At 47.3% G+C, this 114,436-nt stretch carries 121 protein-coding genes, 1 riboswitch and 2 other annotated features (2 of these 124 cut by a window edge); of the genes, 87 read left to right on the top strand and 34 right to left on the bottom strand.

All coding sequences use genetic code 11. From position 1 onward, the window contains the following. A protein-coding gene (locus KNQ05_RS08815) for an LTA synthase family protein (RefSeq protein ID WP_034801229.1) crosses the window boundary here: on the top strand, positions 1-1,222 show its 3' portion. It extends 704 nt beyond the left edge of the window; 1,222 of the gene's 1,926 nt are visible here — the last part of the coding sequence; the start codon falls outside the window, past its left edge; its stop codon occupies positions 1,220-1,222. 155 nt (positions 1,223-1,377) lie between these two features. Here the strand turns inward: KNQ05_RS08815 and KNQ05_RS08820 are convergent, their stop codons facing one another. Next, the gene (locus KNQ05_RS08820) at positions 1,378-1,557 is read right to left on the bottom strand and encodes a DUF2759 domain-containing protein (RefSeq protein ID WP_029332993.1); all 180 of its coding nucleotides are present in this window, start codon (positions 1,555-1,557) and stop codon (positions 1,378-1,380) included. 167 nt (positions 1,558-1,724) lie between these two features. Between KNQ05_RS08820 and KNQ05_RS08825 the strand changes: the two genes are divergently transcribed. Further along, complete coding sequence (locus KNQ05_RS08825) at positions 1,725-2,342, top strand: MBL fold metallo-hydrolase (protein WP_088836596.1); 618 nt, start codon at positions 1,725-1,727, stop codon at positions 2,340-2,342. A 53-nt stretch (positions 2,343-2,395) separates the two neighbouring features. On the opposite strand, the gene KNQ05_RS08830 is transcribed toward KNQ05_RS08825, so the two are convergent. Beyond that, positions 2,396-2,659 (bottom strand): DUF2626 family protein, encoded by a 264-nt coding sequence (locus tag KNQ05_RS08830; RefSeq protein WP_012369782.1) that lies wholly within the window; start codon positions 2,657-2,659, stop codon positions 2,396-2,398. A gap of 225 nt (positions 2,660-2,884) precedes the next feature. Between KNQ05_RS08830 and KNQ05_RS08835 the strand changes: the two genes are divergently transcribed. The 13 genes from KNQ05_RS08835 to gcvPB all read left to right on the top strand — a co-directional run bounded on the left by KNQ05_RS08835 (position 2,885) and on the right by gcvPB (position 11,725). Further along, positions 2,885-3,271 (top strand): Spx/MgsR family RNA polymerase-binding regulatory protein, encoded by a 387-nt coding sequence (locus KNQ05_RS08835; RefSeq protein ID WP_029332995.1) that lies wholly within the window; start codon positions 2,885-2,887, stop codon positions 3,269-3,271. Positions 3,272-3,328: 57 nt separating this feature from the next. After that, positions 3,329-4,174, top strand: a complete 846-nt coding sequence (locus KNQ05_RS08840; RefSeq protein WP_239456848.1) for an ATPase, T2SS/T4P/T4SS family — start codon at positions 3,329-3,331, stop codon at positions 4,172-4,174. A gap of 17 nt (positions 4,175-4,191) precedes the next feature. Further along, complete coding sequence (locus tag KNQ05_RS08845; protein WP_251132492.1) at positions 4,192-5,130, top strand: type II secretion system F family protein; 939 nt, start codon at positions 4,192-4,194, stop codon at positions 5,128-5,130. Positions 5,131-5,150: 20 nt separating this feature from the next. Further along, positions 5,151-5,462 carry a competence type IV pilus major pilin ComGC gene (locus KNQ05_RS08850; RefSeq protein ID WP_088836598.1) on the top strand — a complete coding sequence of 104 codons (312 nt, stop codon included), beginning with the start codon at positions 5,151-5,153 and terminating at the stop codon, positions 5,460-5,462. Beyond that, complete coding sequence (locus KNQ05_RS08855) at positions 5,431-5,892, top strand: prepilin-type cleavage/methylation domain-containing protein (protein WP_251132127.1); 462 nt, start codon at positions 5,431-5,433, stop codon at positions 5,890-5,892. Before KNQ05_RS08850 ends, KNQ05_RS08855 begins: the two co-directional genes overlap by 32 nt. A gap of 6 nt (positions 5,893-5,898) precedes the next feature. Next, complete coding sequence (locus KNQ05_RS08860) at positions 5,899-6,255, top strand: prepilin-type N-terminal cleavage/methylation domain-containing protein (protein ID WP_214805181.1); 357 nt, start codon at positions 5,899-5,901, stop codon at positions 6,253-6,255. Continuing rightward, positions 6,140-6,571, top strand: coding sequence for a hypothetical protein (locus KNQ05_RS08865; RefSeq protein WP_251132500.1), 432 nt, complete (start codon positions 6,140-6,142; stop codon positions 6,569-6,571). The genes KNQ05_RS08860 and KNQ05_RS08865 overlap by 116 nt, the downstream gene beginning before the upstream one ends. Before the next feature lie 35 nt (positions 6,572-6,606). Next, a complete protein-coding gene (locus KNQ05_RS08870; protein WP_239456854.1) occupies positions 6,607-6,840 on the top strand; it encodes a hypothetical protein in 234 nt (77 codons plus the stop codon). Next, positions 6,833-7,318 carry a shikimate kinase gene (locus tag KNQ05_RS08875; protein WP_088836600.1) on the top strand — a complete coding sequence of 162 codons (486 nt, stop codon included), beginning with the start codon at positions 6,833-6,835 and terminating at the stop codon, positions 7,316-7,318. The genes KNQ05_RS08870 and KNQ05_RS08875 overlap by 8 nt, the downstream gene beginning before the upstream one ends. Further along, complete coding sequence (locus KNQ05_RS08880) at positions 7,315-7,629, top strand: hypothetical protein (protein WP_214805183.1); 315 nt, start codon at positions 7,315-7,317, stop codon at positions 7,627-7,629. The genes KNQ05_RS08875 and KNQ05_RS08880 overlap by 4 nt, the downstream gene beginning before the upstream one ends. Positions 7,630-7,811: 182 nt before the next feature. Then, on the top strand, positions 7,812-8,894 hold the full coding sequence (gene gcvT / locus KNQ05_RS08885; protein ID WP_214805186.1) for a glycine cleavage system aminomethyltransferase GcvT: 1,083 nt from the start codon (positions 7,812-7,814) through the stop codon (positions 8,892-8,894). A 13-nt stretch (positions 8,895-8,907) separates the two neighbouring features. After that, positions 8,908-10,254: an aminomethyl-transferring glycine dehydrogenase subunit GcvPA gene (gcvPA, locus tag KNQ05_RS08890; protein ID WP_214769944.1), complete on the top strand. Its 1,347-nt coding sequence runs from the start codon at positions 8,908-8,910 to the stop codon at positions 10,252-10,254. Further along, entirely contained in the window at positions 10,247-11,725 is a 1,479-nt protein-coding gene (gcvPB, locus tag KNQ05_RS08895) for an aminomethyl-transferring glycine dehydrogenase subunit GcvPB (protein WP_214765383.1), read from the top strand. The genes gcvPA and gcvPB overlap by 8 nt, the downstream gene beginning before the upstream one ends. Positions 11,726-11,964: 239 nt before the next feature. Here gcvPB and KNQ05_RS08900 read toward each other — a convergent pair whose 3' ends face one another. Beyond that, positions 11,965-12,345, bottom strand: coding sequence for a rhodanese-like domain-containing protein (locus KNQ05_RS08900; protein WP_029333057.1), 381 nt, complete (start codon positions 12,343-12,345; stop codon positions 11,965-11,967). A gap of 138 nt (positions 12,346-12,483) precedes the next feature. Between KNQ05_RS08900 and KNQ05_RS08905 the strand changes: the two genes are divergently transcribed. From KNQ05_RS08905 to hpt, 3 genes are all read left to right on the top strand, one after another. After that, positions 12,484-13,314 carry a lipoate--protein ligase family protein gene (locus KNQ05_RS08905; RefSeq protein ID WP_029333058.1) on the top strand — a complete coding sequence of 277 codons (831 nt, stop codon included), beginning with the start codon at positions 12,484-12,486 and terminating at the stop codon, positions 13,312-13,314. A gap of 24 nt (positions 13,315-13,338) precedes the next feature. Beyond that, on the top strand, positions 13,339-13,761 hold the full coding sequence (gene mntR / locus KNQ05_RS08910; RefSeq protein WP_029333059.1) for a transcriptional regulator MntR: 423 nt from the start codon (positions 13,339-13,341) through the stop codon (positions 13,759-13,761). A 145-nt stretch (positions 13,762-13,906) separates the two neighbouring features. Continuing rightward, positions 13,907-14,434, top strand: coding sequence for a hypoxanthine phosphoribosyltransferase (hpt, locus tag KNQ05_RS08915; protein WP_088838449.1), 528 nt, complete (start codon positions 13,907-13,909; stop codon positions 14,432-14,434). Positions 14,435-14,512: 78 nt separating this feature from the next. Here hpt and KNQ05_RS08920 read toward each other — a convergent pair whose 3' ends face one another. Both KNQ05_RS08920 and KNQ05_RS08925 read right to left on the bottom strand, forming a co-directional pair. Continuing rightward, entirely contained in the window at positions 14,513-14,920 is a 408-nt protein-coding gene (locus KNQ05_RS08920; RefSeq protein WP_088836605.1) for an SA1362 family protein, read from the bottom strand. Between the two features lie 20 nt (positions 14,921-14,940). After that, the gene (locus KNQ05_RS08925; RefSeq protein ID WP_029333062.1) at positions 14,941-15,873 is read right to left on the bottom strand and encodes a DUF1385 domain-containing protein; all 933 of its coding nucleotides are present in this window, start codon (positions 15,871-15,873) and stop codon (positions 14,941-14,943) included. Positions 15,874-16,029: 156 nt separating this feature from the next. Between KNQ05_RS08925 and aroQ the strand changes: the two genes are divergently transcribed. The 15 genes from aroQ to spo0A all read left to right on the top strand — a co-directional run bounded on the left by aroQ (position 16,030) and on the right by spo0A (position 29,805). Then, positions 16,030-16,455: a type II 3-dehydroquinate dehydratase gene (aroQ, locus tag KNQ05_RS08930; protein ID WP_088836607.1), complete on the top strand. Its 426-nt coding sequence runs from the start codon at positions 16,030-16,032 to the stop codon at positions 16,453-16,455. A 19-nt stretch (positions 16,456-16,474) separates the two neighbouring features. Continuing rightward, positions 16,475-17,539 carry a M24 family metallopeptidase gene (locus KNQ05_RS08935; protein ID WP_214765379.1) on the top strand — a complete coding sequence of 355 codons (1,065 nt, stop codon included), beginning with the start codon at positions 16,475-16,477 and terminating at the stop codon, positions 17,537-17,539. A gap of 28 nt (positions 17,540-17,567) precedes the next feature. After that, positions 17,568-18,134, top strand: coding sequence for an elongation factor P (gene efp, locus KNQ05_RS08940; protein WP_214805188.1), 567 nt, complete (start codon positions 17,568-17,570; stop codon positions 18,132-18,134). 167 nt (positions 18,135-18,301) lie between these two features. Then, positions 18,302-18,763 carry an acetyl-CoA carboxylase biotin carboxyl carrier protein gene (gene accB, locus KNQ05_RS08945; RefSeq protein ID WP_088836609.1) on the top strand — a complete coding sequence of 154 codons (462 nt, stop codon included), beginning with the start codon at positions 18,302-18,304 and terminating at the stop codon, positions 18,761-18,763. A 14-nt stretch (positions 18,764-18,777) separates the two neighbouring features. After that, positions 18,778-20,130, top strand: a complete 1,353-nt coding sequence (gene accC, locus KNQ05_RS08950; RefSeq protein ID WP_239456856.1) for an acetyl-CoA carboxylase biotin carboxylase subunit — start codon at positions 18,778-18,780, stop codon at positions 20,128-20,130. Between the two features lie 121 nt (positions 20,131-20,251). Continuing rightward, positions 20,252-20,653: a transcription antitermination factor NusB gene (gene nusB / locus KNQ05_RS08955; RefSeq protein ID WP_239456902.1), complete on the top strand. Its 402-nt coding sequence runs from the start codon at positions 20,252-20,254 to the stop codon at positions 20,651-20,653. 65 nt (positions 20,654-20,718) lie between these two features. Further along, positions 20,719-21,552, top strand: a complete 834-nt coding sequence (gene folD, locus KNQ05_RS08960) for a bifunctional methylenetetrahydrofolate dehydrogenase/methenyltetrahydrofolate cyclohydrolase FolD (RefSeq protein ID WP_088836611.1) — start codon at positions 20,719-20,721, stop codon at positions 21,550-21,552. Beyond that, positions 21,549-22,868 carry an exodeoxyribonuclease VII large subunit gene (xseA, locus tag KNQ05_RS08965; protein ID WP_088836612.1) on the top strand — a complete coding sequence of 440 codons (1,320 nt, stop codon included), beginning with the start codon at positions 21,549-21,551 and terminating at the stop codon, positions 22,866-22,868. The genes folD and xseA overlap by 4 nt, the downstream gene beginning before the upstream one ends. A gap of 1 nt (position 22,869) precedes the next feature. Then, positions 22,870-23,091, top strand: coding sequence for an exodeoxyribonuclease VII small subunit (locus KNQ05_RS08970; RefSeq protein WP_029333071.1), 222 nt, complete (start codon positions 22,870-22,872; stop codon positions 23,089-23,091). Then, positions 23,088-23,957, top strand: a complete 870-nt coding sequence (locus tag KNQ05_RS08975; protein ID WP_088836613.1) for a polyprenyl synthetase family protein — start codon at positions 23,088-23,090, stop codon at positions 23,955-23,957. The genes KNQ05_RS08970 and KNQ05_RS08975 overlap by 4 nt, the downstream gene beginning before the upstream one ends. Before the next feature lie 119 nt (positions 23,958-24,076). Then, entirely contained in the window at positions 24,077-25,963 is a 1,887-nt protein-coding gene (dxs, locus tag KNQ05_RS08980; protein WP_029333073.1) for a 1-deoxy-D-xylulose-5-phosphate synthase, read from the top strand. 6 nt (positions 25,964-25,969) lie between these two features. After that, the gene (locus KNQ05_RS08985) at positions 25,970-26,776 is read left to right on the top strand and encodes a TlyA family RNA methyltransferase (RefSeq protein ID WP_088836614.1); all 807 of its coding nucleotides are present in this window, start codon (positions 25,970-25,972) and stop codon (positions 26,774-26,776) included. 143 nt (positions 26,777-26,919) lie between these two features. Continuing rightward, a complete protein-coding gene (gene ahrC / locus KNQ05_RS08990; protein ID WP_088836615.1) occupies positions 26,920-27,369 on the top strand; it encodes a transcriptional regulator AhrC/ArgR in 450 nt (149 codons plus the stop codon). Between the two features lie 12 nt (positions 27,370-27,381). Further along, positions 27,382-29,088, top strand: a complete 1,707-nt coding sequence (gene recN, locus KNQ05_RS08995) for a DNA repair protein RecN (protein ID WP_088836616.1) — start codon at positions 27,382-27,384, stop codon at positions 29,086-29,088. A 3-nt stretch (positions 29,089-29,091) separates the two neighbouring features. Further along, entirely contained in the window at positions 29,092-29,805 is a 714-nt protein-coding gene (gene spo0A, locus KNQ05_RS09000; protein ID WP_029333077.1) for a sporulation transcription factor Spo0A, read from the top strand. A gap of 783 nt (positions 29,806-30,588) precedes the next feature. On the opposite strand, the gene KNQ05_RS09005 is transcribed toward spo0A, so the two are convergent. Further along, positions 30,589-30,843 carry a DUF2627 family protein gene (locus tag KNQ05_RS09005; RefSeq protein ID WP_029333078.1) on the bottom strand — a complete coding sequence of 85 codons (255 nt, stop codon included), beginning with the start codon at positions 30,841-30,843 and terminating at the stop codon, positions 30,589-30,591. A 121-nt stretch (positions 30,844-30,964) separates the two neighbouring features. Between KNQ05_RS09005 and KNQ05_RS09010 the strand changes: the two genes are divergently transcribed. The 15 genes from KNQ05_RS09010 to trpA all read left to right on the top strand — a co-directional run bounded on the left by KNQ05_RS09010 (position 30,965) and on the right by trpA (position 47,554). Next, a complete protein-coding gene (locus KNQ05_RS09010) occupies positions 30,965-32,620 on the top strand; it encodes a sigma-54 interaction domain-containing protein (RefSeq protein ID WP_214765375.1) in 1,656 nt (551 codons plus the stop codon). A 144-nt stretch (positions 32,621-32,764) separates the two neighbouring features. Further along, entirely contained in the window at positions 32,765-33,685 is a 921-nt protein-coding gene (gene yqiS, locus KNQ05_RS09015) for a phosphate butyryltransferase (RefSeq protein ID WP_088836619.1), read from the top strand. Positions 33,686-33,698: 13 nt separating this feature from the next. Next, positions 33,699-34,823, top strand: a complete 1,125-nt coding sequence (locus KNQ05_RS09020) for a Leu/Phe/Val dehydrogenase (RefSeq protein ID WP_088836620.1) — start codon at positions 33,699-33,701, stop codon at positions 34,821-34,823. Positions 34,824-34,836: 13 nt separating this feature from the next. Further along, positions 34,837-35,940, top strand: coding sequence for a butyrate kinase (gene buk / locus KNQ05_RS09025; RefSeq protein ID WP_214805189.1), 1,104 nt, complete (start codon positions 34,837-34,839; stop codon positions 35,938-35,940). Next, positions 35,910-37,331, top strand: a complete 1,422-nt coding sequence (lpdA, locus tag KNQ05_RS09030) for a dihydrolipoyl dehydrogenase (RefSeq protein ID WP_214805190.1) — start codon at positions 35,910-35,912, stop codon at positions 37,329-37,331. The genes buk and lpdA overlap by 31 nt, the downstream gene beginning before the upstream one ends. Before the next feature lie 13 nt (positions 37,332-37,344). Beyond that, the gene (locus KNQ05_RS09035) at positions 37,345-38,358 is read left to right on the top strand and encodes a thiamine pyrophosphate-dependent dehydrogenase E1 component subunit alpha (protein ID WP_029333083.1); all 1,014 of its coding nucleotides are present in this window, start codon (positions 37,345-37,347) and stop codon (positions 38,356-38,358) included. Then, complete coding sequence (locus KNQ05_RS09040) at positions 38,355-39,338, top strand: alpha-ketoacid dehydrogenase subunit beta (RefSeq protein WP_088836623.1); 984 nt, start codon at positions 38,355-38,357, stop codon at positions 39,336-39,338. Before KNQ05_RS09035 ends, KNQ05_RS09040 begins: the two co-directional genes overlap by 4 nt. A gap of 13 nt (positions 39,339-39,351) precedes the next feature. Further along, the gene (locus tag KNQ05_RS09045; protein ID WP_088836624.1) at positions 39,352-40,626 is read left to right on the top strand and encodes a dihydrolipoamide acetyltransferase family protein; all 1,275 of its coding nucleotides are present in this window, start codon (positions 39,352-39,354) and stop codon (positions 40,624-40,626) included. Positions 40,627-40,676: 50 nt separating this feature from the next. Next, positions 40,677-40,910, top strand: a binding site (T-box leader). A 52-nt stretch (positions 40,911-40,962) separates the two neighbouring features. Then, positions 40,963-41,209: a binding site (T-box leader), on the top strand. A gap of 51 nt (positions 41,210-41,260) precedes the next feature. Continuing rightward, positions 41,261-42,655 (top strand): anthranilate synthase component I, encoded by a 1,395-nt coding sequence (gene trpE, locus KNQ05_RS09050; protein ID WP_088836626.1) that lies wholly within the window; start codon positions 41,261-41,263, stop codon positions 42,653-42,655. After that, the gene (locus KNQ05_RS09055; RefSeq protein ID WP_214805191.1) at positions 42,652-43,218 is read left to right on the top strand and encodes an anthranilate synthase component II; all 567 of its coding nucleotides are present in this window, start codon (positions 42,652-42,654) and stop codon (positions 43,216-43,218) included. Before trpE ends, KNQ05_RS09055 begins: the two co-directional genes overlap by 4 nt. Positions 43,219-43,224: 6 nt before the next feature. Continuing rightward, positions 43,225-44,244: an anthranilate phosphoribosyltransferase gene (trpD, locus tag KNQ05_RS09060; protein WP_088836628.1), complete on the top strand. Its 1,020-nt coding sequence runs from the start codon at positions 43,225-43,227 to the stop codon at positions 44,242-44,244. Then, on the top strand, positions 44,241-45,017 hold the full coding sequence (gene trpC / locus KNQ05_RS09065; protein WP_214765368.1) for an indole-3-glycerol phosphate synthase TrpC: 777 nt from the start codon (positions 44,241-44,243) through the stop codon (positions 45,015-45,017). Before trpD ends, trpC begins: the two co-directional genes overlap by 4 nt. Next, a complete protein-coding gene (locus KNQ05_RS09070; protein WP_214801019.1) occupies positions 45,004-45,573 on the top strand; it encodes a phosphoribosylanthranilate isomerase in 570 nt (189 codons plus the stop codon). Before trpC ends, KNQ05_RS09070 begins: the two co-directional genes overlap by 14 nt. 5 nt (positions 45,574-45,578) lie before the next feature. Continuing rightward, entirely contained in the window at positions 45,579-46,775 is a 1,197-nt protein-coding gene (trpB, locus tag KNQ05_RS09075; protein WP_088836631.1) for a tryptophan synthase subunit beta, read from the top strand. After that, positions 46,775-47,554: a tryptophan synthase subunit alpha gene (trpA, locus tag KNQ05_RS09080; RefSeq protein WP_088836632.1), complete on the top strand. Its 780-nt coding sequence runs from the start codon at positions 46,775-46,777 to the stop codon at positions 47,552-47,554. The genes trpB and trpA overlap by 1 nt, the downstream gene beginning before the upstream one ends. 160 nt (positions 47,555-47,714) lie before the next feature. On the opposite strand, the gene KNQ05_RS09085 is transcribed toward trpA, so the two are convergent. The 6 genes from KNQ05_RS09085 to KNQ05_RS09110 form a co-directional block, all read right to left on the bottom strand. Next, on the bottom strand, positions 47,715-49,706 hold the full coding sequence (locus KNQ05_RS09085) for a penicillin-binding transpeptidase domain-containing protein (RefSeq protein WP_214765366.1): 1,992 nt from the start codon (positions 49,704-49,706) through the stop codon (positions 47,715-47,717). Between the two features lie 137 nt (positions 49,707-49,843). Next, positions 49,844-50,566 (bottom strand): M23 family metallopeptidase, encoded by a 723-nt coding sequence (locus KNQ05_RS09090; RefSeq protein ID WP_088836634.1) that lies wholly within the window; start codon positions 50,564-50,566, stop codon positions 49,844-49,846. 276 nt (positions 50,567-50,842) lie between these two features. After that, positions 50,843-51,730: a diacylglycerol/lipid kinase family protein gene (locus KNQ05_RS09095; RefSeq protein ID WP_088836635.1), complete on the bottom strand. Its 888-nt coding sequence runs from the start codon at positions 51,728-51,730 to the stop codon at positions 50,843-50,845. A gap of 128 nt (positions 51,731-51,858) precedes the next feature. Further along, the gene (locus KNQ05_RS09100; protein ID WP_029333096.1) at positions 51,859-53,328 is read right to left on the bottom strand and encodes an alanine/glycine:cation symporter family protein; all 1,470 of its coding nucleotides are present in this window, start codon (positions 53,326-53,328) and stop codon (positions 51,859-51,861) included. A gap of 224 nt (positions 53,329-53,552) precedes the next feature. Next, complete coding sequence (gene abc-f / locus KNQ05_RS09105) at positions 53,553-55,409, bottom strand: ribosomal protection-like ABC-F family protein (RefSeq protein ID WP_251131922.1); 1,857 nt, start codon at positions 55,407-55,409, stop codon at positions 53,553-53,555. Positions 55,410-55,690: 281 nt separating this feature from the next. After that, entirely contained in the window at positions 55,691-56,572 is an 882-nt protein-coding gene (locus tag KNQ05_RS09110; protein WP_088836636.1) for a DUF1002 domain-containing protein, read from the bottom strand. A 187-nt stretch (positions 56,573-56,759) separates the two neighbouring features. Beyond that, positions 56,760-56,865: riboswitch (TPP riboswitch) on the top strand. A gap of 74 nt (positions 56,866-56,939) precedes the next feature. Here KNQ05_RS09110 and tenA point away from each other — a divergent pair. Next, complete coding sequence (gene tenA, locus KNQ05_RS09115) at positions 56,940-57,641, top strand: thiaminase II (protein WP_088836637.1); 702 nt, start codon at positions 56,940-56,942, stop codon at positions 57,639-57,641. Between the two features lie 150 nt (positions 57,642-57,791). Here tenA and KNQ05_RS09120 read toward each other — a convergent pair whose 3' ends face one another. After that, a complete protein-coding gene (locus KNQ05_RS09120) occupies positions 57,792-58,565 on the bottom strand; it encodes a sporulation protein (protein WP_088836638.1) in 774 nt (257 codons plus the stop codon). A 98-nt stretch (positions 58,566-58,663) separates the two neighbouring features. Between KNQ05_RS09120 and KNQ05_RS09125 the strand changes: the two genes are divergently transcribed. From KNQ05_RS09125 to KNQ05_RS09155, 7 genes are all read left to right on the top strand, one after another. Then, positions 58,664-59,848, top strand: a complete 1,185-nt coding sequence (locus tag KNQ05_RS09125) for a class I SAM-dependent methyltransferase (RefSeq protein WP_088836639.1) — start codon at positions 58,664-58,666, stop codon at positions 59,846-59,848. A 32-nt stretch (positions 59,849-59,880) separates the two neighbouring features. Further along, positions 59,881-60,306: a BrxA/BrxB family bacilliredoxin gene (locus KNQ05_RS09130; RefSeq protein WP_029333102.1), complete on the top strand. Its 426-nt coding sequence runs from the start codon at positions 59,881-59,883 to the stop codon at positions 60,304-60,306. Between the two features lie 785 nt (positions 60,307-61,091). Next, complete coding sequence (locus KNQ05_RS09135; RefSeq protein WP_088836640.1) at positions 61,092-61,865, top strand: transporter substrate-binding domain-containing protein; 774 nt, start codon at positions 61,092-61,094, stop codon at positions 61,863-61,865. Between the two features lie 60 nt (positions 61,866-61,925). Next, positions 61,926-62,582: an amino acid ABC transporter permease gene (locus KNQ05_RS09140; RefSeq protein WP_088836641.1), complete on the top strand. Its 657-nt coding sequence runs from the start codon at positions 61,926-61,928 to the stop codon at positions 62,580-62,582. Between the two features lie 13 nt (positions 62,583-62,595). Further along, the gene (locus tag KNQ05_RS09145; protein ID WP_088838454.1) at positions 62,596-63,318 is read left to right on the top strand and encodes an amino acid ABC transporter ATP-binding protein; all 723 of its coding nucleotides are present in this window, start codon (positions 62,596-62,598) and stop codon (positions 63,316-63,318) included. Between the two features lie 58 nt (positions 63,319-63,376). After that, positions 63,377-63,913 (top strand): GNAT family N-acetyltransferase, encoded by a 537-nt coding sequence (locus tag KNQ05_RS09150; protein WP_239456859.1) that lies wholly within the window; start codon positions 63,377-63,379, stop codon positions 63,911-63,913. Then, complete coding sequence (locus KNQ05_RS09155) at positions 63,906-64,505, top strand: HD domain-containing protein (protein ID WP_214765362.1); 600 nt, start codon at positions 63,906-63,908, stop codon at positions 64,503-64,505. Before KNQ05_RS09150 ends, KNQ05_RS09155 begins: the two co-directional genes overlap by 8 nt. Before the next feature lie 164 nt (positions 64,506-64,669). Here the strand turns inward: KNQ05_RS09155 and KNQ05_RS09160 are convergent, their stop codons facing one another. The 4 genes from KNQ05_RS09160 to KNQ05_RS09175 form a co-directional block, all read right to left on the bottom strand. Then, positions 64,670-65,383: a ZIP family metal transporter gene (locus KNQ05_RS09160; RefSeq protein WP_088836644.1), complete on the bottom strand. Its 714-nt coding sequence runs from the start codon at positions 65,381-65,383 to the stop codon at positions 64,670-64,672. 125 nt (positions 65,384-65,508) lie between these two features. Next, positions 65,509-66,273, bottom strand: a complete 765-nt coding sequence (gene fadH, locus KNQ05_RS09165; RefSeq protein ID WP_214765360.1) for a 2,4-dienoyl-CoA reductase — start codon at positions 66,271-66,273, stop codon at positions 65,509-65,511. Between the two features lie 88 nt (positions 66,274-66,361). Further along, positions 66,362-67,297, bottom strand: a complete 936-nt coding sequence (locus KNQ05_RS09170; RefSeq protein ID WP_029333110.1) for a manganese-dependent inorganic pyrophosphatase — start codon at positions 67,295-67,297, stop codon at positions 66,362-66,364. Between the two features lie 56 nt (positions 67,298-67,353). After that, positions 67,354-68,439, bottom strand: a complete 1,086-nt coding sequence (locus tag KNQ05_RS09175; protein ID WP_214805193.1) for an N-acetylglucosaminidase — start codon at positions 68,437-68,439, stop codon at positions 67,354-67,356. A gap of 78 nt (positions 68,440-68,517) precedes the next feature. On the opposite strand from KNQ05_RS09175, the gene KNQ05_RS09180 reads away from it, so the two are divergent. Both KNQ05_RS09180 and KNQ05_RS09185 read left to right on the top strand, forming a co-directional pair. Continuing rightward, positions 68,518-69,504, top strand: a complete 987-nt coding sequence (locus tag KNQ05_RS09180) for an aromatic acid exporter family protein (protein ID WP_214805195.1) — start codon at positions 68,518-68,520, stop codon at positions 69,502-69,504. Between the two features lie 205 nt (positions 69,505-69,709). Further along, entirely contained in the window at positions 69,710-70,834 is a 1,125-nt protein-coding gene (locus KNQ05_RS09185) for a M20/M25/M40 family metallo-hydrolase (protein ID WP_088836648.1), read from the top strand. Positions 70,835-70,891: 57 nt separating this feature from the next. Here KNQ05_RS09185 and KNQ05_RS09190 read toward each other — a convergent pair whose 3' ends face one another. Next, a complete protein-coding gene (locus KNQ05_RS09190; protein WP_029333114.1) occupies positions 70,892-71,071 on the bottom strand; it encodes a hypothetical protein in 180 nt (59 codons plus the stop codon). Positions 71,072-71,179: 108 nt separating this feature from the next. Here KNQ05_RS09190 and rnz point away from each other — a divergent pair, with 108 nt between their 5' ends. The 7 genes from rnz to KNQ05_RS09225 are packed head-to-tail and all read left to right on the top strand — an operon-like array spanning position 71,180 to position 75,956. Then, on the top strand, positions 71,180-72,085 hold the full coding sequence (gene rnz / locus KNQ05_RS09195) for a ribonuclease Z (protein ID WP_214765358.1): 906 nt from the start codon (positions 71,180-71,182) through the stop codon (positions 72,083-72,085). Positions 72,086-72,088: 3 nt separating this feature from the next. Beyond that, on the top strand, positions 72,089-72,985 hold the full coding sequence (locus KNQ05_RS09200; RefSeq protein ID WP_214805197.1) for a hypothetical protein: 897 nt from the start codon (positions 72,089-72,091) through the stop codon (positions 72,983-72,985). Beyond that, positions 72,982-73,392 (top strand): DUF4430 domain-containing protein, encoded by a 411-nt coding sequence (locus KNQ05_RS09205; RefSeq protein ID WP_214765355.1) that lies wholly within the window; start codon positions 72,982-72,984, stop codon positions 73,390-73,392. The genes KNQ05_RS09200 and KNQ05_RS09205 overlap by 4 nt, the downstream gene beginning before the upstream one ends. Beyond that, a complete protein-coding gene (locus tag KNQ05_RS09210) occupies positions 73,370-74,071 on the top strand; it encodes a hypothetical protein (RefSeq protein WP_214765353.1) in 702 nt (233 codons plus the stop codon). The genes KNQ05_RS09205 and KNQ05_RS09210 overlap by 23 nt, the downstream gene beginning before the upstream one ends. Continuing rightward, complete coding sequence (locus KNQ05_RS09215; protein ID WP_214771585.1) at positions 74,025-74,990, top strand: ATP-binding cassette domain-containing protein; 966 nt, start codon at positions 74,025-74,027, stop codon at positions 74,988-74,990. Before KNQ05_RS09210 ends, KNQ05_RS09215 begins: the two co-directional genes overlap by 47 nt. After that, complete coding sequence (locus tag KNQ05_RS09220) at positions 74,981-75,553, top strand: ECF transporter S component (RefSeq protein ID WP_214765349.1); 573 nt, start codon at positions 74,981-74,983, stop codon at positions 75,551-75,553. Before KNQ05_RS09215 ends, KNQ05_RS09220 begins: the two co-directional genes overlap by 10 nt. Before the next feature lie 25 nt (positions 75,554-75,578). Beyond that, positions 75,579-75,956: a hypothetical protein gene (locus KNQ05_RS09225; RefSeq protein ID WP_214765347.1), complete on the top strand. Its 378-nt coding sequence runs from the start codon at positions 75,579-75,581 to the stop codon at positions 75,954-75,956. Positions 75,957-76,032: 76 nt separating this feature from the next. Here KNQ05_RS09225 and KNQ05_RS09230 read toward each other — a convergent pair whose 3' ends face one another. Continuing rightward, on the bottom strand, positions 76,033-76,845 hold the full coding sequence (locus tag KNQ05_RS09230; RefSeq protein ID WP_214805199.1) for an SDR family NAD(P)-dependent oxidoreductase: 813 nt from the start codon (positions 76,843-76,845) through the stop codon (positions 76,033-76,035). 144 nt (positions 76,846-76,989) lie between these two features. Here KNQ05_RS09230 and KNQ05_RS09235 point away from each other — a divergent pair, with 144 nt between their 5' ends. After that, the gene (locus KNQ05_RS09235; protein WP_088836657.1) at positions 76,990-78,450 is read left to right on the top strand and encodes an MDR family MFS transporter; all 1,461 of its coding nucleotides are present in this window, start codon (positions 76,990-76,992) and stop codon (positions 78,448-78,450) included. Positions 78,451-78,504: 54 nt separating this feature from the next. Here KNQ05_RS09235 and KNQ05_RS09240 read toward each other — a convergent pair whose 3' ends face one another. Further along, a complete protein-coding gene (locus KNQ05_RS09240; RefSeq protein WP_088836658.1) occupies positions 78,505-79,401 on the bottom strand; it encodes a DMT family transporter in 897 nt (298 codons plus the stop codon). Positions 79,402-79,444: 43 nt separating this feature from the next. On the opposite strand from KNQ05_RS09240, the gene KNQ05_RS09245 reads away from it, so the two are divergent. The 5 genes from KNQ05_RS09245 to KNQ05_RS09265 all read left to right on the top strand — a co-directional run bounded on the left by KNQ05_RS09245 (position 79,445) and on the right by KNQ05_RS09265 (position 86,653). Beyond that, on the top strand, positions 79,445-81,565 hold the full coding sequence (locus KNQ05_RS09245) for a type IA DNA topoisomerase (RefSeq protein WP_214805201.1): 2,121 nt from the start codon (positions 79,445-79,447) through the stop codon (positions 81,563-81,565). After that, a complete protein-coding gene (locus KNQ05_RS09250) occupies positions 81,565-81,990 on the top strand; it encodes a hypothetical protein (protein WP_214805203.1) in 426 nt (141 codons plus the stop codon). Before KNQ05_RS09245 ends, KNQ05_RS09250 begins: the two co-directional genes overlap by 1 nt. Before the next feature lie 60 nt (positions 81,991-82,050). Beyond that, positions 82,051-82,536, top strand: a complete 486-nt coding sequence (locus KNQ05_RS09255) for a hypothetical protein (RefSeq protein ID WP_088836661.1) — start codon at positions 82,051-82,053, stop codon at positions 82,534-82,536. A gap of 237 nt (positions 82,537-82,773) precedes the next feature. Beyond that, entirely contained in the window at positions 82,774-85,341 is a 2,568-nt protein-coding gene (locus KNQ05_RS09260) for an ATP-binding protein (RefSeq protein WP_214765333.1), read from the top strand. Positions 85,342-85,540: 199 nt separating this feature from the next. Further along, positions 85,541-86,653, top strand: a complete 1,113-nt coding sequence (locus KNQ05_RS09265; RefSeq protein WP_251132540.1) for an MFS transporter — start codon at positions 85,541-85,543, stop codon at positions 86,651-86,653. A 202-nt stretch (positions 86,654-86,855) separates the two neighbouring features. Here the strand turns inward: KNQ05_RS09265 and KNQ05_RS09270 are convergent, their stop codons facing one another. The 7 genes from KNQ05_RS09270 to KNQ05_RS09300 all read right to left on the bottom strand — a co-directional run bounded on the left by KNQ05_RS09270 (position 86,856) and on the right by KNQ05_RS09300 (position 94,057). Beyond that, positions 86,856-88,034 carry an MFS transporter gene (locus tag KNQ05_RS09270; protein WP_214805205.1) on the bottom strand — a complete coding sequence of 393 codons (1,179 nt, stop codon included), beginning with the start codon at positions 88,032-88,034 and terminating at the stop codon, positions 86,856-86,858. Between the two features lie 143 nt (positions 88,035-88,177). Next, entirely contained in the window at positions 88,178-89,308 is a 1,131-nt protein-coding gene (locus tag KNQ05_RS09275) for an ABC transporter permease (protein ID WP_088836665.1), read from the bottom strand. Next, positions 89,308-90,009, bottom strand: a complete 702-nt coding sequence (locus KNQ05_RS09280; RefSeq protein ID WP_088838456.1) for an ABC transporter ATP-binding protein — start codon at positions 90,007-90,009, stop codon at positions 89,308-89,310. Before KNQ05_RS09280 ends, KNQ05_RS09275 begins: the two co-directional genes overlap by 1 nt. 145 nt (positions 90,010-90,154) lie before the next feature. Further along, a complete protein-coding gene (locus KNQ05_RS09285) occupies positions 90,155-91,171 on the bottom strand; it encodes an ABC transporter permease subunit (RefSeq protein WP_214771602.1) in 1,017 nt (338 codons plus the stop codon). Continuing rightward, a complete protein-coding gene (locus KNQ05_RS09290; protein ID WP_088836667.1) occupies positions 91,168-92,034 on the bottom strand; it encodes an ABC transporter permease subunit in 867 nt (288 codons plus the stop codon). The genes KNQ05_RS09285 and KNQ05_RS09290 overlap by 4 nt, the downstream gene beginning before the upstream one ends. 23 nt (positions 92,035-92,057) lie before the next feature. Continuing rightward, positions 92,058-93,128, bottom strand: a complete 1,071-nt coding sequence (locus KNQ05_RS09295; protein WP_214805207.1) for a DUF58 domain-containing protein — start codon at positions 93,126-93,128, stop codon at positions 92,058-92,060. A gap of 5 nt (positions 93,129-93,133) precedes the next feature. After that, positions 93,134-94,057, bottom strand: a complete 924-nt coding sequence (locus KNQ05_RS09300; RefSeq protein ID WP_029333138.1) for an AAA family ATPase — start codon at positions 94,055-94,057, stop codon at positions 93,134-93,136. 381 nt (positions 94,058-94,438) lie between these two features. Here KNQ05_RS09300 and KNQ05_RS09305 point away from each other — a divergent pair, with 381 nt between their 5' ends. Then, complete coding sequence (locus tag KNQ05_RS09305) at positions 94,439-95,053, top strand: NAD(P)-dependent oxidoreductase (protein ID WP_088836669.1); 615 nt, start codon at positions 94,439-94,441, stop codon at positions 95,051-95,053. 71 nt (positions 95,054-95,124) lie between these two features. Here the strand turns inward: KNQ05_RS09305 and amyS are convergent, their stop codons facing one another. Then, positions 95,125-96,666 (bottom strand): alpha-amylase, encoded by a 1,542-nt coding sequence (gene amyS, locus KNQ05_RS09310; protein ID WP_214805209.1) that lies wholly within the window; start codon positions 96,664-96,666, stop codon positions 95,125-95,127. A gap of 346 nt (positions 96,667-97,012) precedes the next feature. Here amyS and KNQ05_RS09315 point away from each other — a divergent pair, with 346 nt between their 5' ends. Together KNQ05_RS09315 and KNQ05_RS09320 are read left to right on the top strand one after the other, a co-directional pair. Beyond that, complete coding sequence (locus KNQ05_RS09315) at positions 97,013-97,834, top strand: endonuclease I family protein (protein WP_214801058.1); 822 nt, start codon at positions 97,013-97,015, stop codon at positions 97,832-97,834. A gap of 301 nt (positions 97,835-98,135) precedes the next feature. Continuing rightward, a complete protein-coding gene (locus KNQ05_RS09320; RefSeq protein WP_088836672.1) occupies positions 98,136-98,720 on the top strand; it encodes a YdcF family protein in 585 nt (194 codons plus the stop codon). 67 nt (positions 98,721-98,787) lie between these two features. Here KNQ05_RS09320 and KNQ05_RS09325 read toward each other — a convergent pair whose 3' ends face one another. Together KNQ05_RS09325 and ytzI are read right to left on the bottom strand one after the other, a co-directional pair. Further along, the gene (locus KNQ05_RS09325; RefSeq protein WP_088836673.1) at positions 98,788-99,300 is read right to left on the bottom strand and encodes a YtxH domain-containing protein; all 513 of its coding nucleotides are present in this window, start codon (positions 99,298-99,300) and stop codon (positions 98,788-98,790) included. Positions 99,301-99,434: 134 nt separating this feature from the next. Continuing rightward, on the bottom strand, positions 99,435-99,605 hold the full coding sequence (gene ytzI / locus KNQ05_RS09330; protein WP_152638925.1) for a YtzI protein: 171 nt from the start codon (positions 99,603-99,605) through the stop codon (positions 99,435-99,437). Between the two features lie 124 nt (positions 99,606-99,729). Here ytzI and KNQ05_RS09335 point away from each other — a divergent pair, with 124 nt between their 5' ends. Further along, entirely contained in the window at positions 99,730-100,833 is a 1,104-nt protein-coding gene (locus KNQ05_RS09335; RefSeq protein WP_088836674.1) for a PP2C family protein-serine/threonine phosphatase, read from the top strand. 63 nt (positions 100,834-100,896) lie between these two features. On the opposite strand, the gene KNQ05_RS09340 is transcribed toward KNQ05_RS09335, so the two are convergent. Then, complete coding sequence (locus tag KNQ05_RS09340) at positions 100,897-101,832, bottom strand: magnesium transporter CorA family protein (protein ID WP_029333146.1); 936 nt, start codon at positions 101,830-101,832, stop codon at positions 100,897-100,899. Between the two features lie 121 nt (positions 101,833-101,953). On the opposite strand from KNQ05_RS09340, the gene KNQ05_RS09345 reads away from it, so the two are divergent. After that, positions 101,954-102,322 (top strand): Hpt domain-containing protein, encoded by a 369-nt coding sequence (locus tag KNQ05_RS09345; RefSeq protein ID WP_088836675.1) that lies wholly within the window; start codon positions 101,954-101,956, stop codon positions 102,320-102,322. Between the two features lie 115 nt (positions 102,323-102,437). Here the strand turns inward: KNQ05_RS09345 and KNQ05_RS09350 are convergent, their stop codons facing one another. After that, on the bottom strand, positions 102,438-103,316 hold the full coding sequence (locus KNQ05_RS09350) for a chemotaxis protein CheV (RefSeq protein ID WP_088836676.1): 879 nt from the start codon (positions 103,314-103,316) through the stop codon (positions 102,438-102,440). 217 nt (positions 103,317-103,533) lie between these two features. Between KNQ05_RS09350 and KNQ05_RS09355 the strand changes: the two genes are divergently transcribed. The 11 genes from KNQ05_RS09355 (at position 103,534) to KNQ05_RS09405 (ending at position 112,944) form a co-directional block, all read left to right on the top strand. Then, the gene (locus KNQ05_RS09355) at positions 103,534-104,976 is read left to right on the top strand and encodes an NADP-dependent glyceraldehyde-3-phosphate dehydrogenase (protein WP_088836677.1); all 1,443 of its coding nucleotides are present in this window, start codon (positions 103,534-103,536) and stop codon (positions 104,974-104,976) included. 180 nt (positions 104,977-105,156) lie between these two features. After that, positions 105,157-106,131, top strand: coding sequence for an MBL fold metallo-hydrolase (locus KNQ05_RS09360; protein WP_088836678.1), 975 nt, complete (start codon positions 105,157-105,159; stop codon positions 106,129-106,131). Next, positions 106,128-106,886, top strand: coding sequence for an SDR family NAD(P)-dependent oxidoreductase (locus tag KNQ05_RS09365; RefSeq protein WP_214765320.1), 759 nt, complete (start codon positions 106,128-106,130; stop codon positions 106,884-106,886). Before KNQ05_RS09360 ends, KNQ05_RS09365 begins: the two co-directional genes overlap by 4 nt. 15 nt (positions 106,887-106,901) lie before the next feature. After that, positions 106,902-108,098 carry an ABC transporter substrate-binding protein gene (locus KNQ05_RS09370; RefSeq protein WP_214771615.1) on the top strand — a complete coding sequence of 399 codons (1,197 nt, stop codon included), beginning with the start codon at positions 106,902-106,904 and terminating at the stop codon, positions 108,096-108,098. Beyond that, positions 108,085-108,849, top strand: coding sequence for an ABC transporter permease (locus tag KNQ05_RS09375; RefSeq protein WP_088836681.1), 765 nt, complete (start codon positions 108,085-108,087; stop codon positions 108,847-108,849). Before KNQ05_RS09370 ends, KNQ05_RS09375 begins: the two co-directional genes overlap by 14 nt. Next, on the top strand, positions 108,846-109,580 hold the full coding sequence (locus KNQ05_RS09380) for an ABC transporter permease subunit (RefSeq protein ID WP_029333661.1): 735 nt from the start codon (positions 108,846-108,848) through the stop codon (positions 109,578-109,580). The genes KNQ05_RS09375 and KNQ05_RS09380 overlap by 4 nt, the downstream gene beginning before the upstream one ends. Continuing rightward, positions 109,564-110,451 (top strand): ABC transporter ATP-binding protein, encoded by an 888-nt coding sequence (locus KNQ05_RS09385; protein ID WP_214771618.1) that lies wholly within the window; start codon positions 109,564-109,566, stop codon positions 110,449-110,451. The genes KNQ05_RS09380 and KNQ05_RS09385 overlap by 17 nt, the downstream gene beginning before the upstream one ends. Before the next feature lies 1 nt (position 110,452). Continuing rightward, positions 110,453-111,034, top strand: coding sequence for a CDP-alcohol phosphatidyltransferase family protein (locus KNQ05_RS09390; protein ID WP_029333155.1), 582 nt, complete (start codon positions 110,453-110,455; stop codon positions 111,032-111,034). Continuing rightward, entirely contained in the window at positions 111,031-111,615 is a 585-nt protein-coding gene (locus tag KNQ05_RS09395; protein WP_214805211.1) for an NUDIX hydrolase, read from the top strand. Before KNQ05_RS09390 ends, KNQ05_RS09395 begins: the two co-directional genes overlap by 4 nt. 127 nt (positions 111,616-111,742) lie before the next feature. Further along, a complete protein-coding gene (locus KNQ05_RS09400; protein WP_088836684.1) occupies positions 111,743-112,279 on the top strand; it encodes a PadR family transcriptional regulator in 537 nt (178 codons plus the stop codon). Between the two features lie 26 nt (positions 112,280-112,305). Continuing rightward, positions 112,306-112,944: a hypothetical protein gene (locus KNQ05_RS09405; RefSeq protein WP_214805213.1), complete on the top strand. Its 639-nt coding sequence runs from the start codon at positions 112,306-112,308 to the stop codon at positions 112,942-112,944. 427 nt (positions 112,945-113,371) lie between these two features. Here KNQ05_RS09405 and KNQ05_RS09410 read toward each other — a convergent pair whose 3' ends face one another. Then, on the bottom strand, positions 113,372-114,028 hold the full coding sequence (locus KNQ05_RS09410; protein ID WP_029333159.1) for a type 1 glutamine amidotransferase domain-containing protein: 657 nt from the start codon (positions 114,026-114,028) through the stop codon (positions 113,372-113,374). Between the two features lie 68 nt (positions 114,029-114,096). After that, positions 114,097-114,436: the 3' end of an aldo/keto reductase gene (locus tag KNQ05_RS09415; protein ID WP_214805215.1), read on the bottom strand. The gene runs 515 nt beyond the window's last position; the window shows 340 of its 855 coding nt (coding positions 516-855); the start codon falls outside the window, past its right edge — the gene reads right to left on this strand; it ends in the stop codon at positions 114,097-114,099.

Here is a 114,436-nt window from a genome sequence, read left to right on the forward strand (position 1 = left end):
GTCGGAAGTTCAAAACTTCGTTGCGTCGAAGTATGCTGAGCCGAACCCGGTCATGTTCGGCAAGTACGAAGGTAAAAACGTCATCGTGATGTCATTCGAATCGGCCCAATCATTTGCGGTTGGCCTGAAAGCGCCGAATGGCCAAGAAATCACACCGAACTTAAACAAATTAATTAAAGAGTCACATTCATGGGATAACTTCTACCATAATACGGGACAAGGGAAGACATCGGATGCTGAATTCATCTTAGAGAATTCAATCTATCCACTTGGGCGTGGTTCTGCGTTCTTTACGAATGGGGAAAATGAATTCCGGGCAACACCAGAGATGTTAAAAGAAGACGGCTATTATTCTGCCGTGTTCCATGCGAACAATAAATCATTCTGGAATCGTGACATCGTCTACAATAGTTTTGGTGTCGATCGTTTCTTCTCGGAGACCGATTATGATCTCGGTAACCCGGATGATTTAACGGAGTGGGGTTTACTCGACGACAAGTTCTTTGAACAGTCGTTACCAATGTTAAAAGATCTTCCACGTCCGTTTTATTCGAAGTTCATCACATTGACGAACCACTATCCGTTCGAAATGCCGAAACCGGAAGATGAACTTGTCCCACCGCTTGAGACGAGCTCGACGACATTGAATCATTATGTCCAAGCCCTCGCATACCAAGACATGGCACTCGGTAAGTTCATCGATGGTCTGAAAGAGGATGGTACATGGGACGATACAATCTTCATGTTGTATGGTGACCATTACGGAATCTCGACGAACCATAACGCGGCGATGGCGGAACTCCTCGAAAAAGATGAGTTGACGGCATATGACGTCGCTCAGTTGCAACGTGTTCCGTTCGTCATTCACTTACCAGGACAAACTAAAGGTGTGAAGCACGAAGAAGTGGCGAGTCAAATCGACATGAAACCAACGTTGCTCCACCTATTAGGAAAAGACTTTAAGGATGAAGTCTTATTCGGAACAGACTTGTTCTCAAAAGAACATAAAGATTACGCCTTGTTCCGTGATGGGTCTATCATTACCGATAAAACCGTTTATACACAAGAAACGTGTTATGACCGGAAAACAGGTGAAGAAGTGACGGATGAAGAAAATGGAGCCATCTGTAAAGAGGCAGTCAAACAGTCTGAAAAAGAACTCGGTCTGTCGGACAAAGTCATTTACGGTGACTTGCTACGTTTCTTACAAAAGTCTAAATAAGTCGTGATAAACACTAAAATAGCCGAAATCCCTCTACGTCTTAAGGGATTTCGGCTTTCTTTTGTTCGTACGATCCGTTTCGCAAGACTTATGACGACAAAAAAAGGTGAGCCTTCTCGACGAGAAAGCTCACCTTTTTAATGTTTATCCAACGATTACGATGGGATTCCACCGAAAATCAGCGTCGCAATACCGAACCAGCCGAATAGTACAACAGTCAGTCCAGCAAATACGAGTGGAAACATTTGGCGTTTCTTAAGTGAACGGACGACGGCCCAAACACCGACGAGTGCTACGATGAAGAAAAGCCAACCGATTGGTTGATCCAAATGCATGACGTACTCCCCCTTAAAAATCACGTTATGAAGTTCACGAAGATTTCACTTAAATCTCACTTTTTAGTTTAGCTGACTATCCGCCTAAAGTCGAGAGGGGGAAGAGGGAAGTTTCGACAATTTCGTGTATAGTAGAAAAGAATGATGTTTAAAAGGAGTCTGATCATATGGAAATCGTAAGTATTACTTCAGGTATCGCCTCGGAAAACGGATACCTTCTTTTTCGAGATGGGAAATGTCTCGTCATTGATCCGGGAACGGAAGATATGCGTTTCTTTGACGAAATCGAGCAGCGGAACGCGCAAGTCGAAGCAATCCTCTTAACACACGCTCATTTTGATCACATCGGTGGCGTTGACATGTTGAGACGATTCACATCGGCTCCAGTCTATCTTCATCAAAAAGAAGCAAAATGGTTGGCGAATCCCGATTTAAATGGATCGTCGAAGTTTGGTGTGCCGCCGGTCAAAGTCAAACCGGCTGAGCATCGGTTAGAGCCTGGACCACTCTCAATCGGTAGTTTTAACATGCATGTTCTCGAGACGCCTGGGCATTCGCCTGGTAGCGTTACGTTCTACTTCAAAAATGAACGGGTTGCCTTTGCCGGCGATTTGTTGTTTAAGCAGAGTGTTGGGCGGACGGACTTACATGGTGGCGACCAAGACACGTTGATGCGCTCGATTGATCGAATCATCGCTGAGTTGCCGCATGACACGACGTTTTACCCTGGACATGGTCCGACGACAACATTGCGTCAAGAAGTTAAGAACAACCCGTTCTTTTGATTACGTGTAAAAAAACGCCTTCTCTTCGATTGAAGAGAAGGCGTTTTTTTATTTTACATCTGGAAGTTGGACCAATACGTGAAGACGATAAAGAATACTGTTAAGTAAGCTGCAAAGATGTAGACATACGTTTTTTCAGTTAGGCGAAGATAGCCTAATGCTGCAAAGAAGACAGTTTGTGCCAAGAAGACAAAGCCCATAACTAAAAATGAATCCGTATGCTCACTTGAGCTCGCGTCGCCGCCGAGTGCGCCGATAAATGCCATGACTGCAATGATTCCAGTCCAAAATCCGAGTACGCGGTACATTCTCCCCATTCATATAACCCCCTAAATCCGACAGATAGTCAATATACGTACTTATTTTACCAAGCAAACAATCATCCGTCCATCATGTTCTAGTGTTTGTTAAGGAATAACTGTGAACAAAAGATGAAGTTTAATAAAAAGTTGTACAATAGTTGTACAAAAGGTGTACAAACTAAAAAAACCGTGGTATAGTTTCTGTAATGAGAAGCGCATATTTTGAGAGGAGGAGCAACAATGGCAAATGAGTTGATATTTTTCACGTATCCGAGCTGTACATCTTGTCGTAAAACGAAATCATGGTTAAAAGAGGAACATGTTGATGTAGAAGAACGCCATCTGTTCAGAAATGCTCCGACAGTGGACGAATTGATGGAATTGTTGAAATTATCGACAGACGGCATCGAAAGTTTACTCGCAACACGCAGCCAAGCTTTCAAAGATCTTGGGATTGATGTAGAGGATATGAAATTAAGCGAACTACTCCGATTGATGAGCGATAATCCGAAACTGTTACGTCGTCCAATCATTACTGATGGCAAACAACTCGTAATCGGGTATGATAAACCAGGTCTTGAAACACTAGCGAAGCGCAAAGCACGCTTAATCGCTCAAGTATCTTAAAGAAGCCGAGTTGTCCGGGCTTCTTTTTTTTTGTACTTTTTTAAGTAAGGAGGTGTCATGTTGAGAGAACTTGTCAGTCAATTGATTCAGCGATTTGCAAAAGGTGGTGTCACCGATGTGCATTTTGTTCCAGATGAACAAATGGCGCGTGTCATTTGTAGGACGGCCGACGGATTAAAGGAACAAGAAGCAATCCCTTTTAGTCAATACAGTTCAATCGTTAGTCATATTCGGTATGAATCCAACTTGAAAGAACAAAATGAACGGATTCCGCAAAGTGGTGTCTATCCGGTTGACCAAAGCGGGATGCGGGTCTCGATTTTACCAAGTCGTCACGGGGACGCGATGTCATGGCGCTTCTATCGGGCGGTTGTCTCGAGTGAGATTGCATCGACGCTTCTCAATCCGATTGAGGATTTAGAATGGCTTCAACAACAAAGTCACGGTTGTATCATCATTTCTGGGACGACGGGGGCAGGTAAGACGACGATGCTCTATTCCTTGATGGCATCGATGGAAGGCAAGCGGATCATCTCTGTCGAGGACCCCGTCGAATGTACGGTGCCTGGTGTCTTACAGCTTGAGTTAAATGAAAAGGCCGGTTTTGACGCGACACGTTGTTTTGAGGAAATTCTTCGGGCAGACCCGGATTGGATTGCTTTTGGGGAAGTTCGAACTGCTGAAGCGGCACGACTCTCGATCAATGCTGCTCTTAGTGGGCACGTCGTCGTATTTACTTTACATGCCGGAACAGTCAATGAAGTGTTGTTACGCTTAAAATCGCTAGGGATTTCAGGGGAGGAGTTAGCGGTCTGTAAAAAAATCATTCATCTTTACCGGGAGGAGGGGGATGTCCACTGTACAGTAGAAAACTTAACACGAACAGCAAATGTCGCTTTTTAAACCGATTTCATCGACTATTGTCAAAAGGCATTTCGACGAAAGAAACGTTAGAAATCTTACAACGATTCGAAGAGCCGATCCTTCTGCCGGTCATTGAAGAAATCAAACGTCGGTTAGAGAGCGGAAATCCGTTATCCATCGCATTAGAACCACTCGCCTTGTCCCCTTCGCTCCAGCGTCTGCTTCAGGTGGGTGATCAAACGGAACGCCCCTTGATGATTTTACATCAGGTCATTCGCTTGCTGGAGTTAGAAAATCAAATGAAAAAGAAATTTTGGAAAATGGCGCGGTATCCACTTGTCCTCGCCTCAAGCTTGATGTTACTTTTCATGTTTTATGCCCTCTACGTGTTTCCTTCCCTACTCGAGATGTCGAGTCCAGAAAGTCTTCCGCGCTTTTTAGTCTTGATTTTACACCCTTCAGCCAAGTACGTCCTTGCAGCGACTCCGATTCTGTTACTTTCAATCCTCCTTCTCACCTTTCGTCTGATTCCGGTCAAACGGCTATTACAGTTTAAAATCATTCAGAAACTCCTTCAGTTGTATTACAGTTACTTGTTTACGATTGAGATTGGTTCCTTTATTGACGCAGGTTTCTCGTTAGAAGAGGCTTTCCGCTCGCTTGAACAGGGACAGACGGGAAAGAAACAACAAATGTACGCGATGCTTCACCAACATCAACAAGCGGGCACCTCGTTATCTGAAGCCATCTTACAAGAACAAATCATTGATGTTGAAACCGTTGGGCTCGTTCACCTTGCTCGAGAAAGTGGTGACTTAGGTCCATTATTGCTAGTACAAGCCAGTTTGTTGCATGAATCGATTGAAGAAGAGTTAGAGAAAAAACTGCTGTTGATTGAACCGGTCTTGTATGGAGGCTTGACGATCATGACAGGCAGCTTATTTTTTATTTTGTACTACCCAATCCAACTGGCGATTCAACAACTTCCATTTTGAAGAAAGAAGGAGTTTTGATTATGAGACGATTCTTGAAAAACGAACGTGGATTCACTTTACTTGAAATGGCTGCTGTCTTATTAATTATTTCGCTACTGCTGCTCGTATTAATTCCGACGATGACGAGCGGGAAAGATCAAGCGAAAGGTGTTAGTTGTGAAGCGAACATCCGTGTCATTCGTTCCGAGGTCAACCTCTATTATGCGAAAGAAAAAAAATATCCGGAAACATTGCAGACGATTAACCGTGGTACTGCTGAAAAACCAAATGAACTGCTCTGCGATCAGGAGACGTATACCTATGATTCAAAAACAGGCGAACTTACGAAGTGACGGGTTTACATTGATTGAAATGAGTGGAGTCTTAATGATTACAGGTCTGCTGTGCTTATTGTTATTGCCGACTGTTATTGATCGGCGCCCGGCAATTTATTTACTCGAACAAGATATTGCGATGATGCGGCAAGATTTTCAGACGTTACGGTTACTGCAATACTCTAAAACGGATAATCAAAATACCATTCAATTTCGATGGCGTGCAGACGGGGCGGGATATTTTATCATGGTGAACGATCGAATCCTGTGGCAGAGAACGTTTCAACCTGGTCATAGTTGTATCATCCCGACGACCGGGCGAGTGATTTACTTTAAAAGTTATCATTCGACCTATGCCTCGACCTGGTACTGCCGTTCAGCAAAACAAGAATATGAAATAAAATTCCTCCTCGGAAATTATCAAATGTTGATTCAACAAATGAGGTGAAATGGCATGCGGTCAAAGGTAAAAAGAGTTGTTTGCTCGGAGGAAGAGCGTGGATTCACTCTCCTTGAAGTGACACTTTCGCTTGTCGCCATCAGTTTGTTCTTAGTATTAGCGATTGATCCTTACTTGAATTTCGAAAAACAAAAAACACAGTTAATTGTTGAGACACGGCGCTTGGACGAGATGGCATCGAAGCAAGTGGCGGGTGATTCGACGGGGTATCGTGTCGAGGAAGGGAAGTGGTGTCTTGAAACGTTATGCCTTGCGAGCCGAATCCGGAACGACCCTCCTCGAAATTTCAATGGTCCTTTGGTTGAGTCCTCTATTACTCCTTGGATTATTGACGATGACACAACTCGTTAGCAACGCCAACCAAACAGAATGGATGGAAGAGGACCTGTTTTTTCATACCGTCGAACGATTGATGTGGCGCAGCATTGAGTGTGGATTAGTAGGAGAAGAGCTGAGGGGGCGGGATGTCGACCCTGGAGAGGAGCCGATTAAATGGCGGCTCGTTCGTGTACAAAATCAAATACGGCTCAAAAAAGAGTTTGGAGGCGAACTGACGTATGCCCACGACGTGACGCATTATCGAATCAAAGAAGACGGTGCCCGAATCGTAATCGAACTCAATCAGCGGTCTCGAACTTACGCCTGCAAGAAACCGGGTTCATCCTGATTCAAACCTTATTGATTCTGATAGGAATTGGTGCCATGATGCTACTAGGTTGTATGCGGATGGATGAGACCATCAAACAGTATAAGCTAGAGCAAGAGGCGCTTCAACTCGAGTCCCTTGTCAGAGCGGCATCACATGACTGTCGCCAAGATGAGACGATCCGTTATCCGATTGGACGAGTTACTTGTATCCGAACGGATAAAGGCTTTAAAATGGAAGCAATCTTAGATAATGGACAAAGAATCGAGGCGGTCGTTTCGGATGGATAAGGTTTATGTAATTGGCTTTATGGGAACTGGTAAAACAGCGATTGGTCGGAAGTTGAGCGAACGATATGACGTAGATGAACTGGATGAACGTTTTGTTCAAGAGTATGGTCAATCAATTGCTGATTTTTTTGCAGCACATGGTGAGGCAGGGTTTCGAGCGCGCGAAAGCGAATTGTTACGAAACAGTCAATCTCAAATTGTCATCACGGGTGGTGGAATCATTGAACGACCCGAAAATCGTACATGGATGAAGGAAACGGGTACGGTAATCTGGATTGATACACCATTCGATTCGATTTGGAGACGAATTGAGTCGGACCGAAATCGTCCCTTAGTAGGGAAGTACGAGACTGTGAAGTCTTTGTATATGCGCAGACGTCCTATCTATGCAGACGGTGCGGATCTTCGTTTAGAGGGAATGAAATCGATTCGGGAGCTAACGGCAGAAATAGAATCGGTATTGGAGGAAAAGTCATGATTTGGATTAACCTTGGAATCATTGTAGTAGCGGTCCTCGGCTTAGTTGCTTATGGATTTGTGCTTTATAAAAAGAAGATTTCACAAGACTTACGGCTTGTAAAACAGTTGTTGGAGCGATTTACGATCCGTCAGCAAACGTTGCAGGCAGGCGTCGACCATACGACGAATCGGATTGATCAAATTAAAGGAAATGTCGATCATCTTGTGAGTGAAGGGAAGCGTGTTGAGCAAGGGGCGCGTCAACTAATGGTTGAAGGGCAACGACTTTCAACAGAAGTTCAACATACAGCTGGACTCAAGCAATTTTGAAATGGCTTTCATTGAGCGAATGTGAAACAATAGGAGAGAAGGGACTTCGTCCTTTCTCTCTTTAGTTTTGTTCAATTTCCGAATAAACCTAGAAAAATAGGTTTGAAGTTGATAGAATGTAAATGAAAGTTGAACATTAAAGAGAAAAGGAACATAAAATGTTCGTAAATAGGGGGATATGTATGAGTCAGACGACATTGAAGAGAACGCCATTGTTTGAAACGATCGCACCGATGGGGAAAATGGTCGATTTTGCAGGGTTTGAAATGCCGGTTCTGTTTTCATCAATCAAGGAAGAACACATTGCAGTACGTGAACAAGTAGGGATGTTCGATGTATCTCATATGGGAGAATTGTTAGTGACAGGTCCTGAAGCATTAGCGTTTCTTCAAAAGACGCTGTCGAATGATATCTCTAAGATTGCCATTGGACAGGCTCAATACAATGTTTTATGTCAAGAAGATGGTGGGACGGTCGATGACTTGCTTGTATATCGACTGGAAGAGGAAAAATATTTACTAGTCGTCAACGCCTCGAATATCGAGAAAGATGAAGCGCATCTTCGTTCGTATCTAGAAGGAAACGTGTTACTTGAAAACCAATCGGATGCGTATGGGCAGATTGCCGTCCAAGGTCCTAAAGCAGAAGAAGTCCTGTCGGCGATGACGGAGCTCGCATTAAATGAAATTAAATTTTTCCGGTTCGTTTACGGGAAAGTGGCAGGCATCGACATGTTAGTTTCGCGCAGTGGTTATACGGGAGAAGACGGATTCGAGTTATATATGCCGGCAGCAGATGCAGAACATGTCTTTAAGACACTACTTGAAGCAGGTGTCGTTCCATGTGGTCTTGGCGCGCGTGATACTTTACGTTTTGAAGCGTGTTTACCACTCTATGGTCATGAGTTATCGGCGACGATTTCACCAATCGAAGCAGGGATGGGGTTTGCCGTCAAACCACAAGCGAAAAAATTCATCGGGTCAGATGTGCTCGCACAACAAAAAGAACAAGGCGCACCACGCCGTTTGATTGGACTTGAACTCGTCGATAAAGGGATTGTCCGTCAGGATGCTCCGGTTTTACTGAATGGAGAGACTGTTGGTTTTGTGACGACAGGGACGTTGCCGCCGACAATCGGTAAAGCCATTGCCTTGGCGCTCGTACCAGCAGAATATGCGACAGAGGACCAGTTCGAAGTGGAAGTACGTGGAAAGAAACTAGCCGCAAAACGTGTGAACACACCGTTTTATCGTCGAGCCAACTAAGGGGGACTTATAGATGGATTTTCGTTATTTACCGATGACGCAAGAAGATGAAAAAGAGATGTTACAGACGATTGGTGCAAATTCGATTGAAGATTTACTAGCAGACATTCCAGCCGCTGTCCGCGACCAAGGGACGTTAGAAGAAGTCGGGATTCCGCTACCGGAAACAGATTTGATTCGGACACTCTCGAAGCTTGCTGACCAAAATATGAATACGAAGCAATATCCATCGTTCCTCGGTGCAGGCATTTACGATCACTATGCACCGGCTGTCGTCAATCATATGTTGTTGCGTTCAGAATTCTATACGGCGTATACACCCTATCAACCTGAAATCTCACAAGGGGAACTACAAGCGATTTTCGAGTTTCAGACGATGATTTGTGAATTGACAGGAATGGATGTCGCGAACTCATCGATGTACGACGGCATTACAGCACTAGCGGAAGCGGCAATGCTTGCCTGTGCCCATAAAAAGAAAAAGACGATCGTCTTGTCGGATGGGGTTCATCCGGAAGCACATGATGTCGTTCGGACGTATGCGAAAGGGCCGGGGCTCGATGTCAAGACGCTTGCGTTACGGGACGGCGAGACGGCAATCGAACAATTAGACGGACTTGATGATATCGCATGTGTCATCGTCCAATACCCGAACTTTTATGGACGCGTCGAAGATTTACAAGCGTTAGCAGATGCAACACATGCAAAAGGCGGTTTATTTATCGTCTCAGCCAATCCGCTTGCCCTCGGACTGCTTGAAGCACCTGGGAAACTCGGTGCGGATATTACGATTGGCGATTGCCAACCGTTCGGGATTCCCCAAAGTTTTGGTGGACCGACGTGTGGCTACTTCACGACGACAAAAGCCTTAATGCGTAAAATTCCAGGACGCCTGGTCGGTCAGACAGTGGATGAGGATGGCAAACGCGGTTTCGTCTTGACGCTCCAAGCTCGCGAACAGCACATTCGTCGTGATAAAGCGACATCAAATATTTGTTCCAACCAAGCATTGAACGCATTGGCGGCATCGATTGCGATGAGCGCGTTCGGAAAACAAGGGATTCGTGATTTAGCGGTCCGCAACTTGCAAACGGCACATGCCTTGAAAAAATCATTGAAAGCAGCCGGCTTCCGCATCGTCGATGATGGACCGAGCTTTAATGAATTCGTCGTCGAATTACCAATCGATGCGGAAGAAGCAAGTCGTCAATTGCTTAAAGCGGGAATTATCGGTGGATTGCCGCTCGGCACATACGACGCAAAACGAAGTCGTGAAATGCTTGTCTGTGCAACAGAATTACGGACGAAAAAAGAGCTCGATCAATTCGTGTCAGCGTTAGGGGGATTAACTCATGCATAAATCAAGCGAACAAACATTGATTTTTGAAATCTCAAAACCCGGTCGTGTCGCATATGCGTTACCACTCGCGACGGTCGAAGAAGAAGCAATCGAAGACATGTTGCCAGCTTCTTTTGTCCGAAAAGAAGACGTCGCGTTACCGGAAGTTTCGGAACTGGATCTCGTACGACACTACACGGCACTTTCAAACCGGAACCACGGTGTGGATTCCGGGTTCTATCCGCTCGGTTCATGTACGATGAAATACAATCCTAAAATCAATGAAGATATGGCACGACTTCCCGGGTTTGCCCACATTCATCCGCTTCAACCGGTTGAGAGCATTCAAGGAGCGCTCGGTTTGATGTATGACTTACAAGAAAAGTTAGCAGTCATCACGGGAATGGATGAAGTGACGCTTCAACCAGCAGCAGGGGCACACGGAGAGTGGACTGGATTGATGTTGATCAAAGCCTATCATCATGCGCGCGGCGACTTCAAACGGACGAAAGTACTCGTTCCAGACTCGGCACACGGCACGAACCCGGCATCGGCGTCTGTCGCAGGATTTGATACCGTGACGGTCTTGTCAGATGAACGAGGTCTTGTTGACTTAGAAGACTTAAAGAGCAAAGTGGGAGACGATACAGCGGCTTTAATGTTGACGAACCCGAACACGCTCGGATTGTTTGAATCGGATATCGTCGAGATCGCAAAAGCAGTCCATGAAGCAGGCGGGAAATTGTATTACGATGGAGCAAACTCGAATGCCATCATGGGGATTGCACGTCCCGGCGATATGGGCTTCGATGTTGTTCACTTGAACCTCCACAAAACGTTTACCGGCCCTCACGGTGGTGGTGGTCCTGGTTCAGGTCCGGTCGGTGTCAAACAAGACTTGATCCCTTATTTACCGAAACCGATCGTCGCAAAAACAGACGAAGGATTCATCCTTGATTATGATCGCAAAGATGCAATCGGACGTGTCAAACCATTCTACGGAAACTTCGGGATTAATGTCCGCGCCTACAGCTACATTCGGACGATGGGCGGAGAAGGTCTCGCCCGTGTCTCGAAAGAAGCTGTCTTGAACGCAAACTATATGTTAGCACGCCTCAAAGGCGCATATGACGCACCGTATGATGTCTATTGTAAACATGAGTTCGTCTTGTCGGGTCGTCGCCAAAAGGCACTTGGCGTGCGGACGCTTGATATCGCAAAACGACTGCTTGATTTCGGTTACCATCCACCGACAATCTATTTCCCGTTAAATGTCGAAGAGTGTATCATGATTGAGCCGACGGAAACGGAATCGAAAGAAACACTCGATGCGTTCTGTGACGCGATGCTCCAAATCGCACGTGAAGTCGAAGAAATGCCAGATGTCGTCCTGAACGCACCGCATACGACGGTCGTCAAACGGATGGACGAGACGTTGGCAGCGCGTAAACCGGTGTTGCGTTATGAGCCGAAACAGGAAGTCCATGCATAACGGTTACTGAAAACGAACTGACTCGTAAGTCAGACTAAGATCGATTCCTATGACGGACGTTTCCAGTCGACATTAATTAAATGACCGATGATTCTATTTTTACTGGATCATCGGTCATTTCTATGCCTATTTTTGTCGTTCACGACCTTTTTAATCAGAGCGTCTCGTCAATGAGTCGACAAGCGAAAAACCCTTCCTGAGCCTGAGGCGTAGGAAGGGTTTTTCGCTTGAATAGTGAATTAGCTACGTTTGACTTTTCCAGTCCACTGTTTGAAACCGCCTTTAAGCTGGTACAAGTTCGTGTAGCCGGCTTTTTTCAAGACTTTAGCTGCTTGTGAAGATCGCATGCTGCCTTGGCAATACAAGTAGATCGGCATATCTTTACGAAGCTCTTTCGAACGCATCTTCATTTGGCTAACCGGAATGTTACGCGCGCCAACGATATGACCGCCTTTAAATTCTTGTGTTTCCCGGACGTCGACGATTTGTGCCTTACGGTAGTTCGCGCGGAATTCCTCTTGCGAGAGTTTTGTGATGCCTTTGACTGGCATGAAACGCCAGACGACATAAGCAATCAATGCCACCCATAAGACGATTGTGATGATTGTGCCTGTTTCCATATTCAACTTCCAACCCCTTCGTTCATATAACATCTCTATCATTATAGTAAACGAAATCGATTTCGGCAATCGACTCGTCGTTGCGCAGGATAGAAAGGGTCTGATACACTTATACGGAAACGTTTTGGGGGTGTTCGCTTGGTAAAGAAATGGCAAGTATTGACGACCGAAGCATTAGAGCCGGCAATGAACATGGCAATTGATGAAGCATTGATTGCTTTTGTCGGGCGAGGAGAGATTGCGCCTACGCTTCGTTTTTACTCATGGGAACCACGCGGACTCAGTGTCGGTCATTTCCAGCGTGCGACACGTGATATCGATCGAAAGCGAATTGAAGAACTCGGTATCCCGATCGTTCGACGGATGACTGGTGGTCGAGCGGTTTTACATGCGGATGAACTCACATATAGTGTCGTCATTCAAGAGGCGACAGAAGGACTACCACGAACTGTAATCGAAAGTTATCGCCTGTTGACGGAAGGAATCCGGAAAGGCTATCATCACCTCGGTATTCCCGTTGAATTTTCAGTTCCGATGACGGAAGAAGAAAAGGAAGAGTTACGAAAGCCGAAATCGGCCGTTTGTTTTGATGCAGCCTCTTACTATGAATTGGCAGTCGGAAAACGGAAAGTCGCGGGGAGTGCTCAAGTTCGTCATCAAGGCGTTGTGCTTCAGCATGGATCAGTGCCTCTATCGGTTGATGAAGGTGAATTGTTTGACTGCTTCCTTTATGAAGATGAAACGATGCGTCAACGGATGAAGTCACGCTTTGCAGGGAAAGCGGTTGCCTTGAATGAACTCGCGGGCCGGAAAGTGTCATTCGAGGAAGTTCGTGATGCGTTTACACGTGGTTTTGAGGATGCGCTTCAATTGGAATTCGTTCCGCTTGAATTCAATGAGCGGCAATGGCAGGAAATTGAACAGTTAGCCGAGAAGTATCGTAGTGATGAATGGAACTGGAAACGTTAAAGCGAAAGATTGGAAGGTGATGTCGTGCCGACTCCGAGTATGGAAGATTATTTAGAGCAAATTTATATCTTGATCGAAGAAAAAGGATATGCCCGTGTATCGGATATCGCAGAACTATTAGGCGTACACCCTTCTTCTGTAACGAAGATGGTGCAAAAGTTAGACCGTGAAGAGTACCTCGTCTACGAAAAGTATCGCGGTCTCATGTTGACTGCAAAAGGTAGAAAGATTGGGAAACGACTTGTCGAACGGCATGCGCTGTTAGAAGATTTCTTGCGCCTTGTCGGCGTAGAAGAGTCACTAATCTATAAAGATGTCGAGGGAATTGAACATCACTTGAGTATCGAAGCACTTGATAAAATCAATGGGATGATTCAATTTTTCGCTGAACGCCCGGCTTTACAGGAAGAACTTCATAATTATCAACAAGCACACCCAGAAGACTGAGTGGGCTTGTTTTTTTACGTTAAACGCCTTATAAACGAACATTTGGTTATAAAATAATAAAAAAGTACGTGAATTGAACGGATTATGCTATACTGACGATGAAAATGACCGAAGGGGGTGACGGGTGGAAATTCACCCGGATACTATGGAAATCGTCATCAAAGAAAAATTGGTTTCAGAAACTGATTTAGCTAAAAAAGTGAGTGAACTCGCAATCGAGATTGAACGGGATGCGGCCGGGCGTCAAATTGTCCTTGTCGTCGTGTTGAAAGGGTCGATGGTTTTTGCAGCGGACTTGATGCGGCAAATTAAAGGAAGTGTTCAAATCGATACCGTTGCCTGTTCATCATATGGTGCGAAGACGGTCTCTTCTGGACGCGTTCAATTGAAAAAAGATTTAGACCTGGATGTCGAAGGGAAGTATGTTGTTGTTGTCGAGGACATTATTGATACGGGACATACACTGAGCTTTTTGTGCGAGCATATGAAATTGCATAAGCCGGGTGTCTTAAAGATTTGTACGTTACTTGATAAACCTGCGCGTCGTGAAGTCGAGTTGACGGCAGATTATGTTGGATTTGAGATTCCGGATTACTTCGTCGTCGGCTATGGCATCGATTGTGCAGAAGAGTATCGCAATTTGCCGTACATTGGTTGGGTCGAGACAGAATAAAAAACCGTCAGCAGACACGAGTCGCTGACGGTCGAACGATAGAAGGGGGCTGCGTTTAGCAGCTCTCTCTTTTTAATATTAAAAAGCACGTTTTTTCTTTTTACCTTTTTTACCTTCGATGACGGTCAAATTAGGACCTTTCGACCGATCGCGAAGTGGGCGTACTTTGTTCGAAGTCGAAGATTTCGTCGCCGTTTTGATTTGTTTTTTCTTAAAATCTGTTCGACGCGGACCTTGATCTCGTTTACCGTGCAATTTTTTCGATTGCGCGACTGATTTTCGATATTGTGCGTTTCCGCCGCTTGCAGCGCCGCTATTGCGCGTCATGAACTTAAAGATCAAGAAAATGATTCCCGCCACAACTGCAACGAACAGTAATTGTGAAAACAGACCGCCAGGATCATTGATAAGCTTATATCCAAAGCCGACGAAAGCAAACAGTAACACGATAAGTGCGAATGTAGAGCCGATCCGTTGTCTAATCATATTATCACCCCTGTTATCGATTAACCCAGTGCATTCTCATGTATGTTATCTTCCTGTTTTTCGAGTGCTTCAAACGCATAAATCGCAACCTCAATCTGTGAATCGTCTGGTTCTTTTGTCGTCAAGTACTGTAACCATAGGCCTGGCAAGGCGATGACACGTAATCCCTTGATATTTTGGGCTTTATTTGTTAATTGAAGAACTTCAAAAGACAGACCGATGACAACGGGAAGTAAAGCGATTCGGAAGGCGAGTCGAACCCATAATGGATCGGTCGGGACGATTAAATAAACGAAGAAACCGACGATGACTGTGAAGATCAGGAAGCTTGAACCGCAACGATAATGGAGGCGACTACTTCTTCTGACGTTTTCGACGGTCAGTGGATGACCGGATTCGACACAATTGATGACTTTATGTTCCGCCCCGTGGTATTGAAACAATCGTTTGACGAGTGGTGTCAATGAAATCAAGTACAAATATCCAAACAGTAGGGTCAGCTTAATCAACGCCTCGATGACGTTTTGGACGAAGTGGCCGGATAATGCTGGGAAAGAACTGAATAGTGAGGCTAAGAATGCCGGCAACAGCGTAAACAGTAACTTTCCGAAAAAGAATGATAAAACGCCAAGTAAAGCGACGCCGAGCCATTTTGTCAATTGCCCTTGATTCGCTTCTTCGGGTTCTTCCTCTCCGGGATTAACGCCGTAACGATCACTTGCGAAGTTCATGTGGCTTGCTCCATTCGCAGATGATTCGACAAGAGCGAACAGTCCGCGGAGAAGCGGGATTCGTTTACCAATCGCAATCCGTGGACGAATCGGCTTTTTCTGTTCAAATGTCTCAATCGTCGCATCATTTCGACGAATTGCAGAAACAGCATGTGTCGCATTTTGGAACATTACGCCTTCGACGATGGCTTGTCCACCGACGGGAGCTTTTGCGGTTTTCATATTTAAACGCATCCTATCTCAAATAAAATATCGTGTATCGTCAGTTTACTAGATTCTATTCAAAAAAACTATGGGGGACTGCTTGATGACGGGTGAATCTTTAGGAGACGGAAAACGTCTTATGATACAATCAGAAGGACGAATGGAGGTGATGATGTGCGCGTATTGGTTTTAAATGGACCGAATTTGAATTTACTTGGAACGCGTGAGCCGGAAACATACGGTGCAAAGACGTTGAATGATTTAGAAACGTTGATGATGGAACGTTTTCCCGAAGTTGAGTTTACGTTTGAACAATCGAACCATGAAGGAACGCTGATTGATTCTCTACATGCAGCGCGGGGGTATGATGGCATTGTGTTGAATGCAGCTGCATACACACATACGAGTATCGCCTTACGTGACGCGATCGCAGCGATTGAAGTGCCGACAATCGAAGTGCACCTATCGAATGTTCATGCGCGAGAAGAGTTTCGACATCGCTCACTCATCGCACCGGTCTGTCGTGGTGTCATCAGTGGACTTGGGATGACGGGGTATATACTCGCTACTGAAGCGTTACTTCATCCGGACGCTACATAACTTAAAGGGGGAAACAGACATGCAACATCGTATTGAAGCATTACAATCCGCTTTAAAAGAACGTGACTTACCAGGACTTATCGTGACGAAGTCAGAAAATATTCGCTACATTTCAGGATTCACCGGTTCAAGTGGCGCGTGTCTCGTTACGGCAGAACATGCTTATTTCGTGACGGATTTCCGCTATACGGAGCAAGCTGCTGATCAAGTCAAAGGAATGGAAATCGTTCAAATCGATCGGTCGATTCCGGCGACGATGGGTGAACTCATCGCAGGCGCACGCGTGCGAGCGGTTGGGGTCGAAAAAGATACGATGACACTTGGTTTATTCGAAGCATATGATGAAGCTTCTGCAATCGAACTGATTCCAACGACCGGAATCGTCGAAAACCTACGCTTGATTAAGGATTCATCAGAGATTAAGATGGTTAAGGAAGCGGTAAAACTAGCAGACGCTACCTTTGAACACATTTTGACGTACATCCAGCCGGGGAAAACAGAACTCGAAGTGTCGAACGAACTCGAATTCTTCATGCGTAAGCATGGAGCGACGTCGTCTTCATTCGATACGATTGTCGCATCTGGTTACCGCTCAGCGTTACCGCACGGTGTCGCGAGCCAAAAAGTGATTGAAACGGGTGAGCTCGTAACACTCGACTTTGGTGCATTGTTGAACGGTTACGTCTCTGACATTACGCGAACGATTGCGGTCGGTCCAATTAATTCCGAGTTACAAAAAATCTACGATACGGTCTTGCAAGCACAACTTGCGGGCGTAGACGGACTTCGTCCAGGGATTACTGGAATCGAAGCAGACGCGTTAACACGTGACATCATCAAAGAAGCTGGTTATGGCGAATACTTCGGTCACTCGACTGGTCACGGCATTGGTCTTGAGGTGCATGAAGGACCGGGACTTTCGTTCCGTTCGGAAACGAAGCTCGAACCAGGGATGATCGTGACAGTCGAACCAGGAATCTATGTGCCACAAGTTGGTGGATGCCGAATTGAGGATGATGTCTTGATTACCGAATCAGGGCGCGAAATTCTTTCGTCTTCATCGAAAGAACTCATTACACTCTAAGTAAGATGAACATTTAGGAGGAACCAGTATGGTATCAGTAAACGATTTAAAAACAGGCTTGACGATTAAAACTTCAGACGGAATGATTTGGCAAGTCCTTGAGTTCCAACACGTAAAACCTGGTAAAGGTGCAGCATTCGTGCGGACAAAAATGCGTAACATCCGTAACGGGAACATCCAAGAGATGACATTCCGTGGTGGCGAGCGCGTCGAACGTGCCCACATCGAGCGTAACAAAATGCAATACCTCTACCCAATGGGTGAAACGTATGTCTTCATGGACACGGAGTCGTATGAGCAGCTTGAATTGACGACAGCACAAGTTGAAGCAGCACTTCCATATCTCCTTGAGAACATGGAAGTTCAAATCGCAATCTACAACGGCGAAATCCTCGGACTCGAACTTCCGAACACGATCGTTATGACGATTGTTGAAGCAGAGCCAGGCGTCAAAGGCGATACAGCTTCTAACGTCAAGAAAAATGCGACAGTTGAAACGGGTCACATCATCCATGTGCCGCTTTTCATCGAAGCAGGAGAAAAAGTAACAGTTGATACGCGGACAGGTGATTTCACAGGACGCTACAACGGATAATACAGATATGCCAATGCCCCTTCGTACTCGTTTCCGAGTCAAGGGGTATTTTTTCACTCGCCGGCACTTGCATCCTCTGGTATGACCAGTTAAACTTAATATTTGAGTAGGCATTAGCACCTGGTATAATATTAAGAATGAATGTTTAGATGGGGGATGGAAAGAAGATGAAAATCGATCAGTTGAAACAAGTGTTAGAAATGCTTGATCAATCAAACGTAAATGAACTTTCTCTAGAAACAGACACGTATAAATTAAAGCTTAAAAAACAAGGGGACGGTGTCGTAGTATCTCAGCACGACGCGGTCGCGGCAGCACCTGTCCAGCAAAAAGTAGTGGAAACGGCACAAAAGCCGGCCGTTGTACCTGAAGTCATGGAAGAGAAGGATGATACGGTCACAATTAACGCGCTAATGGTCGGTACGTTTTATTCACGTGCAAATCCTGAAAAACCTGCTTTCGTCAAAGTCGGCGATCAAATCGAAGTGGGTCAAGTCGTCTGCATTTTAGAAGCGATGAAACTATTCAATAACTTAAATTCGGAAATTGCCGGAACTGTCGTCGAAATTCTCGTCGCAGATGGAGACCTTGTTGAATTTGGTCAGCCACTCTTCCGGATTCGTCCTTGAGCGGGGTGATGGGAATGGAAAAACTACTAATCGCGAACCGTGGAGAAATCGCCGTTCGGATTATTCGTGCGGCTAAGGAACTTGGGATCCAGACGGTTGCTGTCTATTCGACAGCGGATCGAGAAGCACTTCATGTCCGAATGGCAGACGAAGCATATTGCATCGGCGATGTCAGTTCGACGTCTTCTTATTTGAATGTGACGAATATTCTCGCCGTTGCGACAAATCGAAACGTAACGATGATTCACCCGGGATACGGATTCCTGGCTGAAAACGTTGACTTCGCGGAGATGTGTGAAGCATGTGGTATTCAATTCGTCGGTCCGACGTCGCAAGCGATTCGCCAGATGGGCATTAAAGATGTCGCGAAAAAAACGATGATTGAATGTGGTGTCCCGGTCGTGCCGGGCTCTGACGGAACGGTGACGGATCAAGAAGCAATTGGTCTCGCTGAAGAAATCGGTTATCCGGTCATCATTAAAGCGACGGCAGGTGGCGGAGGGCGCGGGATTCGTGTTGCCCGGACAAAACAAGAACTGATTGATGGACTGGAAGAAACACGTCGCGAGGCAAAACAAGCATTTGGCAACAGCGATGTTTATTTAGAGCGTTTCATCGAAGAATTCCGTCACGTCGAAGTTCAAGTGCTTGCCGATCGACATGGGAACGTCATTCACCTCGGAGAACGAGATTGTACGGTGCAACGGCGGATGCAGAAGTTGATTGAAGAAGCTCCTTCGCCAGCCGTCAGCGCAGCGACACGGTTGAAAATGGGAGAAGCAGCTGTCAAAGCGGCAAAAGCCATCAACTATACGGGTGCCGGAACAATCGAATTCATTTTTGTCGAAGAAACAGAAGAATTTTTCTTTATGGAAATGAATACTCGGATTCAAGTCGAGCATCCGGTGACAGAAATGATTACAGGATTTGATCTTGTTCAAGCACAACTCCAAGTCGCGCTCGACCACCCGTTAGCAGTTCAACAAGAGGATATCGAGTTCCGTGGGCATTCAATCGAGTGCCGGATTAACGCAGAAGATCCAGATCACGATTTCCGACCACATGCGGGTCGCGTCACACAATACGTCGCGCCAGGTGGTATGGGTGTCCGAATCGATAGTGCCGTTTATCCAGGTTACATGATTCCTCCGTACTATGACTCGATGGTTGCGAAATTGATTGTCCATGCAGAGACGCGCGAGGAAGCTTGTGCGAAAATGGAGCGTGCTTTGGCTGAATTTTGGATTGAGGGTGTCAAAACGACAATTCCGTTCCATCAAAAGGTCTTACAGCATCCTGTATTCCGCCGGGGAACCTTCACGACGAAGTTTGCGGAACGTGAGTTAAAAGCAGCAATCGTAAAATGAACGATGACGGGAGTCGATGGATTTTACTCCCGTCTTTTTGGCGTTCACTATGTTTTTTAAAAGGGGAATGTGCTAAACTAATTGATTGAGAACGACAAAAAAAGGAGCACGTGAAATCATGATGAAACGACACATGGCACGCGAACTCGCAGTACAATCTTTGTTCCAAATGGAACTTTCTGACTTGTCTGCACAAGAGGCCATTGAATTCGCAGTAGAAGGCAAAGAATATGATACATTTGTAGAGCAATTAGTAGTTGGTGTAGAGACGAACAAGGATGAGATTGATCAACATTTACGGGCAGCGCTCGTCAACTGGTCATTTGAGCGTCTTGGTAACATCGAACGGACGATTCTTCGTCTTGCCGTCTATGAATTGATGTTCGAACCGAAAATTCCAATCCGCGTTACAATCAACGAAGCAATCGAATTAACAAAAGCGTTCGCAGACGAAGAAGCAACGAAAATCGTCAATGGTGTGCTTGGTAAGGTCGCACAACAAGCAGTCAAAGAAAATTCATAAGTAGATAAAGATAACCTTTTTCAAGGTGCAGAGTGAAACGAATTTTTTGGGGGAGTGGACAAATCATGGCAGTAGTAATCGATGGGAAAGAAATCGCAAAATCGTATCGTTTGAAGCTGAAAGAAGAAGTCGCACGTCTGAAAGAACAACGTATTCAACCGAAATTGACCGTTGTATTAATCGGTGAAGACCCAGCAAGCCAATCGTATGTCCGCGGGAAAGAAAAAGCGGCACAAGAAATTGGCATGGAGTCGGATTTGATTCGTTTACCGGCAGAGACATCAGAATCGGAGTTACTCCAGTTGATTGAACGACTAAACGCAGACGCGAGTGTCCACGGAATTCTCGTTCAACTGCCGCTGCCGGAACAAATCGACGAGAGTAAAGTCATCTTCGCTATTTCACCGGACAAAGACGTCGATGGGTTCCATCCGGTCTCAGTCGGGAAAATGATGATCGGTGAACCAACGTTCTTACCATGTACCCCAAATGGAATTCTGCACCTCGTCAAAGAAATGAATGTTCCGATCCAAGGCAGCCACGTCGTCGTCGTCGGTCGGAGTCAAATCGTCGGCAAACCGGTCGGGATGTTATTTTTAAATGAATCCGCGACAGTCAGCTACTGCCACTCGAAGACGGCAAACCTTTCTGAGATGACGCGTCAAGCGGATATCTTGATTGTCGCTGTTGGTGTCCCAAAATTGATTACGGCAGATATGGTCAAGCCGGATGCTGTCGTCATCGATGTCGGTGTCAACCGTGTTGACGGTAAACTTGTCGGGGACGTCGAATTTGATTCGGTCAAAGAGGTCGCCTCGATGATCACACCCGTTCCTGGCGGTGTCGGTCCGATGACGATCACGATGTTGCTCCATAATACAATCGAGGCAGCACGATGAATGACCCACTTCAAGTTTCCGAGCTCGTTGGGTATGTGAAACGTGAACTTGAAAGTGATTCGCTGTTACAGCAAGTGCAGGTGGTGGGAGAAGTGTCGAACTTTAAACGACACTCTTCCGGTCACCTTTATTTTACGTTGAAGGACGACCAGTCACGGATGAAGGCGGTCATGTTCGCACGTGACGCAAGTCGCCTGAAATCACCGATCAAAGACGGGATGCGTGTCGTCATGACGGCGCGGTTATCCGTGTATCTCGCTTCCGGCGAGATGCAACTCTACGTCGAGCGGATGACGGAAGATGGCGTCGGCGCCCTGTATGAAGCTTTCGTCCGCTTGAAAGAACAACTCGAAGAACGTGGGTGGTTCGATCCAGCGTTAAAAAAAGTGCTCCCGGCGTTTCCGCAACGTGTCGGAATCATCACATCACCAAAAGGTGCGGCACTTCACGATATCGCGACGACACTACGAAGACGGTATCCGCAAGCGGCAATCGTCTTCGCCCCAGTGCTCGTTCAAGGGAAAGAGGCGGCACCGCAAATTACTCGTGCCATCGAACAGATGAATGCGCGTCAGGCGTGTGACGTGTTAATCATTGGTCGCGGTGGCGGCTCGATCGAAGAACTTTGGGCGTTCAATGAAATGAACGTCGTTACGGCGATTTATGAGTCGCAGATCCCGATTGTTTCTGCAGTCGGTCATGAAACGGACTTTACTATCAGTGACTTCGTCGCGGATGTCCGGGCAGCGACACCGACTGCTGCAGCCGAACTCGTAACACCAGAGGCGGCCGAACTGGAAAAACGAGTCGGTGAACTGAGTCGACGTTTGACACGAAACTATGACTATTTCGTCAAGAGCCGACGGGAACAAGTAACCCGGCTTGCAATGAGTTATGGATTAAAGTCTCCCCGCGTTTTGCTTGGATTAAAACAGGAGCGCCTTGACCGGGCCGATATGAACTTGAATCGGATCGGAAAACAACTCATTTTAACGAAACAGCAAGGCGTGTTAAACCTATCGAACCGTTTAGCACGGATTCCGGTTCGGGAGCGTCTTGAAGAGCAGTCGCGTGAAGTTGAGCGGATGCGTAAACAGTTGGAACGGATTCGCCCGTACATGAAGATGAAGCATGAGCGATTGCACCAAATGGTGGCACGCCTTGACTCGGTTAGTCCGACCCGTGTCTTATTACGTGGTTATACGTATGTCGAACAAAACGGAGAGGTCGTTCGATCGGTAAAACAAGTGACGGATGACGCCTTCCGGATTCAGTTTCATGACGGAAGTATTCTAGCGAAACGAGAGGATGAGTGAGATGGACACGGAACAATCATTTGAAGCGGCGTTAGAACGCTTAGAAGAAATCGTCGAATTGCTTGAAGAAGGGGAAGCCCCACTTGAGCAAGCGATGACGTTGTATGAGGAAGGTGTAAAACTGACTGCTCTTTGCCAGGGGAAACTATCGACAGCTGAAAAGAAACTCGATTTAATCTTGGAACAAGATGGAACGTTACGTGAAAAAGGGGGAGCACAATGATTGCCTTGATGGAATGGAAAGCTCAAGTCGAGCGTGCGCTCGAATCATTTATGACCCGACTCGATGCACCAGAACAATTACGTGCTTCGATGCGCTATTCACTCGATGCTGGAGGGAAGCGTGTCCGCCCGGCGTTGATTTATGCTGTCCTTGATGCATACGGTGTCTCGCGGACAACAGGGGACGCGACGGCAGCAGCGCTTGAGATGATTCATACATATTCTTTAATCCATGACGATTTACCAGCAATGGACGATGATGACATGCGTCGTGGGCGTAAGACGAACCATATCGAGTTTGACGAAGCAACAGCGATTTTAGCAGGCGATGCGTTGTTGACGAATGCCTTTACCTGTTTACTCGAGACGGACGCGTCGGCAGACGTCAAGATTCAATTGCTCGAGCGTCTCGCCATGGCAGCTGGAGCGGCCGGGATGGTCGGTGGACAGCTTGACGATATGCTCGGTGAACGTGGTGGCATTGATGACGTCGAGGCTCTTGAATCGATTCATCGGCGCAAGACGGGGGCATTACTCGTGTTTGCTGTTGAGGCAGGAGGAATTCTTGCTGGAGCAAACGAAGATGATGTAGTCCACTTACAACGTTACGGACGTCATCTTGGAATCGCCTTCCAAATTCAAGATGATATTTTAGATGTAACGGGAGATGCTGAAAAGATTGGTAAGCCGGTCGGGAGTGACGAAGGAAACGACAAAGCGACCTATCCGAAACTACTTGGTCTAGAGGGTGCGAAGACGGCTCTTGCGGCACAAGTACAAGCTGCTGAGGAAGCGATTGATGCGTTATCGGTCGAAGCGACGACACTTAAGGACTTGCTCGACTTCGTCGTCAAGCGTGACCATTGAGATCGACGACGCCTGGCGTCGTCTTTTTTATGTGCCAGTTATGTGGCGTTCATTAGATTGTTCTAGTACAATGTAGGGTACAAACGATATAAGAATGTAAGGAAAAGAGGCGGTAAGGTATGAAGTTGACAGAAATACAGGATCCGTCATTTTTAAAGCGTATGTCAGTCTCAGAACTCGATGTGTTCGCAGGCGACATCCGACGCTTTTTGATTGAAGAATTGGCTACGACGGGTGGTCACTTAGCACCGAATCTAGGTGTCGTCGAATTGACATTAGCACTTCACCGAGAATTTGATAGTCCGAACGATAAATTTGTTTGGGATGTCGGTCACCAGGCATACGTGCATAAAATCTTGACGGGACGTGCGGGACAGTTTGATACGTTACGCAAACACAAAGGATTATGCGGATTCCCGAAACGAAATGAAAGCATTCATGACGTCTGGGAAACTGGGCATAGTTCGACCTCGTTGTCGGCAGCGATGGGTATTGCCGTCTCAAACGAGTTAAAAGGAAATGACGACCGCGCGATTGCGATCATCGGAGATGGTGCATTGACTGGTGGAATGGCACTTGAAGCTTTAAACCACATCGGTGCGGAACAACAAAATGTCATCGTCATCCTTAATGATAACGAGATGTCGATTGCACCGAACGTCGGTGCGATGCATCAGATGTTAGGTCGTATTCGTTCTTCACGTAAAGTCCGTTATGCGCAAGATGAACTTGAGACATTAATCAAGAAAATCCCGCTGATCGGTGGAAGTCTTGAAAAAGGTAGTGAAAAACTAAAAGAAGCCGTCAAAGGCGCACTTGTTCCAGGAATGTTCTTTGAAGAACTCGGTTTTAACTACTACGGTCCAGTCGATGGACATGACTTGACGGATTTGATTGAACAGTTGAATTACGTCAAAAAAGAGCAAGGTCCGGTCCTGCTTCATGTCATCACGAAAAAAGGAAAAGGGTATCGCCCAGCTGAATATGATGGAGTTGGAACCTGGCACGGTCTCGGACCATACAAGATGGAGTCTGGTGAAGTCATCAAAGGTAAATCGAAAGCGCCGAGTTATTCATTCACGGTCGCGAATACGTTGACGAAGATGGCACGAGATGATGAAAAATTAACATTGATTACACCGGCAATGAGCGTCGGTTCAAAACTCGATTGCTTTGAGAAGGAGTTCCCAAACCGAATGTTTGATGTCGGGATTGCGGAACAACATGCCGTCACGTTCGCGGCGGGTCAAGCGACGCAAGGGATGAAACCCGTCGTTTCCATTTATTCGACCTTCTTCCAGCGAGCTTACGATCAACTCGTCCACGATGTCGCGCGTCAAAATCTTGACGTGACGTTTACGATTGACCGGTCAGGTCTTGTCGGAGCAGACGGAGAAACACACCAAGGCGTCTTCGATATCGCGTTCATGCGCCACGTTCCGAATATCCGGATCGTCATGGCGAAAGACGAGAACGAACTGCAACATTTACTTTATTCGGCTGTGAAGTATGAAGGACCAATTGCTGTCCGTTTCCCAAGAGGGGAAGGAATCGGTGTAACGATGGATGAGACGTTACACGAAATTTCGCTCGATACATGGGAAGTCGAACGTGAAGGAACGGATGTTGCAATCATGGCATTCGGACCACAAGTCCAAGATGCGTTGAAAATCGCAGATCTGCTCGAGGGAGAACTGTCTGTTCGTGTCATCAATGCGCGGACAATCAAGCCACTCGACGGGAAGATGTTGGATGCACTGTATGCGGAAGGTATTCCACTCGTCACGCTGGAGGAAGCAGTCTTAAAAGGCGGCTTCGGTTCTGCAGTTCTTGAACATGCGAATGAGCAGGAAGCGTTCCCGCGCGTCAAACGATTCGGTATTCCAGATTGGTATATCGAGCACGGTGGCGTCAACGAGCTACTTGAAGAAATCGGATTATTGCCTGGACAAATCGCGGAAGAAGTACGTGCTTTTGTCAATCAAGGAAAGAAACAGAGTGTGTAACGATTAATGGAAAATGTTAAAAAAATCCGCCTCGACGTGTTACTCGTCGAGCGCGGTTTATGCGAAACACGTGAAAAAGCGAAGCGGACGATCATGGCCGGGCTCGTCTTCAGTGGAACGGAACGATTAGAGAAGGCAGGAGAAAAAGTGAAGTCCGACATCGACTTGGCCGTTAAAGGACAAGTGATGCCATACGTCGGGCGCGGTGGTTTTAAGATGGAGAAGGCACTTGAGGTCTTTGACATCGACGTGACGGACCGGACAGGGCTCGATATCGGTTCATCAACAGGTGGTTTTACGGACTGTGCCCTTCAAAATGGTGCGGCACATATGTACGCCCTCGATGTTGGATCAAATCAACTCGATTGGAAACTTCGGTCAGATCCTCGTGTGACGGCGATGGAGAAAACGAATTTCCGTCATGCGACACGAGACATGTTTCCCGTTCAGCCAAGTTTCGCGACAATCGATGTCTCCTTTATTTCACTTCGTCTCATCATTCCACCACTGAAAACGATTTTAGCTGAGGAGGGCGACGTCATTGCCCTCGTCAAACCACAGTTTGAAGCGGGACGGGACGATGTCGGGAAAAAAGGAATCGTTCGGGATGAACGTGTTCACGGACGAGTTCTTGAGGAGATGGTCGAATTCTTCATTCGTGAAGGGTTCCATGTGAAGCAACTTGATTTTTCACCGATTACAGGTGGTGAAGGAAATATCGAGTTTCTCTTACATGCGCAGCTGACAACACCCGGCATGGAAACAATCGTTGACCCAGCGGATACGGTTCGTCTGGCACATCAAGCGTTGTAAAAAAAGAAAACTATCATGGAAGCAGACTTCGTCATGTTGGAGTCTGCTTCTTTTTTCGACCCGTACGAAAAATGGCAAACGTGGACTTTTCATGATTTATTGGATTACAATAGTAACAGCGAAGAATATAGCGAGGTGCAAGGATGACAAAGGGGCAACGGTTGATTAAGATTCGGGAAATCATTACGCAATCTGAAATCGAGACTCAAGATGAATTGGTCGAAGAACTTCGGAATGCTGGATACAAAGTGACGCAAGCGACTGTATCGCGAGACATTAAGGAGCTACATCTTGTAAAGGTGCCGTTAAACGATGGCCGTTATAAGTATAGTTTGCCTGCCGATCAGCGTTTTAATCCATTAGGGAAATTACGCCGTTTACTAGGTGATAGCTTTATTTCGATTGATTTTGCTCAAAATTTGATTGTCATGCATGTCTTACCGGGTAACGCCAATGCAATCGGTGTCCTACTCGATCACTTAGGCTGGTCGGAACTGCTCGGGACGGTTTGTGGCGATGATACGATTTTAATGATTGCTCGAAGTGAAGATACAGCAAAAGAAGTGACGGAACGAATTTTAGGGATGCTTTAAGGAGTTGACAAGATGTTAGCTGAATTATCGATCAAACAATTCGCGATCATTGACCAGCTGCAGATTCATTTCAAAAAAGGAATGACTGTCTTGACTGGAGAAACGGGTGCTGGTAAATCCATCGTCCTCGATGCAATCGGTTTATTGATTGGCGGACGGGGTTCTGCTGAATTTGTTCGTTACGGCGAAGATAAGGCGGAACTCGAAGGACTGTTCATGATTGAGGACGGGCATATGGTCTACACATTAGCTGAGGAATATGGCATCGACGTCGAAGATGGATCCATCATTTTACGCCGAGACTTATTTGCTTCTGGTAAAAGTGTTTGTCGTGTCAATAATAAGCTCGTCACGCTGACGATTTTACGTGAGTTCGGTCGTGTGCTCGTGGACCTCCATGGTCAACATGAACACCAACACTTGATGGAAAATATGTACCACCAATCGATTCTTGATGATTTTGGTCATGAGACGATTTCCCCGCGTCTGCACGAGTATCAAAAAAAGTTCGGGCTGTACGAGGAAAAACGGATAGCATTACAATCACTGGCACAGAGTGAGCAGGAACTTGCCCAACGGATTGATTTATTATCATTTCAGACAGAAGAAATCACGAGTGCGAACCTTCGTCAAGGAGAAGAAGATGAACTGTTGGGTGAACGGAACCGACTCGCGAACTTCGAAAAGCTGCACGATTCGTTAAAAGCCGCCTACGATGCACTTCATGATGAAATGCGCGGGATTGATTCAGTTGGGGATGCGATGCGGGAGCTTCAACAAGCATCGAGCATCGATGATCAGTTCGCGAATCAAAGTGATGCCATCGCGAGCGCTTTTTACGGTCTTGAAGAAGTCGGGTACGCGATTCGTGATCAACTTGAGACATTAGAGTTTGATTCGAACCGGTTAGACGAAATTGAACAGCGTTTATCTGTTTTCCAACAGCTGAAGCGGAAATATGGTGCGACAATCGAGGAAGTCATCGCCTATGGTGAAAAAATTGGGATTGAGCTTGATACGATGACGAATCGTGATGAACGCATTGAAAAGCTAAAGGCAGAAGTCGAGTTGCTTGAAAGTGAGCTGTTTGAGATTGGCAATAAGCTATCGAAGGCACGCCGAAAAGCGGCACAGTTGCTTGGCGAGGCGATTCATTTAGAACTGCGTGAACTCTACATGGAAAAAGCACGGTTCGAAATTCGGTTCATGCAAGATGGAAAAACGCCGGCCTTACGAAAAAATGGAATCGATCAAATTGAATTTTATATCATGACCAATGCGGGTGAACCGTTTAAATCGCTCGGGAAAGTCGCTTCCGGAGGGGAGCTATCTCGGATCATGCTCGGACTCAAGTCAATCTTCTCGCGTTCGCTCGGCGTCGCATCAATTATTTTTGATGAAGTCGATACGGGGGTATCGGGACGGGTCGCGCAAGCAATGGCGGAGAAAATCTATCGTCTATCGATTGAAGGACAAGTGCTCTGTATTACACACTTGCCGCAAGTCGCCTCGATGGCGGATCAGCATCTCTATATTCGTAAAGTCGAAGAGACGGACCGGACGACGACACAGGTCAACGTATTGACGGAAGCAGACCGTGGAAATGAGCTTGGACGGATGATTTCCGGAACACATATGACGGACTTGACGCTTCGTCATGCGGAAGAATTGATGGACCAAGCAATGAGTATGAAGGAATCGCTTAAAAATGGGGTGTAAGGATTGATTAGAGTCGGGATCGCAGATGACAACCGAGAGATGGTCGAATTGATTCGCCAGCATCTCGCTACTCAAGAGGATATGGAAGTCGTATGTGTCGCATATGATGGGGAGAAGTGTCTTGAGAAATTAAAAGAAGTCGAGACCGATGTGTTGTTGCTAGACATCATCATGCCGCACCTGGATGGATTAGGGGTCCTCGAAGAATTGATGAAACAAAAAAATAATCCGGCTGTCATCATGTTGAGTGCCTTCGGTAAAGATGAGGTATCACAACAGGCAGTGACGTTAGGTGCTGCTTATTTCTTGTTGAAACCGTTCAGCATGAATCAGTTAGTCAACAAAATTCGCCTTGTGACGAACAATAATCCAACGATTCAACCGGAAACGATGGATTCGAAAATAGCGACCGTTTTACGAGAAGTCGGGATTGCGCCGCATATTAAAGGATTTACTTATTTAAAAGATGCGGTTGGGCTCGTTTTAGAACGTGAAGAACTGCTCGGATTAATCACAAAAGAGTTATATCCGACGATTGCCCGCACCCATAAAACGACATCTTCCCGTGTGGAACGGGCGATGCGCCATGCCATCAAATCGGCCTGGAAAGAAGGGATGAGTGATCATACCTTGTTCACAGGACGGATTGAGCAAGAAAAGAGTCCGAAAAACTCGGAGTTCATCTCGTACGTCTCAAATTATATGAAACCGTCTTGAAATTAACCACTCGATCCGTGAGATCGAGTGGTTTTTACTGTGAATCAAAATGATTTTTGCTAGAAAGAGTACCTTGTAAAGCTGATAGCTCGTCCGTGAGAACGAAGAGGGGGAGATGTGAGAGGCGCGAGTGACGAAGTAATAAAAGAAATTATTTATATTTATTAGAATATTCAACAAAAAAATATTGCATAAACTGAAATGTTTGTTATAATAAAGGTACCAAATCATTTGGAAAGACGTCAGATGAACGTCGAGTCGAATCGGTTTCCGGAGAACCCATTCTACAAGCCTCATCTCAGGACGCTACCTGTAAATAGCTCAAGAATGATGGACAACATTCTCTTGATAGATGTTTTATCAAGACCTTTCGTATCATTTCTAGATGAGAATCTCGAAGTGATAGGGACTTCCATGATTTCAAAGCAAGGGGAAAGTGGAAGGTAACGTAAATGTCCGAGATACAAGTACAGTTCGTGAAAAGGAGTGTTGTCTAGCAGTGATTGTTAGCAACCGAAAGTGTTACTGCTCGAAGCGGATGACATTAAGCTTCACCTAGGTCCAAGTACAGTCAGATAATGGAGTAGTATCACCATTCTATCGATCGCTCGATAGCCAGATCTGATTTCTTTCAACCTCTTCATTAAGAGGACAACCTATGGTATTGAAGTACACGAATAGTTCTACTATGAGAGGAGTTCATCCGTACGTGAATCCAACTTTATATGAGTAAAAGGTCCCGCGCTTGAAATGAGTTCAAGAGATGGGGACCTTTTTCTGTGTTCACTTTTTTTGATACCGTTCGGAGACTTTTCCACGTTTCTTATCACGATAAAAAACATACCCTGCGACAAAACCAATCCCACCCATCGCTAAGGCGAGTCCGACAACCCCCTGTAAAACATATACATAGGCCGAGTCCCCAAGGTATGCAAACGGGAACTGGGCAATTAAAAAGACACTGTCACGCATAAGTTTGATTCCGATGGCTCCAATGATGCCAGGAATCAATAAAGTTAGTAGTCCGATGATTCGCATAGAAGTGACCCCTTTCCAAGCGTATTGTATCAAAAATCAGGTAAGACTGCGAATCGGGTTTGCCCTCTTGTTTTATTATAGGTAGGATAAAGATGTAAGCAGTTTCAAAGGGGGAATAACGATGCACCATCTTCTGATTGTTGGTGCCGGACAAGGCGGGACGGAAGTGCTACATGCCTTCCAACGTTCACCGCTCTTGACGGTCATCGGAGTCGTTGATTCAAATGAACAAGCACCAGGTCTTCAGCTGGCAAGACGCGGAGAAATTCGTGTTGAGACATCTTGGACGGCCTTTGAAGGAACGACGGTCGACTTCATCATCGATGCGACGGGAAAACGTGGCGTATTCGAACAGTTGATTCAATTCTTTCCCGAAGCAGCCGTTCTGCCGGGGGAATTCGTACGTGTTCTGATTGAACGGCTGACGGAAAAAGAACGAATGCTTGAAGCCATCATCCATTGTACAAGTGAGGCAATTTCGGTTGCCGATCAAGACGGTCAAACGATGTTAATCAATCCGGCCTATACACGAATGACGGGGTACAGTGGACAGGACGTCATCGGTAAACCAGCAAGCGCTGACATCGGGATGCAGGAGTCGGTTCACCTGCGCGTCCTTGAGACGGGTGAAAGTGTTCGTGATGCGCGGATGAAGATTGGTCACGATCGACGTGATATCATCGTCAATGCGGAACCGGTCGTCGTGGATGGGCAAGTTCGGGGGTCGGTTGGTGTCATTCGTGATATTTCTGAAATGAAGGCGCTCGCGAAAGAATTGAAAGCGGCACGTCAAAAAATTCGGACACTCGAGGCGAAATATACGTTTGACGATATCATCGCTGAAAGTGAAGCGATGCGTTTCGTCGTCGATCAAGCAAAGCTTGCTGCAACGATGCCGGTTAATGTCTTGATTCGGGGAGAGTCAGGAACAGGCAAAGAATTGTTTGCGCATGCGATTCACGCTGCGAGTGAGCGGCGATACGAACAGCTTGTCCGTGTTAACTGTGCAGCAATCGCTCCAAGTCTGTTAGAGAGTGAGCTGTTTGGTTATGAAGAAGGAGCGTTCTCGGGAGCGCGCCGTGGTGGAAAGCGTGGTTATTTTGAAGAGGCGCATGGCGGATCACTTTTTCTTGATGAAATTGGAGAACTGCCGCTCGATGTACAAGTGAAGTTATTACGGGTCTTACAAGAAAATGAAGTCGTTCGCGTCGGTGGGACGAAATCGGTACCGGTCGATGTAAGAATCATTGCAGCGACAAATGCGAACCTGGAGCAAAAAATCATTACCGGTGAGTTTCGCGAAGATCTTTACTACCGGATCAATCGACTTCCGATTCACATACCAGCCTTGCGTGAACGCCCGGATGATCTTTTGCCGCTATCAACGCACTTGCTACGGAAGTTAAATCAAAGTTATGGCCGGTCCGTCGCCCGGATTTCGGAAGATGCACTGGAAGTGATTCGAAAGCAGGAGTGGAAAGGAAATGTCCGTGAGCTTGAGAATGTCATCGGTCGTGCGTTAATCTTTACGGACAAGACGGAAGATGTTTTACGAAAAGGCCACCTCCAGCTCGATTATCCGGTCGCTAAAAAACAAGTTGAACGTCCTAAAAAAGAAATTAAGCATCTGTCTGACGAGATGTCTTATGTCGAGGAACGTTTGATTCGCGAAGCTCTCGAGGCTTTTGATGGCAATAAAACAGAAGCCGCAAAACAACTCGGCATTTCCTTGCGTGCTTTGTATTATAAAGTGGAACGATTTAATATTTATCAATAATTTGCAGTTTTTTGCGTGCAACATATTGCATTAAATGCAATTAAATGCAAAATTAAGAAAGGGTTCATGCCGAAAAGAGAGCGTTTTCATATTGGCACGAAAATTGCTATTAAATAATTGAATGACAGGTTAGGGGGAAACAAAGTGAAGTTTGATCAAATGCTAAAACAAGCTGCTCAGCTTGAGGATTCAATCGTTGCGATTGCTTCCGCGGATGACGAAGAAGTCATGGATGCCGTCGCACTTGCGATTGAACATGATTTAGCTCGCTTTCATTTATTTGGGGATGCGACCCGGATTCAACAGATGATCCATGCGCGTGGATTGTCAGAGTCGCAATTTGTGATCACACACACTGCGACTGCTCAAGAGGCAGCAGAACGTGCAGCTTACGCTGTACGTAAAGGGGATGCGAGCGTCTTGATGAAAGGACTTGTTCCGACAGCAACGTTCATGAAAGCCGTTCTGAACAAAGAGATGGGATTACGTTCGGGGAACGTCTTATCTCATGTCGCATTGTTTGAAGTAGCAGGTCGCGAATCGGCAATTGGTTTGACGGACGCTGCAATCCATATCGCACCGACGCTTGAAGATAAGGTCCACATCATTGAAAACGGGGTATCGGCACTTCGCGCAATCGGCTATACACTTCCGAAAGTAGCCGTCCTCGCAGCAGTCGAGGTCGTTAATCCGACAATGCAGGCGACGATCGACGCCGCCTTATTGACACAGATGAACCGCCGCGGTCAAATCAAGGATTGTCTTGTCGATGGACCACTTGCGCTTGATAACGCCGTCAATCTAGACGCAGCCAAACAAAAAGGACTGACAGGTGACGTTGCGGGGGCAGCAGATCTTCTTGTCGTGCCACAAATTGAAGTCGGGAACGTCATTTATAAATCACTGATGTATTTCGCACATGCTTCAGTCGCGGCGATTTTAGTTGGAGCGAAAGCACCCGTCGTATTGACAAGTCGGGCAGATACGGCAGAAGCGAAACTCTATTCATTAGCCTTTGCTTTACTTAATGCGCAACAAACGAAAAAAATCAAACAAACAATCTGAGGAGGAACTTAAAATGGTTGAAACAAATGTAGAAACACGCTTTAGTATCTTTGAAACAATGGAAATGGAAGATTATGAACAAGTCGTGTTCTGTCATGATAAAGTTTCGGGGTTAAAAGCCATCATCGCCATCCACGATACGACGCTCGGTCCAGCGCTTGGCGGTCTTCGTATGTGGAACTATGCATCTGACGAGGAAGCATTAGTTGATGCTCTTCGTTTATCAAAAGGGATGACGTATAAAAATGCAGCAGCGGGACTAAACCTCGGTGGCGGGAAAGCCGTCATCATCGGTGATGCGAAAACACAAAAATCAGAAGCCTTGTTCCGTGCATTCGGCCGTTATGTCCAGTCATTGAACGGGCGTTACATCACAGCGGAGGATGTCAATACGACGGTCGCTGACATGGATTATATTCACATGGAAACAGATTTCGTGACAGGTGTCAGTCCAGCCTTCGGTTCAAGCGGAAACCCGTCACCGGTCACAGCGTACGGTGTTTACCGTGGGATGAAAGCAGCAGCCAAAGAAGTCTACGGAACAGATTCGCTTGGTGGAAAAACAATTGCCATCCAAGGTGTCGGGAACGTGGCATTCAATCTTTGCCGTCATCTCCATGAAGAAGGAGCAAAATTAATCGTCACGGACATCAATCAAGATGCCTTACGTCGTGCGGAAGAAGCATTCGGTGCTTTAATTGTCGGACCAGATGAAATTTACAGCGTTGACGCCGATATCTTCGCACCATGTGCGCTTGGGGCAACATTGAACGACGAAACGATTCCTCAACTGAAAGTCAAAGTCATCGCCGGTGCGGCAAACAACCAGCTGAAAGAAGATCGCCACGGTGACATGCTCGAAGAACGCGGTATTCTGTACGCGCCAGACTTCGTCATCAATGCAGGTGGTGTCATCAACGTCGCGGACGAACTGGATGGATACAACCGTGACCGGGCAATGAAAAAAGTTGAACTTGTGTATGACGCTGTCGCAAAAGTCATCGAGATTTCAAAACGTGACCACTTGCCGACGTATCGTGCAGCTGAAAAAATGGCAGAAGAGCGGATTGCGACGATGCGCAGTGCACGCAGTCAATTCTTACGTCGTGATAAAAATATCTTAGGGTCACGCGGATAAGAGGAGGATTCAGATGAGCGAACGTATTTTAACGATCAATCCAGGCTCGACTTCGACGAAGATTGGAATCTTCGAAGGAACGGAGCAGTTGTTTGCGAAGACGTTACGCCACCCAGCTGAAGCGGTCGGAGGACCGCTTCACGCTCAGCTGGAAATACGGCGTCAAGTGGTGTTGGATGTATTGGCACAAGAAAAGATTGAATTGAAAGCGCTTACTGCGGTTGTTGGACGCGGCGGCCTGCTTCGTCCGCTCGTCAGTGGGACGTATGCCGTCAACCAGGAAATGCGTGAAGATTTATTGAGTGGCATTTTTGGGGTCCATGCATCGAATCTCGGAGGTCTACTAGCAGACGAAATCGCTCGCACGTTATCGATTCCATCGTTCATCGTCGATCCGGTCGTCGTAGATGAACTTGAGCCGATTGCCCGACTTACGGGATTACCTGAACTTGAACGCAAAAGCATTTTTCATGCCTTGAATCAAAAAGCAGTCGCGAAACGATATGCGAAACAAGCGGAGATGCCGTATGAGGAAATGCGTCTGATCGTTGCACACATGGGGGGCGGGATTACCGTCGGTGCACATCTCGACGGACGGGTCATCGATGTCAATAATGGTCTTGACGGGGAAGGCTCATTTTCGCCGGAACGAAGTGGGTCCCTTCCTGTTGGTCAACTAATAGAACTATGTTATAGTACCAAGTATAAACTCGAGGAAATGAAGCGTCTGGTCGTAGGGTCAGGCGGACTTGTCGCGCACCTAGGGACATTTGACGCAATCGAAATTGAACGTCGAATCGATGCCGGGGACGAGAAGGCTGCCTTACTGTACGACGCGATGGCTTATCGGATTGCAAAAGAAATTGCTGCCCAAAGTGCAGTCTTATATGGTCAAATCGATGCCATCATTTTAACGGGTGGCTTAGCATACAGCGACCGGTTGACGAGTGCAATCGAAGAACGCGTCGCACACCTCGGACAAGTGATCCGGATTCCGGGTGAAGATGAGTTACGTGCACTTGCGGAAGGTGTAATACGCGTGTTACGTGGAGAAGAAGAAGTTAAGGAATATGGAGGCGAACCAACATGGCTAGAGAATTCGACGTCGTTGTCTTAGGTGGCGGACCGGGCGGTTATGTCGCAGCAATTCGCGCTGCACAAGCCGGCAAGACGGTCGCAATCGTAGAACAAGGAAAACTCGGGGGAACCTGTTTACACCGTGGCTGTATCCCTTCAAAGGCACTCTTGAAATCAGCAGCGGTCTATCAGACAGTCAAACACGCCGCTACATATGGCGTCGACGTACCGGAGTCGTTTTTACGATTCGAACAGGTCAAACAACGGAAACAAGACATCATCGATGGACTGGAATCCGGGATTCAACATTTGATGAAAAAAGGCAAAATCGAAGTCTTCCATGGTCGGGGATCGATTCTTGGGCCAAGCATCTTTTCACCGATGCCGGGGACAATCAGTGTCGAACCGGAAGAAGGGGAAGGGGAATTGATTTTACCGCGTCAATTGATTGTCGCGACAGGATCACGCCCGCGTCCGCTAGCCGGTCTGTCGTTTGATTCCGAATATGTCCTCAGCTCGGATGAAGCACTCGACATGAATGCGTTACCTGCCTCGATCGTCATCATCGGCGGCGGGGTCATCGGAATCGAATGGGCATCGATGTTGACGGACTTTGATGTCAATGTCACGGTCGTCGAGTTCAGCGACCGGATTTTACCGACTGAAGATCAGGCGGTCAGTCGTGAAGTCGCTCGTCAGTTGAAAAAACGCGGAGTCAAGATTTTGACGAGCGCGGCTGCGCAAAGTGACAGCTTCAAGATGACGGAGTCCGGTGTGACGATCGACGTCAATCGAAATGGTGACATCACGACGCTTGCGGCGGACAAGTTGCTTGTCGCGATCGGACGGATGGCGAACGTCGAAGGGATTGGGCTTGAGAATACGAACATCGTCGTCGAAAACGGGTTTATTCAAGTCGATGATGATTTCCGGACAAAAGACAATCATATCTATGCGATTGGCGATGTCATCGGACGTCTGCAACTGGCACACGTTGCATCTGCTGAAGGCGCAAAAGCGGTCGAAGCAATCGTCAATGGATCGACGACGCCACTCAATTACGCGTTTGTCCCACGCTGTATCTACAGTGTACCGGAAGCTGCTTCGGTCGGTCTGACGGAAGCTGAAGCAAAAAATGCCGGAATGGACGTCAAAACGGGGATGTTTTCGTTTAACGGACTCGGTAAGGCACGCATCGAAGGCGAAGCCGCCGGATTCATCAAGCTGGTCTCTGATGCCAAAACGGACGATTTAGTCGGCGTCCATATCGTCGGACCAAAGGCGACGGAACTGATTAGCGAAGGCGGGCTGGCACTTGTCTTGAATGCGACGGCATGGGAAGTCGGGCAGCTCGTTCACCCGCACCCGGCCCTGTCAGAAGCATTCGGTGAAGCAGCATTAGCAGTTGACGGATTAGCGGTTCACGCATAAGGAGGAATAACGGATGGAAAAAATAGAATTTAAAGAACTCGTTGAGCTCGGACTGACGGAGCAGGATGCAATCCAGATGTTTGAGACGATGGTACGGGCACGAAAAATCGATGAGCGGATGTGGAAATTGAACCGGGCCGGTAAGATTCCGTTCCTCGTTTCTTGCCAAGGGCAAGAGGCGGCGCAAGTCGGGGCGGCATTCGCACTCGAAAAAGGAACGGATTATATTTTACCGTACTACCGTGATTTAGGGGTCGTCCTTCATTTCGGTCAAACATCGCGTGACATCATGTTGTCTGCGTTCGCGAAAGCGGAAGATCCGAACTCAGGTGGACGTCAAATGCCGGGACACTACGGCTCACGTGCTTTAAACATCGTCACGGGATCAAGCCCTGTCACGACACAAGTCCCGCATGCGGTCGGGATCGCCCTGGCTGCGAAGATGCGTAAGGAACCACTTGTCGCGTACGTTTCGTTTGGTGAAGGATCATCGAACCAAGGGGATTTCCACGAAGGAGCAAACTTTGCCGGGATTCATAAATTACCGGTCATTCTATTCTGTGAGAACAATAAATATGCGATTTCAACACCCCTCTCGAAACAATTGTCAGCGAAACATGTCGCAGACCGCGCAATCGGCTATGGCATGCCGGGTGTGACGATTGACGGGATTGATCCACTCGCCGTCTATAAAGCAGTCAAGGAAGCACGTGACCGTGGCATTCGTGGGGAAGGTCCGACGTTAATCGAAGTCGAAGTTGAACGTCTTGTCCCCCACTCGTCAGACGATGATGACAAATCATACCGTTCGGCAGAAGAACTGGCAGAACTGAAAACACGTGACGGCATCAAGATTTTCCGTGCGAAATTGATTGATATGGGTGTCTTGACGGAGGAGTCAGCGACAGAAATCGAGACGACGCTCGAACGTGAAGTCGAAGAAGCGACGGCTTATGCAGAAGCAGCGGCGTATGACTTACCGGAAAACGCACTTCGTTACGTGTACGACGAGGAGGAAACGAAATGACGACATTAAGTTTAATTGAAGCCATCAATAGCGCAATCAAAGAAGAAATGGAACGGGATGATTCCGTCTTTATCTTAGGAGAAGACGTCGGTGTCCGTGGTGGAGTATTCCGGGCGACACAAGGATTGCTCGAGCAGTTCGGGGAAGAACGTGTCATCGATGCACCACTCGCTGAGAGTGCGATTGCAGGTGTTGGAATCGGAGCCGCCATGTATGGCATGCGTCCGATTGCTGAGATGCAGTTCGCCGACTTCATCATGCCGGCCGTCAACCAAATCGTCAGTGAAGCGGCAAAAATCCGGTACCGTTCGAACAATGACTGGATTTGTCCAATCGTCATCCGCGCACCCTTTGGCGGCGGCATTCATGGTGCGTTGTACCATTCACAATCGGTCGAAGCGATGTTCAATTCGACGCCGGGTCTAAAAATCGTCATTCCGTCAAACCCATACGATGCCAAAGGGTTATTGAAGGCTGCGATTCGCTCGAATGATCCTGTGCTGTTCTTTGAACATAAACGGGGCTACCGGTTGTTAAAAGGTGAAGTTCCGGAAGAAGATTACACGGTTGAAATCGGGAAAGCTGATGTCAAACGGGACGGAGAAGACGTCACCGTCATCTCATACGGACTTTGTGTCCAAATGGCGCTTGACGCAGCAGCACGTCTTGAAAAAGACGGCATCGACGTCCATATCCTTGATCTTCGGACCGTCTATCCGATCGACCGGGCGGCAGTCGTCGCAGCGGCACAAAAAACGGGTAAAGTCTTGCTCGTGACGGAAGATAATAAAGAAGGCAGTGTCATGAGTGAAGTCTCGGCGATCATCGCGGAAGAAGCATTGTTCGATCTTGATGCACCAGTCGAACGATTGTGCGGACCCGATGTACCGGCGATGCCATATGCACCGACGATGGAGAAATTCTTTAATATCTCAAGCGAAAAAATTGAAGATAAAATCCGGACGCTCTACGCGTACTGAGGGGGACCCGTCAATGAAGACAGAAACATTAACGATGCCACAACTTGGTGAGAGCGTGACGGAAGGAACGATTTCGTTATGGCTCGTCAAACCAGGAGATACCGTCAAAAAGTATGATCCGATTGCTGAAGTCATCACCGATAAAGTGACAGCCGAAGTACCATCATCGTTTGATGGTGTCATCGACAAGCTGCTCGCTGAAGAAGGGGACACGCTCCAAGTCGGGGAAGCAATCGTCACGTTACAAGTCAGTGGTGGATCGACGGAAGTCGCAGCGACCGAAGAAGAAATCCCGGCTGTAAAAGAGCAGACGGTAGAAACGGTTCAGTCGATGAAAAAACGCTATTCACCAGCTGTGCTGAAGTTATCAGCAGAACACGGCATCAATCTCGATCACGTCAACGGGACGGGAGCGGGCGGCCGGATTACACGCAAAGATTTGCTGAAGCTCGTTGAATCCGGTCAAGTCAATCAGCCGGATGTTGTCGAGGCCCCGACGATTGAGACCGTACCGACAAAAGCGGAAGCGGCAGTCGAGACTCCGGCACCGAAGTCTGCGCCAAAACCGACGATGAGTACGACGGAAGACGGCGATATTGAAATTCCGACGGCAGGTGTCCGTCAAGCGATCGCCAGTAACATGGTGCGCTCGAAACAAGAAGCACCGCACGCCTGGTTGATGGTTGAAGTCGACGTGACGAATCTGGTCGAAGCACGGAATCGTCATAAAGATCAGTTCTTCAAACAAGAAGGCGTCAAATTGACGTTTTTACCGTTCTTCATGAAAGCGACAGTCGAAGGACTGAAGAAACACCCAATCATGAACTCGCAGTGGGCAGGCGATAAAATCATTCAAAAACGGGCAATCAACTTATCACTCGCCGTCGCGACGCAAGAAGCGTTATTCGTCCCGGTCGTCAAACATGCGGATGAACTTAGCATTAAAGGACTCGCTCGGGCAATCGATGACTTCGGTAAACGGGCGCAGGCCGGTAAGTTATCGTCAAGCGAGATGCAAGGTGGTACGTTTACCGTCAATAACACGGGTTCGTTCGGTTCGATCCAATCGGCACCGATCTTGAACTTCCCGCAAGCGGCGATTTTATCCGTGGAATCAATCGTCAAGCGCCCGGTTTGGGTCAACGGCATGTTCGCAGCACGTGACATGGTCAACTTATGTATGTCGATTGATCACCGTGTACTTGACGGGTTAGTGGCCGGTCAATTCCTGCAGACCGTCAAGCAGGCGCTCGAATCGATCGACCCGGATCAACTCGCTTTATACTAAATAGTTGACAGGTCGCCCGAAGCGACGTAATATAATAAACAATTGAACAACATAACGCTACGACGAAGAAGAGTAGCCCGTGAAACGATTGAAGAGAGCTGATGGGTGGTGCGAATCAGTATCGGGAAACAGGTGAATGGGCTTTTGAGCATCAGACCGAACTTGAAGTAGGCTCTGACGGTGACCTCCCGTTATCGAGGACGACGAATCAGGTGCGCCGGTTCGTTCGAGGGGACTATTGTATAGTCAACGAAGGTGGTACCGCGGGTTTTCCCGTCCTTCATGTGAATGATCACATGAATGGACAGGAAGACCCTTTTCGTATACAACAACATAAAAAAATCGATGAATGAGTTAAGTAGTTAAACACATCACTGTTTCAGAGAGCCGGAGAAGGGTGGGACTTCGGCACAGGGAGGTTTAATGAATGGTCTCATGAGAGCATGGCTGAATTTACAGTAGGTCATGACGGAAGCCCCCGTTATCGCAGGCTACGGTGTCCTTGAAATGAGGAAGCACCGGAAAAGTGGGAACGCAACAACCGTTCCAATCGAGGTGGCACCGCGAGTTAATCGTCCTCCATGTAGCAATTGCTATGTGGAGGACTTTTTTTATACCAGGAGGCGAAATCAGGATGATTCAGACAGAAGAATTAGTAATCGAACGACTTGAGATGAACGGGGACGAGCTGACACCAATTTCGATTTTTCGACGGATCGACGGGAATCGAAAGTGTTTACTCGAAAGTTCGACCCAGTCCGGGAATGCACGTTACTCAATCATCGGGGTCGACCCAGTCGCTTTGCTACGGGCAGAGGGGAATCAAGTCACGCGGCATGATTTAAAGACGGACGAATCGGTTACGACGATCGGCGATCCGGTCCATTTACTGCAACACTACATCACACGACCAACAAGTGAACTGGACTTACCTTTTTTAAGTGGGGCGATCGGTTACGTCGGCTATGACACGATTCGCGCCTATGAAAACATCGGAGTGATGCCAAAGATTGACCGGAACCTACCGGATGCGTTACTCGCCGTCTATGATGAAATCATTTTATACGATCATCTTGAACATCGCGTCCACTTGGTCCATACGTCACTCGGTGGTGTGACGGACCGCAGTGAAATGATGGAGCGGTTAGAACAAAGAAAGCAACAACTCGAACGGACAGGGGAGCAAACCTTACTGGAACGTCCCCTTGAAAACATTTCATATCAGCCGCAGATGGAGAAGGAAGATTTTATCCAGCTCGTGGAACAAGCGAAACAACATATTCGGCAAGGAGACGTCTTCCAACTGGTGTTATCGCAACGACTCGATGCGACCTTCGCGGGGGATCCGTTTCACTTCTACCGGAAGTTACGGCAAGACAACCCGAGCCCTTATCTCTTTTATATCGACCTCGGCGAGTTGATTGTCCTTGGGGCATCGCCGGAAAGTCTCGTTCAGGTCAAGGGAAGACGCGTGACGACGAATCCGATCGCCGGGACACGGCGCAGAGGACAAACGAAACAAGAAGACGAACGGTTGGCAGCTGAGCTCGTTGCAGACGAGAAGGAGCGTGCCGAACATCGGATGCTCGTCGATCTTGGCCGCAACGATCTCGGCAAGGTCTGTCAGGTCGGAAGCATTAACGTATCGCGCTACATGGAAATCGAACGTTTCAAAAACGTGATGCATCTTGTCTCCGTCGTCGAAGGGACGTTAGCGAACGGGCAGACAGGAGCCGACGCCTTGATTTCTTGTTTACCCGCTGGAACGGTCTCCGGGGCGCCGAAAATTCGGGCGATGCAATTGATTGAACAGTATGAAACGTTGAAGCGGGAAGTGTATGCGGGCGCCGTCGGTTACTTCGATGTCAGTGGAAATCTTGATTTTGCACTCGCAATCCGGACGATGGTCATCAAGGACGGTACGGCCTATGTCCAAGCCGGTGCCGGAATCGTCTATGACTCGGACCCGACGCTCGAATATGAAGAGACATTGCATAAAGCGAAGTCGTTACTGGAGGTTTGGAAATGATTTTATTGATTGATAACTATGATTCCTTTACCTATAACCTGTATCAATATGCGGCGGAACATACCGCCGTACAAGTCGTCCGTAACGATGCGATGACAATCGAAGGCATTCAAGACTTGCAACCGGACGGAATCATTTTATCGCCGGGACCAGGTAATCCGAATGATGCCGGGATTTGTCTAGATGTCATCAAACAACTGTCCGGTTCGATTCCAATCCTTGGCGTCTGTCTTGGTCACCAAGCAATCGGACAAGCCTTCGGGGGACAAGTCGTCCAGGCAACGGACATCATGCACGGCAAGACATCGATGATTCGACAGAACGGGAACTTATTTAAGGGACTCGCAGAACAATTCGAAGTCATGCGGTATCATTCACTGATTGTCGACCGGCAGACCGCACCCGACGTGTTACGCATTACGGCGGAAACAGTAGACGGGACGATCATGGCATTTGAACATATCGAACACCCGACATACGGGATTCAGTTTCACCCAGAGTCGGTCGGAACGATCAACGGAAAACAAATCGTCAAACGATTCATTGAACTGACAGGGGAGTGACAAGACATGAAAGAGATATTAACGAAACTAGCAGCTGCGAAGCATTTACGATACGAAGAGATGCAACAAGCAGCACGACAACTGTTTGAACCGAACGTGACGGACAGCGAAATCGCCGCCTTCCTCGTCGCCTTAAAAGCAAAAGGCGAAACAGCGGATGAACTGGCGGGACTCGCCTCAATCATGCGGGAAGTCGCACTCGACATTCCCGTCACAGGAACGGACTTCATCGACAACTGTGGTACGGGTGGCGATGGCTCACAGTCATTCAACATCAGTACGACAGCCGCCTTCGTTCTCGCAGGTGCAGGCTCGAAAGTCGCCAAGCACGGTAACCGGAGTATCTCGAGTAAAACGGGCAGTGCCGATGTCCTCGAGGCATTAGGTGTTAAACTGGATGAAACACCCGAGCAACTCGCAAACCGACTCGAAGAAAACGGGATTGCGTTCTTATTCGCTCAGCGGATGCACCCGCGTGTCAAACAAATCATGAAGGTCCGGAGCGATTTACGGATCCCGACGATCTTCAACTTGATTGGTCCGTTAACGAACCCGGTCTCTTTAAAAACACAATTGCTCGGGATTTACCGGGAAGATTTACTCGAGACGATGGCGTTGACGTTACACCGTCTCGGACGCAAACGGGCAATCGTCTTACACGGAGCGAATGGAATGGATGAAGCGTCTCTCGCCGGAACGAACCAACTTGTGTTACTCGACGACGGAGAACTGATTCGCTTCAGTCTTCACCCGGAAGAAGTCGGATTGACCGTCGCCCCACTCGAAGCAATCCGTGGCGGGTCGGCACAAGAAAATGCCGACATCTTACTACGTGTCCTTGACGGGGAAGCGGGACCCTACCGGGATACGGTCTTACTCAACGCCGGCATCGCCCTGTTCGCGGAAGGACGGGTCAAAACGATTCGGGAAGGAATCGATTGTGCGATCGTCAGTATCGATTCCGGACAAGCACGAGAAAAACTGCGACAATTGCAACAGACGAAACGACAGGAGGCAATCGGATGAATATTTTAGACCGCATCATTGAAACGAAGAAACGCGAAGTAGCTGAACTCAAAGTGGCAGGAGTCAAGCAAATCGAACGGTCACCGTTACACCGTTCGATTCACGAACGACTCGGCCAAGACGACCTGTCGGTCATCGCGGAAATTAAACGGGCATCTCCTTCAAAAGGCGACATCTCGCTCGACGTCGACCCTGTCGCTCAAGCAAAACGGTATGCAGCAAGCGGGGCAACGGTCATCTCGGTTTTGACGGATACGACGTATTTCAAAGGAAGCATGGCAGACCTTGAGGCAGTCGCAAATGCAGTCGATGTGCCCATCCTGTGTAAAGATTTTATGATTGACCGGATTCAAATCGACCTTGCGAAAGCGCATGGAGCGAGCTTGATCCTGTTGATCGTCGCGGCACTTGACGAAGCGACACTGGAAGACTTGTATCACTATGCCTACGCAAACGGTCTCGAAGTTTTAGTGGAAGTCCATGATGAAGCGGAACTGAAGCAAGCAGAACAGCTCGGTGCACGCATCATCGGCATCAACAACCGAAACTTAAAAAAGTTCGCCGTCGACTTAGCGACATCGACACGGCTGTTGCAGACGAAGCGCCCGGGCGTCCGGTATATCAGTGAAAGCGGGATTCAGACGGTCGAGCAGGCACGTCAGCTCCATCAGGACGGGGCAGACGGCATTTTAGTCGGTGAAACGCTGATGCGCGCAGAGGATCCCACCGCCTTCATCCAAGCAGTCAACGGACCGGTCTATGACACGCATTAAATTTTGCGGGTTACGGCGCGCCGATGATGTGGTGGTCGCGAGCCGACTCGCCGACTACATCGGTTTCGTGTTCGCGCCGAGTAAACGTCAGGTCACGCTTGAACAGGCCGCCGAATTGCGGCAATTGGTTCCGGCAACGGTCCAAGTCGTCGGTGTGTTCGTCTCGCCGACCTTACAAGAAGTCGAAGCGGCGATTGAAACGGTGGGACTGGATTTGATTCAAATTCACGGTATGGTGGACGAAGCGATTCGTACACAAACGAAAGTTCCGATCATTCAGGCACTCGTCGCGGGCGCCACTTCAATCGATACGGAGGCTGATTACATTCTCTATGACGCGCCACAAGCTGGAAGCGGACAACCGTTTGATTGGTCGACGGATTTAATAAGTACACGACCGATGTTCGTCGCAGGTGGTTTGACACCATCGAACGTCGCAGCAGCAATCGCGCGCTATCAACCGTTCGCAGTGGATGTCTCGAGCGGAATCGAAACGGAGTTTCAAAAAGATCAACAAAAAATGCTGGCATTCGCACATGCCGTAAAGGGGAGATGAGCACGATGGGTTATTCACAACCAGATGCACTTGGTCAATATGGGGTTTATGGTGGACGCTACATTCCGGAAACATTGATGCAAGCCGTCCTTGAACTGGAACAGGCCTATGCCGAAGTCAAAGAGGACCCGGCGTTTTATGAACGGATGAACGATCTCTTAAAAAATTACGTCGGGCGTGAGACGCCACTCTACTTCGCGGAACACTTGACGCGGGAAATCGGTGGCGCGAAGATTTACTTGAAACGGGAAGACCTGAACCATACGGGCGCTCATAAAATCAATAATACGATTGGACAAGCTCTACTCGCAGAGCGGATGGGGAAACGAAAAATCGTCGCCGAGACCGGTGCCGGACAACACGGTGTTGCCACGGCGACCGTCTGTGCCCTACTTGATTTAGAATGTGTCATCTTCATGGGGGAAGAGGATGTCCGGCGTCAAGAATTGAACGTCTTCCGGATGGAACTGCTTGGGGCGAAGGTCATCCCGGTCACACAGGGCAGTCGGACCCTGAAGGATGCCGTCAATGAAGCGTTACGTTACTGGGTCAAACATGTTGAGGATACACACTATTTGATGGGATCGGTTCTCGGACCGCATCCGTTCCCGGAGCTCGTCCGTGATTTCCAATCCGTCATCGGGAAAGAGACGCGGGCGCAAATCCTTGAAAAAGAGGGTGTCTTGCCGGACGCGATCGTCGCTTGTGTCGGTGGCGGGAGTAACGCGATTGGTATGTTCCATCCGTTCATCGATGATGAAACGGTTGCGCTGTACGGAATTGAAGCAGCAGGAGACGGGATTGAGACGGACAAACACGCAGCGACGATGACGAAAGGTGAAGTCGGTGTCTTACACGGGTCGATGATGTACTTGCTACAGGATGCACACGGTCAAGTCACGGAAGCCCATTCGATTTCAGCCGGGCTCGATTATCCAGGCGTCGGACCGGAACATAGTCTCTTAAAAGACATCGGTCGTGTCCAGTATGAAGCCGTCACCGATCAAGAAGCACTCGATGCGCTCCAGTTGTTATGCCAAAAAGAAGGCATCATTCCGGCGCTCGAAACAGCACATGCCGTCGCCTATGCGACGAAGCTTGCGAAAGACATGTCGGAAGACGAGATTCTCGTCATCTGTTTATCCGGTCGCGGTGATAAAGATGTCATGACGGTCAGATCGGCCTTAAAGGGGGAAGCGTGATGCGATTAGAACAAGCAATCCGAACAGTCAATGACCGCGGTGAAAAAGCGTTTATCCCGTATGTCATGGGAGGTGACGGCGGAATCGACCGTCTGCCGGACATTTTGGCATTCCTCGAACGGAGTGGGGCCACAGCAATCGAAGTCGGTGTCCCGTTCTCGGACCCTGTTGCGGACGGTCCGGTCATTCAAGAAGCCGGTCTTCGCGCGCTTGCACACGAAGTCAGCTTACACGACGTCCTCGAGGCGATTCGGGTCGCCCGTCAAGAAACGACGGTCCCGATCGTCGTCATGACCTACTTGAATCCGATTTTCCGCTTTGGCATCGATGCCTTTCTTGCGACCTGTCGTGAAGTCGGGGTCGATGGCTTAATCATTCCGGACTTACCACTCGAACAGAGTGCGCAGTTTTTTGCGAAGCATGACAAACAAGACATCGCCCTCGTCCAACTCGTTTCACTGACGAGTCCGATCGAACGGATTCAAAAAATCGCGAATCAAAGTGAAGGGTTCCTCTATGCCGTCACCGTCAACGGGACGACAGGAGGGCAGACGACGTTCGGCGAGTCGCTCGAAGCGCATCTTGCAAATGTCGCGGAACTGAGTCCTGTTCCGGTCCTCGCCGGGTTTGGAATCAGTACGCCGGCACACGTCAAACAGTTAGGGGCTTCGGTCGCAGGTGTCATCGTCGGTAGTAAAATCGTTGAGTTGTTACAACAAGAAGATACATCAGCGATTGAGCAATTGATGGCAGCCCGGTTACCCGATCTTCACGTCTAACTAAAAAAGATCTGACGCATCCGTCAGACCGACATCAATCAAATGGCCGATGATTCCACTTTTTACGGAATCATCGGCCATTTTACGTTTCTTCATAAAAAGCGGTGACGGGCGACCCTGCAGCAAACATCAGCTGAAATCGCACCCTTGACCAATCGCTTTACTTGGCCTCTTTCAAGACTTCGGCGACGAGACCGGAAACATACGGACTGCCCCGGTCTTCCTGCTCGACCGATTCAATCATCATCGCGACGAGTAGCGTCGGGTCATCGTTGTCATAACCAACGAAAAAGCCATTTTCCTTCCCCTTTGTTTCTCCAGCTTGCTTAAGTTCAGCCGTTCCCGTCTTACCGGCAACGGCGACTTCCTGTATGTCGGCAGGTAAGTCATATCCGGCATGGACGACATCATACAAGTCTTTCCGGATCATCGAGGCGTCGTTCTTAGAGATTAAATCCTGTTTCCAGATCTGTTTTGTTTTTTCATCCGCCCGTAACGTTGGCTGATAGATGATTCCGTCCGTCAAAAAGATTTCGTACATCGAAGCGAGGTGGACGATGTTCGTCAACATCTGACCTTGTCCGTACGATGTATCCATTAATTGACCGTCAGATGAAATGGTCCCGTCGTTTGAAATCTGTGAAGCCCGCATCGGATAGGCGAACGGAATTTTTTCACCGTAACCGAGTGCCTCCAGTCCATTCGTAAAGGTGTCAGCACCTACTTCAAGTGTCGATTGCGCGAAATAAATATTATCCGAGTAGACTAGCGCATTGTGTAAATCGACAGGGTCCGGTGTCTCGTGGATCCGGGTGACATTGAAGCCATCCTTTTTCCACTTTAAGCCGTCAATCGAATAGGCTTTATCGGGATTTAACTTTCCGGCGTTTAGACCGATGGAAGCCGTCAACGGTTTTTGTGTCGATCCGGGTGCAAAGGCACTCGTAAAACGATTGAGTAACGGTTGATCTGAATCATTCGTCAATGTGTCGAGTCGGTCTTGCGAGATGCCGAGTGTGAACTCACTCGGATCAAAACCGGGGGAGCTGACGAGGGTCCGTGTTTCACCGGTCCTTGGATCAAGTGCAGTTGCGACACCCGGTTCACCGTTCATCGTCTCGTACGTCGATTGTTGGAGCGCACCATCGATCGTCAGCGTAATGTCTTTCCCGTCTTTGACCTTCGTCTCGGCGACGGTTACCGGTTCGTCCTGGTCCGACTTCACGATTTCGATGCTCGTTCCGGACTGGCCACGAAGTTCATCATCGAAAACCTGTTCAAGTCCGCGTTTACCAACCTGTTCACCAGCTTGGATTTTATTGTTCGATTGTTCGACGTCTTCAGCGGTCGCCGATCCAACATAGCCGATTAAGTGGGACGTCGCTTCACCGTATGGGTAAGTCCGCACTTCTGTTTCCTTGGCGCTGACCCCTTTAAGTGCCGTCAAGCGCTTAACGGTTGCTTCGTCAGACGGATCAAATGTTTTTAACGGAACGAACTGACCGTCCTTGACCCAAGATGCCGATAGAGCGTCGTCAATCGAATTCGTCGACCGGTCGAGGAGAGAAGCGACTTTCTTTTTGGTCGTGTCATCCAGCTGGCCAGCTGTCACACCGACTTCAAAGCCTTGACCGGTCGTCGCGAGCGGTTTTTCATTCCGGTCAATTAAATCACCGCGTTTTGCGGTAAGCGTGTTCAATTTGATTTGATCCGCTTGTTCAAAGTCTTCGAACAGGAAGGAAGGATCCCAGTCGACGTACCAATTGTCTGTGTCTTTGTTTGTCTCGTAGACGAGCGGGACCTCTTTCTTGAACGATACAGGTCCCGCGACCGTATCGAATTTGACGGTGACAGGCAATAGTTGTTTCTTCTCATCATCTGTGTCGGGTGCTTTTCCCGGTGTAATGGAAATATTTTTGATTTCAAGCGTATCGTTCAATTTTTTCGTTCGTTCGATGAACTGACTTTCTCCGTACTCTTTTTGTGTCGTTTGACTGACATAATCGGCATACATCTTGTCATAGTCTTGTTTTTCCCAAAGCTTTGAATAGGAAGCGAGTCGTTCTTCTGCTGTCGGCTGATCTTGACAGCCGACAAGAATTCCGATGCTCGCAGCACTTGTTGCGGCAAACAAAAGTGAGCGTGATTTCAAGGTGAATCCCTCCTTAAAAGCATTTATTTAATCACCGTACCATTGTTTTGTCTAACTTTCACCTAAGACACCCTTGACGCACGAGAAACGTAAGGCACAAAAAAACCACTGACGAATTTAAGTCAGTGGTGGTTGAGTTAATTGAAGTAGTTTAATGGATTGATACTGCTTGCAGCAGATGACGCACTGTAGACGTATGAACCACGGTGTAGTTCAAAGTGAAGATGGGCGCCGAAGGCGTTTCCGGTTGCACCGACCGTCCCGATTTTTGCTCCTTTTGCAATCGTTTGACCGGCATATACCGAGCGACTGTTCAAGTGAGCGTAGACCGTCGTGTAAGCAAGTCCATTGATTGTGTGCGTCATCATAACGTAATTGCCATAAGCACCGTAATTACGGGACGTGATGACTTTACCGGCAGCAGAAGCATAGACGGGCGTTCCTGTTGCAGCGCCGATATCGATTCCGTTATGGAACGTATAACCGTAAACGCCGCTCGCTGCACCGTATCCTTGTGTGATTGGACCACTTGTCGGTCGCGAAAAGCCACTCGATGCTTTTGTTGCCGTCGTTGTTGTGACTTTATACTTTTTGACATACTTGGAAGCGACATAACGGGAAGAACCTGAGTATGAAATTTTCGTCCATGATCCGGATACGCCGAGGTACTTGTATGTTTTTCCTTTATTGACGGTTCCGACTGCTTTATAGGCAGTCGAAGGACCCGTTCGAACACGGAGACCGTCAGCCATTACTTTTACTTTATATGTAGTTGCTGCTTCGACTTTTTCGATGCCTGTCGTAGCGAAGCCTGAAACCATTAGTGCTGTCATTGTCATTGTTGTTAACATACGCTTCATATGTGAGTTCCTCCTAATTGGGAAAAGGCGACGGACGTCAGTAAAACTAAGTCTTTCAATATTGTAAGGTGAAGGTTCTATGTAGTTAAGGTAGAAAATGTTTTCTTGATAGAATGATTATAGCATCGGAAATAAAGGGGAAATATTTCAGTTTTGTTTCAAAGTTATCACTCTATAACATATATTGTAATGGTCATTTTTGGTTTATTTTGTCCATGCTAAAAAGCCCACCGATTCTATGCAGCTTGGTGGGCTTATATCCATAAAGGATAGTACTTAGGACGTGGGAGCGATGACGTTTAAGTGCTGACCAAGAACTTGGACCGTAATCGGAAGTTTGCCTGCCGTATCGCCATCAGCATTAATCGGAAGTGTTTCCGAAGATTCGATTTTGACTTCCTTCGTTGTAAAGTACTCGACTTGATCTGCTTCAGATAAATCACCTTTCAATAGTTTAGGTAGCGCTTGTAAGGCGTCTAAAATACCAAGTTGTTTTACAAGAAAAACATGAAGTAATCCGTCATCGACACGCGCCTCTTGCGCAAATGATTCGAAACCGCCGACGGAATTCGTCAACGAAACGATAAGTAACGGTGTTTCGCCGTCGAAAGATTTTTCTCTGGCTGTTAACTGGAGCGGGTAGGGACTATGATCCTTGAAGGCTTTTAATCCTTCAATGAAATATGCGATAGAACCGAGTGATGTCTTCTGTTCGACACTCACTTCTTCGACGGCATCGGCAATCAGCCCAATCGCAATCACGTTCATGAAATAGTGTGATCCATACTTACCGATGTCAAAAGGACGAATCGGAGCATCTTCGAGAACGTTGATCGCGTCGCGGGCATCCGTCGGAATATGGAGCGCACGTGCTAAATCGTTGACCGTCCCGAGTGGAACGATGCCGAGCGTCGGACGGTGGTCTTGTTCTGCGATTCCCGTGATGACTTCATTGACCGTTCCGTCACCGCCCATTGCGATGACGGCGTCATACTGCTCAGTCGAAGCAGTACGTGCAAATTCTGTTGCGTCGAGTTCTTTTTCAGTGAACCGGACATCGACCGTTGCAAAGCGCTGAGCGAGTGTACCTTCTGCAAATTCTGCGTATTTTTTACCTAATTCTTTCCCGGATGAGGGATTAATAATTAACATGGCCTTCGACACATTCAATTCCTCCTTAGTGACTCTCTGTTCCTATTTTCCCAACTCACGACCAAGATAATCCTAGCGCAGCAAAAAAACCTTGGAGGCGATTACACGCGCCTCCAAGGTTTTTAGTAGAAAAGAAATGTTTACCGTCGTGCGACAGGTGGTGCTTCACCAGCAGCTGGACGCGCTTCTTCTTCATCGTCCCAACATTCGGTATTTTCGATACCTAATGCTTTAGCAGAGAAGACAGGATCAAGACCTTGCTTACGTTGGTTTTGGTAGTCATTGATGACTTTGATTGCGACTCCACCTAAGAGCGAGATGGCTGTTAAGTTGATTAATGTCATACCGGCCATGAAGAGGTCGGCGAAACTCCAAACCATTCCGAGGCTGAGGAGCGATCCGATGAAGACGAATGCCATCGTAGCAATTCGGAAGCCAAAGACAGTTGATTTACTTTTCTTGATGAATTCAATGTTCGTTTCACCGTAGTAGTAGCTACCGACAATTGAACTGAAAGCGAACAAGAAGACACTGATTGCGATAAAGGCTGGTGCGACGGCACCGAGTTGCTCAGAAAGCGCATTTTGTAACATGGCGATACCTTCACCATTACCGGCAGCGTAGCTGTCACTGAGTAAGATGATTGTCGCTGTTGCTGTACAGACGATCAACGTATCAAGGAAAACACCAAGTGTTTGTAAGAATCCTTGTTTTGCTGGGTGAGAAACTTCAGCGGCAGCAGCAGCGTTCGGAGCAGAACCCATACCGGCTTCGTTCGAGAAGAGACCACGTTTAACACCGAGCGAGATTGCAGCACCGACAGATCCACCAACAGCCTGGTCGATACCGAATGCACTCTTAAAGATCATTGCGAAAACCCCTGGAAGTTCAGTGATGTTCGTGATGACAACAAAGATGGCAGCAATCAAGTAGAGTGACGCCATGATTGGTACAACGATTGCTGAAACTTTCGCGACACGGTGGACACCACCGAAGATGACGAGACCTGTAAGAACGACTAAGATCCCACCGACGATCATTTTGTCGATTCCAAAGGCGTTGTCAAAAGCAGCGGCAATCGTGTTCGATTGAACCGAGTTAAAAATAAGACCAAATGTGACGGCGATTAAGATTGCAAAAATGATTCCGAGGACGCGGTTGTTCAATCCTTTTGCGATGTAGTAAGCAGGACCACCGCGGTAAGCGTTATTGCCTGTATCACGTACTTTATACACTTGAGCAAGCGTACTTTCAATAAGGGCTGTTGCTCCACCAAGGAGGGCGACCATCCACATCCAGAAGACCGCTCCGGGTCCACCAAGTGTAACAGCGATCGTAACACCGGCCAAATTCCCTGTACCGATTCGAGTCGCGGCACCGATGAAGAATGATTGAAGGGATGTAATACTCTGACCTTCATCATCTGTTGTCTTTTCATTTTTATCGAGTGTGACACGGAACATCTCTTTCAAGTAACGGAATTGGATGAACTTCGTTTTAATGGTGAAGTAGATGCCGACTCCGATTAAAGCGGCGATTAAGATATAAGACCATAAGATGTTGTTGGCGAAATCGACGCCCGATTGTACAGCTTGTTGAAATGCATCCATGTGATAGTTCCTCCCAAAGTGTTTTTGCTAAAAACTGATAATAGCTATAAGTTGAATTATACGAATTTTCAGACAACTTGCAAGCTTTTTTTCGAAACTTTCTTTTAAAATATTTAAAATATATTTTTTCGGGTTCAGAAAAACAGATCGTCATCAAAGCATTTTTAATTTAAAAAACCACCGCACTTAATGAAGCAGCGGTGGTGAAATGATGCGTTTTTTGATTAGTGATCGACTGCCAACAATTTTTCATAGAAGTCATCAATTTGACTAACGAGCTGTTCTCGTTCTGAGAATAATGTCGTGAGGACTTCATAATCATGTGTCGCCGCGAGTGATGTATCGAGTAAAGCCACCTCATCCTCTAGCTGTTGAATCTGCTGTTCGAGTTCGCCTGCATTTAAAGCCGGATGTTTCCCGGCTACCGGCGTCCGGGTAGCGCGGGGCGTGAGTGCCGCTGATTCGACGATTGACCGGGCATGTCGTTTTTCGGCAGCATATTGGTAAGAACCGTGAAAGATTTCTGTCGTGTCATCTAGCCAATAGGTTTTCGAGAAGAGTCGGTTCAAGAAATAACGGTCGTGCGATACGGCAATCAGCGTTCCGTCAAAGTGCTCGAGTGCTTCTTCAAGCGCCTCGCGGGATTCAATGTCGAGGTGATTCGTCGGTTCGTCAAGAATCAGGACATTAAGCGGCGAATGGACAAGAATCGCGAGCATCAAGCGCATCTTTTCCCCGCCGCTTAACGCAGTAATCGGTAAGAAGACACGTGGACCGAAAAAGAGGAAACGGGCCAACAGGGAGCGAGCTGTTCCTTCGTCCGCCGAAACGTGTGAGCGGAAGTAATCGATCAGTCGCTCTTCACCCGGCATATCGACGTGTTGCGATAAAAATCCGACCTGATTTGACGGACCACGCGTGACACGTCCGTTCGTCGGCTGGAGTTGTCCAAGTAAGACACGTAATAACGTCGTTTTCCCACTTCCGTTCGCACCGACGATTCCAATCCGGTCACGTGCCGCGGCTTCGAAATCGAGCGACGCGAACAACTTCCGGCCGGCGACGGAAAGCGTGACATCCTCAAGACGGTAAACGATTTGACTGAGTTGCCCTTGCGACGAAAAGCGGATGTCAGGCACCGCTTTTTCCAGGAGCGGCCGTTTGAGTCGCTCAATCCGTTCGAGTGCCCGTTCCATGGCTTTTGCTTTTCGGAACAGTTTTTCGCTTGGCGGAGAGGCTTCATTTGCCCACTGGCGCAAGCGCCGAATCGCATCCTTCATCTGTTTGATTTTCTTTTGTTGTTCCGTGTAGGCGTGGAATTGTTCGAGGAGCAGGCGTTCTTTCGCGACCGTGTACGCCGAATAATTTCCTGGGTAGATTGTCAGTTCACCATCTTCAAGTTCAGCGATCAAGTTGACACTTGCGTCAAGAAACACGCGATCATGCGAGACGATGATGACAGCGCCCGGATAACTGTTTAAAAATTGTTCGAGCCATTCGATTGCTGCGAGATCGAGGTGATTCGTCGGTTCGTCGAGAATCAACAAGTCTGGTTCCACCAGCAGCATCCGGCCGAGGCAGATTTTCGTTTGTTCGCCACCACTTAATTGAGAAAAGGGACGTGTCAGCAAGGCATCGAGGTGGAGTCCGTTAATCATGCGCTGGATTTTCGAGTCGAGCAGGTAACCGTCCTGTTGTTCGAATTGTTCGGTCACACGCGTATACTCATTTAGCACATCGTCCAGGTGGTCAGCACTTGCCATTTGTTGTTCAAGCTGATGCATCGTCGTCCGTAAGGCGACGATTTGGGCAAATGCGGTCCAGAGAACATCAAGGCCCGTCAATTCTTCTGCGAACTGTGGAATTTGAGCCAAATAACCGATGGAAAGTCCTTTTTTGAGATAAAGGGTTCCGCTGTCCGCTGTTTCGAGTTGCGCGATTAAACGCAGTAACGTGGTTTTTCCGGTTCCGTTTCGACCGATCAATCCGATGCGGTCAGCTTGTTTAAGATAGAGCGAGACATCGGTTAAGACGGATGCTCCCCCAAATTGTTTTGTCAGGTGTTGGATGTCGCAAATCATGATCAGTAACTTCCTTTCATGCGCATCAAAAAACGGAGAACGCAAATAGCGCTCTCCGTTTACCGTAAAAGGTGCGCTTTGCTTTATTTTTCAGATGGATGTTCCTAAGAAAAGGGCAGACTCGTCCTTTAGAACGCCATTTCATGAAAAATCGCGCGCAACAGATAAAGTTGTTCCATCAACCATTGCTTACACGCAGCAAAACCCATCTTTTACACCACCTTTTCGTTTCGATAAAGTTAGTTTACCATGTTTTGAACTGAAAATGAAATCGTTTTCAGTTACTTGAACAGTCCGGAAATCGAGTTAAAGAACTTACTTAAGCCGTCAAACAGTTTTGCAAAAAATCCTTTCGTTTCTTCGGAGGTCGCGAACGCGTGGATATCTTGCCCGGCACCCTTTAATCCGGTCTCGATTTGTCCCCAGTTCAAGTCAGCTTTCTCCATTTGACTGAACAATGACGTCAACCGCTCCATTTGGGCGTCCGACAACTGGATGTTGTTATTTTGAATGACTTGGATGATGACATTCTCGATATCGACTTTGGTTTCCGGCTTTTGTTTGGCGATCTCTGCTTTGATTTCATTCATCAGTTCGGCGACTTTGTCCGTCCCGACCGTTTTTCCGACATCGGAAGTGACCGATAACTCTTGTTGGGCTAAATCTTTTCGTTCATCCGTCAATTTAATGCCGGTCTCAGCCGACGTTTGATCGTATGCTTTCATGATCCCCGTCAAAGCAGAGGTCCCGGTGACTTTATAAGGGGAAGTGATTGTGATGTCGGCGTCCGTTACGCCTGCAGTGACGAGCGCGTTCAAGTACATGTCTTTTGTTACCCAGGTAATGTTTTCGGTCGCGACAGATAAACCGTCGCCTTTTTCAGCGAGTTCGATTTTTGCGGAAGAGTACATATTGCCGCCGAGTTGCGATTGGGGAACGTTTTTCCCTAAATATTTTTCTTCATCCGCTGCCGTGGCGATGACGGGCGTAATGCCTTCCGGCGCATTCAATCGGGCGAGTACCCAGGCTTTATCCTTTGCCCCGAGCGATTCACCAAGCGTGATGATTGTTTTATCGACGACTTGCTCTGCTGAAGCAGCAGTCGGTAGAAGTAAACTTGTCGCTAAAAGCGTCGTGGTCATGATTTTTGTTGCTTTATTCATAGTATAAATCCTCCGAGTATAGTAGGTAGTATCAGGTGCTAATTTCATTGTAAGTGACGTCTTCCAGAACGGAATCGGTCTTGAGGCGGAATGAACCGCCCACCTCGTGTCCCTAATCCTATACTACATTTCATTTAAAATCCTGATCATGTGACTGAAAAAATGATATAGTGAAGAGGAATTAAATAATGACCACTAGGGGAGTCGGTAGGCCGACTGAGACGACGAAGACGTTCGGACCCTTTGAACCTGATTAAGTTTGGACTTACGGAGGGAAGTGGCGTGAATATCTCTCTTGTTGTCTCTTCACGTCATGCCCTGTTCGTAGGGTGTGGCGTTTTTTGATTCAACAAAAGGGGGAATTAGGTTGAAATTCAGTCAAGAAATTCGGCAAGCCGCAAAAACATATTGGGACAGCAGTTTTTCCCATCCATTCGTCACAGGCATTGGTGACGGGACGTTACCGCTCGAAAAATTTCGACATTATGTCATGCAGGATGCGTATTACTTAAAACATTTCGCAAAAATTCAAGCCCGGGCCGCCTCAAAGGCAACGGATTTTGCGACGATCGCGGAACTCGCGGAACATGCGACATCGACCTATGCGGCTGAGCTATCACTCCATCAATCGTTTTTTGAACCGCTCGCTATTACGGAAGCGGATTTAGCAGCGTTCGAACCGGCACCGACTGCGTATGCCTATGTCTCACATATGCATCATGCGAGCGAGGGGACACTCGGGGAAACGATTGCAGCGATTTTACCGTGTTACTGGCTTTATTATGAAGTCGGACAACAACTGTTGACGAAGTCACCGGCGTCACCGATTTATCAACAGTGGATTGCAACATACAGCTCGGAATGGTTCGAACGGGTCGTCTTTGAACAGGTCGACCGGCTGGATGCTTTGGCGGCGCAAGCGACTGAAGCAGAACGGGAACGGATGAAACACCATTTCGTCAGAAGCTGTTATTACGAATTGATGTTTTGGGAAATGGGCTGGACGGAAGAAACGTTTGAACGTCTCTTTACACAAGTTACGCGTCAACCAAAAGTAACGAAACGATAAGTACAGCTTTAGCCGCTGTTGATCAGCGCGATCAGACGGCAGACTGCACAAAACCTGAGCAATTTTCAGCTTTCGTAAAGAAAGTCATGGCAATCGCTCAGGTTTTTTTGTTGGTGGATTACAGGCATGATGAAAATTCTGGTAAGGAAATCAGCTGTACCGTTCAATCAAATCGTTTAATTGTTGTTTGACGGCGTTTCGGTCCATCAAATCGTGGTTCGATAAGGATAGCTTCGTCATCGTCTCATCCGCACCCGCCATCTCACTGAAGAGCGAACCTAAGTCGTGGGCACGACGGTCGATTTGCAAGACGATGTCGATGCCGGTACGGTCTTGGAGCATGATGAGTTCGACTTCATCGAGTTTATGGGCGAAGTACGTATTGCGTGCCGAATACTCGAGTTCCTGGGCGATCGGTAAATCCTTCCGGTAACGCCCGGGAAGTTTTTCCGTGTCCGCTTTCTTGAGTCGGAAGCCAAGTTCTTCCATCGCTTCTAAGATAACGGATTGGAGGTCATTGGCTTGGACGATGATGGCGTCCCGGTCTGACGGATCGACCGCCTGGGCGATATCGAGACCCGTTTCAATCCATGACTTCGATTGACTGACCGAGAGCGGCGTATTGAATGGTACTTGAAGCGTAAACGGAATTTCGCGTTCGACACCTGCTTCAATCGTAAAGGCGGCTTCGTTTAGCGAAAAACGATCGAGTGTGAACGTCGTAAATGTCGTGCTGTCCCTGACTTCTTCTTTATATTGTGTATTAAACGCTAAATAAATCCGATCGATTTCTTGGTCGACATTGCCGCCTTTAATATGGACGGTTCCGTGAATCTGTCCGCCTGGCTCACAGCGTTCGCTGTCGAGTCGTGTATCGACTGTGGCGGCACCGATTCCGATTTGTGATAAAAGTTTTTTGAACATCGTTCGTTCCTCCTTTAATGATGAAGCTACCTTACTTGTCGAATAGGGTGGAATTTGCTACAGTTTCGAAAGAACAATCAGAAAAGGACGGGACTACAGTGGAATTACACCAAGTAAAAGAATTACTCACTCAAAAGCTCGAGGCTGCTGCTCTCGTGCATGCAACGATTAGTGGTCCGCGCCAAAAGTCGAATGATCTTCGAAGAATCAAACTAAAACCGATTCTATTGAAAGATACGTATGCAATCCAGTTAGAGTTTCAATATGAACGGATAATTAAACACGAAAATTTGTCGGTTGATGAATTTTTAGAACGACTCGACGGATTGATGGAGGAATTCCGTCAATTTTTATTCCGTTTCGAGACGGAAGAAGTTCAGTTCCAGTTATCCAAAAAAATGAAAGTATCGTTAAAAACAACGCAACAGTCACCCCTGCAAGCAGAACTGTCGCATAACCGTAAAAAAAGTCATCTCCTTGAAGATGGTGTCGTCGTTCCGTTTTTAGTCCGACTCGGTGTCATGACGGAAGACGGACAAGTCAAACGGCAAAAGTACGATAAATTTAAACAAATCAATCGGTTCCTGGAGTTCGTCGAAGATAGTATTTCCGCGTTACCGACAGACCGAACGTTACGGATTCTTGATTTCGGTTGTGGAAAATCGTACTTGACGTTTGCCTTGTATCATTATTTAAGTGTCGTCAAAGGCTTCGACTTGAAAGTGACCGGACTTGATCTCAAAAAAGAAGTCATCGAAGAATGTACAGCGATTGCGCGCGATCTCGACTATACGAATCTCGAGTTTCGTGTCGGGGACGTCCATGATTATAACGAAGATACAGAGGTTGACTTAATGGTGACGCTTCATGCCTGTGACGTCGCAACGGATGTTGCACTTGCCCGCGCCGTTGATTGGAATGCGTCTGTCATCTTAAGTGTCCCGTGTTGTCAAAAAGAACTCAATCGTCAACTCGACTGTTCACCACTCGACGTCATGTTGCAACACGGGCTGATTCAAGAGAAGTTCGCTTCGCTTGCGACGGATTCGATCCGTGCCGAAATCTTGACGCTCGTCGGTTACGAGACACAATTGCTTGAATTCATTGATTTAGAGCATACACCAAAAAATGTCTTGATTCGTGCGTATAAAAATGACCGTCAGCCGTCGGAAGAAAAAATTGACCGTTACGTCGCCTTCCGTGATCTACTACATGCGAAACCATATTTGGCGCAAGAATTAAGCGGCAGACTTGGACAGATTTCATCTAAACTCGTACAATAAGGAAGAGAACGAATAAGGGAGGAATTAGACCGATGGATTTCCAAATGTATTTTGAAGACGTCGTCCAGACAGCACGTAAAGAAGCGGCAGCTGCTGGTTTTGAAGAATTAACGACAGCTGAAAGCGTCGATGACGCGATGAAGCGTGAAGGATTGACACTTGTCCTTGTCAACTCAGTATGTGGATGTGCAGGTGGGATTGCTCGCCCGGCAGCTGCTTACGTCAATCGAATGGAAGGCGTGAAGCCAGATCATTTCGTAACGGTGTTTGCGGGACAAGACCGTGAAGCAACGGACCGGGCACGCGAGTACTTTGAAGGGTATCCACCTTCATCACCATCATTCGCTTTGATGCAAGATGGCAACATTCTTTCGATGGTTGAACGTTTCGACATCGAATCGTTTACTGCAGAAGAAGTTGTTGAAAAATTAGAGTCATTGATTGAAATTTACGCATAAGTGAATCAACTGGAGCCGTGTTTCTTAATTGAAACACGGCTCCAGCATGTATACAAACGCTTATGAAGAGTGAACATGCGACATCTAGGTGCGATCCATTCGCTTTTCGCGGTTCTAAAGCGATTCAAGACAGATTGCGCTCTAAACCGTCTGCATGTCTGGATTTCCTTCACGGTATTTCCTAAAGAGCGTCACGTTTCGTTGACTCCTACGGGAAAAAGTGCGTTTTTAACGCACTTTCAGAGGCAGGCAAGACCCTGCTCGTTGTCCATTAGGACCAAGGAGCAACGGCTTGCGCCTCGCCCGAGGAAAGCAACGAAAAAAACGCTTTTATCGCCCAATGGCACTTTGACTACAGTCTAGAGCCGTGTTTCTTAATTGAAACACGGTTTTAATTTGTCGTGAAAGTGAGTGTGCGCGAAAGAGATGTTTTTTTAGCAGTCCCCCTGAAGCAGAGGCCGACTTATTGAAAGAGCAATGAAAAAAGAAAGACGAATCGAATCAATAGCATCCCCTTTTTCGAGTTAGAAAGTACCCATGATTAAAATCCGAGGATAGCAATAAAAATGTAAGCGGATTCAAAAGTGGTTATTTACTCATGTTTTGTATAAAAAGAATCGATTTATGCATTATTACGAGATAATTATACTTTACAATGAATAAATATTCGTATATCCTAAAAGTAATAAATCGGATCAGAGCTATTTAGTATTGAATTAGAAAAAAACATAAGTCATACTATTGTTAAAGTTCTGACAATTGAGCGTTGGAAGGGGAATTTATTCATGAAAAAATTAGTAGCAACGGCAATGGCAGGCATTCTCGCACTTACGATGGCAGCATGTGGTGCATCAGATGATTCATCAGGCGGTTCAAGTGATGACAGTAAAGTATTAACGATGGGAACGTCAGCAGATTACTTCCCGTTTGAATACATCGATACGGCGAAAGGGGACGACATCGTTGGATTTGATGTCGCAATCGCAAAAGAAGTTACAAAAAACCTCGGTTATGATTTGAAAATTGAAGACATGGAGTTCGGTAGCTTACTCGGAGCACTCAGCTCAGGTCGGGTTGATTTTGTCATGGCAGGAATGACACCGACAGACGAGCGGAAGAAAAACGCTGATTTCACAGATGTTTACTTCGAATCAAAGAACCTCGTCATGACAAAAGACGAAGCGATTAGTTCGGAAGATGAACTGAAAGGTAAAAAAATCGGCGTCCAACTTGGATCGATTCAAGAAGGCATTGCAAAAGATCGTTATAAAGACAGCGAAGCCGTCTCGTTGAATAAAATTCCGGAAATCATTCAAGAACTCAATACGGGTCGGATTGATGCGCTCATCATCGAAGATGCTGTAGCGGTCAAATACATGGATCAAGACGAATCGTTAAAAACGTATGAAATTAAAGAAGACGGACCGACGGGTTCAGCCGCCGCTTTCAAAAAAGGCGACAAGATGCGTGACGAGTTCAACAAAGAGTTGAAAAAGATGATCGATGCGGGTGAAATCGACAAACTTGCAGAAGAATGGTTCCAAAAAGAAGCAAAATAAGAGAAGCACATAGGGGTGGGGGTAAACCCATCCCTTTTGCGCGACGTTAGGAGTTTGGTTATGATAGACTTTACAAAGATTCAAGATTCAATCCCATATATTCTGCAAGGGATTCCAGTTCTGTTCCAAGTCGTGCTCGTCGCTGCCGTCGCAGGGATGTTGATCGGAATCATCGTGGCAGCCCTTAAAATTACGAAAAGCAAATTCATTCGCTTCATTGGACACGCGTATACGGCAGTCTTTCGTGGAACACCCTTGATTTTGCAACTGGCAATCATTCACTTCGGTTTACCGCAACTGACAGGTTACGTCACGACAGGCTATCAATCCGCTGTCATCGCCTTTTCATTAAACTCGGGTGCTTACATCTCGGAAATCATCCGGGCAGGAATTCAAGCAGTCGATCGTGGACAATGGGAAGCAGCGGATGCACTCGGTATCCCATACATGAAACAATTGCGGTCAATCATCTTACCGCAAGCGTTCAAAAACATTCTACCAGCCATCATGAATGAAATGATTACGTTAACAAAAGAGTCGGCACTCGTCTCGACAGTCGGTGTTCTCGATATTATGCGCCGAGCGCAAGTCGTCGGTGGAGAAAAAGCATTGTACTTCGAACCCTTGTTATTTGCGGGACTCGTCTATTTCGTCCTTGTCATGGGATTGTCCTTGATTGGTCAACAAGTCGAAAAAGCTATGAGAAAGAGTGGGTAATCAGATGGAACCTATGATTCAAGTCACCGATCTGTACAAACAGTTCGGAAAGTTAGAAGTATTAAAAGGCATCACGACGACAGTCGGCCGTGGGGAAGTCGTCGCAGTTATCGGACCGTCGGGTTCAGGGAAGTCGACGTTCTTACGTTGTATCAACCTTTTGGAGCAACCGACAGGTGGAATGATTAATGTCGACGGCTTCGAATTGACAAAACCGAAAGCGAATATCGCGAAAGCGCGTCAAAACATCGGGATGGTGTTTCAACAGTTTAACCTGTTCCCTCATAAGTCAGTGCTCGATAACTTAATTTATGCCCCAATCAATGTCCTCGGTTTATCAAAAGAGGACGCAATCAAACGTGGCGAAGTATTACTTGAACGCGTGGGTCTCGCTGAAAAACGGGATAATTTCCCGAACCAGCTATCCGGTGGTCAAAAGCAACGTGTTGCGATCGCGCGTGCCCTCGCGATGGAGCCGAACGTCATGTTGTTCGATGAACCAACATCAGCACTCGACCCGGAAATGGTCAATGAAGTCCTCGATGTCATGAAGCAACTCGCGGAAAGTGGGATGACGATGGTCATCGTCACGCACGAGATGGGCTTCGCAAAAGAAGTCGCCGACCGTGTCCTGTTCCTCGACGAAGGCATTTTGATGGAAGAAGGAACACCGGTCGAGTTGTTCGATCATCCGAAAACCGACCGTGCGAAAAAATTCTTGGAAAAAGTCTTATAACACATAACCGCCATCTCTTTCATCAAAGGGGTGGCGTTTTTTGAGGAGGATGAATGAAGTGAAGTTACTAGAGGGGAAAGGCATCCGGCTGACACGTTTCCAAGCGGCAGATACAGACGTCTATCGGGGCTTTCTTGACGATGCGACGTTTGCACGAAACTTGAGTGCGACACCATATCGCTTCTTGTCAGATGAAAAAATCAACGGGATGCTTGCGAGTGATGCCCATGAGACGTTTCGGTTCGCCGTTCGTCGGACGGATGCCGAGCGTCTGATTGGTATCGTCTCCCTCGAAGATATCTTATGGTCGAACGGGACGGCTTGGTTGATGATTGGAATCGACCCAAGTGAAACCGGGAAAGGGTATGGGCGAAAAGCATTACAGCTATTACTGCGATACGCCTTTTATGAGCTCAACCTCGAGCGGATCCAGTTGACGGTCTTTGCCTATAATGAGCGTGCGATTGCATTATACGAACGACTCGGCTTCGTCCACGAAGGCACGTACCGGCAATTTTTAAAACGGGATGGTAAGCGGCATGACATGTTGCTTTACGGATTGTTGCAGACGGAGTGGGAGGATTTTTATGATTAACGAAACGGAACAGTTCGTCCGTGCCTTTCACGCGACGGATTTTTCAGGACATGACTATGCCCATATCGAACGGGTCCGGAAGATGGCTTTACAGATTGCTGCGACGGAAGGCGGGGATTTGCTGACGATTGAACTGGCGGCACTCCTGCATGATGTCGCGGACGAGAAACTCGGCGGAACACTTTCTTCCGTCGATGCGTTTTTATCCGGGAAAGTCTCAGACACTCGGAAACAGAAAATCCTTCAAATCATTGATGGGATGTCATTTAAAGGGGGGGACCGTCCACCACTTGAGACGCTGGAAGGGAAAATCGTCCAGGACGCAGATCGGTTAGATGCAATCGGTGCCATCGGGGTCGCCCGGACCTTCCAGTATGGAGCATTGACCCAAGCACCGATGCATGTACCCGGTTTAAGACCACGCAAGCCGGGAGACCGGACGAGTCCTTCGAGCACAATCAATCATTTTTATGAGAAGTTACTTTTGTTAAAGGATTTGATGAATACCGAAACGGCAAAAGGCATCGCAGAGGAACGGCATGCGTTCATGGTTGAATTTTTGGAACGTTTTCAGACGGAGTGGGAGTTGTGAAAAACGGACACAAGAGTTGATTCAAGACTCAATCCGTCCGCGCTCTCTGTTCCGATAGTTCCGTCCTGTGCGCAAAAAGTGCCGGTGAATCCGTAAATGATGCGGATTCACCGGCACTTTCTAGCTCGGTCCTTATCGTCAAGCTCTTTTAAAATCACCGAGCTTCAGCTAAGGATGATGGCAGTGATGAGACCGAGTGAGGCGAGTAGTCCGACGATCGTGCCACCTTCCTCATGCGCCTCCGGCATCATCGTCGAAGCGAGCATCGCGATGATGCCACCGCTTGCGAAGGCGCCGATCATCGCAAATTGCATATCGGGTAGGTTAGCAAGCACGGAATAGCCGGCGAGCGAGGCGAGGGCAGAAATCAACCAGACGACACCCCACATGATTAAGATTTTTTTCTTCGAAAATCCGTCTTTTTGAAGTCCGGTCGTACTCGAGAGACCTTCCGGAATATTGCTGACGAAAATCGCCGCAACGAGTGCCGCACTGACATTCCCCGACAATAAGCTTGCCCCAATCATGATCGATTCCGGAATCGCATCTAAAATCGTTCCGAAAAAGATGGCGGTGCCGGTCCCTTCGTTTCCGCCGCCTGAACGTTTCCGTTTACTCGCACCTCGCGAAGAAACAAAAAAATCAAATCCTGTAAAGACGAGAGAACCGACGATGAACGAGATAGCGACGATGAACGTCGTTGATTTATTCAAGGCTTCGTCGAGCAGTTCGAACGTCGCTGCCCCAATCAAGATCCCCGTACCGAATGACATGACATATCCGATGTACCGTTGCTTCATCGGTAAAAATAATCCAATCAATGCCCCGATGACGACTGCGCCCCCGGCGAGTGCGCCCCAACCTAAAGCCATCCACATAACTGATTCCTCCCTTATTCCATTGTTCTTTTTTCCTTTCGATAATGATTTATAAACATAGTTAATTTTTAGAGGAGAAACGAAATGAAAAAATCACCTCCCGCTTCGGAAGGTGATTGTGATAGTCAGAACGGTTGTTTGTTCAGCCAGTGACCGCCGTCCAGTGCGATGCATTCTCCATTTAAGTAGCTTGCTTGATTGGAGACCATCCAGACGGCGAGTCCAGCGATTTCTTCCGGTGTCCCGAACCGTCCGAGTGGTACATTGCGACGAATTCGTTCCGCGTGTTCCGGTGACATCGCCAGTTTATCGGCACCACCCGTCCGTTCGATCGGCCCCGGACTGATCGCATTGATGCGGGCATGATACTTATACCCCCACTCGACGGCAAGCGTCCGCGTCAAATTCAAGACTCCGGCTTTTGCGGCAGCACTCGGAGCGACACCGGCTCCAGCTTGCCACGCGTAAGAAGCGACGATGTTTAAAATCTGTCCACCTTTGACGTCATCTTCTTGCCAGCCTTTGACAAGCGCGTGTGAACAATTGAATGTCCCATTGAGGACAATGTCGATGACCGTCTTCCATCCGTTCGGAGACAGCTCATCCGTCGGACAGATGAAATTTCCGGCCGCATTGTTCACGAGTGCCTCTAAGCGACCGAACGTTTCCCGTGCTTGATTGACAGCCGCGATACAGGCATCGGTATCACGAACATCCATTTGAATGGTCAGATGCTCCCCCTCAATCTGCTTTAGTTCATGATCCGTTTGTTGTAACCGTTCCAAGTCACGTCCTGTGACGACGACGTTCCAGCCGGCTTCTTTTAAGGCGAGTGCCATTGCTTTCCCCATACCGCTCGTACCGCCTGTCACCATGATCGTTTGTGCCATTAACTTCTCCCCCTTTAGTCTGAATGAACAACCATTCATTATTAGTATTCAAAAAAGAAGGAGTGAACTCCTTCTTTTTTGTAGTCGATTATTTTGAACTAACGGCAGTATCTGTCAGGATTGGAACAACTTGTTTCTTCCGTGAAACGACACCTTCGAGGTAAACGAGGTGGTTGGTTGCTTCAATTCCATAAGCTTGTTCGACGAGTGGTGCTTGTTGTCCGAGTACGAGCGCAACTGAATTATTTGTTAAGATGTCAGTCACGAGGAACACGAACAGATCGAGTTCTTTTTCGAGAATGATCGTATTGATTTGCTCTTCAAGCTCAGCTTGACGAAGTAACACTTCAGCTGTATCGACCGTATTGACCTGAGCAATCTCGACTTTGTGTGCGCCCATCGAAAACTCTTTTGCGTCAAGTGAAATCAATTCTGTGATTGATTTTTTCGATAAGTCAGCACCTGCTTTGAGCATGTTCAAACCGTAGACGTTTGCATCGACACCGGCGATTTCTGCAAGTTCACGTGCAGCGACGATGTCTTCTTCCGTACATGTCGGTGACTTGAACAACAATGAATCGGAAACGATTGCCGATAACATCAAACCTGCGATTTCCGGTTTGATCGCGACACCATGTTCTTTATAAAGTTTGTTCAAAATCGTTGCCGTACAACCGACGGGCTCAGCGCGGTAGTAGATCGGATCTGATGTCTCAAAGTTCGCAATCCGGTGGTGATCGATGACTTCTGTGACCGTGACGTCAGCGATGTCGTCGGCACTTTGTTGACGTTCGTTGTGGTCGACGAGAATGACGTGTGATGCTTCGGCAGCGACTGCCGTAACAAGACGCGGTGCAGCGATTTTAAATTGATCGAGTGCGAATTGTGTTTCATCATTGATTTCGCCTAAACGTATCGCTTCGGCATTCACACCTAATGCTTTCTTCAGTTCAGCGTACGCGATTGCTGACGTAATCGTATCCGTATCCGGATTTTTATGACCAAAAATCAATACTTTTTCCATGCTGAATCACTCCTCAATGGTTAATGTCTCGCCCATTAGTGTATCATATCTCGGAATTAGAAGGCGTCCATTTTGTACAGGATACCAGCGATTTTTTCGCTCCAGTAAGGATCCGATGCATAAAAAACGTTCATTCCTTTTGCTTTATTTCCGAGGAACGGTCCACGGTGGTACTTACCATCCGTCGCGAGGTAGTCGCGGGCGATAAACTGACCCGTTTTTCGAATCGAGTCGTCAAGCGATTTATAAGCCGTTGCATTTTGACCAGGTGCAATATCCGTCGCATTGACGCCAAACAGATTGAATTTTTCACGGGCAATCGTCGACCGACCGTAATTTGATTCATGAATCGCATGAGCGAGGAGATAGGCGGCATTGATATCAAAATCACGCTCGACTTTTTTGAACGTCTTCCCAGTACCGATCAACGGACTATCGGGCGCATTGTTTTTGATGAAGGCATCAAGCTCTTTTGCGGACAAAGGAGTCGGTTTCCGTAAATCTTTCGTCAATGTCGTCACTTCGACATAGTCGGTCGTCCGCTTCGAAATGTCTTTTGGGGCACGTCCGACGGTAATCCAGCCGCCGAGTCCGGCGTTCGCGACGATGTAGTGACATAACGTATCACCCGTTCGTTCGTAAAACGATCGGTTCGTCGATCGTTCAAGGGGGTACAAGGTCAACCGATCCGACGCAACGAAGCCGCGGACACCGGCAATTTCAATCCGACTGACGTCTGGACCGAAGTCGCGCAGTGTTAAACGGCTACCGGACGCGACATATGTCAACCGTTTTTTTAACGATTCGTCTTGATAGATGTTGAGCGTACCACCTTCGTCGACGATCCCGATACCGGGACCAGTCAAGTAGAGATAACGGTCATCCTCGGTTCGTTTAACGGCACCACGGTCGTCACCAAGGTAGGTTTTCGCTTCGCTGAACGTATCGAATTCTTGTTCCGTCGCGACTTGACCTTCTTGATATTTTTCAGCGATGTACGGAGCAGCCGGTTTTAAGACGGACGGTGGATCGTCCTTCAACAAATAGAATAGAACGATCCCGAGCAAAAAGAAAAATAACAGTCCTTTCAGGGATCCCGCTTTTTTTGCGGGACGGCCGGGACGAATCGTGCGTGTACTCAAAAAATCACGTCCTTCAAAAAATCGATAGACAACTTGGGTAAAGGATAGGTAGTCTAACAAAGAATAGGGGGGAACTCGATGTTCATTGGATATCGGACTTTAAAAACGGCCGTCGCAGCCGCACTTGCGATGTGGATTGCAGAGCAGATGCAACTCGACTACTATGTTTTCGCCGCCATCATCGCCATCTTGAGTATTCAAGCGACGCGGAAAAAATCAATTCGTTCATCGTACGAACGCATCATGGCGTCGATTCTTGCCATCGGAATCGGTTTCCTGATTTTCGAAATCATCGGTTATCGGCCAGTTGCTTTAGCACTTTATTTCATTATATTCCTTCCGTTGACGCAACGCCTCCGTCTACAGGACGGTTTTATTACGAGTGTAGTCATCTTGACGCATCTTTACACGGCACGACAACTCAACCTTGCGATTTTTTTAAATGAAGTCTACTTGATTTTGATTGGCGTCGGTGTCGGATTACTCGTCAATATGTATATGCCGAGCCTTGACCGTGTCATCACGGAGCGCCGTCAGCAAATCGATAAACGGATTGCTGCTTTGTTCTTTGAAGTCGCCGCGGCGATCGAGACGGGGCGGATCAATCATCATTCGCTGACGCTCGAAGAAACGGAACGCTTGTTGCGGGAAGGAAAGGACGCTTCGTTAAAACGGATGGGCAATGCCATCGGTCGTCGAAATGATGACGAGGACTACAGCTATTTCCGGATGCGGGAGCAACAGTTCGAACTGCTCCGCGGGATCGTCCGTAATGTTGATGATTTGGTGTTAATCGTCGAAGAAGGCAAAAAAGTCGCCGACCTGTTTCGGACGATTGGTGACAATGTCCGTCCGGAGGCCGACGCAAGGTTATTTTTACAAGAACTGGCGGACTTACTCGCGACCTTCCGTGCTTCGCCGTTACCGACGACGCGTGAAGAGTTCGAAGTCCGGTCCGCGCTGTTGCACATGTTGCAAGAAACGGAGCAATATTTACAATTAAAGCAGCGTTTCGTCGCGAGATCAGAAGAAATAAAACATCGTCGAGGCAAAAGTACCAAGTAAGAAGATTGCTAAGATCGCAATCGTCGTCCACTTGATGAGACGTTGTTGTTTGGATGGGCGTGACATGACAGGTGCAACTCCTTTCTAAAATGCAAACGTAATTACTGTTATTGTACAAACAACCCTTCTGAAGTGCAAATCAGTCAGTTGATGGTATACTGAAAAAGCGCTAGTCGAATAGTACTTACATGAGGAGGAATCTAGCATGGTCAATGAGAAACGTGTACTTGATACATTTTTAGAGTTAGTCCAAATCGATTCAGAATCAAAAGAAGAGGCACAGATTTGTGCCCATCTGAAAAAAACGTTCACAGAACTCGGATGTGACGTCTTTGAAGATGATGCATCATCGAAAACGGAACATAAAGGAAATAACTTAATCGTCACACTTCCAGCAACAAAAGACGGTGTCGATAAAATTTATTTCACGTCACATATGGATACGGTATTCCCGGGACAAGGGATTAAACCGATCATCGAGGATGGGTATGTCAAAACGGATGGTACGACAATCCTCGGGGCAGATGATAAAGCGGGTCTTGCATCAATCATCGAGCTGGTCCACGTCTTGAATGAAACGAAGCAACCGCACGGACAGATTCAATTCGTCATCACAGTTGGCGAAGAATCAGGTCTTGTCGGGGCGATGGTCCTCGATCCATCAAAAATCGATGCAGACTATGGGTTTGCCCTTGATTCAGACGGTAAAGTGGGCGATATCATCACGGCTGCCCCGACACAAGCGAAAGTGAATGCTAAAATCTATGGCAAAACGGCACATGCTGGGGTTGCGCCTGAAAAAGGTGTCTCTGCCATTACGATTGCTGCAAAAGCCATCGCGAAAATGCCGCTTGGTCGAATTGATGAAGAGACGACAGCAAATGTCGGCCGATTCAGTGGTGGTGGTCCATCGACGAACATCGTCTGCGATTATGTAGAAATCTTCGCAGAAGCACGTTCACTCGTTGCACCGAAGATGGAAGCCCAGACAGAAAAAATGAAAGCTGCCTTTGAAGAAGCAGCCGCTGAACTCGGCGGACGTGCTGAAGTCGAAGTCAAAGTCATGTATCCTGGCTTCAAGTTCGAAGACGGAGATCAAGTCGTCGAAGTTGCGAAAGCTGCAATCGCGCAACTTGGGCGGACACCGCGTTTACTTCATTCAGGTGGCGGTTCAGATGCGAACGTCATCGCTGGTTTCGGTATTCCGACCGTCAACTTAGCCGTCGGATACGAAGACATCCATACGACGAATGAAAGAATGCCGATCGAAGAACTCGTCAAGACGGCAGAACTATGTGTTACGCTCGTCGATTACATCACAAATAAGTGAGAAGATAATGAAAAGAGTGTACCGCTATATTGCGGTACACTCTTTGTTCGTTTACGATTAAGTTAATTGAGGACGTTCGACGAACTCCATTGACTCAAGAACAAATTCTTCAGTACATAATAAGGTCGTCGCGATTTCTTGAATCTGAATCGACTTGCCGTACTTTTGCCGATAGTTCTCGTTCAGCATCCGGGCTTCGTGTACGATTCGTGCATAGGTCCGTTCGATTTTGGTCATGGAAAAAACCACCTTTCGAATCAGTATGGGTACAGTTTACCATGATTCATTGTGTGAAAGATGTATTTTGTGTATGAAAAATGCTAATTTTACGAAAAGGGGAAAAAGATGGAATTTTATTTTTTAGGTACAGGAGCAGGTATGCCTTCAAAACAACGCAACGTGTCGTCAATCGCCTTGATGCACCCGAAGATGACGTGGTTGTTTGATTGTGGTGAGGCGACGCAACACCAAATCTTATACAGTCCGATTAAACCACGAAAAGTCAGCACGATTTTCATCACTCATCTTCACGGGGATCATATTTTTGGTTTGCCCGGTTTCATCAGTACGCGGGCAGCGCTTGAAGGAACGACACGATTGACGATTTATGGACCGAAGGGGTTACAGGAATGGCTCGATGCGACACTTCGTGTCACAGGGACATATTTACGCTATCCGCTAGACGTGATTGAAGTCGAAGCGGGTCAAACGTACGAACATGAAGGTTTTACGATTACGGTCGCCGCACTTGAGCATCGTTTTTTAGCGTATGGGTACCGGATCGAAGGGCATCAAGAAAAAGGGATGTTGCTCGTCGATCGCTTAAAGGAGCACGGTATTCCGTCCGGTCCACTCTATAAACAAATTAAACAAAGCGATTCGTTCGAGTTTGAGGGAACGCTTTACGAGTCATCAGATTTTTTAGGGCAACCGAAACCAGGCGTGAAGTTGGCCGTCTTAGGCGATACGACACCTTGCGAAGCGAGCATCCGCTTAGCGCGGGGAGTCGATGTGTTGATTCATGAGGCGACGTTCGCCGATACCGAAACAGAACATGCGGGACGTTTCGGACACTCGACAGCACGTCAGGCGGCGGGAATTGCAAAACAAGCGGAAGCGAAAAAATTATTATTGACACATGTCTCAGCCCGTTATGTCGAGCAAGAGGATCACTTAGAACGTGAAGCACGGGAAGTATTCCCTGAATCGTATCTCATGGTGGATCATCAATCCGTCCAAGTGAAGGCGTAAGTGATGGACGTATTGATTCGGTGGGCACTCTTTTTATTAGCAGCCGTCCTACTCGCATTCTTACTAGAAAAAAGGACGGAAAAAGAACGTTATCTCTACATGAAACTTGTCTTTTATGCCTGCTTAGGTTCCGTTTCATTTCCAGTCTATGATATTCAGTTACCACTTGGAATCATTCTATTTTTAATCGTGCTTCATCCGCAAAAAAACTCACGCTACAAACGGTATATGGCCTTGTTCGGATTTTTATTTTTTTTATTGCAATTATTCGCCGGTCCGTTTGATACGTTTACAGTCCGTGAAGAAACACAACAGATTGGGCGAGTGATGATTACGGATCAGTCGTTCAATCACTTGTTGAACCAAATTGAGAAGCGGGTCGGAGATGAGTCGTTACGGCTCGAGCAAAGCGAACTATTATTTGACCAGGGTGGCAATTTGCGGAATGCGACGTTCGAAGTCATTGCTAAAAGCCCGAAGCGGTTCGTCCGCTATGAAATTTCCTATCAAGAAATCACAGGCACAATCACGTATCGACCACGTGAAGAAGTGATGGAACGATCGCTCGAATCGTATTACCAGAAACTGATTGATGCGTCTCGTTCGTTTGATACGTTACGCCAGCTGTCGATTAAACAAATATTACATGAATCAAAGACACCGTATGTCGAGATGGATATGGATGGTCTTTATGAAACGTTTAGTCTACAAGATGCGACCGTGTTATTAATTGATGATCAAGGGGAGTTGATCCCTTATGTCAATACAGGAGAAGACGTCCTCGCGAACGCAATTCGCTTGACCTATTTGCGGGCGGACGGACAATCCCTTCGTGAGAAAAAGATTTTGTTGTACAATTACAGCTTTGAGACATCAAGGCGAAAGGGAGTCGTTCGATGAAACAGTGGATATTAGCGGGAAGTTTACTTATCTTAGCAGGGTGTTCTGAGGAAGCGGAGCCTAAGAGCTCGAAAACAGAGGCCTGCGACGTGAAGGTTGACGTCTCGGTCGTCAACCATGCAAAGGACAAGACGTTGTTTGAGGAAGCAATGTGTTTTGATCAAGAAGAGACGGCGCTGGATGCGCTCGAAGAAACGAAGTTAGATGTCGTCAAAACAGGAAAAGGTGAGATGGCTTATGTCACAGCCGTCGAGGGAGTTCGAGAAAAGTCAGCTGGAGCAAGCAGCGGCTGGGTATTCGGCGTCAATGAAAAACCGGGTGAGGTCGGAGCGGGAAGTTACGAACTTCAAGACGGAGATCGCCTTGAATGGCGATTTGAAAAAGATGCAATGGCTTATTTTCAGTAAGACAGAACGGGAGCGACTTCATCCATTGAATGTTGCTCTTTTTTTGATGGTGATGCTATCGGTCCCGTTCGTCTTGCAGGATCATATAGGAATGCTCGCGCTCGTCCATCTCATCTTTTTCATTACCATTCGTCAGTTCGAGGTCTTTCGTTATCTCATGTTACCGCTACTCTATACATTGATGATGATGGTTCCACTTCTCTATGGCGCATCGATTGATGTGATTGGGATTCTGGCGGTCAGCGTACAAATCACCTTATTTATCACGTCAAGTCAACTCGTGTTCACGCTTGTTCGTCTCGAACAGATGGGACCTTTGTTTCGGATGTTACCACGACTGACGCGACTAACCGGGCTCGTGCTTGCACTAATTCCGTCTTTGCTCCGGACATGGCCGGAAGTGAAGATGAGCCATCGGCATCATTCATTATCGGAGCAGTTAGAACGAATGGCGATGTATCATTTATTACCGATTGACGCCGTACCGAGCAGACTTCGAAAACTAACGCTGCGTGACATTCGGACGGGTGTGATTTTGCTTAGTGTCAGCAGTCTGTTGTTGACCTCGTATGCTTATGTTGGTGCAGTCGTATTGCCGATGATTTTACTCTGTTCGAAAGGAGCTTTTCGTGATGCCAACGATTATTTCAAACGACAGCAAAGCGACCGGACAGCTTGAGCGTCTCGCGGCCGAAGCGGGACAGCCCATCATCTATCCGGAACGACTGCTACATGGGCGAGTCCGTGATTTACTAGCGACAACAAGTCTGTTTGTCGCGGGAGAACTTACGACACTCCTCGGACTAGAACCGTTCTTTGAGCGAGAGGTAAGTGAGTTATCATCCGGAGAGCAGCAACTCGTTTCAGTTGGATATGCGCTCGCTTCGTTACCGCCAAGTCTTTTCTTAGACAATCCCTTCCTGTTTTTAGATCACGTGCGAAAACGGCGATTGGTCGATTTGCTGAGTGAGATGGAACGTCGTTTTACATGTCGTATCTATTATTCAGTCACTGATCAAGCGGATTTAGAACAGATTGTGTTCGAGCAAGCAACTCAAGGAGACCTCTATGATGAGATGTGGGCCGTCGAACATCGTTATCCGATGCAGACGCGCTATGCGTTAGACGTATCCCGCCTCAGTTTAGCGGCAGGGGAACGAGTGGTGCTCGTCGGTGCCAACGGGAGTGGGAAGTCGACGTTGCTACGGCTCTTACTCGGCGTCGAGCGTCCCTTGTATGGAAAAGTGAAACGACGCGGGCGAAAGAATTACTTGCCTGCGCATCCGGCCCTTGCGCCTCAAGTTGACAGTCGACCGGGCACGTTCGCTTCACAAAAACAGCGATTGTTTGAACGGCTTGACTGGAGCGACGATGCTTATTATTTTGACGAACCGACAGCAGGATTAACGGACGCACAACGGCAGCGATTCGTCGAAACACTCGTCGAACAATCAATGAAGTTAGTCGTGATGGCGACGCATGACGACTTTTTAATCCGTCACGCGACACGTGTCCTTTATCTCGTTCAAGGTGAAATTGCGTTTGATGGTCCGGCGGCTACTTTTTTAGAACAAAGTAGGTTATATGGATGGGACTGATTCTCCTCGCTTGTCTGTCCATTTTGATTCTGTTTATCCGTTTTGAGCGTCGACCGCTGTCAGAAGCGATGTTACGCTTCATCGCGCTCGTCACTGCGGCGGCGATTGTCGGACGGATTCTTTTTTCGAGTCTGCCGAACATTCAACCGGCCACGGCACTCGTTCTGTTACTTGCCGTCTACGTCAGTCCGGTCGTCGGTGCAGTCGCGGGTTTGTTGGTCGTCGTCCTGTCGAGTTTATTCTTAGGGAGCGGACCGTTCGTTTTATTTCAAGCGCTTGCTTACATGGCAATCAGTCTCGTCGGACTCGTACCGCTATTGAAATCGAAATGGCTGTTAGCCTGTTACGGGCTTCTCGCCGGATTTTTGTATGGCTGGATCAGCAACCTCGGCTTTTTAATTTTTACAGCATTTTCACGAGAAGCTTTTTTGACACTTGTCGTCACAGGCGGGGTATTTGATTTAGTACATGGAATCGGAAATGTTTGCTTTATTTTATTACTTCATCCGACTTTTTTACGGATTTTGCACTCAATCGACCGAAAGGCGGGTAAAGAACATTAACCTGATTCGATTGGAGTGAAAAAAGATGCTTAGTTCATCCGTGTCACTACCATATGTCGTCTTATTGTTACTTATGTCGAGTTGTTGTTTACTGTTTGGCAGTATTCTATTGTTAAAACACACTGTTCGTGGACGCTATGCGGGCTTTTATTTACTGGCTGCAGCAATTTTTCCGGCAGCGATGCTCATCACGTCCGCTGAAGGGGCATTGATGTCACAACTTTACTTTGAAGCGGGTCTCTTTTTAGGATGTGTTGCGTGGTTACTCGTATTAGCGACGGGGTATATGCTCATGGTGACGAGTGCCGTCACGTTTCGTTATCTGTATCGCTATACTTCGTTACCGAAGACGCTCCGGACACAATTTGTGAGTCGGTTTGAGCGAAAAAAACAAATACATTAAACCTTTAAAAAAAGTCTCCTCTATAAAACAAGTCCCGCTAGCCGAGCTAGCGGGACTTGTTTTAAGAAAGCGTCGATTAATTGGAGTACGCGAGATCTTCTTCCGTTGTGTCTTGATCTTGACGAGCAGGATCCTGGATGCGACCTGTTAATTCTGTCAAGAGACGGCGAGGTAAGAATTTAGCCAGTGAGACCATTGCCCGATTGCTCGCGCCTGGAACGATTACACGTTTCCCTTTAAGCGTACCGCGGTAACCCGCGAAGGCGACGAGGTGTGACGGCATGCTTTGGAAAGGCAATGTGATGTTCGCCCGATTAAAGAAGTTTGTATCCGTCGGTCCCGGACAGAGGCATGAGACCGTAACACCTGAACCATCAAGTTCAGAAGCGAGTGCTTCAGAGAAGGACAGGACGTAGGCCTTTGTTGCGTAATAGACGCTCATGTATGGACCCGGCATGAAAGCAGCGACGGAAGCGACGTTCAAGATACGTCCGAAGCCACGATTGACCATACCTGGTAACAAACGTTTCGTCAGTTCCGTTAAAGCGACGACATTCACATGAATCGAGTCGATGTCTTCCGATGGATCGATTTCCGCGAAACGGCCGGATGTCGCAAAACCAGCGTTGTTGAATAACAAATCAACAGTCAATTCTTGTTCATCGAGGTACGTCAGAACACGTGAGACGCTGTCGGCCTGTGATAAATCCGCTGCGAACGTATAGGCTTTGATTTGATAACGTTTTTCAAGAACATTTTTAAGTTCCGTTAATTTTTTTTCGTTTCGGGCGATTAAGACACAATCAAACCCGTCGCGCGCTGCGAGCACGGCAAGATCAAGTCCGATTCCGCCAGAAGCCCCTGTAATTAAAGCTGTTTTTCGTAACATAACAAAATCCTCCATTCACATAATTGAATCATTTTCTAATTGTACCATTCCCTATTGTTCCCTTGAATCCTGCCGAGTAAGCATTTACTTTCGAAACAAGGGGCAGAACCGGTATGATAAGAAAGAGAAAGGAAGTGCGGAAGCATGAGAAAAAATGTCACGATTGCGCTGTTGTTAGCAACTTTTTTAGCGGCAATCGAAGGAACGATTGTCGCGACGGCAACACCCGTCATGGCAAGTGAATTAAATGGGGCGAAGCTTGTCAGTTGGATTTTTGCAGGATTTCTCTTATTTATGGCAGTATCGACGCCGATTTACGGGAAGATGGCTGATTTATACGGTCGGAAACGCGTCTTGTTATTTGGAATTGGCGTTTTTACACTCGCTTCGTTAGCGTGTGGGCTTGCGCAGTCGATGGAGACACTAATCATTTTCCGCGCGGTCCAAGGAATCGGAGCAGGAGCGGTTCTGCCGATTGCCATGACGATCATCGGCGATTTATATACATATGAAGAACGTGGAAAAATTCAGGGAATCTTGAGTGCCGTTTGGGGGATATCCGGCGTTGCCGGACCACTCCTCGGTGGATTTTTAGTCGAATCGTTATCCTGGCGGTATATTTTCCTGTTGAACGTTCCGTTTGCGCTTGTGTCGTTCATCATGATTGTCGTCTTCTACAAGGAAACCGTGAAGGAGACGTCGCGAAAAATCGATTATCGGGGAGCGCTCTTGTTTGCGGTCGGGATGAGTGCGTTACTATACGGTCTGTTATCAGGAAGTGAAGCGGAACAATTTTTACGTCCGACGGTCATCGGTAGTTTTTTGATCAGTGCGGTTTTATTATTCTTTTTCTATCAAGCCGAGAAAAAAGCGAGTGATCCACTCTTACCGCCGGCTGTTATCAAACATCCGGTCATTGCCGTGATCAATCTGGCAGTGTTCTTCTCCGCCTGGGTGCTTGTCTCGATGTCAGCCTATATCCCGATTTTCGCACAGGGCGTCCTCGGAAAAAGTCCGACTGAAGCCGGCTTCATGTTGATGCCGCTCTCGTTATTTTGGACGATTACGGCAATCATCGGTGGCCGATCGATTGGGACGGCGTCACCCCGTTATCGAACGATGACCGGAATGGGGTTACTCGTCGTCGGGATGCTGATTTTAGTCTTCATCTCACGTGAGACGAGTGATGTGTTCCTCTATCTTGCGGTTTCCTTGATTGGAATCGGGTTCGGTTTATCGCAACCGGTCTTCATCGTTGTCTTGCAAACATCAGTCGGTCGCTCGCTCCGTGGTTCAGCGACGGCCGTCAACTCCTTTTTGAGTACGACGGGACAAACGCTTGGTGTCGCCATCTTCGGGACGATTTTTAATCTATCAATCATTCAAGCGTTTAACGATTCGAAAATATTATCCGGTTATTCAATTGATCCATTTTTCCAAGCGACGACGGCGAACCGGTATGGAGATGCCGTCCATACGGCGGCGGAACTGGCCTTAGCAGACGGGTTACGGCTTGTCTTCATCGGCGGTGTATTGTGTGCGCTCGTCGCGTTCGCGATGACGTTCCGCTTACCAAAAGTTCGTCCGGACGATAAACCAAACTAAAAAAACCGCTGAACGTCCGACTCGCAGGTGAGAGGAGGACATTCAGCGGTTTGCTTATTCAGTAACAGAAGTCGCCGTTTCACGTGCGACGAGTTGCGCCCGGATGTCTTTTTCATTCCGGCGTAAGAACAGACCGATGCCGACAAGGAGTAGCGCGGCACCCGTGATTTGAATCCAAGTCAGCGATTCCTGGAATAAGAAGTACCCGAAAATCATTCCCCAGACCGCTTCACCGAGAATCGTGATGCTGACGATGCTCGCACTGACACGGGACAGCGCCCAGTTGAACAAGTTATGCCCGAGCAACGTCGGGAAGATGGCGAGCAATACATAAATCAACCAATCCGTTTGAAACGCCGAGACGAGATCGACGGACTGAATCAGTGAGAACAGCAGCAAAACGACGGACGCGACGGCATAGACGGCAAAGGAATATGTATTCGTCGAGACACTTGTCCGGACGTGTTGCCCGAGCAACCAGTATCCGGCGACTAAAATCGTCGCGAGTAGGGCCAGCCCGTCACCAATCAAGGCACGTGTTCCGACGGCGATATCACCGTATGCGACCAGTCCGCCGCCAATCAGGGCGACGCCGACGAAAAACAACGCTTTTCGCGACGGGTGTTGCTTAAAGAAGACGGCGTTCCCGACTAAGACGAAGATGGGACTGGCGGTTACGAAGAGCGTTGAGCTGGCAACTGTCGTATAATCAAGAGAGAGAAACCATAACCAAAAGTGCCCGGCTAACAGGACGCCACTTAAAATCATGTGGCGGATCGTTGAGGAACTGAGGCTGAACAATTCTTTAACTTGAATGAGCGGCAGTAAAAGAAACGTCGAGAATAACATTCGGAAAAAAGCGACGGCCTCGATTGGCGTGTCTGCCCATTTCACGAAAATAGCCGATGTCGAAATAAAGAATAACGCCATGAACAAAGTAAAATACGGCATGAGTACCTCCACGTGTCTGTAGTTAGGAAATGAGGGTGTAACAATGCAATTGATCATTGCGGAAAAACCAAAACAGGCTGAAAAGCTCGCAGCGCCGTATCCATCGGTCAAGCGGGACGGATACATCGAAATCAAACCGTGTGAGCGTTTCCCGAGTGGAGCGAAACTGGCTTACGCCGTCGGTCACCTTTGTGAATTACAGGAACCGGCCCATTATGATGCTAAATGGAAACGCTGGAACTATGACCATTTGCCAATCATTCCGGAACGGTTCGATTACCGGCTCGCTAAAGGGAAAAGCAAAGCGTTTCAAGTCATAAAAAAACTGTTGAACGAGCGGACGACGACTTCCATCATTATAGCATCTGATGCCGAGCGAGAGGGAGAGGCAATCGTCCGATTAATTCTTCGCCTGGCCAACAATGCAAAACCGATCGAGCGACTGTGGATTTCAAGTTTGACGCCGCAAGCCGTCGATCATGGATTTGCGAATCTACTGGACGGAAAAGCAACGGAAAATATTTTTCATGAGGCGATGAGCCGCGCTTGCGCCGATTGGCTGATCGGGATGAATGCATCGCGTGCCTATACGACGTTACTGAAGAAAAAAGGCATTGCCGATGTCTTTTCGCTTGGGCGTGTCCAGACACCGACACTTGCCTTGATCGTCGAACGTGAGAAACAAATCGAACAGTTCAAGCCGGAAACCTATTTTGAAGTCGAGGCTGACTTTTCGCTGTATAAAGGAAAATACATCGATCAAAAAAAACAGACGAAGCTGACCGATCGGGCACTCGCGGAAGCAATCAAGGCACGGACGAAGGGGGAAGGAATCGTTGCGTCCATCACGAAGACGGAACAAATCGAGAAACCGCCGTTCTGGTTCAGTTTATCGTTGTTGCAAACGGAAGCGAGTCGACGGTTCGGACTTGGCGCAAAAGAAACACTTGATATCGCTCAAAAACTCTACATTCGCGGTTGGATCAGTTATCCCCGGACGGATTCATCGTTCGTCTCAAAGGAAGAAGCGGGTCAGTTCCCGACGATTTTGAATCGACTGTTGAAGCAACCGGAATACGGTGGACTGAAGGAAATTTTGACGAAAGATCCCACACACGATAAACGGTATGTCAATTCTGCGAAAGTCAGTGATCACTATGCAATCATCCCGACAGAAGAAGCGGGAGCGGTCGCGAAGTTATCGGGGCGTGATGCACAAGTGTACGATTTAATCGTCCGGCGGTTTTTAGCAGCTTTTGCACCCCCCGCGCGCGCTGAAAAAACAGACATCATCACGACGAGGGAGCAGGATCGTTTCTTGACAAAAGGTAGCCGGACGATTGCGCGCGGTTTCAAAGAAGTCTTGCAAATTGAGGCGAAGGAAGTCGAACTGCCGGCAGTCGAACACGGACAACACGTCCCGATTAAAGGGGCAAAGTTACTTGAAAAACAAACGGAGCCACCGAAACGCTATACGGAAGGAACATTAATCCTCGGCATGAAGACAGCGGGGAAAGTCCTTGAAAATGAATTACAGGCGATCATGAAAGAAATCGAGGGACTTGGTACGGAGGCGACGCGTGCCGGAATCATCGACGGATTAAAGCGACGCGATTACATCCAGCTGAAGAAAAAAGAGATCCATCCGACAGCAAAAGGTCGGATTTTAATCGAGGCGGTCAGCGGGAGCATCTTGGCATCACCTGAGATGACGGCAAAGTGGGAAAGTCGGCTTGACCAAATCGGTAAAGGGGAAGCATCCGCTGCCCAGTTCGTCGAACAAGCGAAAAAACTGTCGCAACACCTCGTCGATGATGCGAAGTCGCGTGTCGAGCAACTGCACGTCGATCCGTCGCAAGTTAAATCAAAAACGCGTCACGCCGCCGCAACGAACCGCCCGGTCGGACCATGTCCGCTCTGTCAGGCGGAAGTGCTTGATCGTGGGAAGTTTTATGGCTGCAGCGGGTATCAAAAAACGAACTGCGGTTTTACATTACCGAAAACAATCCTCGGAGCGCGCGTGACACAGGCGGAAGTCAAAAAAATCTTAACGACTCAAAAAACAAAACCGCTCGAGATGAAGAAAAATGGCCGGACATTCAAGGCGATGTTGTATCTAGAGCGCGATCAATTAAAATTCGAGTTTATGAAAGGAGAGTCATGATGCATTACGATTTAATGGAGAACAGGGCGTTCATTCCGATATTCGAACGGTTTTTGAAGGAAGGAACAAAATTGACGGTTTGGTTTCCCGATGAAGTGACGATCGGACAAGCCGATGATTTGATTTTTGAAGCGGAAGAACTATTCGGTGTAGTGGCTGAAGTCATCGATGACCCCCAATCATTTGGCAAAGCACTGTTGTTGCCATATTTGAAAGAACAGCAAACGCGGGAAGACGGATTTGTTCAGTATGAGACGAGGATGACAGAAGAAGTCAAAGCGGTCTTACGGGAACTGACCTTACCGATGATGACAGAAGGCGATTTTTCCGTTTTGTATTCCTATCAGATTGATGGACCGGCCGGGTCATTGTTTGTCGAAGACTGGTTTAATGCGGAAGTTTTACTTGGAGATGGAAAGAACTAGAAACCTTTTGTGCGTCGTTTGCGTATGAACAGATATCAAACGAAATAGGGGGAAATCTTCATGTCAGGTAGTATTTCGGGTCCGTTCCTGTCGCTGCTGAAAGCGGGAGGAACGATGGCTTACGTCGAAGGAGAAAGTTTCTTTTCAGACATGCCGGTCTTCATGGTCATCTTTTTTATCGTAATCTTGTCTTTTATGGCTTTTGCCTTGATCAGTGCCGTCACGAAAGGCGTCTCGACAAGCAGTTTGACGAATCATTTGCGCCATCACGCTTCTGAGCTCGTTACACCGACGGAAGAAGGGGCACAAGCCTACGTCGCCTATCTCCGCTCCTTGTCGACGTTTCCGGTCGAGAAAACAAATTTAGAACCGGTCCGGTTGGTGAAAGGAATCTCAACGTTGATCAGCACGACAGATCAAATCACCGAGATGACGAAACAAGACATCACGGCACAGTATGCAAGGCTTGGTCTGTTCGACGGCGAAATCTTGGCAGATGAAGCACCTATCCATCATCATTCGACACACCATTCGCATCATGCATGAACAAGAATGTCCGGTCACGAGTATGTGGCGGGGCATTTTTTCTGACGAAAAAGGAGTGAATCCGAACCTTTTTGTCATGTTTTTGTAACATACAACTATTTTTATTAAAATTAGATGAAAAGTAAAAAAAAATGAGCATATTTAATGGAAAAGTATAAAAAACCTTTACAATAGAAAGGACAGGTATCTCCTATACGTATTATTCAACTAGAGGAGAAGGGGGAGGATCGATCGTTTATGAGAACATGGCTTAATCGAACAATCGGACGCCAAATCATGTCCGCTTTCTATATTATTTTAGCAATGTTATTGCTGACATCAGCAGGTGTATATTTCTATACGAAACAGCAGGTGCAAGAAGCTAAACAAGAACTAGCGACGTTAAACGAACACCGGACCAATGCGACGAATTTATATGAATCGTGGCAAAGTCTTCAATATGAGATGCGGGGATTCGTCTTACTTGGAGACGATGAAATGTTAGAGGAAATTAAAACGAAACAACAAAATATCGATCAACAAACGACGTGGTTCGAAAAAAATGCGGCATTTACAGAAGAAGAGCAATACGCGAATGATGCACGGGAGCTGTATGACGCCTACACGACGCGCGTCATGCCGAGCCTGATTAATTATGTTGATGCTAAAAAAGACGGTGAAGTCGAAGAACCGTTCTTACAAATGGCGACGCTCGGTAAAGTCACGCAAACACCGAACCTGGATGAGGATCGGAAATTTAACATCGATACGAAAAGTGCTGCGGACATGAGTTCGAGTATCGTTGACATGGAGACCGTCTTTACGGATTATCGTAATTCATTAAATGAGAAGGAACTCGCTGCCCAAAATCGACTAGGGACACAAGTTAACTCATCTCAAGTTCTCGGCTTAATTAACTTAGCGGTTCTTTTATTCATCATCGTGTTATTCGTTCGACCATTTGTCGCGAAAATTACACGTCAATTGCGTCAATTGAACCGAGAGAGCAGTCGATTAGCAAAAGGTGAAGATGCTTCACCCATTGAGGTCTTAAATGCAAAAGACGAGATTGGCGAGTTGACGACGACATTTAATTTAATGGCTGCGTCGATTTCAAATCAAAAATCGCAACTCGTCTCAAGTAACGATGAATTACAAAGTCAACAAGAAGAGTTAGTTGCCCAACAAGAGGAGCTTCAAACACAACAAGAAGAACTCGAAGAAGCGCTTGATGTGACGTTACGCAATGAGACGCATCTGCGGTACCGGAATGAATTGACAGAAACGCTCGCTTCACGCGAGACGTTAACAGCTTATCCTGCCATCATCGAAAAATTAATCTCGATTACAGATGCCGAGTTCGGAGCGATTGTCTTTCTTGACGAGGACGAGTATACGGATATCGTCTCTTACGGCATGACGGTCGATCAAGAACGGAAACTTTTGACGTCATCACTTTCTCTACTTGAGCGAGCGCGCATGCATAAAAAAGCCGTACGTTCAACGAAACAAGTGACGAGTGATCATCCGTTGCCGTACCCTTATAGCATGTATGAAACGGTCGTACCCGTCATGGACCCATCGACGAACATGATGATTGCAAGCATCTATCTTGTCCGTTACCGTGATCAATTCAATGAAGACCAAACGGCTGAAATTTGGTCGTTCTCTCGTCAGCTCGCCTTGTCCTTACTACGGATGCGTGTGTTCGATGAAATTGAGCGGGAACGTGAAAAAACATCGAAACTGCTACACTCGATTCGTGAGGCAGTCATGTATATCGAAGAAGACCGGATTTTTGCCAATCGTCCATTGCTTGCGTTGTTCCATCATCCAGCGCACGATCAGTTCAATGACGAGGGTTTGATGACGCTCGATGTCAAAATTGAAGAATTGGCGGTTCAAGTCGATCAACACGAGGCATTCCTTGAATACATGAATCAAGTCTGCAGTCATCAAGTACCGACGGAAAGTCTTTCGCTATCACTTAATAAAGAGGAGCGTTTCGTCACGCTCTATGCAGAAGGAATTCATTACGGTGGACGTTTCCGTGGGACGATGCTCGTCTTGCGTGACGTCACGGTCGAAACAGAAGTCGACCGGATGAAGTCGGAATTCGTCTCGACGGTGTCGCATGAGTTGCGGACACCACTCGCTTCGATTTTTGGCTACACGGAACTGATGTTAGCAAAAGAGTTGACACCTAACCGCCAACAACGCTATCTCGAAACGATTCATGCCGAGACTGAGCGATTGACGGGACTCGTCAATGACTTCCTCGACGTACAACGGATGGAATCCAGTCAGCAACACTATCATTTTAAAGAGCTTGACGTCGTAGCGATGATTCGTGAAATCGCTGAGTTCCAAGTCGGTTCGTCTCAAACTCATACTGTCTTGCTCGAGACGGATGACGCAGCAGTCGAAATGATTCAAGCCGATGAACAAAAAATGCGACAACTGTTCGGTAATTTAATCAACAACGCCATCAAGTATTCACCGGATGGCGGCGCGATTACGATTGGAATCGAACCTGCCGATGACTTATTGCGGATTCGGATTCAAGATGAAGGAATCGGTATTCCCCGTCACGCCTTGCCAGAGTTATTCAGCAAGTTTTACCGGGTCGATAATTCCGATAGCCGAAAAATTGGTGGAACAGGACTTGGACTTGCAATCTGTCAAGAAATCGTTCGTGCCCATGAAGGCATGATTCACGTCGATTCGACAGAAGGCGCCGGCTCAAGCTTTACAGTCGAATTGCCCATCATTCAAGAAAATCCGACAGCACTCTCACCAACACTGGAAATAACTGATTTTGAATGAAGGAAACCCTCTGCGTCTATACGGCGTAGGGGGTTTGTCTATCTACGATATAATCACGGACATGGGATTAACTTGCTTGAAATCGGGAAATGGAAACTAACGGTTTTTTTAAAAAAATAAGAGAGGATGTTGACTGATGCGTACAATCCGCCCTCCTTGTTAAACGGCGATTCAAGCGAACGTCCGTAAATTATATATGATGCGTTTTGCAACAGCTTTCGTACCTGCTTATGTGATTGAGCGGTTGTTTTGGGAAGCGCGTGGAATGAGTGTTCTCGATGTGATTTACGCAGAAATTGTCTTCGCTTTGACTCAATTGTCGCTTGAGTTGCCGTTCGGACGAGCCACCGATCGCTTCGGGCGAAAGTGGTTTCTCGTCTTCGGGATGATGGCAGAATGTCTATCCTTCGCGATTCTATTAAACGCGTATACGTTGACTGCTTTTTTAGGTGCGATGGTACTCGCAGGGGTCGGGGCTGCTGCGATCAGCGGGACAGAAGAAGCCTTCTTATTTGAGACGCTTGAACAAGTCGGTCGAGTCGAGCGATTCGAACGGACAGTTGGTCGACTGAATGCAGTCAGCCTCATGACAGCGGGACTTGCTGCCCTCACCGGCAGTTGGTTGACGCAGTCCACTGCGTTTGAATTTCATTACAAGATTTCGCTCATCAGTTTAATGAGTGCGACACTGGTTAGCCTGACGTTACATGAAACGCGACTCGTGGTTGAAGAATCGACAGCCCGTCCACTTCGTCTCGTTTGGCGAGAACTGAGAACACGCCCCATGTTGATCCGGATTTTTCTATTTAGTGTCCTATTCGGGACGACGATTAATTTCATCGAAGAATTTTGGCAATTGTCAATGCGTGATCGTGGCATTCCCGTGACTGGATTTGGTCTCGTGTTCATTTTAATTATGGTAGCGCAAGGCGTTGGCAACCTGTTGCCCGCATTGAAGAAGGGTTCGTTGAAGGTAAACTTGAACGGGATGTTAGTCGTCTTTTTCGTAAGTATCATTAGTTTTTCTTTGACGGGAATGGCAAGTATCCTCTTCCTGTTCATGGTGTTTCTGTTATACGGTCAGTCGGAGCCGATGACGAGTAGTCTCTTGCAAACTTATGCGTCAGCAAAAGAGCGGGCAACAATCGTTTCCATTGCTTCCTGGCTAGAGAGCGTGCTGATCATCATCGTCGGTCTCGGGTTCGGATTCATCAGTGAGCGGGCGAGTTTGGACATAGCGTATGTGTATCTGTGTCTCGTGTCGTTCGTCCTTTGGTTATACGTTGCGTGGTTAAGCAAACGATGGGAATGACGCCATCGTCGATTTGACGGCTACATGGGAAGGCCTGCTTAAAACATGGTGTTCGTCGTCATGGAAGATATCGAAAACGCCGCTGATTCCGTATGAAAAACGGAATCAGCGGCGTTTCATTGTGTGCAGAAAAACGTTTGGGAAAAACCAAGGAATCTCCAACACATCCCTTCAGCTCCACTTCTGTATAACGAACCGTTGCTTAAGAAATCTGTTGCGTCCGTTCGGTTGCTACTTGCTTGCGTAATTGCCGGGCCGGACGAATCATTAACAACGCGATTATACTCGCGATGAGATAGACGACTTCGATACTCAGCCAATCGGCGAGAAGACCGAACAGGAGACTCCCGAGACAAAAGCTAATCGTATAGACGGTCTGTTGAACACTGTAAACGTAAGGTAACCGTGCGATTGGGGTATCTGCTTGAAGCCGTGTATTTAATTCTATCGCCCGGAGTTGACTGGCGTAGCCCTGGACGACGCAAGCAATCAAGGCGACTACAACATACGGAGCGAGACCAAACAGAAGCGTCGCGACAATCGAGAGCAACACACTGAACTGTAGCAGTGAACGTTGCTTTCGGCGTCGGAGCATCTGGTAACTCCCGACAATCATGCTGAGCAGATAAAATGCATTCAAGATGCCCCACCAACTGTCCGACACATGCAGGTGCGTAGCGATGTAGACGAGGAATAACGCAGAAATCCAGGCGGTACTCGCGAAAGCATCGATGCCAAGCAATGCCGTATTCAAACGGGCCGGTACGTTAGTCCGGGTATACTGCAAACTTGAACGAAACGTCGGTTCCTCGTCCGCTTCTTCCACAGACCCTTGAAGGGAGCGCACTTGATAACGAAATAGCGCCGTTCCGATACTTGCAACAAGAAAAAGCAGCAATGAGACGAATAAGACGGACTGGGGCGACCCTGTACTGACTAAAATCGCGCCGAGCGGCCACATGATCAGTTGGACGACTTGATTCGTTCCTTGGACGATGCTGTTTGCTTTTTGGAAATCGGTCGTGATTTGCGGAATAAAGGCACTTTCAATCGGTCGGGCAAAGCCGTCGAGAAAGGCAATCCAAACCACGAGAAGGAGCAACGCCACGAGTGGTAAATCAAGCAGGACGATCAAGACGAGCGAGAGGGTCTTCATGAGCTGGCTGAGCAACAAAAGCGTTGCATGGGGCATCTGCTTCGCAAGGCGGGCGAAAAAGAAGCCGCTGACCGTCATGCCTGCCGTTACGGCAATCGGAAAGAGCGCAGCTGTGCTCGCCTGTCCTGTTTGTTGATACAAGGTAGCGATGAGGGCGACGATGTAGAGCGCGTCCCCCGCATTCGCCATCCACTGGCTGACCAGTAAAGTCGTAAAACGGTTCATCTAAAAAACCTCCACATCAATCATATTTAGTTAGTGGTTAGGAGTTTAGATGAATTTACATTGGACGGCCTCATTTCGGTCAATTTTGACTAAAGTATATAAGGAAAATAATGGATTGTCAATTCCCTTTGTACGAAGTGCCCTTACACCGGCCGCTGTTTCCGTAAGGCACGCATGTTCAGGAGGACGAAGACAAGCATAAATCCGGCAAGGACCACAAGGTCGAGCCAAATTTCACGGAAACCGTACCCGCGAATCATGATGTTTTGCAGGGCATCGGCGGCATAGGTCAACGGCATCAGCCGATTGATGACTTCGACCCAGGTCGGGGCATCCGTCAAATCAAATAGACCGCTGAAAAAGATTTGCGGGACGATTGCGAGCGGGATGAACTGAATCAATTGGAATTCCGTCCGTGCGAAACTCGACAGCAGGAGTCCGAGTGACAGGGCGACGCTTGCCGTCAATAAATTGACGAAGAGTAACAGAAAATAGTTGCCTTGTTGTGTCACGTTCAAGATATTAACGATGAATAGTTGAATAAGGACAGTTTGAATCGTGACGAACAAGAAAAAGCCAACGAAGTATCCGAAGACGATGCTCGACCGTTTGAGCGGAGTAGCGAGTGTCCGTTCGAGTGTCCCGCTGGACCGCTCACGGAGAAAGCTGACCCCGGCGATGATGAAGACAAATAAAAAGATGAAAAATCCCATCAAGGCAGGTGCAATTTGATCAAACAGTTCTGCATCTTTATCTCCATATAAAAAGCGGATATCTGGTTCCATCATTGATTGTGAGGCGATAGGGGGAACGGTCAATTTTTGATTCGTCAATTGTTCGAGCCGTTGTTGCAGTTGATTAACGGTTTCGCGTAACTGTGCATTCGCTGTCGTCGCCTGCTTCATCTCGATTGCCGTTAACGTTTCGCGGATGACCTGGATGGCGTGGGCATTTTTAGAGACGTCGCCGCCTTCAATCAAAATCTCCGGGGCATCATCCCGGTACGTGATCAATGCCTCGATGTGTTGATCTTCCATCGCCTGTTTTCCGTCCGCATAACTCGGATAGGTCGTCGTCGCCGTTTTCGATGCGAGAACCTCGTCAAACGTTTCGGGTAGGTCGACGGTGCCGATCGTGACTTCATCCGAACTCGAACCGAGGATTGATGATAATAAAAAGAGAACGAATAGGGGGGCGAGGAACATCATCGCAATGGTCCGTTTGTCCCGAAAAATTTGCGAGATGACACGTTCTGCTACGGTCAGTGTCTGCATCAGACTTGCTCCTTTCGGATGAAAGCTTCATCGATTGAGCCGAATCGTTGAATTAATTCCGCGGGCGTACCGGCGTCGATCAATCGCCCATGTTGAATCAATAATAAACGATCGCACCGCTCGGCTTCATCCATGACGTGTGTCGTGACGAGGATTGTGACGCCAGACTTCCGCAGTTGGTCGAACTCGTGCCAGAACGTTTTCTTGAGGGCGGGATCAATTCCGACGGTCGGTTCATCAAGCAGAAGCAAAGTCGGTTCATGAATCAAGGCGATCGCAAGACTGAGGCGGCGCTTCATCCCACCGGAAAATTGATGGGTCGGGCGGTCGGCATCCTGCTTTAAGTCGACGAACTGGAGGACGGATTCGATCCGGGCGCGGAGGCGGTCTTTTTTTAAGCCGTACAGCTTGCCGAAATAGCGTAAATTGCCACGTGCCGTCAAATCCTCATACAAAGCATCGGCTTGCGCCATATAGCCGATTTTTTCTGCCTGACGTAACGACGGCTGCTGTGACCCGAGTACAGTGACGGTTCCGCTTGACGGGGTTTGGAGGCCAATCAGCGACTTGATTAATGTTGTTTTACCGGAACCGCTTGGTCCAATCAGCCCGACGATTTCACTTTGACCAATTAAAAAATTGACATCTGTCAACACGTCGGTTTTTCCGAAGCGTTGAGAGTAGTTCTTGACTTCAATCATCATTTTCACGTCCCTTCTCTCTTTCTATACCCGCAAAAGACCAAACGCTTGTTTTTTAGAGGGATTAAGTAGTTTAAAAGAAATTAAGACATACTTAGCGCCGTCATATAAAAGAATACGACGGCGCTAAGTATATTTTACATAATTATTTCGTAATTGATGGTGAGACAGAATCAAACGGATTCGTCAAACGTGTCGTAGCGGCTTCTGCCTGTGCGACCGGTTCCGTGAAGATTAGCTGTTCACGTCGTAAGCGATAGGCACGCTCGAGACGACTCGTCAGCAAGTTCCCGAGGAAGACGAGCGCAGCGATGCTGATTGCCGGGATCAGGAACAGGTGATTGATCCAGGAAACGGCTGAAAACTGAAGGAAGTAGAAACCGAACTGGGAAGACCATTCAAAAATCGTCGGTGAAACATCGTTCGCAAAGCGTGAAAGTGTCCCGCCGAAAAATAACCCGAACAAGGACAGGTGAATCAAGACCATCAACGTTTGGACGAACTGTTGCATGAAAACAATGGCAAGCGTCGGTAAAAGATGCGGCCAAATGTGCTTTCTAAATTGGTAATGGGGACTGCCACCGAGTGTTCGGGCGACGACCATGAACTCTTGCGTCAACAAGTGACGCGTTTCACTGACTAAATACATCAGTAAGGCAGGTAACCCGAGTAAAATCAGTACGCCTGTCTCAAAGAGGACACGGGAAGACAAGGACGGAATGTCTTCTGGACTTGCAAAAAATAAGCCTGTCAACAAAATGAAATAGGCCAGTAAGGAAATCGGTAAAATTAAAAAGCCGTCAAGAACGGTACGAATTGCCGTATTTAATCTTTTACCCCTAAAGGCGAGCGGCACGCCGATCAACAGAGCGAGCAGGATGCGTCCGAAGGCGACGGCAAAGCAAATCCCGATCGTCCACTTGGCACCGGCAATCATGATTTGGAATAAATCGTTGCCCGCCCGGTCCGTTCCGAACCACTGCTCACGCGATGGTTCAAGTGGAGATGTCGCGAGGAACGTCCCATCCGCCGCGTACCGGTTCGAGATTTGGTCGACTTGTCCGTCACGAAATATGGTATGTCCGACACTAAGTAGGAGGAGCGTCGCAAAAATCAGGATACAGCCCCAAAAGAACGGATCACGCAATAAGACACGTCTCATACAGCACCACCTTTCCAAGCTTTTGGAATACAAAGCTCAGCAATCAAGTCAATCAAAAAGAACGGTAAGTAAATCAAGAGGAGCGTCACGAGCAGGACAGGAAGTTGCGGATTCATGATTACGAACCGAAACAGACCTTGGACATTGAATGTGTATTCGATGACGACGAGACTCGATAAAATCGTGATGACGTTGGCGCGGAAAAACAGATAGAACCGATAAAACAAGTTCGGAATCAAGTGTGACCAAAATAAATGATTCGCGTGTGTCCCTTTGGCGCGGGCAAGTTCGATATAGCTGGCTCCTTCCTCTTCTTGGATCTGCCCCGTCAACCATTTGATGAAGAAGAAGAGGGTCGTCAGCGACAGCGTCAGAATCGGAAGGAAACGGATCGAATCAGCAAAACCGCCGGCGACTTCGATTTGATCGAAACCGGTCGTCTTAAAAAGAACGATGATGATGTACTGTGAAAAAATCACCCAAAATAAATCCGGCACCATCTCGAGTACACGCGTCGTCTGCTTCAACAGGTTACGTGTCCGCAGACGCGCGCGATAAAAGAAAAACGCGTAGACAAGTGCGGCGATAAACGAACAGACAAGGGCACTACTGAAGATCAGCAGCGTCTCCTGGATGAACGGTTGTAAGTCCGGCAACAACGGACGAAGCTGTTGTGCGGTCACATTGTAATAAAGAATCGGTTCGACACCAGTCAAAAACAGGACTTGTTGTTTGAGCGCATCGGTGTAATTCGAAAAGTTCGGACGTAACTGGACGATCAATGCCGGTAAGGCGCTGATGCACAGTAAAACGACCAACGATACGATGAACTGAAGCGACTTTCGAATGACTAGGGAAACCATGATAAAACCTCCTTCTTTGATCGTCAGCCAATCGCCTGGATCCGGTCGTTCCCAACCAGGATCAGCTGACTGTTAAGATGTTTTCGACGCACGACATACCGTTCGAACTGTTTTGTTGCGATATAGGAATCCCGGTCGGATAACGTCGACAGGTGGACAAGGACGTGCTTCAAGTGCGGTTGTCCTTCACCTAACGCCAAGTGGGTCATGTGGTTCGCTTCGTTGAGACGGTTCAGGAACAATTCAACTTTACAGCCCTCCTTAATCAACTCACTGATTAAGAACGAAGCTTGTTCGATGAAGCGTTCCGATTGATTATGTAAGCCGTATCCACTTGGACCCGACAAATTGAGGGCGATGGTGAATGTGTCCTGATTACTCGTCTCATAGACTTTTGCTTGCAGACGGCCGGTTTTTGCTGTCGCGTACCAATCGATGTCCTTCGACGGTTCCGTCGTATACGCTTTTGATCCAAGCTGGACCAATTTGTTTTTTAATGGTGAATAGCGGTCCGGACGATCACCAATCCGTAAGCGGTTCAGCAGGAAAGGTGTCGCTTGTGCCGTTAACGAAGGCAGCACCGTGAACTGCGGATAACTGTCGAATGAAAATAAGTAAACGCCCATCCGCCAGGGCAGACGAATCGTTAAGATGATTTCGTCGAGTGCCGTCGGACCACGTTTGACGGTCTGGATTGGGATCGTAAACAATTCTTCCGTCAACACCAGTTTGGTATCATACGTGTGGGGATGGAGCGCGTCACTCGTCGTGAAAACAATCCCGTCAGCAGCATGGAGACGGAGGGAGGCCTTAAGGCCGAGTGACGAAAAAAGTTCGAGTCCGAAAAGTTGCAGCTGGAGGTCCGTTTGTTCTTGGTTGAACATCAATCGTTCATAGTGTTTCCATTCTAAAGCGACTTCCCGGCGGAGTTGCCGTTCCGTCCGGTTGACGACGACATGAATCGTCGCGAGTGCGGCAAAGAGAAACCCGAGTCCCGAGACGACGGGGAGGAATAAGAATAAAAATGTCAATATGCAATAGACGGGAAATAATTTTTGTTCGAGCCAAAAGGGGACGGAACGTTCGATTTTCATCCGCGTCACCCAATCTCGACAGGAACTGGAATGGCATCAAGGAGATGGTACAAGACTTGGGCCTTTGTCGTCTTGATGCCCCCTTCAAGTGTCAATGTCAGGCGGTGGGCCAAGACATGTTTTGCAAGGTGTTTGATGTCCTCCGGAATGATGAAGTCGCGTTGATTCAAGAAAGCATAGCTTTGGGACGCGCGAAGCAGGGCAATCGCACCACGTGGACTGACACCGACTTCAACGAGTTCATGATTCCGTGTCGCCTGAACGATATGCAGCAGATAATCGAGCACGTCTTGCGACGCATGGACACGTCGTGCTTCTTCCTGCCATGAAATCAAGTCCCCTCCTGACGCAATCCCGACGGCTGATCGGCGGACGTTCGTCAAAATCTCAGACAGCAAGCGGCGTTCGTTCTCAAAATCCGGATAACCGACTTCGATCGCGACCATGAACCGGTCGAGTTGGGCGTCCGGTAGCGGGAATGTTCCTGCTGACTCGATCGGATTTTGAGTTGCGATGACGAAGAATGGTGCCGGCATCTGATACGTTGTTCCGCCAATCGAGACTTGACGTTCTTCCATCGCTTCAAGCAATGCCGATTGTGTCCGCGGGACGGCGCGGTTGATCTCATCGATCAAGACGACGTTTGCAAACAACGGTCCGCGTTTATTCTCGAACTCCTGCGTCTTTAAGTTGAAGAAGTCTGAACCGATGACGTCGGACGGAAGCAAATCCGCCGTGAACTGAATCCGGGAGAAGGCACTCTCGAAGCTTTGGGCGAGTGCTTTCGCAAGCATCGTTTTCCCGGTCCCCGGTACATCTTCAAGCAGGATGTGACCTTCGGCGATGAGTGCCGTCAGACAGAGATCGATGACGTCCGGTTTGCCGAGATAAATCGAATTGAGTTGGTCTTTTAACTGTTGTAGCTTCATAGGAAATCCCTCCAAGGTTAAGGTGATGAGTAGCGTGATAATTGTTGTTCGAAGCGTAGAACCTCATCGTCCGTATTGAGATAGTGGAACATCATCCGTCACACCTCCAAAAGAAGGGCGCCGTTTTTTCACGCGACGTGACTGTACGAGTTTCCAAAGCATAAAGCAGAATAGACTGACTTCCTGTCTTTATCGAAGAAAAAAGATGGTCGTTCTTTTAATTAAGGAAAAAATATCCATATGTACTTAGGGAGATTTTAGCATACACTGTTAATAAATAAAAATAATTTTCTGAAAATAAGGGTGAGGGAAGACGATTCATTTTCAAGCGGTAAGGGTATCATTCAAACAGTGGATCTTGAAAGGGAAAGGATGTTATGCATGAAATTGATTATTTTTGGGGCTACGGGTCAAACCGGACAAGAACTCGTCAAACAGGCGATTGCGCATGACCATGAGGTGACGGCGTTCGTCCGTAATCCGGATAAGTTGGAACTAAAAGATGAACGACTTCATGTCGTCACGGGGGACGTCTTGAACCAAGAGGATGTCAATGCGGCGCTTGTCGGACAAGATGCTGTCTTGACGGCGTTAGGGACAGAAAGCCTTGCCTACAGTGGATTTTTAGAACGAAGTCTCGTCCGGATCATCAATGCGATGAAAGTCAGTGGTGTAACGCGGATTGGTTACGTCGCATCAGCAGGTGTTGATAAGGAATTACCGGGTGCACAAGGATTACTCGCACAGCAAATCTTAAAGAATCCATTACGTGATCACCGGCAAGCAATTGACTTGTTGAAACAGGCAGACGTCGACTATACGGTCGCACGACCACTCCGTTTGATGAATGGTCCGTTAACCGGGATGTACCGCCAAACAGCTGACGGTGTACCCGACCAAGCGAAACAAATCAATCGGGCCGATGTCGCCCATTTCCTGCTTGAAGCGATTGAACAGGAAGAATCGATTCGCGAAAGTGTCGGTCTCGCTGAATGAAAAGAAGCCCCCATCCACGAACCTTCCTGAAAAGGAAACGGTACCGGATGGGGGCTTTTAAATAGGACGAATTATTGTTGGCGGTAGATCGAGACAGAACCACCATTGACGAAAAATTGACCATACCCGTCTGCATTGATCGTGACGGAAGCTGAATTGTTACCGGTGATGTCTGTCCAGAATTCGCCTTTATTTTGCGTACCGACATACATCCACTTGCTCCCACCAGGGCCGTCAGACAGGATTGTCGCAAGCCCTGATTTTGAGCGGTCACTGACGCCTTCCCGTGTCCAACCGATGATGTCTTGGTTATCGAGGTAATCATTTTGTTTCCCGAACGCGAAGTCCTTCCGTGCTTTTAGAATCGGATCGATTTTTGACGCGAGGGCAGGGATTTCGCGGTTCGATGAGCCTTTTGTTCCGTAGTAGTCCCCGTAAAAGACAGATGGATACCCTTGTTCCCGCGTTAAAATCATCGCGTAAGCAAGGGGCTTGAACCAGGATTGAACGGTCGATTCGAGCGATTGACCAGGTTGAGAATCATGGTTTTCAACGAGTGTGACGGCAAGCGTCGGATTATCTTGGACGAGTGTGCCGTTAAAAATTGTGCGCATGTCATAAAAGCCGCCGCCTTTACTCGCTTGTTCGAATTTGTAATGAAGTGGAGCGTCAAAGACCGATTGTTTATAGTTCGTCTGACTTAAATAGTTTTTAAGTGTCCCGAGATCGTTCTGCCAGTACTCGGCGACTGTGAATAATTCCTTACCCGTCGTCTGACGAACATTCGTCAACCAATCTGCGAGATACGTATGTTTGATGTGTTTGACGGCATCAAGACGGAATCCATCGAGCCCGAGTTCATTGACGTACCATTTCCCCCAGTTTTTCATTTCCTGCTGCACTTCCGGGTGATCGAAATCAATGTCTGCATACATCAAGTAATCATAGTTTCCATTTTCAGAAGATACATTCGAGTCCCACGACTTACCTGTTCCTCGGAATTTATAGATGGCACTTTTTGAGCGGGATTGATCCCAATCCGTTCCGTCGAAGTGATACCATTTCCATTTGAAGTTTGAATAGGCGTTGCTCCGCGCCGCGAAGTTGAACCCGGTCCAGGCCTGGATTTGATAGTCGCCAGAGACTTCTTGATTACGGTTACCCGGATTGACTTCGACGGCCGTGACGGATTCCGTAAAGTCAGCACCACCCTTGTGGTTCATGACGACATCACCATACACATCGATTCCAGCCGTGTGCAATTGCCCGATGGCGGATTTCAATTGCGTTTTCGTGCCGTACTTCGTCCGGACTGTTCCTTTTTGATTAAACTCACCGAGGTCATATAGATCGTAGGCACCGTAGCCGACATCATTTTGAGTCGTTCCTTTGTAGGCAGGAGGAATCCAAACAGATGTAATTCCGAGTTGATCAAGCTTAGAAGCGTCGTTTCCTAGACGGTTCCAGTGGTTCCCGTCGTTTGGTAAATACCATTCAAAGTATTGCATCATCGTCCCGTTGTCTGCTGTTGCCCCTACTGCAATCGGTTGCGCAAGTGGCACTAAAAACGTCACGCTTGCAAGAGATGCGACAATCAAGCTTTTATGTTTCATCAAAAAGCCTCCTCTATCAAATTATGAAAACGCTTGCATTAATTATTATAGCAAGTTGAAACGTGGGGAGTATCATCCTCATACCTTATTTATGTATCCTTTATAATCATGACTTTTGCCTCTAGAATAGTTCTTCTAAATAATAATTCATCGTTTATTGATTCGTGATTCACTAAAAAACAGGACCTTCTAACCGTTGAACAATTGTGCTAACTCTGATTTCTGGATTCCTCTAAAAAGAAGAGGTCTTTCGTCCATCTTCCATAAGAAAGACAAGTGATGTGAAAATGGGAGTGTAATACGGTTTGACATTGCATGTCCATACTTAACCTGAGGGGGAAAAAGCATGAACTGGAAGTCGAAAATCAGTGGGGCACTTGTTGCGACACTCGCGTTAGGATCACTTGCCTTCACGCCGGTCATCGCCAAAACAGATTCAACAAAGGTAGTAGCGGGACCACAGGCGGTAACGTCACAATCAACAATCGATGCCTATTATCAGCCGGCAGCGGGGAAAACGGGTGCGGCATTAAAAGCATCACTGCATGACATCATCGATAATCATACGGAAGTCTCGTATGACACGGTTTGGACGGCATTAAAAGAAACCGATCAAGATCCAGGTAATGTGAACAACGTGATCGAATTGTACACGGGGAAGTCCATTTCAAAAAATAGCAACGGTGGGAATGTCGGTCAATGGAACCGAGAGCATGTCTGGGCAAAATCGCATGGAGACTTCGGAACAAGCATGGGACCAGGGACAGACTTGCATCACTTACGTCCGTCAGACGTCGTCGTCAATAGTGCTCGTGGGAACCTTGATTTTGACAATGGCGGAACGAAATATAGCGGATGCGATTGTAACCGAGATGGTGATTCATGGGAACCACCGACTCGCGTCAAAGGTGATATCGCGCGGATGATTTTCTATATGGCGGTTCGTTATGAAGGTGGCGGCGAAATCGACTTAGAGACGTCAGAAAACGTCAACAATGGCTCAAACCCACTTCACGGAAAATTATCGACGTTAAAAGCGTGGAACAAACTTGACCCGGTCGATGCATTTGAAAAGAAACGCAATGACATCATTTTTGAAAAATGGCAAAAAAACCGCAATCCATTCATTGATCATCCAGAATATGCGACAGCAATTTGGGGAAATTAATCTAGCAAAAGGGGTCTGAATCAGAAGTCGGACCAACATCAATCCGTGTGACGGACGTTTCCGTCCTCCATTTAATCAAATGACCGTTGCTCCCGCGATTCACGGGACCATCGGTCATTTCTATTGTTCAAGATAGTTTAGTGCTTGCCGGAGGTATGGATGAAAAAGTCCGGATTCCTTTTAATCGGGAGACATCCCCATTTTTGAGTCGCCCCTGTTTTGTGATTGAAACTTTTCTTAGAAAAACATCGTAGAAACGGATGTAATCGAAAATAGCAGTCTGAAAGGAATCATATGACTCATGGAACGGATCAAACAAGTTTTGAAAAGATATCGGCTTGTAGTGGCCGGAATCGTAGGTGGACTCGTCATTTTCTGGTTTAGTATCGGTTTATTTGTCGCAGAAGGAAAACGTCCCGCAGCGAACGGGAAACACTCGTTTGTCATCGTCCTCGGTGCAGGTGTCAGAGGGGAAACACCGTCACTGATATTGGAAAACCGGATTCAGGCTGCAGCTGCATACGGAAAAAAATATCCGCGAACGACTTTTATCTTGAGCGGTGGGCAGGGGCAGGGTGAAGCGATTTCAGAAGCAGAAGCGATGCGCCGTGGCATGATTGACGAAGGAATCTCTGAAAAACGTCTTGTGCTCGAAGACAAATCGACGTCGACCACTGAAAATTTACGTTTTTCAAAATCGTTATTACCAAAAGGTGAAAATCAAGTCTCGATCGTGACGTCAGATTTTCATTTGTATCGTGCTCGTACCGAAGCGAAGAAAGTAGGATTGAATAGTGATGCGATTCCTGCAAAAACACCGTTATCTGGTGTATTGCGATATGGTATGCGTGAACGTGTCGCAATCATCGTGAAATTTTTTGAGTAATGGATTGTTGTGACAACGTTAAAAGAAACCACCATGCCACAAGCATGATGGTTTTTGATAAAACGGTTTATTTATTTTGCTGTGAATTGTCTGATTGATTGTTTTGTGGGGCTTCTTCTTTTCCAAGCGCCACGTCTTTTGCTTCGACCACTTTTTCACTAATTGAAGACAGGTCACCCTTAGCTTCCGTTGCAGTATCTTTTACAGAAGAAGCATCCGATTTGACGGTATCAAGTTCATTGTTAACCTTGTCATACACATTTTGGACGTCACCAGCGACTTCTTGAATGATTCCTGAAGCGCTTTTTACTTGTTCGATGACTTGTGAAGCTTTTCCTGACGGATCTTCTTTAATAGTAGATGCTAATGATGAAACGGAATCTTTTGCGCCGCTAAGTCCTTGTTTTGTGTTTTGTCGATTCGTTGAGCTCAGCATTGTAAGCAATCCGCCGACGACAGCTCCTAGCAACATCCCCGTAAGTAAATTGACACGACGACCTGACGAAGCTTCTTGATCGAATTGACGATTTGGATGTTCTTGTTGAGCAGCATGTGGATCATTTTGTAGATTAGGTTCCATGAATAGACACTCCCTTAAGATAATATTTGACCATGATAGATATGTACCCTCGTCATAAAAAAGGAAAACATGCACTTTTCATGCAACAAAAAAAGACCACCGATGTTAAAATGGTCTCAGACGGTCAAAGTTGTTTAGTTTTGCTTCTCTTCATCCTGCTTTTCAGTCAGTTTACGGTTGATTTCATCGTAGTCAATTTCGATATCGTCTTGATTGCCTTTATATCCGTAGCCTTTTGAAATGACGATGATTGAAGCAACTAAGACAAACACGATGATTAGAATGGAAACAACATAGAGCCACATGATCCATTCCTCCTTTCATTCTTCTCTTTTAGTATGACGGAAAACTGTCCGTTCGTCTAAACGAAAGTGGTCATGATGTGATAAACTATGTTCAGATTAACATGTTTAGGAACGAGGTGACGGTATGAGTATATTAGTCGTAGATGACGAATTTACGAATTTAATGATTTTGGAGCGACTGCTTGAAAATGAAGGATACGATGTCGTAAAAGCGATGAGTGGGGAAGAAGCGATTGAATTGATGGAGGACCCGGCCTTTATCGACAACTTAGATGTCGTATTACTGGATGTAGAGATGCCCGGCATTAGTGGGATTGATACAACACGGTTGATCCGAAAACGATTTGGTTTAGATGAACTGCCAATCGTCATCGTGTCCGGTCGTTCCAATGAAGAGGACATCGCGGATGGACTGGATGCGGGAGCATCAGACTATACGACAAAGCCAATTCGAAAAACGGAATTGCTTGCTCGTGTTCGAAATGCGATGTCATTAAAACAAGCGATAGATGCACGGAAACGATATGAAAAAGTCTTACAAGAAGATTTTGATCTTGCTCAAAAGCTCCAGCAAAGTGTTTTGAGTGCAAATATCGAAGATGAAGACATTCGAATCATGGCAACCTATATTCCTTCTAAAAAACTAGCGGGAGATATGTATGCCTGGTACCGCATCTCGCAAAATAAATATGGCATCATCTTGTTTGACGTCATGGGCCATGGTGTCTCGTCAGCGTTGATTACGATGGGGATGAGCTCGATCTTGTTTGAACTCGTGCATCGCATCGGTGATCCGGCAAAAGTACTTGAAGAACTGAACCGTCAGATGAGCCGCCTTTTCCCAGGGGATGAAACGGAAATTTATTTTACTGCCGTTTATTTGTACATCGACTTGGATGAGATGAAACTTAGTTATGCGAATGCGGGACACCCACCTGGTTTGTTACGGATGGGGGATCAAATCATCGCCCTCGAGAACACAGGATTGCCAGTCGGGATGTTTGAGGACTCACAATATACGAGTCGGACAATCGACTTGACGTCTCCTGGATGTATCTACCTCTATACGGATGGTTTCATGGAGCTGTATAGCAAAGGGATTGACGAAGGGATCAGTGCGATCCGTCAGTTGATCGAACAACAAGGACCAAACATTCACCACTTGATTCAGCCCGATCAAAGTGATGAGGCCGATGATTTATGTCTCGTCACGGTCGAAATCAATTAAAAAAGCCACTCGCTTTTGTACATGCTACGTCTTCAGCATGTAAAAGCGAGTGGTTTTTTTGTGCTAGAAAAAGCGTCTCCGCCACAGAATAAAGGCAGCGAGTCCGGAGAAGAAAATCATCATCCCAAAGACAATCCAAAAGCCGATGACTTCACCTTCCCACGGCACATGGACGTTCATCCCGAACATTCCGGAAATCATTGTCGGGATTGAAATAACAATCGTGATTGAGGCTAAAAACTTCATGACGAAGTTTACATTGTTCGAGATGACGGAACCAAACGTATCCATCGTCGAACTGATGATATCTTTATAGATTTGTGCCATCTCCATTGCCTGGCGGTGCTCGACGAAAACATCTTCTAGTAAATCTTCATCGTCTTCATGTTTCTCGAGACTCGGTGTTTTAATGATGCGATCAAGAACGCCATCGTTTGATTTAAGTGACGTCATGAAATAGACGAGGGATTTTTGTAAGTTCATCAGTTGAAAAATTTCTTGATTTCGCATCGAACGTTGAAGTTCATCTTCGAGTTCGTCCATTCGGCGATCGATTTGACGAAGGAAACGAAGGTAAGAAGAGCTGACTTTATAAAGAATTTGAAATACAAAGCGTGAACGATAATTCGTCCGGAATGTCCGTAATTTACCGTTCGAGAACAAGGTCAACACGTCGAGTTGTTGCGAACAGACGGTGATGAAATGCCTCGACGTCACGATGATACCGAGCGGGATCGTGTTGTAGCGTCGTCCCGATGACTCTTCTTCGATGTACGGAACATCGACAATCATCAAGAGCCCTTCATCATCTTTTTCAAAACGAGGTTTTTCCTCAACGTCCAGTGGGTCATAGATAAAATCCTCAGGAATCTTTGTGGCAGCAATGACTTGGTCGGCTTCGTCTTTTGTCGGATTGACAAGATGAATCCAAGAACCTTTCGTGAATTCTTGAATTTCGTTGACTGCCCCGGTCACATCACTTCGATAAATCGTCAACATATGTCTATCCCTCCTGCTCTTCACTTGCTTATTATAGGGACAGAAGATAGGGCGTGTAAATGATTCTCAGATTTTTTTTTACGACATTTAATGTTAAAATGAAACCAGAGGGGGGAACCAGATGCCTTTTTTTAATCAAAAGAAGTTAGAGGAATTACGTTCAATCGCCGGTGGGGACCACGTATTTTTACAAAAGATTGGTGAAACATACATTGCGCAGTTTGATCGTAAATTTCCTGAACTAGAGCAAGCGATCAATAACAATGATCCGGGACAGACAGAAAAAATCGCACATTTACTTAAAGGTGCCTCCTATTCGGTCGCGGCGGACGATTTGGCAGATGAGTTCGAACAACTTGAAAAAGAAGCAGAAACGGGTTCGCTTGAAAATGCGAATCAGGTTTTGCAAAACATTGATCAATCTATGGTGGAGTTCAGAAAAGTCTGGTTGGATGCTTTTATTGGAAAGAATTCGGACTCGATCAAGTAATTGATGAAAAAAGTAAACCGGCGTTCACGATTTCGTGGACGCTTCTTTTTTTTTTGTGAATTGAAAAATCGGAGCCCACTGGAAAGTGAGCTCCGATATAACCGTCAACAACGTCTTACAAGACGTATGAATCGACCGTTTCGATCAAACGACCGATTTCTGGTTTTGTAATTTGTGCATTGACCCCAACAGATTCACCTTTATGGCGAAGATCATCTGAAATCAAGGAAGAGAAGACGATGATTGGCAGTTCGGCATACCGGTCGTCTTCACGAAGGCGTTTCGATAAATGAAGTCCGTCCATTTTCGGCATCTCGATATCTGTGATCAACAAGTCACAATCGCTACCTGCTTCGAAGGCGTCAAATGCATCTTTTCCGTTGATGAACCATTTTAAGCCGTGATATCCTGCTTCTTCAAGCGTCTCAATGATGAGTGTCCGGAGCATTTCTGAATCTTCGGCAATCCAAATCGTTTTGTTCGATCTGTCACGCGGTTGGACGCGACGTCCTTCTTCACGTGCGAAGATGTCTTTACGAGACAGTTCGAGTGCGATTTTTTCATAATCGAGTAAGATGATCATCTTATCGCCTGTCTTGACGACGCCGTTCGTCAATCCTTCGATTCCACGTGCGAGTTCGTTCGGTGTATCAATTTGTTCCCACGAGATACGTCTGATCTCCGTGACAGAATCGACGCGAAGGACACTTTTCTCGCCATTGAACTCACAGATGATCAACCGATCTTCCGTCGCTTCGTCATGGGCTACACCGATGACAGTCGGCAAATCGATGACCGTCATGACTTCACCGCGTAGTTCGATTAATCCTTTGACGGCATCTGGTGTTCCTGGGAGTGGTGTCATCGGTAACGGAACGATGATTTCACGCACTTTCATGACGTTAATCCCAAATGTATAAGGACCACAATGGAAAATGACGATTTCTAATTCATTCGTACCCGCTTCTAACAAAATATCGTGTTGATTGTACACGTGATTTATCCCCTTTCGTTCCTGCACATTCACTTCTGCCTAGTTATCGGCACATTTCGTAAAACATTCCATATCAAATTCAATAAAAAAACTATTGTAATCGCTTTCATAATATGTTAAGCAAAATGTTTGGCATTTGTCTGACCAATTGTTTACAATAGCTATGCAGCCACACACTGAAGTGACAGAGAGAAAAAACATATGGAGGTAGAGTGGAATGAATACAACAAAAACAACGTATACATTTTTATTGGATGGACAATGGTATGAGAGTGAATCAAAAGAGACAATCGAAATCTCTTCACCATATAAAGAAGAACTCGTTGGTCGTGTACAAGCGATGACGAAACCAGAAGTCGACCGTGCGATTGCTTCAGCAAAAGCGGCACAAACGACTTGGGCGAAACAACCAGCAAACAAACGTGCTGAACTATTACATGCATGGGCAACAGAACTTGAAAAACGCGCTGACGAAATCGGCGAAGTCATCATGCGTGAAGTGGGTAAAGGACGTGCAGATGGCGTTAAAGAAGTGAAGCGGACTGCGGAAATCATTCGGTATACAGCAGAAGAAGGTCTTCGTTTTGACGGTCAAATGATGCAAGGCGATTCATTCCCAGGTGGGAGTGCCAAAAAACTTGCAGTCATTAAAAAAGCGCCACTCGGCGTCGTCCTTGCGATTTCACCATTTAACTACCCGGTCAATTTAGCGGCAGCAAAACTTGCACCGGCGTTGATGACAGGAAACGCGGTTGTCTTCAAACCGGCAACACAAGGTTCAATCAGTGGAATCTTGATGATTGAAGCACTCGTCGCAGCAGGTCTTCCGTCAGGTCTCGTTAACGTCGTGACAGGTCGGGGATCAGTCATCGGTGACTATTTAACAGCACATCCAGGAATTGATATGATTACTTTCACGGGTGGTACAGGGACGGGACGTCACTTGTCTCGCCAATCAGCGATGATCCCACTTGTACTTGAACTCGGTGGAAAAGACCCGGCACTCGTCTTAGAAGACGCGGACCTTTCATTAGCAGCGGATCACATCATCAGTGGAGCGTTCTCTTATTCTGGACAACGCTGCACAGCGATCAAACGTGTATTCGTCTTAGATCATCAAGCGGATGCGCTCGTTGACGAATTAACAACACGGATCGCGAAGTTAACGGTCGGTTCACCTGAAGACGACAGTGTCGTAGTTCCATTGATCGATACAAAATCAGCGGATTACGTGGAGGGCTTGATTACGGATGCGAAAGATCAAGGTGCAACAATCGTTACTGGTGGAAACCGGACGAACAACTTGATTGAACCAACACTAATCGACAACGTGACACGTGACATGCGTGTTGCTTGGGAAGAACCGTTCGGACCCGTCTTACCAATCATTCGTGTCAGCTCAGTCGAAGAGATGATTGCGTACTCGAACGAATCGGAATACGGTCTTCAAGCAAGTGTCTTTACGGAAAACATTGATTCAGCTTTTGCTGTAGCGGATGCCCTTGAAACAGGTTCTGTTCAAATTAATGGTCGGACTGAACGTGGCCCAGACCACTTCCCATTCATCGGCGTTAAATCATCTGGACTTGGTGTGCAGGGTGTCGGACGAAGTCTTGCTTCGATGACGCGTGATAAACTGACTGTCCTTAATTTAAAATAAAATTTGCAATAAACGAGCGACCTTTCATTCTGCGAAAGGTCGCTTTTTTTGCATCCAATTCCAGACGGTTTACGTATGCTTTAGTGAAGGGATGCAAGAGAGTGACAGACAAAGTTTGCGGCTCGGGTTCATTTTTCTCTATAATGAAGGAAACTAGTGAGAGAAATGAGGGGATTCCAAGTGAACAGCAAAGATGAAATCTTCACGCTACCGATCCCAACGCCGTTTCCAGTCGGTGATATCAATTGTTACGTCCTCAAAACGGACAATGAAAATATTTTGATTGATTGTGGACCGGATACGGCAGAAGCTTGGCACGCCATGCAAGAGGGTTTGCAGAAAATCGGCTTGTCTGTCGAAGAACTCGATAAAGTAATCGTGACGCATCACCACGCCGATCATGCCGGAATGGCTTATCGTTTTTCTGAAAAAGGAATTGCGATTTACGGGCACGCACGACTTCGTCCCTATTTAGAACAGGATACGGACTTCTTGAATAGTGGCGATGCCTTTTTGCAACGCTTAGCGATGTCGTTCGGGGTGCCAAAAGAAATACGAGCGTTGCTACCGAGTTATCTGTCGGCCCTCAAATGGCTCGGAAAAGGACAACTCGACTATGTCCTAAAAGAAGGGGATTCCATCACGGCGGCAAGTACATACCGCGTGATTGAGCTACCGGGACACGCAAGCGACCAGATCGGGATTCTCGGTCAAGACGGGACATTGTTTGCAGCCGACCATTTACTGGCACGGATTGAGCCGAACCCGTTACTTGAACAGCCGCAAGCAGGAGATGCGTCTGATATAAAACGCCCTGTCCTTGCATATATGCGCTCGCTCGAAAAGCTTCAAGGTGAACGAATCACGATCGCCTATACCGGTCATGGCGAAACAATCCGTGATGTTCCATCCTTGATTGAAGAACGATTGCTCCAACGTAAGGCCCGCGGTGAGCAACTTTTGAAACATCTGACGGGAGAGCAGACGTTATTTGAGTTAGCGCAGTTGACGTACGGCAATCGTTTAAAAAAATCGTTTCCGCTCGTGATGAGTGAAATGAAAGCACGACTCGATTATTTAGTCGCAAGCGGTCAAATTACAGTCGAAAAACGAGATACGGTTCTTTATTATTCGAAAGCGGGAGTTAGCGGATGAATCTAATGAATAAAACGGTTGTCTTGACTGGAGCATCAAGCGGTCTCGGTGAAGCGTTAGCGCGCGTCTTGAACCGGCAAGGAGCGAATTTGATTTTGATTGCCCGCCGTGCCGATCGGCTCGAACGCTTAGCAAGAGAGCTGCATGCTGACTATATCGTCTATGACTTAGAACATTCACCGGAGCATTTAGCCGAACGAATCCAGGTCGACTATGGCATGATTGATGTATTGATCAATAATGCCGGATTCGGAGAATTCAGTTTCTTGCAGGATACCTCGATTGAGACGATTGAATCTATGCACCGGATCAATGTCCTGACGCCCGTTCGGTTGACAAAAGCGTGTCTACCTTTCCTGCGTCCGAATGGAATGATTGTCAATGTCGCCAGTCAGGCAGGAAAGCTGCCGACTCCGAAATCGACCATCTACTGCATGACAAAAGCAAGCCTGCTTCAGTTCTCAAATGCATTGCGACTTGAATTACGACCAAAAGGAATTCATGTGATGACGGTTAATCCGGGACCGATTGCGACTGAATTTTTCATTCGCGCCGATCTCAGTCGCAAATATGAAAAGAATGTCGCCTCGATTTTGTTATCGAAAGAGTCGCTTGCAAAAACGGTGGTCCGAGCGATCGAGCGTCAAAAACGAGAGGTCAATGCACCGTGGTGGATGGAACTTTCAGCGAAAGCATATGCCGTTTGTCCCCGATTGATTGAATGGCTCGGTAAGTCCGGATTTGACAAAAAATGATGGGGTGGAATGAAAATGTTAAAAAAAGTAATCGGTATCGCTGTCGGTGGGTTGTTGCTTGCCGGGTGTGGCGCAACTTCTGACTTGCCGGCAAAGGACGAAGTGCTAGGTTCATCCTATAAAATGATTGAACAGGAAGCAGCGAAAACGACGGTCCGGATGTACATGTGGGGTGGAGATGACGGAATCAATGCCTATATCGACGAGTACGTCGCACCCAAGTTGAAAAAAGAGCATCAAATCACATTGAAGCGTGTGCCGATTGAAACAGCGGATATCATTCAGAAATTGCGTGCTGAAAAAACAGCCGGTAAGGACACAGGCGTGATTGATGTCGTCTGGATCAACGGCGATAATTTCCGAAATGCGAAAAAAGACGGTCTGTTATATGGTGACATCGCGCGCGTCTTACCGAACATCAAGCAAGTCGACGCCGCGGCGCAAGCTTCAGATAGTGGGACGAAGACGGAAGGGCTCGAAGCGGCCTGGGGAAAAGTCCAGTTTGCGTTCCATTATGATCAAGCCAGTGTTGCCAAACCACCGGTGGACTTAAACGAGTTAAAAGACTGGGTCAAAGCAAACCCAGGAAAATTCACTTATCCGGAAGTGACGGATTTCACGGGAAATACGTTTGTCCGTCACGTCATGTACGGGGTCGAATCTAATGAAACGTTGAAGAACCCGAAAAGCGATTTTAAAAAGACATGGGCTTATTTAAACGATTTAAAGCCGTACCTTTGGAAAGAAGGGAAAACCTATCCGAAGACGCTCGCTCAGCTCGATCAATTGTATGCGAAGGGGGATGTCGCATTCACGATGGGCTTCAATGAACGCCGGGCCGAACAGGAAGTAGCGTCCGGGACCTTCCCGGAAGAAACGCGTCCGCTCATCTTAGAAGAAGGTTCGATTGCGTCGACCCACTTCTTATCGGTTCCATTTAACGCACCAAACCCAAAAGGGGCGCTCGTTGCAATCAACGAATTGTTATCGGCAGATGCGCAGTTGAAGAAATATGACGCGACCTACTGGGGAGATGGGACAAGTCTTGATTTAAGTACGTTGACGTCAGTAGAACAACAAGCGTTTAAGGATGTTCCGGCAGCAAAATCGACACCGACACCAGATGCATTTGAAGGAAAAGTCCGAGCGGAGCTCGACCCGGAATTCTTCGAGATCATTCGAAAGGATTGGCCGGAACGTGTGGCGCGGTAATCCTTACCCCGCTGTCTTCTTGATTGCTGGAATGGTTCTTTATGGACTGTTCATCAGTGTATCGATGACGACAGTCGCCGATTATCGTGCATTGTTAAGCGATACCGTGTTTCTTGAAAGCATTGTGTTAAGTCTGTACGTCGCACTGAGTAGCACGTTACTTTCGTTAGGGGTCGGTTTCGGCTTAGCTCAATTTTTCTCAAGGCGAGGGGGGATGGCGGAACAAATCCTCGCACTTCCGCTGTTTATCCCGCATCTTGGTGCAGCATATCTTGCGATTCTCTACTTCAGTAATGTACCGATGATTGGTCCGCATGAGACGAATCATTTCAGTATCATCTTGACTTACGTATATAAAGAAACACCGTTCATCTTTTTTTATCTCATTCCTGTTTTTCGACGGCTTGATCACCGGTATGAGGAATTGGGGCAACTGCTTGGATTATCTAGGATTCGCCGATTTTGGCATGGAAAAGGTGTTTTTATTTTGTTTCCGGCACTTGAAGCTAGCTTCATCGTTTTTGCATTTGTTCTATTTGCCTACGAAGTGCCGGCATTGCTTGGTGTGACGTATCCGAAAATGATTGGTGTATATGTATTTGATTTATATACGCAAGGAGACCTGTCGCAACAACCAACGGCTTTTGCCATCAGTGTCGTCTTGACGACGTTGCTCTTCATGATGTTAGCCGTCTTCACGTGGTGGATTCGACCGATCACAGAGCGAATCAGTAAGGGGCGGATTGAATGAAGCAACGAATCGTTACGCTATTGATCGCTTGTCTCGTCGTTGCACCGCTGCTGGGAATCATTCCGAAATCATTTTCTCTAAATCCGCGAATCGTCGAGACGTTGACGACGACGCTCTTCATGATTGCAGCAGTGACGTTTTTGAACCACGTAATTGGTTATGCGGCAGGGAAAGCCATTGCCTTTCAGACGGGACGAATCATTCAACTGGCTGAGTTGTTGATTAGTCTGCCACTGTTTTTACCTGTATTATTGCTCTCATTCGGTCTTTATTTGACGTGGATCCGTTTAGGTTTGGCTGATCAATTCCTTGGCGTGTTACTCGTCCTTTTGTTACCGACACTTCCGTACACGGTCCGCCTTTATACGAACGGATTTCAGGCGCTCGGTGAACAACTACTCGAACAGACGGTCCTTGTTGAGGCAAACCGCTTGAAGCGATTTTTCTTTTTAGTCGGACCGTTGCTTCGTCCGACATTACAATCGGTGACATTGCTCGTCACCGTCATCACACTTAGTCAGTATGCACTCGTCGTGCTCATCGGCGGTGGCGTCGTTCGGATGCTCGCACTTGAAGTCTTCCCCCTTTACTCTGGGAATGCGGTTGATGCGGCTAAAGAAGCGACGATTTGGTTGATCGGGTTACCATTTTTGATTTATCTAGGGCAAATGTTGTTCTTTACCTTATGGATAGAAGGGGTTCGGAGGTTATTAGATGGACGTAAGAATTAATAAAGTGATGAAGCGTTTCGGTAAAACGACCGTCTTGCAAGACATCGATCTAACCATCGCCTCGGGACAATGCGTTGCGCTTGTCGGACCGAGTGGAAGCGGGAAGACGACGTTACTGCGCTTGATTGCCGGATTAGAAAAGGTCTCAGGTGGAACGATTCACTTCGGAGAGCGTGACGTTACGAAAACAGTCCCGAGTAAACGCGGAGTGACGATGCTGTTTCAACGACCGCTACTGTTTCCCCATCTCACGATCGGGCAGAATATCCGCCTTGGCATGCGAGGGGACGCCCGACAAGTCTCGGAGTGGCTCGACCGCGTCGGGTTACCGGGACGTGAAGCGGACTTTGTCCATCAACTGTCGGGAGGCGAGCAACAACGTGCGAGCTTAGCACGTGCCCTTGCGAGTCAACCGAACTTTTTATTATTAGACGAGCCGTTTTCAAGCCTCGATTTGCCGCGGAGGCGTGAATTACGGACGTTGATTCGTCGCCTGACGGAGCAACAAGGCGTGACGACGTTGCTTGTCACACATGATCGCGAAGAAGCGATGGCAATGGCGGACTATGTGTATGTCATGCAGGCAGGACGCATTATCGAGCAAGGGCGACCTGTTGCTTTAAGCGAGACGAGTCCGTTTTTTGGAGATGGTCTTGCCTTAGACGGGACATGGTATCCGCTGTCTGCGATCGAGTTGGTCTTAAGACCGACGAATCAAACGAATGAACGTGTTACGATTACGAAAGAATTAATCCAATATGGTGTTCGGTTCTATGAAGTCGAACGGGCAACCGGCGAGCGACTCGTCATTCAGACAAGAAGAGCGTTCGACGAAGCGACGACTGTTTATGTCGTCAGAAAGGAGGACTAATATGTTAGATACACGAGCACGAAAGATGGTCCAACCTGTGTTCGACCAAGCGGCGACCGGTTTGAAAAAGCTTGGTCTGTCGGCGAATCAAGTCACAATCATTTCCGGCATCATCGGAGGGGCAACAGGATTCTTCGTCTACAATGACATGATGGGAATTGCGATTCTCTTATTGTGGATTTCTGGAATGCTTGATGTCGTCGATGGGACGATGGCACGTCGCGAAAAACCGACAGCGATTGGAACGATCCTTGATCTTGTACTAGATCGAATCGTCGAGTTGTCCGTGCTGATCGGGATTGCGCTTCGTTTTCCGGAAACACAAATCGTCATGCTCTTTTTAATTGCGTCCTTTGTCATCGGTATGACGATGTTTCTCGCAATTGGGGCAGTCAGTGAAAATTATGGCATCAAGTCCTTCCAATACCAGCCGGGTCTCGTTGAACGGACGGAGGGGTTCTTGTTTTTAACGGCAATGCTGTTATTCCCAAGTGCAATCATCTGGATTGCGATCGTCTTCTTGATTGCAGAACTGTATACGGTAGGCGAGCGCTTCTATCAAGCCTCTAAGGTGCTGGGATGAGTGAACAGGAGTTAATCATGGTCACGGATCAGGCCGGGCATCCATTATTCACGGCGTCACGAAACCGGGTACATGCTGAAGGGTTATGGCATGAGACGTTCCACTGCTTCGTCGTGAATCGAGAGCAACGAATCGTTCTTCTTCAAGAACGGGCGACTGAAAAAAAGGATTTTCCAAATTGTCTCGACATTACAGCGGCAGGACATTTACTTGCCGGTGAAACCGTTGCTGATGGTGTTCGTGAACTCGAAGAAGAGCTCGGACTCGTCCGGGCGATGGATCAGTTGGAGCACGTTGGTATTTTTCTAGAAGAACTGACGTTGCCGGGATTCATTGATCGCGAGCGGACTCAGGTCTTTTTGACGGAATCGAACCAAGCCATTTCTGACTATCATTTACAAGCGACTGAAGTCAAACGGCTGGTCGCTTTTTCATTCGACGCATTTGCTACGTTAGGTGACGAAACGACAACGGAAGTCGTCAGCATCGAGGGTGAACGTTTCGGGCGGAACCGCTTCGTCCCGCATCCGCCGGAGTACTGGGCGATGGTCGAACGAAGCATTGAACAATCTAGCATGTGACAGGAGGAACTGTAGATGAGACAGCGATCTACAGTTTTTTTTTGCTTAAAAAAGTACAAAGTGGCGTAATGCAACGTAATTTGAGATAATTAACAATATATATTATTGATGAAAGAAGGTGCAGCCAGTGGGATTACGATTCGCACTGCTCGGACTGCTAACCCAGGGAGAAGCGACAGGCTATGATTTAAGTACGACGTTCAAAAAACAGATGACGCATTTTTGGACAGCACACCATACGCAAATTTATCGAGAATTATTAAAAATGGAAGAAGCATCACTCGTGACGAGTGTTCATATCGTCCAGGAGGATCTTCCAGATAAAAAAGTCTATTCGATTACAGATAAAGGCCAAACAGAGCTCGTCGCCTGGCTGCGGGCACCGAGTGAATTTAAGCCGAAAATGAAAGATGAGAACTTAATGCGCGTGTCGTTGTTACACCTCTTGCCGCTCGAGGAAGCGATCGCTTACCTTGAAGAATCAAAACGGCATCATCAATTTGCGGTCGACATGATGCAAGTGTGGCGAAAAGATCATTTAGAGAACGGGGCGACACTCGGGGAGACATTGACGAGTGAATACGGTCTACGGATGATGCTGAATTACCTCGATTGGTGTGACTGGGCAATCGAAGAAATCAAGAGAAGTCAAACGAGTGTTTGATTGTGATGGGATAGGGAGTAGAGAACGTGAGTGTATTTAAAGATTATCAAGACTGGCTGGACGAAGAGACGGAGGACATCATCAAACGACATGCAACATATGCCGCCGCTGAATTGAAATTAGGTGGAGAAGTCGGAGACTACTATGTTGATGCGGGGCTAATCGATCAATTCGTCATGCGACATGTCTCGTGGTTGTCGATCAGTGAAATCGAAGACATTCTGACAGAGTCTGAAAACAGCGACCGTGTGGAACTTCTCGAACCAACAGATCACGAAGAAGATATGCAACGTCAGCAAGCAGAACACGTGTTACGAATGGATGTAAAAGAAATGTTGGCGTCAAAAACACGCCCCTTCGTCGACGAACGATTACAGGCGTTCACTCAACAGATTCGTCCGCTTCAAGACCGTCAGGCAGAAGCGCAGGCGGCATTCGATGAAATCGAACGGACGATTGAGACAGGACCAGCACCAAAAATCATTCCGAAGCGTTGGTATCGACGGGAACGTGTGGTTGAACAGTCGTTTACCGATGAAGAGCGTACGAACCTTGACGAGCAGCTTGAAGCACGACAGCAGCAGCTCGTTATTGAAGACCGCACGGTTGCGGCAGCCGAACGTGAAATACTGATGCTTCAGCGGGCGCTTAACGAAGGGAAATGACCCGAAGCGAAAACAGCACCTCCAGCTTCGTTCAGTGGAGGTGCTGTTTTGCATGTAGACAACGTCACGTGGGGGGAGAAAAGCACGCAAAGACGCATTTTTTCCCGTAGAAGTCGACGAAAAGGGACGCCTTTCAGGTGGACCGTCTTGAATCGTTTCCAAAACGACAGAGTATCTTCACTGATCTTAAAGAAAGCTAAAAAAATCTCGCTTTCTAATCTAATCGCTTCCTAGTGGAAAGCAAACAGGAGCGACCCTGCAGCTTTGCTGTAGCGGCGCGATGTTTGCCACAGGAAGACGATTAGGAAGGAAAGAGAGAGCAAAAAAAGATGGAAAATCACATTCAAGTGATCTTCCATCTAAGTTTGTCTACACGCTGAGCACTTCCACTGATGTTCAGTGGAAGTGCTCAGCATCAATTAAAATTTTAGACAGTCGCGAGTTTAGCGACGATCAATTTAGCGACAGCTTCACTTGAAGCTGGGTTTTGACCTGTGATGACGTTGCCATCGATGACTGCGAATTCTTTACCTGCGTCTGAAGTCAAGAACGTTGCACCTTCATTACGCAACGTTGTTTCGAGTAAGAATGGAACTTTCTCTTCAAGACCTGTTGATTTTTCTTCTTCATCTGTAAAGCCGTTGATTTGACGACCTTCGACGAATGGTTTGCCATCAATCATGACGTGAGCGAAAGCGGCAGGTCCGTGACAAACAGATGCGACGATTCCGTCTTTCTTGACCATTGCTTCGATTGCACCGGCAACTTGTGGATTGTTCGGGAAGTCAACGACCGCACCGTGTCCACCCGGGAAATAAACAGCGTCGAACGATGAAGGATCGACTGTTGAGAGTGAAGCTGTATCTTTTAGTGCTTTACGTGCGTCTTGGAACTTCGGCAGAATTTCTTTGACGAGTGATGCTTTATCGATTGGGACGTCGCCACCTTTAACAGAAACAACAGTGACGTCATGTCCTGCTTCATTAAATAAGTTAAACGGTGCAGCAAACTCTTCGAACCAAAGTCCTGTTGCGTGTCCGTTCATGTCATCCGCGCTTGTTGAAACGATTAAAATACGTGCCATAATAAAATTCCTCCTCTAGGGTTAACGTTACAAATAAGAGGATTCCCCGGCTTGCTAAAACTCAAACCTTATTGATGTGCTGTATAAGGATGGACCGGCAATGTCTTCAGGACGTGATTGATTTGTTCAAGCGTGACGGGTTCCCGCATCGCCTTGAGATTGGCCTGTAATTGCGACACGCTCGACGCACCAGGCAGGACGATTGCGGCTTGTTGATCGATTGCTTGGAGAGCGAGCGCGGGTAGTGGGTAGTCTTGCAAGAAATTCAATGTTTCTTCGAGTTTTTCTTTATTAAATTGCTCGAACTGGTCAACGGATTGGAGGCGCGACGTACTCTCAGTCGTCAATAATCCTTTTGCGAGCGGACCACGAGCGACTACCTTGACATTTTTTTCATTGAGTAAAGGC

Origin of the sequence: Exiguobacterium sp. s125, from assembly GCF_018618605.1 — a bacterium.
Taxonomy (GTDB): domain Bacteria; phylum Bacillota; class Bacilli; order Exiguobacteriales; family Exiguobacteriaceae; genus Exiguobacterium_A; species Exiguobacterium_A oxidotolerans.

Bases quoted from the DNA above. Each gene is read 5' to 3' on its own strand.
- KNQ05_RS08855 (WP_251132127.1), top strand. From the start codon at position 5,431: ATGATTCAAAAACAGGCGAACTTACGAAGTGACGGGTTTACATTGATT.
- KNQ05_RS09260 (WP_214765333.1), top strand. From the start codon at position 82,774: ATGAGAACATGGCTTAATCGAACAATCGGACGCCAAATCATGTCCGCT.
- KNQ05_RS09215 (WP_214771585.1), top strand. From the start codon at position 74,025: ATGCCAACGATTATTTCAAACGACAGCAAAGCGACCGGACAGCTTGAG.
- KNQ05_RS08920 (WP_088836605.1), bottom strand. From the start codon at position 14,920: ATGATTAGACAACGGATCGGCTCTACATTCGCACTTATCGTGTTACTG.
- KNQ05_RS08875 (WP_088836600.1), top strand. From the start codon at position 6,833: ATGGATAAGGTTTATGTAATTGGCTTTATGGGAACTGGTAAAACAGCG.
- KNQ05_RS09250 (WP_214805203.1), top strand. From the start codon at position 81,565: ATGCATTACGATTTAATGGAGAACAGGGCGTTCATTCCGATATTCGAA.
- KNQ05_RS09410 (WP_029333159.1), bottom strand. From the start codon at position 114,028: ATGGCACGTATTTTAATCGTTTCAACAAGCGCGGATGACATGAACGGA.
- KNQ05_RS09205 (WP_214765355.1), top strand. From the start codon at position 72,982: ATGAAACAGTGGATATTAGCGGGAAGTTTACTTATCTTAGCAGGGTGT.
- KNQ05_RS09155 (WP_214765362.1), top strand. From the start codon at position 63,906: ATGATTAACGAAACGGAACAGTTCGTCCGTGCCTTTCACGCGACGGAT.
- KNQ05_RS08870 (WP_239456854.1), top strand. From the start codon at position 6,607: ATGATGCTACTAGGTTGTATGCGGATGGATGAGACCATCAAACAGTAT.
- KNQ05_RS09380 (WP_029333661.1), top strand. From the start codon at position 108,846: ATGAAGCAACGAATCGTTACGCTATTGATCGCTTGTCTCGTCGTTGCA.
- KNQ05_RS09355 (WP_088836677.1), top strand. From the start codon at position 103,534: ATGAATACAACAAAAACAACGTATACATTTTTATTGGATGGACAATGG.
- KNQ05_RS09270 (WP_214805205.1), bottom strand. From the start codon at position 88,034: ATGAACCGTTTTACGACTTTACTGGTCAGCCAGTGGATGGCGAATGCG.
- KNQ05_RS09010 (WP_214765375.1), top strand. From the start codon at position 30,965: ATGCACCATCTTCTGATTGTTGGTGCCGGACAAGGCGGGACGGAAGTG.
- KNQ05_RS08830 (WP_012369782.1), bottom strand. From the start codon at position 2,659: ATGGGGAGAATGTACCGCGTACTCGGATTTTGGACTGGAATCATTGCA.
- KNQ05_RS09255 (WP_088836661.1), top strand. From the start codon at position 82,051: ATGTCAGGTAGTATTTCGGGTCCGTTCCTGTCGCTGCTGAAAGCGGGA.
- trpA (WP_088836632.1), top strand. From the start codon at position 46,775: ATGCGATTAGAACAAGCAATCCGAACAGTCAATGACCGCGGTGAAAAA.
- trpC (WP_214765368.1), top strand. From the start codon at position 44,241: ATGAATATTTTAGACCGCATCATTGAAACGAAGAAACGCGAAGTAGCT.
- ahrC (WP_088836615.1), top strand. From the start codon at position 26,920: ATGACAAAGGGGCAACGGTTGATTAAGATTCGGGAAATCATTACGCAA.
- KNQ05_RS08880 (WP_214805183.1), top strand. From the start codon at position 7,315: ATGATTTGGATTAACCTTGGAATCATTGTAGTAGCGGTCCTCGGCTTA.
- folD (WP_088836611.1), top strand. From the start codon at position 20,719: ATGGCAGTAGTAATCGATGGGAAAGAAATCGCAAAATCGTATCGTTTG.
- KNQ05_RS09280 (WP_088838456.1), bottom strand. From the start codon at position 90,009: ATGATTGAAGTCAAGAACTACTCTCAACGCTTCGGAAAAACCGACGTG.
- trpB (WP_088836631.1), top strand. From the start codon at position 45,579: ATGGGTTATTCACAACCAGATGCACTTGGTCAATATGGGGTTTATGGT.
- trpD (WP_088836628.1), top strand. From the start codon at position 43,225: ATGAAAGAGATATTAACGAAACTAGCAGCTGCGAAGCATTTACGATAC.
- efp (WP_214805188.1), top strand. From the start codon at position 17,568: ATGGTATCAGTAAACGATTTAAAAACAGGCTTGACGATTAAAACTTCA.
- dxs (WP_029333073.1), top strand. From the start codon at position 24,077: ATGAAGTTGACAGAAATACAGGATCCGTCATTTTTAAAGCGTATGTCA.
- KNQ05_RS09275 (WP_088836665.1), bottom strand. From the start codon at position 89,308: ATGCAGACACTGACCGTAGCAGAACGTGTCATCTCGCAAATTTTTCGG.
- KNQ05_RS09160 (WP_088836644.1), bottom strand. From the start codon at position 65,383: ATGTGGATGGCTTTAGGTTGGGGCGCACTCGCCGGGGGCGCAGTCGTC.
- KNQ05_RS09045 (WP_088836624.1), top strand. From the start codon at position 39,352: ATGAAGACAGAAACATTAACGATGCCACAACTTGGTGAGAGCGTGACG.
- KNQ05_RS09370 (WP_214771615.1), top strand. From the start codon at position 106,902: ATGTTAAAAAAAGTAATCGGTATCGCTGTCGGTGGGTTGTTGCTTGCC.
- lpdA (WP_214805190.1), top strand. From the start codon at position 35,910: ATGGCTAGAGAATTCGACGTCGTTGTCTTAGGTGGCGGACCGGGCGGT.
- KNQ05_RS08835 (WP_029332995.1), top strand. From the start codon at position 2,885: ATGGCAAATGAGTTGATATTTTTCACGTATCCGAGCTGTACATCTTGT.
- KNQ05_RS09005 (WP_029333078.1), bottom strand. From the start codon at position 30,843: ATGCGAATCATCGGACTACTAACTTTATTGATTCCTGGCATCATTGGA.
- amyS (WP_214805209.1), bottom strand. From the start codon at position 96,666: ATGAAACATAAAAGCTTGATTGTCGCATCTCTTGCAAGCGTGACGTTT.
- KNQ05_RS08820 (WP_029332993.1), bottom strand. From the start codon at position 1,557: ATGCATTTGGATCAACCAATCGGTTGGCTTTTCTTCATCGTAGCACTC.
- KNQ05_RS09345 (WP_088836675.1), top strand. From the start codon at position 101,954: ATGCCTTTTTTTAATCAAAAGAAGTTAGAGGAATTACGTTCAATCGCC.
- buk (WP_214805189.1), top strand. From the start codon at position 34,837: ATGAGCGAACGTATTTTAACGATCAATCCAGGCTCGACTTCGACGAAG.
- KNQ05_RS09185 (WP_088836648.1), top strand. From the start codon at position 69,710: ATGGTCAATGAGAAACGTGTACTTGATACATTTTTAGAGTTAGTCCAA.
- KNQ05_RS08900 (WP_029333057.1), bottom strand. From the start codon at position 12,345: ATGGAAACAGGCACAATCATCACAATCGTCTTATGGGTGGCATTGATT.
- fadH (WP_214765360.1), bottom strand. From the start codon at position 66,273: ATGGCACAAACGATCATGGTGACAGGCGGTACGAGCGGTATGGGGAAA.
- KNQ05_RS08970 (WP_029333071.1), top strand. From the start codon at position 22,870: ATGGACACGGAACAATCATTTGAAGCGGCGTTAGAACGCTTAGAAGAA.
- KNQ05_RS09390 (WP_029333155.1), top strand. From the start codon at position 110,453: ATGTTAGATACACGAGCACGAAAGATGGTCCAACCTGTGTTCGACCAA.
- KNQ05_RS09135 (WP_088836640.1), top strand. From the start codon at position 61,092: ATGAAAAAATTAGTAGCAACGGCAATGGCAGGCATTCTCGCACTTACG.
- KNQ05_RS09110 (WP_088836636.1), bottom strand. From the start codon at position 56,572: ATGAATAAAGCAACAAAAATCATGACCACGACGCTTTTAGCGACAAGT.
- KNQ05_RS09140 (WP_088836641.1), top strand. From the start codon at position 61,926: ATGATAGACTTTACAAAGATTCAAGATTCAATCCCATATATTCTGCAA.
- KNQ05_RS09230 (WP_214805199.1), bottom strand. From the start codon at position 76,845: ATGTTACGAAAAACAGCTTTAATTACAGGGGCTTCTGGCGGAATCGGA.
- KNQ05_RS09190 (WP_029333114.1), bottom strand. From the start codon at position 71,071: ATGACCAAAATCGAACGGACCTATGCACGAATCGTACACGAAGCCCGG.
- KNQ05_RS09240 (WP_088836658.1), bottom strand. From the start codon at position 79,401: ATGCCGTATTTTACTTTGTTCATGGCGTTATTCTTTATTTCGACATCG.
- KNQ05_RS09305 (WP_088836669.1), top strand. From the start codon at position 94,439: ATGAAATTGATTATTTTTGGGGCTACGGGTCAAACCGGACAAGAACTC.
- accC (WP_239456856.1), top strand. From the start codon at position 18,778: ATGGAAAAACTACTAATCGCGAACCGTGGAGAAATCGCCGTTCGGATT.
- KNQ05_RS09245 (WP_214805201.1), top strand. From the start codon at position 79,445: ATGCAATTGATCATTGCGGAAAAACCAAAACAGGCTGAAAAGCTCGCA.
- KNQ05_RS09090 (WP_088836634.1), bottom strand. From the start codon at position 50,566: ATGAAGCGTATGTTAACAACAATGACAATGACAGCACTAATGGTTTCA.
- KNQ05_RS09285 (WP_214771602.1), bottom strand. From the start codon at position 91,171: ATGAGACGTGTCTTATTGCGTGATCCGTTCTTTTGGGGCTGTATCCTG.
- nusB (WP_239456902.1), top strand. From the start codon at position 20,252: ATGAAACGACACATGGCACGCGAACTCGCAGTACAATCTTTGTTCCAA.
- KNQ05_RS09120 (WP_088836638.1), bottom strand. From the start codon at position 58,565: ATGTTCAAAAAACTTTTATCACAAATCGGAATCGGTGCCGCCACAGTC.
- KNQ05_RS09335 (WP_088836674.1), top strand. From the start codon at position 99,730: ATGAGTATATTAGTCGTAGATGACGAATTTACGAATTTAATGATTTTG.
- xseA (WP_088836612.1), top strand. From the start codon at position 21,549: ATGAATGACCCACTTCAAGTTTCCGAGCTCGTTGGGTATGTGAAACGT.
- KNQ05_RS09325 (WP_088836673.1), bottom strand. From the start codon at position 99,300: ATGGAACCTAATCTACAAAATGATCCACATGCTGCTCAACAAGAACAT.
- KNQ05_RS08935 (WP_214765379.1), top strand. From the start codon at position 16,475: ATGCAACATCGTATTGAAGCATTACAATCCGCTTTAAAAGAACGTGAC.
- KNQ05_RS09170 (WP_029333110.1), bottom strand. From the start codon at position 67,297: ATGGAAAAAGTATTGATTTTTGGTCATAAAAATCCGGATACGGATACG.
- KNQ05_RS09035 (WP_029333083.1), top strand. From the start codon at position 37,345: ATGGAAAAAATAGAATTTAAAGAACTCGTTGAGCTCGGACTGACGGAG.
- KNQ05_RS09200 (WP_214805197.1), top strand. From the start codon at position 72,089: ATGGACGTATTGATTCGGTGGGCACTCTTTTTATTAGCAGCCGTCCTA.
- KNQ05_RS09040 (WP_088836623.1), top strand. From the start codon at position 38,355: ATGACGACATTAAGTTTAATTGAAGCCATCAATAGCGCAATCAAAGAA.
- gcvPB (WP_214765383.1), top strand. From the start codon at position 10,247: ATGCATAAATCAAGCGAACAAACATTGATTTTTGAAATCTCAAAACCC.
- KNQ05_RS09340 (WP_029333146.1), bottom strand. From the start codon at position 101,832: ATGTTGACGATTTATCGAAGTGATGTGACCGGGGCAGTCAACGAAATT.
- recN (WP_088836616.1), top strand. From the start codon at position 27,382: ATGTTAGCTGAATTATCGATCAAACAATTCGCGATCATTGACCAGCTG.
- KNQ05_RS08985 (WP_088836614.1), top strand. From the start codon at position 25,970: ATGGAAAATGTTAAAAAAATCCGCCTCGACGTGTTACTCGTCGAGCGC.
- KNQ05_RS09365 (WP_214765320.1), top strand. From the start codon at position 106,128: ATGAATCTAATGAATAAAACGGTTGTCTTGACTGGAGCATCAAGCGGT.
- KNQ05_RS08825 (WP_088836596.1), top strand. From the start codon at position 1,725: ATGGAAATCGTAAGTATTACTTCAGGTATCGCCTCGGAAAACGGATAC.
- ytzI (WP_152638925.1), bottom strand. From the start codon at position 99,605: ATGTGGCTCTATGTTGTTTCCATTCTAATCATCGTGTTTGTCTTAGTT.
- KNQ05_RS09070 (WP_214801019.1), top strand. From the start codon at position 45,004: ATGACACGCATTAAATTTTGCGGGTTACGGCGCGCCGATGATGTGGTG.
- KNQ05_RS09315 (WP_214801058.1), top strand. From the start codon at position 97,013: ATGAACTGGAAGTCGAAAATCAGTGGGGCACTTGTTGCGACACTCGCG.
- KNQ05_RS08840 (WP_239456848.1), top strand. From the start codon at position 3,329: ATGTTGAGAGAACTTGTCAGTCAATTGATTCAGCGATTTGCAAAAGGT.
- KNQ05_RS09020 (WP_088836620.1), top strand. From the start codon at position 33,699: ATGGTTGAAACAAATGTAGAAACACGCTTTAGTATCTTTGAAACAATG.
- accB (WP_088836609.1), top strand. From the start codon at position 18,302: ATGAAAATCGATCAGTTGAAACAAGTGTTAGAAATGCTTGATCAATCA.
- KNQ05_RS08850 (WP_088836598.1), top strand. From the start codon at position 5,151: ATGAGACGATTCTTGAAAAACGAACGTGGATTCACTTTACTTGAAATG.
- KNQ05_RS09395 (WP_214805211.1), top strand. From the start codon at position 111,031: ATGAGTGAACAGGAGTTAATCATGGTCACGGATCAGGCCGGGCATCCA.
- trpE (WP_088836626.1), top strand. From the start codon at position 41,261: ATGATTCAGACAGAAGAATTAGTAATCGAACGACTTGAGATGAACGGG.
- KNQ05_RS09265 (WP_251132540.1), top strand. From the start codon at position 85,541: ATGCGTTTTGCAACAGCTTTCGTACCTGCTTATGTGATTGAGCGGTTG.
- KNQ05_RS09055 (WP_214805191.1), top strand. From the start codon at position 42,652: ATGATTTTATTGATTGATAACTATGATTCCTTTACCTATAACCTGTAT.
- KNQ05_RS08975 (WP_088836613.1), top strand. From the start codon at position 23,088: ATGATTGCCTTGATGGAATGGAAAGCTCAAGTCGAGCGTGCGCTCGAA.
- gcvT (WP_214805186.1), top strand. From the start codon at position 7,812: ATGAGTCAGACGACATTGAAGAGAACGCCATTGTTTGAAACGATCGCA.
- KNQ05_RS09210 (WP_214765353.1), top strand. From the start codon at position 73,370: ATGCAATGGCTTATTTTCAGTAAGACAGAACGGGAGCGACTTCATCCA.
- KNQ05_RS09235 (WP_088836657.1), top strand. From the start codon at position 76,990: ATGAGAAAAAATGTCACGATTGCGCTGTTGTTAGCAACTTTTTTAGCG.
- KNQ05_RS09295 (WP_214805207.1), bottom strand. From the start codon at position 93,128: ATGAAAATCGAACGTTCCGTCCCCTTTTGGCTCGAACAAAAATTATTT.
- KNQ05_RS09385 (WP_214771618.1), top strand. From the start codon at position 109,564: ATGGACGTAAGAATTAATAAAGTGATGAAGCGTTTCGGTAAAACGACC.
- KNQ05_RS09290 (WP_088836667.1), bottom strand. From the start codon at position 92,034: ATGGTTTCCCTAGTCATTCGAAAGTCGCTTCAGTTCATCGTATCGTTG.
- KNQ05_RS09145 (WP_088838454.1), top strand. From the start codon at position 62,596: ATGATTCAAGTCACCGATCTGTACAAACAGTTCGGAAAGTTAGAAGTA.
- KNQ05_RS09225 (WP_214765347.1), top strand. From the start codon at position 75,579: ATGCTTAGTTCATCCGTGTCACTACCATATGTCGTCTTATTGTTACTT.
- KNQ05_RS09130 (WP_029333102.1), top strand. From the start codon at position 59,881: ATGGATTTCCAAATGTATTTTGAAGACGTCGTCCAGACAGCACGTAAA.
- KNQ05_RS09300 (WP_029333138.1), bottom strand. From the start codon at position 94,057: ATGAAGCTACAACAGTTAAAAGACCAACTCAATTCGATTTATCTCGGC.
- abc-f (WP_251131922.1), bottom strand. From the start codon at position 55,409: ATGATTTGCGACATCCAACACCTGACAAAACAATTTGGGGGAGCATCC.
- rnz (WP_214765358.1), top strand. From the start codon at position 71,180: ATGGAATTTTATTTTTTAGGTACAGGAGCAGGTATGCCTTCAAAACAA.
- KNQ05_RS09220 (WP_214765349.1), top strand. From the start codon at position 74,981: ATGGGACTGATTCTCCTCGCTTGTCTGTCCATTTTGATTCTGTTTATC.
- KNQ05_RS09100 (WP_029333096.1), bottom strand. From the start codon at position 53,328: ATGGATGCATTTCAACAAGCTGTACAATCGGGCGTCGATTTCGCCAAC.
- hpt (WP_088838449.1), top strand. From the start codon at position 13,907: ATGGAAATCGTCATCAAAGAAAAATTGGTTTCAGAAACTGATTTAGCT.
- KNQ05_RS08925 (WP_029333062.1), bottom strand. From the start codon at position 15,873: ATGAAAACCGCAAAAGCTCCCGTCGGTGGACAAGCCATCGTCGAAGGC.
- KNQ05_RS08860 (WP_214805181.1), top strand. From the start codon at position 5,899: ATGCGGTCAAAGGTAAAAAGAGTTGTTTGCTCGGAGGAAGAGCGTGGA.
- KNQ05_RS09180 (WP_214805195.1), top strand. From the start codon at position 68,518: ATGTTCATTGGATATCGGACTTTAAAAACGGCCGTCGCAGCCGCACTT.
- gcvPA (WP_214769944.1), top strand. From the start codon at position 8,908: ATGGATTTTCGTTATTTACCGATGACGCAAGAAGATGAAAAAGAGATG.
- KNQ05_RS09320 (WP_088836672.1), top strand. From the start codon at position 98,136: ATGGAACGGATCAAACAAGTTTTGAAAAGATATCGGCTTGTAGTGGCC.